Origin of the sequence: Pontibacter russatus (genome assembly GCF_009931655.1) — a bacterium.
In the GTDB taxonomy this organism is placed as follows: Bacteria; Bacteroidota; Bacteroidia; order Cytophagales; family Hymenobacteraceae; genus Pontibacter; species Pontibacter russatus.
In genome coordinates, this window is record NZ_CP047984.1 from 2002501 (window position 1) to 2117843 (window position 115343).

The following is a 115343-nucleotide window of genomic DNA, read 5'->3' on the forward strand; positions in this document are numbered from 1 at the left end:
GCCAGCAGCATATAAGCCCAGGTTGGCACGATAGCATCGGCACTGCATATAATGGCTACATTCTTGCCGTCATATACCGACCAGTCGTTTTCCTTCACAAAAGCCCGGAAATTTTTCTCCTTCAGAATCAGGCCGTGGAAGAGGTTGTCTTTTATGTCATATACCACGCGCTCGCCCGGATGCAGCAGCAGTTCCAGGTTCAGGGTCACGAGCGCGCTTTGCGCTACTTTATTGATTAGCTCCGCCATAGTTTTATATTATTTTATGCCTTTACCGGCACCTGTTATATAAACATCCTTAAGGTAGAAGGGTTCATAGTAGGCCACATCTTCGAAGGCTTTCCGCGCATACTTCGCCAGGGCAAGCTGCCCGATTGTTTTTGCGGAGGGCAGCACATCATCCACAAACAAGGCGTGCTCTTTCTCCTTTACCAACTCTTTGAACTTCTGCGCTCCGCTCCCAAAGAATATAACCGGCTGTGCGGCTAACTTGTTTCCGAAGGTGCGCTCCTCCAGCACAACAGGCTCAATGGGGCTCACCTCCTGCAACTGGCTGTCGAGAAGGCAGGCATATACCTCCATGCGGCGGGCATCCAGCATGGGGCAAAACAGGTAACGCTCCGGCTGCGGGGTGGCCTGTATCACCTGGGCAGCCAACCCATATAGCGTAGACACCTCCAGCAGCGGGATATCGAGCGAGTAGCACAGGCCTTTTGCCGTGGATGTGCCGATGCGGAGCCCGGTATAGGAGCCCGGCCCGCCTGATATGGCCACGGCATCCAAATCCTGCAGCGTGGCACCGCAATTCTCTACCAACTGCGATATCATCACGGTGATATGGGAGGAGTGCGATTTCTCTATCTGCAGCTCAGACGCGCCCAGCAGTTGCTCATCCCTGAACAAAGCAATGGAGCAAACTGTGGTGGAAGTTTCGAGAGCGAGAAGCTTTGGCATGGGGTATATATAGATACACAGCAAAATTAACTGAATGCGGCAAGGAAGCAAAATGCACACTATACCTGTATATAAAACAGAAGAGGGTGGCGCACCGGTGCGCCACCCTCTTCTCTCCTGTCGTTCAGCTCAGTTCCCTTTTAAGTAGGCGTTGTATTTCTGCTCATCGCTGAGTACCTGCATCGCCGCCAGAATGTTCGGGTCGTCGTCGAACGTGGCCTCTATGTAGCCTTCCTGCAGGTAGTAGCGCGACGCAATTTCGGCTTCCAGCACTTCGCGTATCTCCGGCTTAAAGCGCGTCAGGTCGTTTGCCTTGTTGTGCGACACCTTTTTCCGGATGACGTCCAGCTCTGCTTTGATGTCGTCGTAGTGCTTGCCTTCCTTCGCCTGCTCCGCCACGTCTTCCAGTTCGCTTTCGACGCCCGTATTGTAAGACACGTCCTTATCGCTCAGAAAGGCGACAAACTTCTGGTACTCCTCATCACTCAGCTCAAATTTGGTGGCGTCCGGAATAGAGGGGTGCTCGGCCTTGTACTTGTTGGCATACTCGAAGAAATGGCCCTTCGAGGCGATGGCCTTCGTGATATCGGCATACTCCGCTTGCTCTACTTCCACATCGGGGCTGATGCCGCCGCCGTCATATACCACGCGCCCGTTGGCGGTCTTGAAAGCCACGCGCAGCGAATCCGGAATTTTGCCCACGCTGCCGTCTTCGTTGCGGTGCGTGTAGTCGATAGCCTGAATGCAGCGGCCGCTCGGTATATAATATTTGGCGGTGGTTACTTTCAGCTGTGAGTTGTAGGAAAGCGGGCGCGTGGCCTGCACCAGCCCTTTGCCGAAGGTGCGCTCCCCTATCAGCACGGCGCGGTCGTAGTCCTGCATTACGCCGGCCACAATCTCGGAGGCCGAGGCGCTGCGCGAGCTGGTCAGGATAACCAGCGGCATGTCCACGTCCAGGGGCTCGTCCAGCGACTTATAGGTTTTGTTCCACTCCGTCACCTTGCCTTTGGTGCTTACAATGTCTTTGCCTTTGTCCACAAACACGTTCGAGATGTTCACCGCCTCGTGCAGCAGCCCGCCGGGGTTGTCGCGCAGGTCGAAGATAATTTTCTCGGCGCCCATCTCCTTCAGCTTCTGCACCGCCATCCGCACTTCTTTCGAGGCGTCGACCGTGAAACCGGACAACTGGAAGTAGCCGATTTTATCGTTCATCATGCCATAATACGGCACGTTTTCCACCATGATGTTGGAGCGGGAGAGCTGCACGGTTCTGGGTTTAGACTGCCCATAGCTGCGGATCTCCAGTTTGATAGGGGTGTTGGCCTGCCCCTTCAGCAGCTTGCTTACATCAGCCGTCGACTTGCCGGTTACATTTACGCCGTCCACTTTCAGAATCTCGTCGCCAATCACCAGTCCTGCCTTTTGGGCGGGCGAGTCTTCGTAGGGCATCTGCACCACCACCTTGCCGTCGCGGCTGCTGATAACGGCACCAATGCCACCGTACTGCCCCGTGGTCATGGTGCGGAAGTCTTCGATATCGTCCTCGGGTATATAGTTGGTGTACGGATCCAGGGACTTGAGCATGGCGTCGATGCCGGTGCGCATCATTTGCGCCGGGGGCACGTCGTCCACGTAATAGGTGTTTACCTCTTTGAAAAGCGTCGCGAAAACATCAAGGTTTTTGGCAATCTGGAAGTAGCGCTCGGACTCAGACCTGAAGGAGAACAGCCCCAAGGCCAAGGTGCCGAACAGGAGACCGGCTATAGACTTCTTGTACATAATTTCAGGATTAGGTGGGACGCAGCAAGACTACTTACTCAGACAACGCTCCAAACCTGAAATTAGTTTTTTCTGGATAGTATCAAAGGATTTTTTTTCTTTACCGATATAGAGGATGCCCAGCAGCCGCGGCGACTGCCCTGGGTTTTGGTAAAGTGCCTGCTTGTTGAGGCGGTAGGCTTCCCGTAGCTGCCGCTTCAGGCGGTTGCGGTCGGAGGCGCGCTTAAAGTAGCGCTTGGATACGGATATAAGCACCTGGGGCGGGCCAGGCGGCATATCCGGCGGCGTGTGGTAAACAAACCGCAGGGGGTACACATTAAAAGAAGAACCCTTACTAAACAGCAGCGCGATGAGGCGCTTACTGCACAAGCGTTCTTCTTTCGAAAATGTATGAGAAAACGGCTGCTCTTCCTGGTGTCCGTCAGCTGGCGTCAGCATCAGCGGCAACGAAGGGGCGGAGCTGCTATCCCTGATCAGGGATTAAGCCGCCTTGTGTCTTTTTTCGTCAGAAACGGTCAGTTTCTTTCTGCCCTTGGCTCTTCTGCTGGCCAATACTCTTCTGCCGTTCGCGGTTTCCATTCTGGATCTGAAACCGTGCTTGTTTCTTCTTTTTCTCTGAGAAGGCTGGAATGTTCTTTTCATCGTCTGCCAATGCTTTTATTATGGCCTGCAAAATTAGGGAACCTTTTGTAGATTCGCAATGCCTGCCCCGGATTTTTTATAGCACGGGGCCGAGACGGCTTCTGTTCAGTTCACCAACAGGGGGTTTGATGGTTAAATGGCTGGTTGCTGATTGTTGGATATTGATTGTTGTATTGTTAGTGCAGCATGGCTAACCCGTCTACGCTCATCTTTTTGTATGCTTATCCCATATAGTTAATTCTTATATTTTCAAACCTTCCCACCAACACATCTTCAAATCTTCAAATTGACAGACCACTACCTTTCTATATGATCCGTTACCACCTCTCATACCAGAACCCGCTCACGCACTTTGTCGACATCACGCTGACTATATCCCAGAACCAGCAGCGGGACCTATACCTGCAACTGCCCGCCTGGCGCCCCGGCCGCTACGAACTGCAGCACTTCGCCCAGAAGCTGCGCGGCATCACCGCCCAGGCCAATGGCCAGTCCATTCCCATCAGCAAGATGACAAAAGACCGATGGCTGGTGGAAGCGGGCGAAGCAGACACTTTATATATAAGCTACAGCTTCTTTGCCCGCCAGATGGATGCCGGCGGCTCGTGGCTGGACGAGGAGCAGCTGTATCTCAACCCCATCAACTGCCTGATGGCGGTAGAAGGCCGCGAGCAGGAGCCGAGCCAACTGCAGCTATATATACCTGCGCACTGGGAGATTGCCTGCGGACTGCCGGAGAAAGAAAAGCATGTGCTGGAAGCCCCAAACTTCGACGCGCTGGTCGACAGCCCGTTCATTGCCAGCGGCAGCCTGAAAAAGGAAGTATACGAGGTGAACGGCAACCGCTTTTATATATGGCTGCAGGGCGATTGCCAGCCAGACTGGGAAAAGATAAAGTGTGATTTTGCCGCCTTCACCAGGGAGCAACTGGAGGTGTTCGGAGATTTCCCGGTGCCGGCATACCATTACCTGAACCAGATTTTGCCTTACCGTTTCTACCACGGCGTGGAGCACAGCCACTCCACCGTTATCACGCTCGGTCCGGGTGAGTTGCTGATGCAGCCGAGTTTATATAAGGAGTTGCTTGGGGTGAGTTCGCATGAGCTGTTCCACACCTGGAACATCAAAAAAATACGCCCCGAGGAGATGCTGCCCTACAACTTTGCGCAGGAGAACTACTTCCGGACAGGCTACGTGGCGGAAGGCATCACCACCTACTACGGCGACTATATGCTGGCGCGGGCAGGCGTGTTCACGGCAACGCAGTATTTCGAGGAACTGAACACGACGCTGCAGCGCTACTTCGCCGACGACGGCCACCACCACCTCTCCCTCGCCGACTCCTCTTTCGATTTGTGGCTGGACGGCTACAAGCCCGGCATTCCTGACCGCAAGGTGTCCATCTATATAAAAGGCTCCCTCACCGCCCTGCTGCTGGACCTGCAACTGCGACAGGCAACGAACAATGCAGCCTCACTCGACACAGTGATGCGCAAAATGTGGGAAAACTTTGGGAAGAAGGATATAGGGTATACGGAACAGGATTACGCCGCATTGGTTGATGAAGTGGCGGGCCAATCGTTCTGCGATTACTTCGACAATTTTATATATGGCACCACGCCGCTGGAGCCTGCTTTAGACGAAGCCTTGCAGTTTGTCGGCTGCACCCTGAAAGCGCAGGAAAACCCGCTGCTGCACGAGGGAATTTATGGCTTCAAAACCACATCAGATCAAATGGTGAAAGTAACAGCCGTCGCCCCAAACTCCCCCGCCAGCAAGGTACTGAGCATAGACGATGAACTGGTGGCGCTGAACGGTCGCAAACTCGAAAACAACCTGCAGCAACTGCTCGCGCTGCAGCCGCGTGCGGTGGAACTGATCCTGTTCCGGGAGAAAAAACTGCGGACGGTCACTTTGCGGACAGACGGCAAAAACTACTACAGCAAATTCACTATAGAAAAATGCGCCGACGCCACCGAAGCGCAGAAGCAGAACTTTAAGCTATGGCTGAAGCAGGAGTTTTGAATAGAGACGCAGGACGTTAGACTTAAGACACAAGACATATCTATGAGAAACATCACTTCATCTTTTGGAGAGCACCATGATGTAGATATATACTTAGCAGGTATATTACTTTAATCCAGCGTAGGGATAAGAGAAAAGTTTTGCTTCTTATGTCTAACGCCCTGTGTCCTGTTTCAATTAAACAGCAGCTTCAGGTAAAAAGAGGGCTGCTTGAGGCGCTGGCGCAGGTCGAGGTCGTTGAACATGCAGGAGATGGTTTCGGCGAGGGCCTTGTTTCTGGAGGCTTTGGCCGCCACCTGGTTGAAGAGCCACGGGTAATCCAGCAACTGCTGCATCCTGCGGCTCAGTTTCAGCTCTTTCCAGAGGCGGTTGTAGACAGCGGCATCATATGCCTTCATAAAATCCGCGGAGAAGTTCTGCTCTTGTAAACATTTCTCTGCCTGCTCTGCGGCCCAGCGCCCGCTAATCATGGCGTTGCTGATGCCCTCGCCGGTGAATGGGTCAATCAGCGCCCCGGCATCGCCCACCAGCATATAGTTTGCGCCGGAGATGCTTCTTTTTTTGGAGCCCAGCGGCAGACCATAGCCTTTGATATCGCCGATAAGTTGGGCATTGGCGAAGCGCTTCTGCAGTTCCGGGTGCTCCTGTATCATCCGAAGCATCTCTTTTTTCAGGTTCACTTTCTTTTTGCTCACCACGCTGCTCAGCATCCCCACGCCCACGTTGGCGTGGCCGTTCGGCAGCGGGAATATCCAGAAGTAACCCGGCAGAAAGTCTTTGAAGAAATGCAGCTCGATGAAGTTATCCTGGTCCAGCGCCGCCACGTTCTGGTAATACGCGCGCAGGCCCGCACAGTAGTGTTCCGGCTCCTGCTGCAGGTTGGCCACGTGCCGCGCAAACCCCGACTGCGCCCCATTGGCCACTATCAACAATTTTGCCTGCACCAGCGGCTCTCCGCTTTTATCCGACAAGATAAAGCTGCCGTCGGGTTGCCGCTCATACTGAGTCAGTTCCACACCTTCGCACAGTTGCACCTCCGGGCGCTGCCGCACCTGCTCTATCAAGAAGTTATCGAAATGAAGGCGTTTGGCTATATAGCCTGCCGGGGAATCCTGGCTTTTGTTGTAGTTGTATTTAAAAGGCACGCTGAGCTGGTGCCCTCCGGGAGATATGAAATGAATGCCCCACGAAGGCAGCGCCTCCTGCTGCTGGCTGAACAGGCCGGGCAACTCGGGCGAGATGCGCCGCAGCTCATTCACCACTTTGCCGCTCAGGGCGTCGCCGCAGACTTTATCGCGCGGGAAGTTGGCCTTATCGACCAGGAGCGACGGGATGCCTTTGTTGGCCAGGTGCAGGGCCGCCGTTGCGCCGCCCGGCCCGGCTCCCAGTATACAGATTTCGGTTTGGTACATGCCCTAACATATGAACAAGACGAAAGATAAGAATTTACCCCTACAGCCACACTGCCCCGCGCACAAAAAAAGGAGGACAACCTGAACGGCCATCCTCCCTTATATTTTCATAGTTTTAATTTTGCTCGTGGTATTGCTACTTCTTGTCGTACGGCGTGTTATTGCCACCCTTCGCCAGGTTACGGTTTGGGTTCTGTACTTTGGTAGCGTCTTTGTTTAGCGCGTTGCGGTTTGGGTTGTCGTCGATGTTGCCCATCAACTTATTCGTGTCTTCGCCGCTTGGGTTATTTTTCTTCAGCTCGTTTATATCCTTACTGTCTTTATTCTTGGTGCTCATAATCCAATCTCCTCATTAGCCTATAGATTGTTTTACCCCGTTCGCCTTTATTTTGTTACAAATCATTACTATTCATTTTCAGACAGGCCATACATATATAATACCTGATTTTATATATACTGCTGAGTTTTAAGGCTGAGCTTGGACTTATATATAGCCTCCAAGCCTACAGCACCACCGCCTGTTCAGAAACAAAAAAGGAGAGCTTGGCTCTCCTTTCTGTACATCTACTATAAAAGCCTGCGCTACTGCAGCACCGTATCGAAAGCCACCAGGCGAACGAAACGCTGCACCCGGTCCTCGATTTCATGCTGCGAGAGGTTTTTCAGGCGCTCTGTCCCGAACTTCTCCACGCAGAACGAGGCCATGGCCGAGCCATATATCACAGCGCGTTTCATGTTTTCAAAGCTGGTGTCGCCGGTGCTGGCGATGTATCCGATGAAGCCGCCCGCAAACGTGTCGCCGGCGCCGGTCGGGTCAAACACTTCCTCCAGCGGCAGGGCCGGCGCAAAGAAGACCTTCTCCTCGTTGAACAACAGGGCACCGTGCTCGCCTTTCTTGATGATGAGGAACCTCGGCCCCATCGCCATAATCACTTTCGCGGCTTTCGCTAACGAGTATTCCCCGCTTAGTTGGCGCGCCTCCTCGTCGTTGATGGACAGCACGTCTACCAGCGCGATGGTCTCCTTCAGAGCATCCAGGGCAATGTCCATCCAGAAGTTCATGGTGTCCATCACCACCAGTTTCGGGCGCTCGTGCAGGCGCTCCATCACTGTGCGCTGCACCTGCGGGGCCAGGTTGCCCAGCATCAGGAACTCGCAGCCCTGGTAGCTGTCCGGAATGACCGGGTCAAAGTCGCCGAGCACGTTCAGCTCCGTCACCAGCGTTTCGCGGCTGTTCATGTCATTAAAGTAGCGGCCCGACCAGAAGAAAGACTTCTCATCTTCCTTTACCTGCACGCCCTCGGTGCTGATGTGGCGCTGGTGCATCAGCTGTATATGGCCCTGTTCGAAGTCGCCTCCCACCACAGAAACCACGTTCACGGGCTTCACGAAATAAGAGGCCGCCAGCGATATATAAGTGGCCGCACCGCCTACGATTTTGTCTGTTTTCCCGAAGGGCGTCTCCAGCGCGTCAAACGCCATCGACCCTACTACTGTTAAGCTCATATCTTTTTATTGTTGATTGTTAGTTGTTGATTGTTGAATGGCTTTATGGTTAAATGGCTGGTCTGCATTCAAATTTTAGCCGCCAACCGAAACAAAAAAGCCCTTGAAGTTGGCTTCAAGGGCTTGGGGTGGAAGATGGGGCTCGAACCCACGACCCCCAGAATCACAATCTGGTGCTCTAACCGACTGAGCTACAACCACCGTGTCTCGTTTGAGTGTGCAAATATACGGAGGAAATGACACAATGCAATATCCTGCCGCATTTTTCGCGCAAAATTTTACCTGTCGAACAACAGCCGCTCCCCTCTCCTGCTCTCATCAAACGCGCCGTTTATATAGGCCAGGTGCCCGGAGACAAACGTGTGGGTGATGGTGCTGCCGAAGGTGTGGCCCTCGAACGGCGACCAGCCGCACTGGTAATTGGTGTTATCCTTGCTGACGGTGTACGGCTTGTTCAAATCCACCAGCACCAAATCGGCCCAGTAGCCCTCGCGAATATAGCCGCGCTCGCGCACGTTGAACAGGATGGCAGGCGCATGGCACATTTTCTCCACCACCTTCTCCAGCGTCAGTTTGCCCTCCCGCACAAACGCCAGCATCATCTGCAGCGAGTGCTGCACCAGCGGCACCCCGGAAGGCGCTTTTTTATACTTTTGCTGCTTCTCGTCCCAGGTATGCGGCGCGTGGTCGGTGGCTATCACGTCCAGTTTGTCTTCCAGCAGCCCCTGTAGCAGCGCTTTCTTGTGGCGCGCCTCTTTGATGGCCGGGTTGCACTTTATCTGCGTGCCCAGCGTGTCGTAGTCTTCCTTGTCGAACCAGAGGTGATGCACGCAGACCTCGGCCGTGATGCGCTTCTGCTCCAGCGGGATATCATTCCGGAAAAGTTTGAGTTCTTCTTCGGTGGAGATGTGCAGGATGTGCAGGCGCGTGTTGTGCTTCTCGGCCAGTTTCACGGCCATAAACGACGATTTAAAGCAGGCTACCTCGCTTCGGATTTCCGGGTGGCACTTTACCGGAATGTCCTCGCCGTACTTCTCCTCATATATGGCCATGTTGTCGCGGATGGTCTGCTCGTCCTCGCAGTGTACGGCAATGGGCAGCTTGGCTTTGGAAAAAATCTGCTCCAGCGTCTCGGCATTGTCCACCAGCATGTTGCCCGTAGAGGAGCCCATGAAAATCTTGATGCCGCACACCGTGTTGGGGTTGGTGAGCAGCACCTCGGTCAGGTTGTCGTTGGTGGCGCCCATATAGAAGGAGTAGTTGGCCAGCGATGTCTCGGCGGCGATATTGTACTTGTCCTGCAGCAGTTCCTGGGTCACGGCATTCGGCACGGTATTCGGCATCTCCATATAGGAAGTCACGCCGCCGGCCACGGCTGCCCGCGCCTCCGAGCCAATCGTGGCCTTGTGCGTGAGGCCCGGCTCCCGGAAGTGTACCTGGTCGTCAATCACGCCGGGCAGCAGGTGCAGGCCGGTCGCATCGATGGTTTCGTCGGCTTCGGCGGTCAGGTTTTGCCCCACCTGCGCAATGCGCCCGTCTTTTATCAGCACATCGGCCGTGGCGGTTTTTCCTTCGTTTACAAGCTGTGCGTTCTGTATGAGGATTGATTTCATGTTGCTAAGATACGGGAAGAGCGGCTGAAACAGTAGAAAAATTGTGCAATTTCGCTATTTAGCACCAGCCGGCACATACAGCAGAAGCGCCTCCTCCTGCGCGTGCCGCAACTGATGGGCCAGCGCTACAGTACACATTAGCACACTCTACCTCAGAAACCATATATGGGGCACCACTTTTCCCTCCGGCGATTTAACCAAATTCTCCTGGCGCTTCTGCTATTTTTCGGTATCCTCTACTTAGGCCAGTCGTTTATTGTGCCGATAGCCATCGGCGGCCTGTTTGCGATGCTGCTGGTGCCCGTTTGCCGGAAACTCGAGAAATGGAGAGTGCCGCGCACAGGTGCCGCCGTCCTTTGCGTGCTCACGGTGGTCGTCGTGCTTGCCCTGGTGATTGTGGTGCTGGTCGACCAAATCACGGCGCTGGCTAACGACCTCCCCCGCCTCGACCTCAGGCTGGCCGCTCTGCTCGACGATATCCGCCATTTCATAAATGACACGTTCGAGGTTTCGCGGGAGGAGCAGAACGCGTACCTGCAGCGCAGCATTAGGAGTTCCCTGCAGTTAGTTGGCATATACCTCCGAAGCCTGTTCTTTTTCGCGGGCTCCATACTCGTCAGTTTCATCATCGTGATGAGTTACACGCTGCTGTTCCTGCTTTACAGGCGCAGGCTGAAAAACTTCATCATGCGGGTCACCGCCAACTACGACGCCAACGCCCATGCCATTGTAGGCAAAATCACGGACGTAGCCAGTTCCTATATAGCGGGCGTTTTCCTGGTCGTCCTTATCCTGTCCATCATCAATACGGCCGGGCTGGCCATCATCGGCATCGAGCACGCCCTGCTGTTTGGGCTGATGGCCGGCATCCTCAACATCATCCCCTATATAGGCTCCCTTACCGGCAGCCTGATACCTGTTCTGTTTGCCCTGCTCACCAAAGACTCGCTCTGGACACCGCTCGTGGTGGCCATTTTCTTTCTGGTGGTGCAGCAAATCGAGAGCTATATCCTCACCCCCAACATAACGGGCGGCAAAATAAAACTCAACCCGATGGCGACGCTGATGGTGCTGCTGCTCGGAAGCGCCATATGGGGCATTGCGGGCATGATTGTGTTTGTGCCGTATCTGGGCATCGCCAAAGTGGTGTTCGACAACATCAACCGGCTGAAACCGCTGGGGTACGTGCTCGGAAAAGACGGAGACGGGGAAGGCTAACAGCCGAATCCGGGCTGGCGTTGTCTCGCTCCCGCAAAATTACCGTACTTTTGCAGGTATACTAAAGTAAAGGGAGCACCGCCATGGCAGCAGAAGAAGAAAAAACAAGCACCTCGTTCGAAGACTTTAAGCTGAACAAGCAGCTGCTGAGCGCCATTGCCGAAGCCGGATATGAAAAGCCGACCCCCATCCAGCAGCAGGCCATACCGCTTGTGCTGGCGGGCCAGGATATATTGGGCATCGCGCAGACGGGCACCGGCAAGACTGCCGCCTACCTCCTGCCCCTGCTGATGAAGGTGAAATACGCCCAGGGCATGCACCCGCGCGCCCTGATTATCGCGCCCACCCGCGAGCTGGCGATGCAGATAGAGGAGCAAATCGGGCTGCTGGCCAAATACACCGACCTGCGCCACACGGCCATATACGGCGGCCTCGGCCCCAAAACGCAGATTGAGACTATCGCCAAAGGCATCGATATACTGGTGGCCACCCCGAAACGCCTGATGGAGCTTTACCTGAAAGGCGACCTGGTGCTGAAGGAACTGAAAACGCTGGTGCTGGACGAGGCCGACAAGATGATGGACATGGGCTTTATGCCGCAGATCCGCCAGATACTGGAGGTGATTCCGCGCAAGCGCCAGAACCTGCTGTTCTCCGCCACCATGCCGGATAAAGTGACGACCCTTTCGGAGGAGTTTCTGGAGTTCCCGACACGGGTGGAGGTGACGCCGCAGGCCACGCCCGTGGAAACCGTGAGCCAGGTGCTGTACCAGGTGCCGAACCTGCGCACCAAGATAGCGCTGCTCGAGCACCTGATTCAGGACGAGGAAAGCCTGAACCGCGTGATCATCTTTACGAGGAGCAAGAAAAATGCGGAGAGCGTTTCCAGATTCATCGAGCACCGGAACTATGGGGAGGTGCGGGCCATCCACGGCAACAAGGGGCAGAACACCCGCATCAACTCGATGGAGGCATTTAAGGCGGGCGAGGTGCGCTTTCTGGTGGCAACCGATGTGGCGGCCCGCGGCATCGATGTCAGCATGGTGAGCCACGTCATCAATTTTGACGTGCCGTTTGTGTATGAGGACTACGTACACCGCATCGGCCGCACCGGCCGGGCCGAGAACGCTGGCGCCGCCGTTACCTTCGCCAACGAAGCCGAGATGTATCACATCCATAAAATCGAAAAGGTGATCCGGATGCAGATTCCGCAACTGCCGTTGCCAGCCGCTGTGGAAGTGTTTGAGACGCCGTTTGAGGAGCAGCAGGAAATCGCCAGGGAAATCGACCACCTGAAGCGCAGCGAAAACCCTGATTTCAAAGGTGCCTTCCACGAGAAAAAAGGCATTCCGAAGGGCAAACCGAAGAAAAGCAAAGGTGACCCGAAAGCCTCTTTCTGGAAAAAAACGAAAAAGAAAGGAAGCAGGAAGAAGTAAGGGCGGGTTTATATATGTTGCCTTTATATTAGCCGCTATACGAACTAAAGCTGTTCCGGATTTCTTAATCCGGAACTTACCTGGAGCGGATTTCCTAATCCGCATGAACCCTTAGATGGGGATCAGGAAATCCCCGATAGCTATCTTTCAGATTAAAAAAATCCGAAAGAGCTTTTCCTGAAGTGGACCATAAGGAGGGGCGGGGGTGGCTGGATAAATGAGCTTCCAATACAGCAAAAAAGGAAGCCCGTTAGCTTCCCTCCTCACCAGATTTATATATAAATCGCCTAAAAAAACTTGGAGGCCAGGTCTCCGAACTCAAACACCATAAAGGTGAGCGTGAGGCTCCAGAAAAAAGAACTCCAGAGCATGTGCATGTAGATGTGCCTGCGGGGCGCTCCTAGAAGCGCGGCCACCATCGTCCCGAAAATGGGCGTGAACAGGATAGGCGTCAGGAAAGCCACCCCCGACACGCCGAAGCGTTTCCATATATGGACGATGCGGCGGTTTTTTTTGCAGAACACCGGCTTCTGCCGCGCCCGGCGGCGGCGGGAAAGCCACTTAGACACGGCCTTACCGACCACTGAAAAAATCAGCACACTCGTCATCATGCCCGCCACCGTCAGCAGCATCGTCTCCAGGTAAGACAGACCAAGCGAAACGCCCGTAACCGGTCCGCCGAAGAACTTCACCATGCTCACCAGGTACACCGACAGATATTTTACTACTTCCACAAACATGTGCTAAAATTGTATTCCAAGGTAAACAACAATACCCAGCTTTGTATATACGCAGCCACAATATATATGCTCTATGAATATTCCAACAATCTGATATGATAATTTATTAAGAGACAGGGGTTTAGGAAACGGCGTTTACAGAGGTTGCTATGTAACAGGCTGCCAGTGGCAATGGTTCAGTTATATCTTCGGTCCGAATGCCAGATCGCCCGCGTCGCCGAGGCCCGGCACGATGTAGGATCGCTCGTTCAGGTGGTCGTCCAGGGCGCCGAGCCAGAGCGTCGCCTCCGGCATTTCCTGCTGCACATGCGCCACGCCTTCCGGCGCGGCAATGGCGGCGGCCACATGCACCTGCTTCGGCATGCCGTGGCGCAGCATCCCCTTGTAGGATTTCACCAGCGAGCGGCCCGTCGCCAACATGGGGTCCGCCAGTATCAGGATCTTGTCGTGCAGGTTAGTCGATGCCAGGTACTCCATGTTTATCTGCAGCTCCGTGTTTTCCTCCTCCACCCGGTACGCGCCCACAAAGGTGCTGTAAGCCCTGTCGAAGTAGTGGATCATGCCGTTGTATAACGGCAAACCCGCCCTCAAAATTGTGGCGAGCACCGGCTGCTCGGCCAGCAGCATCGTCTGCGTCTCGGCCAGCGGCGTGGTGAGGGTGGCCGGGGCATAGGGCAGCGTTTTCGATATCTCGTAAGCCAGCAACTCTCCCAGCCGCTCCAGGTTGCGCCGGAAGCGCATGCTGTCGCCGTGTATTTTCACATCGCGCAGCTCGGCTATAAAATGGTTTGCCAGGGAAGGCGTGTCGGTGAGGATGTGGAGCTTGCTGTTTGCCATGGTGAGGTGTCCGGGGGTGTTGTCGCGCTAAAGATACGCAGGGCACACTGGTTCCACCAAAGGGGGCATAAAATTTTGCGCGGTGGGCGGCATGCCCTCCCGAAAAAATGGCCTGAGGCCATATATGCCGCGTTTTTGGCAGGGGCTGAGGCATGGCTATCGCGGCGGGCGTTCCTGCCGAAGTGTAAAAATAGCGCGGCTTACCAGAACCTTAAAGCGGCAAAACAGTACATTCGCACGTTCATCGCTTTACTTTCTTAAACTGCTTATGCCCATGAGACGCGTACTTTGTGCTCTGAGCCTGCTGCTTGCCACTGGTTTAACGGCGCAGGCGCAGGATGTATATGTGCCCTACAACCCCGAGGTGTACCACTTGATAGACCGCTACCAGATTAAGTATGGCGACAGGGTGCCGCAACTACAGACTGCCGTAAGGCCCTACGGGCGCGCGGATGTGGCGGACTTGGCCGAGGTCAGTGTGCGCAACGCCCGCTCCAGGGTCGACCAGTTCAACGCGCAGTACCTGCTCAACGACAACTGGAACTACACCAACGAGGAGAACAACGACAGCCAGCCCATCCTGCGGTACTTCTACCGGAACAAGACGGATTTATATCACTTCGAGAGCGAGAACTTTACCCTGCGCGTGAATCCGGTGCTGCACCTGGAGGTGGGGCTCGACAACCAGACCGACGGCATCCGCTACACAAACACGCGCGGCGTGCAGCTTGAGGGCTCTATTGACGAGCGCTTTGGCTACTACGCCTTCGTCGGCGAGAACCAGGCGCGGTTTCCGGGCTATGTGAACGACCGCATCCTGCGCGACAACGTGGTGCCGCACGAGGTGTTCTGGAAAGACTTTAAAAAAGACGGCTACGACTTCATCACGGCGCGCGGCTACCTGAACTATGCCCTGAGCGAGCATGTGGAGATACAACTGGGCCACGACCGCCACGTGATCGGCGACGGCTACCGCTCCCTCATCTACTCCGACTACGCACCGCCGGCTTTTTTCCTGAAACTGAACACACGCGTCTGGAAGCTGCACTACATGAACCTGTTCCAGGAGCTGATCTCGGAGTACCGCCGCGACGCCCGCGACGGACTGCTCCCTAAAAAGTATATGGCCCTGCACCGCCTGGGCGTCAACGTGACAGACAATCTGAACATCGGGGTTTTTGAGCAGGTGATTTTTGCCCGCGGCGAAGGCAAGTTCGAGCTGCAGTACCTCAACCCGATTATCTTTTACAGAAGCATTGAGCAGGCCCTGGGCAGCGAGGACAACGCCATGCTGGGCGCAGATTTTAAGTGGAACATCGCGAACCGCGTGCAGCTATATGGGCAGTTGATGCTGGATGAGTTTCTGCTGAAGGAGGTGAAGGCGGGCAACGGCTGGTGGGCCAACAAGCAGGCGGGCCAGCTTGGCGCGAAATACATAGACGCCTTCGGGCTGGGCAACTTCGACCTGCAGGGCGAGGTGAACATCATCCGCCCCTACACCTACCAGCACAAGGACCAGTTCACCAACTACCAGCACTACAACCAGCCACTGGCGCACCCGATGGGGGCCAACCTGTACGAGCTGATCGGGATTGTGCGCTACCAGCCCATCCCGCGCCTGCACCTGACGGCCAAAGCCATTGCCACCCGCTACGGCCAGGACACCGACAGCCTGAACTATGGCGGCAACGTGCTGCTCCCCTATACCAGCCGCGTGTCTGGCTACGGCAACGAAATCGGGCAGGGCGTTACCACCAACCAGCTGTTTTTAGACCTGACAGCCTCTTTCCAGTTGCGGCACAACATGTTCCTGGATTTGAAGCAAGTGGTGCGCCGCGCCGACGCGGAGCTCAACACGTTTGACAACAACACCTATTTCACCTCCTTCGCCTTCCGCTGGAACATTCCGCAACGGCTCCACGAGTTTTAATCCAAGGCATATACTAGCATATTTGAAAAGAGAAGAGGTAGGGAGGAAATTCCACCTCTTCTCTTTTCTTCTTATTAATAAGTATCTTTGCGCCAGCCGGGCCAACAGCACCAAATGCCCTGGCACCATATATACTTTAAGCGGCAGCGCCCACGGTGCTGCCATACAGCGGTTGCTGACCATCCAGCCTATATATAATGGCAGGCTTGGCGGCGACATTTTATACCAGCATGAAGACGTACTTTCGCATCCTGCAGTTTGCCAAGCCCTACAGCCGGTTTGTGCCGCTGTACGCTTTATATACCATTTTAGGCATCATCTTCGGACTATTCAACTTCACGCTCATCATCCCGTTGCTGAATGTGCTGTTTGGGGAGGTGAGCCCCGAAGAAGCAGCCGCCATGACGGCTACCCGCCCGGAGTTCAGCCTGAACATCGAGTTTCTGAAAGATTTCTTCAACTACTATTTCGGGCAGATTATTCTGCAGGAGGGGCGTGAGGGGGCGCTGCTGTTTGTGTGCCTGCTGGTGATCGTGTCGGTGTTTCTGGCCAACCTTTTCCGATACCTCGCCTTCCGGATTGTGGGGGCGCTGCGGGCGCATGTGGTGCGAAATATGCGCCAGGCCATATATAAACGCGTCACGGAGCTGCACCTGGGTTATTTCTCGAACGAGCGCAAAGGCGACCTGATGACGCGCCTGACCGTGGACATACAGGAGGTGGAGAGCTCGGTGGTGAGCACGCTGACCACGGTGATACGGGAGCCGATTACCATCATCGCCTTCTTCATTATTCTGTTCACCATGTCGGTGGAGTTGACGCTGTTTACGCTGCTGCTGCTGCCGATTTCGGGAGGCATCATCGCGGGCATCTCCAAGCGGCTGAAGCGCCGGGCCAGGCAGGGCCAGGACTCGCTCAGCTTCATCCTCACCATCATTGACGAAACATTGAGCGGCATGCGCGTGATCAAGGCTTTTAATGCGGAGCCGTTTATACTGGACAAATTCCACCAGCAGAACAACCGCTACGCCCACATCCAGCGCTCCATCGCCAACAAGCGCGACCTGGCCTCGCCGCTGTCGGAGTTCCTGGGTGTGGCCGTGGTGGCAGGGCTCCTATATTACGGGGGCAACATGGTGCTGAACCGGCAATCGGAGCTGACGCCAGCAGAGTTTATCACTTATATCATCCTGTTCTCGCAGGTGCTGGTGCCAGCCAAGGCGATGTCGGCCTCGTTCAGCAACATCCAGCGGGGGCTGGTATCCGGCGACAGGGTGCTGCAGGTAATCGACACGAAGCCGCAGATCGTGAACAAACCGAACGCAAAAGCGCTGCCAGTGTTTGCGGAGCAGATCGAGTTCAGGGATGTGGGCTTCGGCTACGGCGGCAAGCCGGTGCTGCAGGACATCAACTTCACGATTGAGAAAGGCAAAACGGTGGCGCTCGTGGGCCCGTCGGGTGGCGGCAAGTCCACGCTGGCCGACCTGCTGCCGCGCTTCTACGACCCCACGGCGGGCGCCATCTATATAGACGGCCACGACATCCGGGACTATACCATGGAGTCGGTGCGCGATAAGATTGGCGTGGTGACGCAGGAGTCTATCCTCTTCAACGACACGATTTTCAACAATATCGCCTTTAACAAAACCGATGCGACAGAGGAGGAAGTGATCGCCGCCGCGAAAATTGCCAACGCCCATGAGTTCATCATCCACACCGAGAACGGCTACCAGACGATGATCGGCGACCGGGGCGGCAAGCTATCAGGGGGGCAGCGGCAGCGCCTGAGCATCGCGCGCGCCATTCTCAAAAACCCGCCCATCCTTATCTTGGACGAAGCCACCTCGGCCCTCGACACCGAATCGGAGAAACTGGTGCAGGAGGCGCTGACAAACCTGATGAAGCACAGAACCTCCATCATGATTGCGCACCGCCTGAGCACCATACAGCATGCCGATGAGATACTCGTGCTGCAGCAGGGCCGCATCGTGGAGCGCGGCACACACGAAGAATTGCAGCAGCAGAGCGGCGGTTTATATGCCCGCCTCACGCAGATGCAGCTCACGGCATAAGGCTGGCAGAGGGTGGAAGCTATATGTATAAAAGGATACAAGACTTTTTGTGTTGCATCTAAAAAATCACCACTTGCTTTACATATATAAGGCTCTAATAGAGAGTGCAGGCAAATCTTATCCGGGAGCTTGCATATAGCACCTCCCCCCGAACAAACCCTTTGTGTATAACCATATATAAATTACCTCAGCAGAAAAAGCGGCTGAACCGCCAACCACCATATATATGACATCAACCTCCACCATACTGGCAGAACTGACCCAGGCACAGGAAGTGCTGAAGGCTTTTCTAAGTGATGAAAAGAATATTACCGCCATCGGGCAGGCGGCTGACACGATGGCCGACAGCATCCGGAGCGGCGGCAAGATTCTGAGCTGCGGCAACGGCGGCTCGATGTGCGACGCCATGCACTTTGCCGAAGAACTCACCGGCCGCTACCGCAACGACCGCCGCGCCCTGCCCGCCATCGCCATCTCAGACCAGAGCCATATGAGCTGTGTCGGCAACGACTATGGCTACGAGGCCGTGTTCTCGCGCTACCTGGAGGCGCTGGGCAATGCGGGCGACGTACTGCTGGCCATCAGCACCAGCGGCAACTCAGGTAATGTGCTGAAGGCGGCGGAAACAGCCAAGGCCAGAGGCATGAAAGTAGTGGGCCTGACGGGCAAAGACGGCGGCAAACTGGCCCCGCTCTGCGACGTGGAGGTGCGCGTGCCGCACACCGGCTATGCCGACCGGGTACAGGAAATCCATATCAAGGTCATTCATATCCTGATCCTGTTGCTGGAACAAAAACTAACCTAGCACGGAAGACCTCGCGGTGTGCGGAGCTCCCGCGAGTGTCTGAGGCAAAGGCAGTGGCGCTTCTGTAGAGACGGAATTTGATGGAGGCGCAAAATATTGCACCTCTGCATTATCGTTTGAATAGCGATGCGTATATGGTGAAACAGGTTTTCTAAAGCCCCTCACTTGTCATGAAGCATCTGCTATATATAGCGCTCCTCCTCGGTCTGTTCTCCTGCCAGTCCCGTGACAGCAGCAACCAGAAAGAGAAGATCAATCCAGCCAATCCCGTGGCGGACACCACTGCGGCCGCACCAGCATTGCCCGCCCCGCCCGACTCCGCCTACCTGATTGTGCCCGGCGGAAGCATTGGCCATATATACCTGGAAATGCCCGCCACCAAACTGCAAGGCATCATGGGCCAAGCCGACAGCGGCGATGCCGCCATGGGCAAATCGCTGCAGTTCTGGCTCAGCAAAGACACGCTCCGGCCCCGGAAATATGTGGCGGTATATACCGTGAATGACTTCGACGGCAGCGGCAGCCCGCCGGAAGTGCGGCAGGTGCAGGTCACCTCGCCGGAATTCAGGACGGAAGGCGGCCTCGGCCCCGGCAGTTCGCTCGCTGCGATACGGGAGCAGTTTGGGCAGTTGCAGCCGCTGGCTTACTATACAAACGAAGCGGGCCGGCAGGTATATATCTACGATGCGCAGGCGCAGGGTATTGCCTTCGAGGTGACCGTGCCCGACAGCATCAGCACCGCCGTCACCATTCATGCCAAAGGCGCGGACGTGACAGACACGTACCTGCCCATACATCCCGACATGACCCGGCTGCGGCGCCCCTGAGCTGGCGATCTTCTAAAGTAAAGCTATTTTGATTTTTGGAACAGGAATATGAATCAATTGCATTTATCCATTGTTTCAGCACAGAATCTCCACTAATACTTTCTAAGGACGAAGTATGCTCATCAAAACTTTCGGAAGCGCCGTGCAGGGCGTGAACGCCTACACCATCACCATTGAAGTCAGCGTCAGCGCCGGCACCAAGTATTTTCTCGTCGGCCTACCCGACAACGCCGTGAAGGAAGGCGAGCAGCGGATTGAGTCTGCGCTGAAGCAGTACGGCTACAAAATCCCCCGCCAGAAAATCGTCATCAACATGGCGCCGGCCGATATCCGGAAAGAAGGCTCTGCTTATGATCTGACAATAGCGATGGGCATACTGGCGGCCTCGGGGCAGATGGCTGCCGACAGGGTTGCGGACTATATGATTATGGGTGAGCTGTCGCTGGACGGTTCGCTGCGCCCGGTAAAGGGGGTGCTGCCCATTGCCATACAGGCCCGCAAAGAGGGCTTCAAAGGCATTATACTGCCCGCCCAGAATGCCACTGAGGCTGCCATCGTGAATAACCTCGATGTGATAGGCGTCAACACCATCCTGGAGGCGATTGAGTTCCTCGACGGGCACCGCGAGATCCCGCCGGTGGTCATCAACACGCGGGAGCTGTTTCAGGGGGCAGTGGATATCTATGCCGCCGACTTTGCCGATGTGCAGGGGCAGGAGAACATCAAGAGAGCGCTGGAGATCGCTGCCGCCGGAGGCCACAACGTGATTATGATCGGTCCGCCGGGGGCGGGCAAAACCATGCTGGCCAAGCGCCTGCCCTCTATCCTGCCGCCGCTCTCGATGCAGGAGGCGCTGGAGACGACTAAGATACACTCCGTTGCAGGCAAGTTGGGTGAGGGGGCTTCGCTGCTCACCACGCGCCCCTACCGCTCACCGCACCATACCATATCCGACGTGGCACTGGTGGGCGGCGGCGGCAACCCGCAACCCGGCGAGATATCGCTGGCGCACAACGGCGTGCTTTTTCTGGACGAGCTGCCTGAGTTTAAGCGCACCGTGCTGGAGGTAATGCGCCAGCCGCTCGAAGAGCGCCGCGTCACCATCTCCCGCGCCAAGATGTCGCTCGACTTCCCCGCTAACTTTATGCTGGTGGCCAGCATGAATCCCTGCCCCTGCGGCTATTACAACGACCCGAACAAGGAATGCGTGTGCGGGCCGGGCGTGGTGCAGCGTTACCTGAACAAGGTGAGCGGCCCTTTGCTGGACCGCATTGATTTGCATGTGGAGGTAACGCCCGTCACGTTCGACCAGATAACCGCCACCCGCAAGGCCGAGGGCAGTGCCGCCGTGCGGGAGCGCGTGGAAGTGGCGCGCCGGATGCAGACAGAGCGCTTCCGGGATATGCCCCAGGTACACTCCAACGCCATGATGCCCTCGCAGATGGTGAAGGAAGTCTGCCAGATAAACGAGGCCGGGCGCACCCTGCTCAAGACAGCCATGGAGCGGCTCGGCCTCTCGGCCCGCGCCTACGACCGCATCCTGAAAGTGAGCCGCACCATCGCCGACCTGGCCGACAGCGGGGATATTAAAATTGAACATTTGGCAGAGGCTATTCAGTACCGTAGCCTCGACCGCGAGGGCTGGGCGGGCTGACGGCAAGGGTATATATAAGCTTTTGCCTAACAACAGTTTAACAGGAGCGGCAGCCATATATGGCTGCCGCTCCTGTTGCTCAGGAAACGGCCATTCCGCCCTTCCCGCTTGCACTGGTTTATTGCAAAAAGAGGGCCGCAGCCTATACTTTTCTAAAGCCCTTGCGTAATAGCCTTACATCGGGCAGCAAATCTTTAATCCAATAACCCCGTTAACAGTGTTTTCCACGAACATTTAATGCTATGAAAAAGACCCTTTTATTTCTTGCCTTTATTTTGACGACTGCGGTGGCCACGCAGGCGCAGGCACCACGTTTTGGTGTGCGGGTGGGAGCCAACTACTCCGGCTTCTCCGGCGACGATGCCGAAAACCTCGACAGAATGTTCGGCTTCCATGCCGGTATCACCTCACAGTTCTCCCTGACTTCCGATGATTTCTTTGCCATCCAGCCCGAAATCCTTTTCTCCAAGAAAGGCGCCGAATCAGAGGACGATAACTATAAAGCAAAATTAAGTTACATCGATGTTCCGGTGCTGGCCAAGGTAAACGCCGGTCCGCTGTACTTCGAAGCCGGACCGCAGGTGTCGTTCCGCATTGGCGGCGACATAGAAGTTGGCGGAAACAATGTGATAGATGATTTGGATGCTTTCAAACGGACAAGCCTCGGCTACGCGGCAGGTGTGGGCTTAGCCTCCACGCCACTCGGCCTGAGCGTTGGCGTGCGCTACAACGGCGACATCTCTAAACTATATGATGCAGACGATGTGTCTGACATACGCAACAACTTGTTTATGCTGACGGTGGGCTATATGTTCCCGAGCAGGTAAGACACGGATTACCTAGTACAACCTAAAACTATGAGAAAGCAGCCCGGCCATGGCCGGGCTCTCTTTTTGCCCCGTGTTATACTCCATTTGCCTGTGTTTATATATAGCCTGCGTTTATTTCCGGTTCCTATATAGCCTACATATATGTTCTGGCCTGTTTGTTGCAATACCCCCGCTGCATGCATGCACAAACAAAGCAAAGTGCTGGAACCACTGTTAAACCAAGGAAGGCGTGGCCCGGCAGAAGATCGGTCAAAAATATTAACCCCTATTTATCCTTTAACCTGTATACTGCCCGTTCAGGCATATACAACAACCTGTTTGAATTATGAAAAAGCTATTATTCTCCTTTGTATTCGTGCTGGGCTCCTTCGCCGTGGCACAGGCACAGTCTGGCATCGGTGTCAGGGCAGGCGCCAACTTCTCGAACCTGGAAGGCGACCTGAAAAACGAATCCAGGTACCAGAACAAAGTGGGCTTCCATGGCGGCCTTACCTTCGGCATCCCCGTTATCGAGAACTTCTTCTTTATCCAGCCGGAGGTCCTGTACTCCACCAAAGGCTTTAAGTATGAGGACACCGAAATTGACGTACCGGCCGTGGGGCTGGTGGAGCGCGACGGGAAAATGGACTACAGCTACATTGATGTGCCCGTGCTTGCGAAGATAAAGGCCGGTCCGATTTACTTCGAGGCGGGGCCGCAGGCCTCCTATCTGCTCAACGTGAACAATAACATCAAAGAGTCGCTGAACGGCGAGGCCTATTCCTCCACCACCACCAAGCGTGAGCTGGATGGGCTACAGCGGTTTGAGATCGGATACGCGGCCGGTGTGGGTTTTGCGACCAGCAGCGGCATCAGCCTGGGGGTGCGCTACAACGGCAGCCTGACTGATTTTGTGGACGAGAACCCTGAAGATTACTTCGAGGGCGACCTGACCAACGCCCGCCACTCCACGATTATGGCAACTATCGGCTTCACCTTTGGCCGATAAGCAAAATTTCTATTACTAAACTCCAGGCTCGCCCTGCCCCCTGGGCAGGGCGAACTTTTTATATATAGCCACACAGCGCCTCCAACCATTTGACGCCTGCCGTAGTAAACAAGGCTATATATACCCGGACCTCATCCCCCTACTCCTATGAAAAAAGCTTTACTGTTTCTCACGCTTCTGCTCGCCCCGCTGCTGATGGCCCAGGCGCAGTATGTCCGCCTGGGTGCGAAAGGCGGCGGCGGTTTCGCCCGCCTCCACGGCGATGATGGCTCCTCAGACTATACGAACACCCTTGGGGTGTACCATATAGGCGGCGTGGTGAGCTATGAGTTCGTGTCGCGGATAGCGGTGCAGGCAGAGGTGCTGTATGCGCAGAAGGGATTCACGTACGAGGATTTCAGGCATAACCAGACCGACGACCTCAGCGGCGACCTGCGGCTGCACTATATAGAACTGCCCCTGTTGTTTAAGCTGCAAAAAGGCGGGCTGTTTGCGGAGGCTGGTCCCTATATAGGCTACCTGCTGGATGCCAGCGACGATTTCCAGTTGGATTCTGCGGGCACCAATCCGCCGCCCTTCTATGCTTCCGACCGTCTCAACCGCTTCGACTACGGTTACACAGTCGGTATCGGCATCATGCTGGACAGCGGTTTCTTCATGAGTTTCAGGCACGAGGGCGGCTTCCGCTCCATCACCACAGCCCTGGATCAGAAAAACCTCGGATTCAGGGTAAGTGTCGGCTATCTCATCCCGGCGCCATCCCCTGCTGAGGTGATGCAGCCCTAGCGCAAAAGGCCAGTCGATATATAGCCTAGCCTTCTGCGTTATTGGTATATATAAAGCTACTGCTGCATCTCGGCAAAAAACCTGTAGAACAGCGGGATGGTTTCGATGCCTTTCATATAGTTGAAAATTCCGAAGTGCTCGTTTGGTGAGTGGATGGCGTCCGAGTCCAGCCCGAAGCCCATCAGCACCGAATCCAGGCCCAACTCTGACTTGAACATCGCCACTATCGGGATAGAACCGCCGCTGCGCACCGGTATCGGCTTCACGCCAAAGGTCTCCTCATATGCCCTGGCAGCGGCCTGGTACGCAATAGAGTCCGTCGGCGTTACCACGGGCTCTCCACCGTGGTGCGGTTTCACCACCACCTTCACGCTTTTGGGGGCAATGCTTTCGAAGTGTTTTTTAAATTTTTCCGTAATTTCTTCCGAAGTCTGGTTCGGCACGAGGCGCATCGAAATCTTCGCATGAGCCTTGGAAGGAATCACTGTTTTGGCGCCCTCTCCGGTATAGCCGCCCCAGATGCCGTTCACGTCCAGCGTCGGGCGGATGGAATTGCGCTCCATGGTCACGTAACCGGCCTCCCCGTGTACGTCTCCCAGGTCCAGCGCCTTCTTGTACTTCTCCAGGCTGAACGGGGCCCGCGCCATTTCCGCGCGCTCCTCCTGGCTCAGTTCCTGCACGTTGTCATAAAAGCCGGGGATGGTGATATGATAATTCTCGTCGTGCAGTGAGGCAATTATCTGGCACAGGATGTTGATGGGGTTGGCTACAGCCCCGCCATACAGGCCAGAGTGCAGGTCGCGGTTGGGGCCGGTTACCTCCACCTCCACGTAACTCAGCCCGCGCAGGCCGGTGGTGATGGAGGGCGCATCGTTGCCCAGCATGCCGGTATCGGAGATCAGAATCACATCCGCGCTCAGTTTATCCTTGTTTTCCTTCACAAACGCGGCCAGGTTGGCAGAGCCCACTTCCTCCTCGCCCTCAATCATAAACTTAACGTTGCAGGTCAGGTTGCCCGTCTGCACCATCGTCTCAAAGGCTTTCACGTGCATGTACATCTGCCCCTTGTCGTCGCAGGCGCCGCGGGCATATATGTTGCCGTCTTTTACCACAGGCTCAAACGGCGGGGAGGTCCAGAGTTCGTAGGGGTCGGCGGGCTGCACATCGTAGTGGCCGTACACCAGCACGGTGGGCAGGCCTGGGTCCACTATCTTCTCGCCATATACAATGGGGTATCCGCCTGTTTCGCAGAGTTCCACCTGGTCGGCGCCAGCCTCCGCCAGCCGCTGCTTCACAAACTCCGCCGTGCGCAGCACATCGGCCTTGAACTTCGGGTCGGCGCTCACCGAGGGGATGCGCAGCATGTCCAGCAATTCGTTCACAAAGCGGTCTTTGTTCTGGTTTATATAGTTGTTCATGGTTTTGGGCTTGATGATGCTATAAATTTAAGTTAAAAAGCCATCGTGCGGGGCAGGATGGCTTTTTGATTCTGTTTCTACTGAGGCATATATACCTTACCGCTTGCGGCCCAGGCTGATGTTGGCCTTGCTCTCCTCGCCCGAAAGCAGGCGGTTGATGTTCTTGCGGTGCGTCAGCGCCACCACGGCAAACAGCACGAAGCCGAAGATGATCAGGATCGGGTTCTCGGGGTGGAACTTTGGCAGCAGCAGCAGCAACGGGAAAGCCAGCGCGGCAATCATCGAGCCCAGCGACACATACTTGGAGGTAAAGAGCACAATCACAAAGATGGCGATGCACATCAGGGCCACCACCGGCTCGATGGCCAGCATCATGCCCAGCAGCGTGGCAACGCCCTTGCCGCCCACAAAGCGCTCATATATGGGGAAGATATGCCCCACCACACTCAGGGCACCGAAAATGAGCTGGTATATCACCAGGTTGTCCGGCTCGATGACGTTGAAGATGACCAGGAATCCCGCCAGTGAGGTGGCCGTCCACCCTTTGAAAATATCAATCAGCATCACGGCCGCGCCCGGCTTCTTTCCCAGCACCCGGAAGGTGTTGGTAGCGCCGGAGTTGCCGCTGCCGTGCTGCCGTATGTCGATGCCGTAATAGGCCTTCCCGATCCAGACGGCCGTGCAGATAGAGCCAATCAGATAGGCCGCTATGCCCAGTACCGCGATGAGTATTATGTCCATGTAGTGTCTTTTAAATCCAGGGTTTGCGCCGGCAGCGGCTGTGTCAGCGAAACGCAAATCTGCGGGGCGCAAAAAAGAGTCCCAATATAGCCAAATCTTAATTCCCGGTCCAGCCTTTCGGCCCTTCGTGTCACTTTATACGCGAAGTGAAGGGCTCCCGGTTATTTTACTCTGTCCCGTCCTCCCCCTCAGCAACCTCTTCCTCATTGCGCTTTCTGCGCTTCTTCTTTTCCTTCTTCGGCTCCTCCTCCAGGTAGTCGAAGTTGCCCGTTGACTCCGGCACTATCTGCTCCGACGCCACCTTAAAGCCGTTTTTGCCATCCAGATAGGCCGTGCGGAAATGCTCCAGGAACTGGTTCTTCTCAATCGCCTCGCCGGCATATATGCCGTAGTCGCCCGACACCCCGCGGCTGCCCTTCGACTTGGAGGCCACCGCTTTGTTGAACTTGTCGTCGGAGGAGGCCATGGTCATGCCGTTCTCGAAGAAACTGAAGTAGTACCAGGTATAGGGGTCGGCCTGCAGGTAAAGGTTCACGGCTGGCAGCCCGTTCATATCCTGCCGCATCTCCAGATATCCGTCCATGACGGCGCTGATGTCTTCTTTCAGGATGTTGGACAGGCCGATGGTGCCCACGTTGTACCAGGCTTTCTGCTCGTTGTCCCACTGCAGTTTCACATCGCTCAGCACCAGGCTGCGCACCAGTTTCTTCGACAGTTTGGGCAGCGGCACATACTCGGTGGCCGACTGCTGCACGTAACGGCGCACCTCCTTGTCGCCCACAAACTCACCCAGTTTATACAGCATCGCGTCGCTGGGGGCTGCCGCAGCGATGCCTCCCACCGCATCGCCGCCCAGGGTGGCCGCCATGGCAGCAAGCGCCTGGCCCGGCACCGCCATATCGAAAACCAGGAAGGCATCCAGGTCATATTGGCTGCTGTCGGCCTGGGCGCTGCCGCTGCCGGAGGCCTCCACCGTAAAGTTCTTCACCGGTTTCAGCAGGTTCAGTTTCCCCTCGAAGTGTACTGTTCTGGAAGAATCGTTGTAGTGCAGCACGTTGCCCTCGTAGGCGTCGCCGTACGCCCTGGCTTCCTGGCCTAGCTTAAACTCTTTTCGTTCCTTGTTGTAAGAGAGCAGCCCGTCTACTGTAAACAAATCGAGGTCTTCCTCTGCCTGCTTTTTAGACACAAAGGTGCTGTAGAATGCGCCCGTGCCTGCGGCCATGTGGATGCCGGTGTGCAGCGGTGTGCCGTCGGCTGCCTTCGGGTTGATGATGGGGATGCGGACGTTGGCGGGGTTCAGGGTGTCCTTTTTGTAAGGGAACCAGTCGGAGTCGTCGGGGTTGCCGGTAAAGTTCAGCTTCAGCTCCCCATCGAAATCCAGGTACTGCCTTGGGGCCCGCATCGTCACGCTGCCTCTGTATAAAATGCGCGGGAAGATATAGAAGGGCGTGGTCTCGTCCATATTGGCCGTGGCCGTGGTGTAGGCTGTTTTCTTCTTGCCTCCCTCGGGGCTGCCATATATAAAGTCGGCGAACTGCAGTTGGAAAGAATCGGCAGCGGCGTTCTGGTAATCCAGCACGGCATTGCCTTTCAGCGCCATCCGCGACAGCACATCGATATTGCCCTTATATAGCCTGTGGAACTGCTGTGTGGAGTCGGCGAGCACGCGCGCGTTGCGAAGCGTCTGGATGGTGGCGTCGGCCGCCACGGCCACGCGGCCGCTATCCGGCACCACGTGCATGTCGGCCACGGCGATATAGGGCACGCCACCGGCCAGCAGGTTGTTGCTTTTCAGGTCGTACTCGCCGCTGCCGGCCATAAAGCGCAGCCCCTCCTGGGCGGGGTGCAGCGAGTAGAACCAGTTTTTGCCGCCGCCTTCATCCGCCTGCAGGCTCACCTTCTGCTGGTTCATATCCCAGCGGGCGCTGCTCATGGAGGTCTTGTACTGCGCCTTCGGGAACTCGATGCTCGTCATGCCTTTCTGCTCGCTCTCGAAATCCACGAGTCCTTTGGTCATGTCGTAGGCAATGGACCCGTCCTGCGCCTTCACCGCCGGCCTTCCCTCCACATCCGACTTCACCACCATCTGGGCATGGTTTCCGGTGAAGGTGCGCTGCTTAAAGAGCAGTTCTTTGGAGGTGACATTCGCCACCGGGTTGTCCAGCACCCCTGCGGCGTAAAGGCCTCCCGGCGAGAGTTTGGCAACGCCTTTAAATGCGAATTCCTCTTGATACAGCTTCATGGGCTCGGCCACCGTCTGCAGGTACATGGTGTCGGCCTGCGGCTGCCAGTTCATATCGTAATTGGTAAGTGTGGCCACCGGAAACTCGGCTCCGCTGTGCTGCCCCCCGGCAAGCTGGAAAGAGGTGCCGCCCTTTGCCGTCACGCCGTTTTTATAATAGGTATAGGCGGGAGCCTCCAGCGTGGCGCCCATATACTGCAGGGTGCCTTTGCTCTGGATGCCGGCGGAACTCAGCATGATGGTATCGAACACCATGCCCTTGCCGCCATAGGCGGGCAGCCCTTCCGCCCCCGGCTGGTAATAAAAGCCAAGGGTCTCGTCGGGCATCATCACCATCTTTGCTTTGATGGGCGGGAAAATGCCGCCGGAGTTGAACGTGCCGTCAAAGCCGAAGGAGTTGCTGCCGGAGCTCAGGCTGTCGAGTTTGAAGGGCGGCATCTCGAAGTACACGGTGCTGTCGTAAGCGCCGCCGGCCACGTCGGGGCGGGCAAAAGCCACCCGCGCGCCCGTCACGCCGTCGAATCTGGGGTATTCGGCATAAAACTCCTCCCCTGACTTGTTGTCGGGCTTGTTTATATATAAGATCCCGGACATGCCTCCGGAATTACCGGTCAGCACCTGGTCGCTCACCTCTCCGTTGCGCCCCCGGCGCTTGCCCGTCACCAGGGCCACGGTGTCTATCTTGGTGAGAGCGATGGAAAAATCGTTGTAGTTGAACCTGAAGTCGGTGCCTTTGATGGCAAGCCGGCTGGCATATACCTCCCCGTTAAACTCTATATCGCGGTTTTTGAGGATATGGACTTCCTGGCCGCGCGGCAATATATACACGCTGGCCGTGTCGTTGTTAAACACGATCCGATCCACGCCCCGCACCGTCAGTTTGTTGCTTTCCAGGTCGAGGGTGGCATTGCGGCCGGAAGGCACCACTGACTTGATGATGAGGTGGTCATAATCCTTCACATCGCGGGAGGCATTCACGTAATGCAGCGCCTTTGGCTTCAGCTCGATATAGCCGGAGGCCGGGTCGTAGTTTATATATCCCTGGTACGACATGGCCAAGGCCGCCTCTTTGATGGCGTTCTCACTTATCTTCGTTGCTTTGGCTACGTCTGCGGTGTAGAAGTCGGTTCTCTTCGCTTTGGAGGCGTAGCCCGCCAGCAGTTGCAGCGGGTGGAACGGCGCCACACCCACCAGGCGCTGGTAGCGGCTGTTAGAGAAATACTCCGTGGACTCTACCTGCAGCGGAATAAGCGTTTTGGTATTCAGGACGGAAAACTCGATTTTAGGCACCCCCAGCTTCCACTGCAGGCGCTCGGCCGTCAGTTCTATCTGGTGGAAATTGTCGTAGAAGGGCATATCCGCGTAAACCCCTTTGTCTTTTGTCAGCGTCAGTTCCTGCGCAGGCCTGGAGAAGCGCAGTTGCACGGCCGGATGCGTCAGCGAGTCGCCCTGCTGGTAAATGGCCACGCTGGCGCGGTTTGCCAGCAGCAGCGAGTCTTCGAAGGTATAGCTCTGGGCCAGGGAGCGGAATTTGCGCTGCCCGCCATGCGACACCACAATCTCGGAGAGGCTTCCATCCAGCGGCTTGCTGCCTATCATACCACCCACCAGCGAGAAGCCTCCCTTATAGGCAATGTTGCCGCCCAGGTTCTTCACCTGCGCGTCGTTGGTGAACGAGGTGAACTTCGGGTAAGGGTAATTGCCGCTTTTACGCTTGCTGCTTATCCACTCCAGGGCGCCGTCCACGGGCGCGGCCAGCACCGCCGGAAAGGTAACCGCGACATCAGGAGCCTTGAAACCCGCGAAAGAGGTGTTGAAGTTATATTGGCCAAGTTCGGCGGAGGCGTGCTCACCTTTCACCTGCCAGTCGAATTTTCCGCCCTCCCCCACAAACAGATTGGTAGCCAGCATCAGCTGCCCGGCCGTGTTATATATGGCTGTGGAGTCCCAGGGCGTGACGAAGAGCAGGTTTGTTTTCTCCAGTTTCAGCACCGGCCCGCTCACTTTTGGCTGCTCGGGCACGAAGAGGCGCTTCTGGTTTTCCTTGCGGGCCTGGGCCGCTTTCTGCTTGTCTTCTTTCTTCGGAACCGTGATGACGGTGCCCCAGCCATCATCTTCCGTTACTTCTTCCCCGGTGCTCGCTTCATCATCCCAGGAGGTATCGTCCCAGCCGCTGCCAGATGCTGCGTCGTCTGCCTTGCTGGCGCCCTCGTAAACAAAGCTGAATTCGCCCCCGGTGGTCCGCAGGCTGTAGTAGGAATTCTGGTAGAGTTGGTTGCTGGTGAGGTAGAGGGCGGCGGTGGTGAGAAACTGGTCGAGTTGCTTGGGCTCCTCCTGCTGCACAGCCTTTTCGGTCACTTCCAGCATCTTGTCGAGCTGGTCGGGGCGTATGTGCTGATTGTTGATGCCAGCCGTCACCATGGTGTAGAACTGGCCGAAGCGCGAGGCGGGGAGGCGCTTGCGGTACATGCGCTGGCTGATGTCCATCACCTGCTGCTGCTGCTTTGCCGTGAGTTTGCCGTTGTTCCAGATTTCTGCCAGGTCTGTGCTAAGCTTTTCTGCGTCCGGCACTTTCCCGGCCAGCAGCATCGCCTGCACATCCCCGACAAACGCCTCAGGCTTATCAGAGAGTTTCGACTGCGCCTGCGCCGCCAGGGTGACAAAGAAAAAAAGAAAGGGTAAAAGTTGTTTCATAAGGGTAAGCGTCAGGTATTAGCGTGCTCTGAACAGGGCGGACACCCAGTTATTCTTCACCCGGTGCGATTGGTATAGCAGCCTCAGCGCCTCGGCTTTCTGCTGGAGTATCGGCAGGTCTTCGGTGTAAAAGCCGCTCAGCAGCAGCCAGCCTCCCGGCTTCAGTACCGCTTTGTAAGCAGGCATGTCCTCCAGCAACACGTTGCGGTTAATGTTTGCCAGGATGATGTCAAAGGGTCTCTCGCCTGCAATGGTTTCGGCGCCGCCCAGGCGCACGTCTATCTGGCTGTAGCCGTTCAGCTCGGCGTTCTCGCGGGCGTTCTCCACCGTCCAGTCCTCTATCTCCACGGCTACAATCTCTGCGGCGCCCAGTTCTCCGGCCATGATGGCCAGGATGCCGGTGCCGCAGCCCATATCCAGCACGCGCCTGCCCTGGTGGGCCAGCGTCAGCTGGTTTTCAATCATCAGCGTGGTGGTTTCGTGGTGGCCCGTGCCAAACGACATTTTTGGGTTGATGACGATGTCGTACTTCGCCTGTTCCGGCCGCGGGTGGAAAGAGGCGCGCACCGACACCTGCCCGCCGATGAAAAGCGGCTCGAAGTTTTTTTCCCACTCCTCGTTCCAGTTCTGGCGCTCGATTTTCTGTACGCCATATGTTACCTGCACCAGTCCGGCGTAGCGCTGCAGCGTTTCCTGCAGGGCCATCTCGCTGTACTGGTCTTCTGTTATATAGGCGCTGAAACCGTCTTCTGTTTCCACAAAAGCGTCGAAGCCGAGCTCTCCGAGTTCGGCTGTCAGGATGTCCGCAAAGTCTGCGTTTACTTTTAAGGTTACTTCTATAAAATCCATGCTAGTACTTAATCGCGGCATATGGCCGATGAGCGCACGTCTGTGTAAAATACCGTGAAGTCGGCCAGGTTGCGCTGGTCCGTCACGTAAAGGATATGGTTGGCAAAGGCCTTGTGCGGTGTGATATACCAGATGGCCGGAGCGTCGGCGAACAGCTTGTTGTTCTCGCGATATACCACCATGTTGGCAAAAGCCTCCTCCTCGTTCAGGAAAACAATGGCCGAGGCCGTGTTTTTGTACCGTGGGTCACGCTCCAGGTACACGGCCCCGTACACATGGCAGTAATCTTTGGCTGCACTGAATGTGCTGGCGGGGGCAGGCGCTGTCGCGGGTGTTCTGAAAACGGGGAACAGCGCCAGCCAGCTTGTAAACAATAGATACATCATATATAGGATACTAAATCCAAAGGTAAATATAAGTTACACAAAAAAGGGTGCCAATCTTTGTGTTTGGCACCCTTTTTCACAATTTATTTTTATACTTTAAAAAGACCGGATGATATCCGTGAAGTCCCTGGACTTCAGCGAGGCGCCGCCAATCAGGCCGCCGTCTATATCTTCCTGCGCAAACAACTCCCGGGCGTTGCCAGGGTTGCAGCTTCCGCCATATAAAATTGTACAATTATAAGCCGCCTCCGCATCGAACATGCGCGACAACTGCTCCCGGATATAGGCGTGCATTTCCTGCGCCTGCTCCGAGCTGGCCGTTTTACCGGTGCCAATCGCCCAGATGGGCTCGTAGGCGATCACGATCTGATCAAACTCCTCGTTGCTGAGGAAAGAGACACTGTCTTTCAGCTGCTGACCCACGTAGTCGAAGTGGTTTTCGGCTTCGCGCTCCTCCAGCGGCTCTCCGCAGCAGAAGATCGGCTTCAGGCCTTGGGCAATGGCCAGCTTCATTTTCTTGTAGAGCGTCTGGGCGTTTTCGTGGTGATATAAACGACGCTCGCTGTGGCCGATGATCACGTACTCCACGCCCACCGACTTGAGCATGGCAGCCGACACCTCGCCGGTATAGGCGCCGCTCTCATGTTCGCTCACGTTCTGGGCGGCCAGGTGCATTTTACTGTTGCCCTGCACCAGTTTACCCACGGGCTGCAGGTACGGGAATGGCGGCGTCACGATCACGGTCACATCACCGCTCACTTCGTCCTTCACCATGTTATCGATCTCCGATGTCAGCGAAAGCGCCTCCTCGTAAGTTTTATTCATTTTCCAGTTGCCTGCAACAATCTTCTTTCTCATGTTCTATATGTTTGTTTATAATGATCTTATATATGCTACGCTTTGGAATTTAAGCTACTGAAGTGGCAATTTAATAATTTCTACGGAGTGGCTTTAGAATTGCGTGTAGTTCTGCTTTCGTTTTTGCTATATAAGCTTGGATGATTGCGCTGTAAGTGCTGCCTATATATCCAACCACCCCTGCCCCTCCTTGTCTAAGGAGGGGAGTCTGCTTTTGCTTCAGAAGAGGGATATGTTCTATAGCTACTGCTTCCTGTTGTATACAGGGAGTATATATGGAATTTTTAATTTAATGCTTTTTATGCATATTAACTCTATATCCATATATAATTGCTACAGCTACTGGCTTTTGGTTGGAGTTAGCTGAAAAACTCCTCTCCTTAGACAAGGAGGGGCAGGGGTGGTTGGACCCGGTCCCGTAAAAGCAAACATGAGTCATCCCGGAGTTTGCAGGGATAGATAGAGTAGATTCCAGAGGTTGGCCAGTGCCAGCCGGATACGGTAAAGCGGTGTAGGAGTTTTCCTGCACCGCTTTCCTGTTCTATGGCAGCCCTGCCTAAGGAGATGGGAGACCGCCTCCCGCAGCTCTTTATCCAGCAGCGAGAGCAGAAAAGCATACACCAGGGTGACCACCTGCAAGAGCTTCATGCGGCTCGACCAGAACCAAAGCCGGCACGACTCCATGCCCATTTCTGATTTGTTGAAGCGGAAGGCCTGCTCCACCTGCCACCTTCTGGCGTAAGCAAAGACCAGGCGCCAGGCCTGGCGATCACTCCTGACTTCTTCACTGGTGAGCAAATACCAGGGTTGGCGGCCTTTCTTACCTGGCCGGCAGATCAGGAGCGTGAGCGGCTGGTCATAGTCCGGGTGCAGGCAGGGCTGCCACAAGAGGCTGCGCCGGTAAGTGATCTTTCGGACCATGTCCCTTACTACTCTTGAGGAGGTGGCTTTGCGGCCGACCGAAAAGCGGTAGGCATTCTTTAGAAGCCCACGCCCATCCACGAGCTTATACCTGGAGGGCCAGCGCAAGAGGAAGCGGTCGTGGCGGCCTAAAAGCAGCCCCAGCCACTTAGAGGAGGCATAGCCGCGGTCAAAGACGTGCAGCACGGCCTGGCCGAAGGTCTGGCGGGCCCACAAGAGCAGCGTGAGCTTCACCTGCTCCAGGGAGGTGGCCTCTTTGCCCCGGCTACTCCACCAGGCAAAGCGGGCGATGCGTGGAGCCTGCCACAGGCCGCAGCACAAGAGGCCCACCCACCGAAAGCCTGGCACGTGCACCGGCTCCCGGGTGGGGGGATCATAATAGCCCTTCTTGATTCTGAGTTGCCGTTTAGCTTTGACGCTGCGCACGGCGCATAAGCCCTCGCTTTGGAGGCTTTCGCACTTTTCCTGCACGCTCTCGTCCCACAAAAGCAGGGGCAGCTCACGTTCCGCTTCCAGCAGCTGCTCTACGTATGTTTGGGCCTCTTGACTCAGGTAGTCGGTGATGAGTTGGGCAGACCACTTCTTACTGCGCAGCAGGTTAGACAGGCGCTTGGTGCCCGCCGGGGCTTTGTCGGGCGAGAGCACAACCCCACCCAGCTCGCTTAGAAGCAGACCGGTGGAGCGGCTGCGGTGGCGCACCAGCGCCCGGCATAGGTTCTGGAAAGTGTAGACCAGGCGGCGGTCCAGCAGCTCATCGAGCCTGGCAAGGAAAGGAGAAAGAAATCCTTCGAGGCGGTAGGAGAAAAACAGAGCCTGGGAGAGAACCTCGGCTTGGCGTGCTGCGTTTTTGAAAGTAGTAAACATAAGAACCTCCCGTCTTTGGTGATACATAGACTGTACCACTAAAACAGGAGGTTCTCCTTTTTTATCCCAGTCCTAAACTCCGGGATGACTCATGTTTATATATAAATCAACCCCCTCCTACACCTTCCCCCTCAAAAAGCGGGCGGTGTCGTTGTTCTCCAGTTTCACCATCTCTTCCGGGGTGCCCTCGAACAGCAGGTGGCCGCCGTTGGTGCCGCCTTCGGGGCCGAGGTCGATGATCCAGTCGGCGGATTTGATGATGTCCATGTTGTGCTCGATGATGACGACGGTGTTGCCGTTCTCGATGAGCGCGTTCATGGAGGTAAGCAGCTTGCTGATGTCGTGGAAGTGCAGGCCGGTGCTGGGCTCGTCGAAGATGAAGAGGATGTTCTCGTGGTGCGAGGTCGCGCCTTTCGTGAGGAAGGAGGCCAGCTTCACGCGCTGCGCCTCACCACCCGACAAGGTGTTGCTCGACTGCCCCAAGCGTATATAGCCCAAGCCCACATCATCCAATGGCTTCAGGCGCTCGGCAATCTTCGGTTGGTCTGAGAAGAAATCAATGCTGTCGGCGATGGTCATATCCAGCACCTCCGATATATTCTTCTCTTTATAATGTATGTCGAGCACGTCCTGTTTGAAGCGTTGTCCGTGGCAGCTCTCGCACGTCAGGTAAATGTCGGCCATAAACTGCATCTCGATTTTCACCTGCCCCTCGCCCTGGCACACCTCACAACGGCCACCCTCGATGTTGAACGAGAAGTGCGACGGCTTAAACCCACGTGCCTTCGCCAGCGGCTGATCGGCATACAAGGTCCGGATAGCATCATAGGCCTTTACATAGGTAACCGGGTTGGAGCGCGACGACTTCCCGATCGGGTTTTGGTCGACAAACTCCACATGGTCTATTTTGCCGTAGTCGCCAGCCAGCTTGTCAAACTTACCGGTTGCCTCCGAGGAGCTGCCGTGCAGTTTCTGCATAGCCGGGGCCAGTATTTTTTTGACCAGCGTTGATTTGCCGGAGCCGCTCACGCCCGTCACCACCGTCATCACACTCAGCGGAAACTTCACGCTCAGGTTTTTCAGGTTGTTCTCGCGGGCGCCGATCACCTCGATGGCATTGCGCCACTTGCGGCGCTGCGGCGGCACCGGCACTTCCATCCGGCCACTCAGGTATTTGGCGGTGTACGTATCCACGCCCGTGGTTATTTCCTCAAAAGTGCCCTGGAACATCAGGTTGCCGCCACCGGAGCCCGCCTCCGGTCCGATGTCGATGAGTTGGTCTGCCGCTTTCATCATCTCCTCCTCGTGCTCCACCACAATCACGGTGTTGCCCAGTTGCTGCAGTGTGCGCAGCACGCCAATCAACTGCTCAGAGTCTTTCGGGTGCAGGCCGATGCTCGGCTCATCAAGGATATACATCGACCCCACCAGGGCGCTGCCCAGCGAGGTGGCCAGGTTGATGCGCTGGCTCTCGCCCCCGGACAAGGTGTTGGAAAGGCGGTTGAGGGTAAGATAGCCAAGCCCCACCCGCTCGAGGTAGCTCAGGCGGTTGGCGACCTCCGTCACCAGCCTGTCGGCCACATTCCGCTCGTGCTGCGTCAGGTCCAGGTTCCGGAAAAACGGCAGCACCTGTGTGATCGGCATTAGCACCAGATCGGTGATGCTCTTGCCGTTTACTTTCACGTAGCTGGCGTCTTTGCGCAGGCGCGAGCCGCGGCACTCGGGGCAGGTGGTGCGGCCACGGTAGCGCGACAGCATCACGCGGTACTGTATCTTGTGCGTCTGCCCCTGTATATGCCTGAAAAAGTCGTGGAGGCCTTCGAAGTATTTGTTGCCTTTCCAGAGCAGTTCCTGCTCCGCCTCCGTCAGCTCGTTGTAAGGGCGGTGGATCGGGAAGTCGAAGCGGATGCCGTTCTTTACCAGCGGCTGCAGCCACTCGTTCATTTTGTCGGAGCGCCAGGGCGCAATGGCCCCTTCATATATGGTGAGGCTCTTGTCCGGAATCACCAGGTCGGGGTCGATGCCGAGCACGCTGCCGAAGCCTTCGCAGGTCTGGCACGCGCCGTAGGGGTTGTTGAAGCTGAAGAAGTTCACCGACGGCTCCTCGAACACCATCCCGTCCAGCTCGAACCTGTCGGAGAACACGCGCTCCCCGCCGCCATATATAACCCGGCACTCGCCCTGGCCCTCAAAGAAAGCCGTCTGCACCGAGTCAGCGATGCGGAAAGCGAGATCCTCGTCGGATTTATATATCACGGCGCGGTCCACGAGTATATAGATGTGCTTGCCCAGCTTCGGCTTTTTCTGCTCCAGCAGTTCCTCTATAAAATACACCTCGCCGTTGGCGTAGATGCGGGAATAGCCTTTCTGCAGCAGCAGGTCCAGTTCTTTGGCCAGGGTGCGGTCTTTGTGCTGGTGCAGCGGCGCCAGGACCATCACGCGCGCCTCATCCTCCAGCGAGAAAATAAAATCCACCACATCGGCCACCGAGTCCTTCTGCACCACCTCCCCGGAAACAGGCGAGTAGGTTTTGCCAATGCGGGCGTACAGCAGCTTCAGGTAATCATATATCTCGGTGCTGGTGCCCACCGTGGAGCGGTTGTTTTTGATGCTCACCTTCTGCTCGATGGCAATGGCCGGGCTGATGCCTTTGATATAGTCCACGTCGGGCTTGTCCATGCGGCCCAGGAACTGGCGGGCGTAGGAGCTGAGGCTCTCCACGTACATGCGCTGCCCTTCGGCATACAACGTATCGAAAGCGAGGGATGACTTGCCGGAGCCGGAAAGCCCCGTAATGACGATGAACTTGTTGCGCGGCAGCGCGACGCTCAGGTCTTTGAGGTTGTGCACCCTCGCCCCTTTGATGATGATGTGCTGGCGGGCGTCGAGCTCGTCGAGGTTATAATCGGGAATGTATGCCATATAGAAAGCGGCTCTCCGGAGGCTGGCTTTCGCAGCAGCCAAAGGCCATTTTTGCTTCTGAAGTTAATTTGTAAAGATACGAATAGATAACCTCAAATTGAAGGCCTTTGTTGCAGTTGCTGCGGCAGCCGGGCACGGACTATATAACACCGGCTGCGCCGGAAAAGCCAACAGGTTGCCGCCATATTTCAGCGCCGGCACCAGCCAAAACAATTTACCCGCCACTGTTTCTAAGCATCGTCCTATATAAAACAGCAAAGTCGATATATCAATAGCCTGTCTGCTACGTACAATCAGTAACACAGGAAGGCACCCATGACCCGCCTTCCGCACCACAGGCATCGCCTGCCTGCAGGAACTGCTCCCCTTACGGTTCCTTCCTATACATCGCTCCCTGCTGCCCAGCCTGTACCCGTTACAGGCCTTTACTGCCTGCCGTCGCTCACCCTTCTTCCGGCAGCACCTGTGCCACTATGTATATGAATTTAACACTAACCCTATTTCCCCTATTCTATGAAAAACTCTACTCTCCTCAGATCACTGATCTGTATTTTCATACTTTCGTTCTTTTCGGCGCCCGATGCAAAGGCGCAGCTTGTTGAGCCGGCTGAGTGTAGCTATGATGATCCACAAGGCTGCTTTCTTGTAGCTTATGAATCTGTACAGGAAGAAAGCCCTACATCTACCAATTTAGTTGTAGTATTAAGTGCTTCACTCAATGAAGGCGGCACTTGTGATGACATAGATGGCCTGGCTTTCGTTCCTGCTGGAAGCGTAGATTTTGAATACCGATCAAGGGCAGAGTTAGCTGCCGATCCATTTGTAGAACTTACCGTGAACAGGGCTATCTTCACAACTGCACCCGATGTCGTTGTATATACCTATGAGAACACTACAATTGAGATTTTAGGGTTTGAATTCACCGTTCGAATCCCAACTGAAGTCGTGGACCTGCAGGCCCGACTTGATTCTGACGAACCGTGTCTTGAAATCACTCCGCTGCCGGTGGAGCTGATCACTTTCGATGCTGCAGCGACGGACAAGGGCATAGAGCTGAGTTGGAGCACCGCCAGCGAGCAGAACAACAGCCACTTTTTGGTGGAGCGCAGCGCCGACGGCATGGCCTTCGAGCAGGTGGGCAAAGTGGATGGCCACGGCAACTCCTCCGCAAAAATCAGCTACAGCTACACTGATTTCAGTCCGCTGCCCGGCCAGGCCTACTACCGGCTGAAGCAGGTGGACTTTGACGGCCAGTACGAGTACTCGAAAATAATCGCTGTTGCGGCTGCAGCCAGCGGCACTGAAGCGCTGCAGGTGATGCTGGCCCCGAACCCCTGCCCGAACGGCAATTGCCAAATCAGCATCCGCAATGCCAACGGGGCACAGGAAACGCGCCTGGAACTCTCCGACTTGTCGGGGCGGGTAATCTACACCACCACCGTGCAACACGCCAACAACGCAAACATCACGCTGCCCCTACAGGAGCTGCAGGCTTACAAGGGTTTATATATGCTTTCTGCCATATCAGGAAACAACGTGGTGCGCCAGCGGGTGGTGCTGGAGTAAAACCGCCGCCCCTGGAATTAAGCTGAACCTGCCCGGGCGATGTATCCGTATGGGGTAGTAGCAACATGTATGTTTTAACAAATCTATTTTATGGGAAAAGGAGATATAAAATCAAGAAGAGGAAAGATTGCAAAGGGCACGTATGGCAACAGACGCCCGCGCGTGGCCAACAAGAAAACGACAGAGGCTGCTGCTGCCCCCAAAAAAGCGGAGGCCAGTAAATAAAAAGCTTCTAAAGCAGAACGTGCGGTGCCCCGCCCTGTTCAAGGACAGGGCGGGGCACCGTGTGTTTTCTCAGATTACATTCGTTCAGGCTTCTATATGTTAAGTTCGGCGTGCCTGCTCCTGCCAGACGCAAGGTATTGCCACCAGCCGTACACGACTCCACTTTCCAACCTGCTGAACCGACCCATCCTTGTAGATGTTCCAACACAGCCCCCCTGCCCTCTACGCTCCCCCACAACAACCTTTCCCGGAAAAAAAAACGATACAGAGCGGGTCTTTGCAACCACATGGACGCAACAGAAGTATAAACATTTGTTGTTAAATTTTACCTTAGGCAAGTTTGCCGTCAGAGCCAAGAGAAGTGAGCAGATGATTGGAGTGTAGCCCAAATGCCAACCAAAGTTTGTAAAACAGGCATCTCTGTTAACGTTCTGTAAACTATCCTTTCAGGCGCAAACGCATCTGCTGCGGATGCGTAGCTTTACACCCGAAAGCAGCATGAAACTAATTTACAACCCTTAATTATCCACCTATGGAAGTACTTGACATCCGAAGCTTGCTGGAGAACATCGAACGGAAGGTGTGCCAGCAGGAGATTACCACCGACGAGGCCGTAACGAAGCTGATAAACAAGGAGATTGCAAAAGCCATCAACCTGAAGTACAGGAAAGAGCATGACGTGCAGGAAGACGCGCTGCAGAACATCTCGTGTACCACTGTTGAATGCTACCTCAAACACCTGAAAAATGTGGAGGAGAAACTGAAAACGCCTATGCATATATCGGCACAGTGCTCGCTTGTGGAAGAGCGTGAGATTAACCGCCGCCTGCTGCTCATCCTGAACCGCCTGAAAGGCTACAGCAGAAAGTAGAGCGCCCGCGGCAATTACTTGGTTACAACCTATCCTTCGGCAAGATCCCCATCTCTTTCGAAGGATTTTTTATGTCCGCACGCTTAAATAGACAGTAGACGCAAGACGACATCTCTATATAGCTTCTACCATCGACAGCCGGCATCCGAGCGCCACACGCAGATGCTCCTGTTGCACCAACCCCAGCTATTATATATAGATAGCCCGCCCCGGCTGAATAATAAACCTCTGCTCCCCTGCCCGAATCGTATTCGCCTCAAGGTGATTCAGGTCATTTTTTAACAGCACCCATGTACCGTACCTTGCAGGCCACTGGCTATATATAAACTGCCGCCTCAGTAATAGGCTGACGCAGCGGGCATATACAACTGCCTGAAAAACAAATAATGCCAACGGGGCACGCCGGCAATGCGCCGGATGAAACGAGGCTTTTAAAGATTGACCATACAAGAAGGGGAACAGAGATGAAAAAAGACATAGAAACCGAGGCAGACGTGAAACTGCTGGTAGACACATTTTACGACCGCGTGAACCAGGACGAGCTGCTGTCGCCGGTCTTCAACGACTTTGCCCGGGTAGACTGGCAGCACCACTTGCCCATCATGTACAGGTTCTGGAGCACCGTGCTCTTCGGAAGCATGGCCTACAAGGGGCAGCCTTTCCCGAAGCACCTGCCCCTGCCCGTAGACAGGCAGCACTTCAGCCGCTGGATAGAACTTTTCACGCAAACCCTGGCCGACCTGTTCGAAGGGGCCAGGGCCACCGATGCAAAACAGAAAGCCGCCGGCATTGCGCATATTTTCCAGATGCGGCTGGGGCTGATCGGGCAACCCTAAACAGGCTATTTTGCGTAGATACCGGCACGCTTGGGAAATCGTTTTCCGTCCTGGCTTTCATGGCACGGCACTTGTCAGAGAAATACAGCAAATACTTTGCAAAATCCGGCCCAGCGACAGGTGCCGGAGTGGCTATATAGCAGTAAAATATTTTTTAAGTGATACCAGAACCAGCACTTGCACAATAAAAATGCATTTGATATATTTGATTTGCACTTCATAAAAAAGACTGTTCCAACAAGTAAACGCTACAATATGATATAAAGCTCTACGTTACACTAATGTAGCTTTAACATGAATACATCCACCCTTATAAGCGACTCTGCTTTAGTTTCGCTTTATATCGCAGGCAAAGAGAGTGCGTTCGAACAACTGGTAAACAGGCACAAAAACAAAGTCTACACCACGATCTATTTAATAGTTAAAGATTCTTATACAGCCGAAGATCTGTTGCAGGATACGTTTATCAAAGCGATCCACACCATGAAAGGCGGCCGGTATAACGAGGAAGGCAAGTTCTCTTCGTGGATATGCCGCATTGCCCACAACCTGGCGATCGACCATTTCCGGAAGGAGAAGCGCAGCCCGATGATCATGCTGGAGGACGGCAGCAACGTGTTCAACAATATGTCTTTTTCGGAGGACTCGGCAGAGTCTATCCAGATAAAGGAGGACACGCACGCCCGCCTGCGCGAGCTTATCCAGACGCTGCCCCAGACGCAGCGGGAAGTGCTCATGATGCGGCATTACGCCGAGATGAGCTTTCAGGAGATAGCGGACGCTACTGGTGTGAGCATCAACACTGCCCTGGGTCGTATGCGCTACGCGCTCATCAACCTGCGGAAGAAGATGCAAAACAACAACATAGCATATGATAAAAACCTCTACTCAGAATGAGCTTATCCAGTATGTATACAACGAACTGGCCGATGAGGCCTTCGAGCAGCTGGAACTGGCTTTGGCGCAGGACATGGAGCTGGCAGACAGCTGCTCTGAGCTGCTCCTGATACAACAGCTGCTGGACGATGCCGTGAAAGCGCCCCGCCGGCAGGCCATCGACAACATTTTAAATTACTCAAAAAGCTTAAGTTTGCAGTCTAACTGACTGCACCCGCTCTCGCACACAATATATTGAGCGAGAAACAAAAAGCGCCGCCCTATATATGGCGGCGCTTTTTGTTTACTATGTTTCTTCTTACCTGCCTGCTACTCCTTACCTGCCTGCTACTCCGATTCTATACGGAATGCTTCCAACAGTGGCTGGTTCTCACACCACAAGATAGCTGAGAATTGCTTGCACAATACCTTCTCTGCACTTTTCCATATCCGGTGCCGCCTCAATCGCTACGGCATCCAAAAAGAGAAGCCTGCTCAAATGGCAGGCTTCTTTATAAGATCTCGTGTTGCTGACAAACCTATAGCCTCTATTGTCGTAAAAGAATATGACTAAATATTTTTTTTACTATTTAAAGACTACAAATATGTCACCGTACGAGATTTTTTTAATTCTCATTGCGGTCGCCTTCCTGTTTAGGAAGAACGATGATCGCTAACTAAAACTATGTTCAACTCAGTGCCGCTCCTTATAGGGGCGGCCTTTTTTATCTACGTGTGTTACTTTATAACAATATACGACCTTGTCTAAGAGTTTGTTTTATTATATTCAAATATAATATAAAACCCTATCCACTCTATAGTTTCTGCATAGTACCCTTGCACCGTTATTGAGCTAATTAACAGCTTCCCACTTTCTCTTACATATAAGCCCACTTAATTATAGTTGAATACTACTCAAGGTATAAGTTTATGTACTACTTCCTAACCCAGAGAACAGAAGTAGTTTTGATGCGCAAGGGTAATTACCTAATCAATACTGTCCCCAATGCTGTTGCCAAGCCTATTGATTGGAAACAAAGGTTTTAAAATGTTATTTGCAGTCTAACTGACTGCAAACTTTTTTTATGCAAAAGAAGGAACGCTACAGGCTCCTGATCGAGTACTTTACCCAGCACTTCCCGGAGCCGGAAACGGAACTGGCGTACCAAAACCCCTACGAGTTGATTCTGGCCGTGGTGCTGAGCGCGCAGTGCACCGACAAGCGCGTGAACATGGTGACGCCCGCCCTGTTTGAGGCGTACCCCACGGCGGAGCACCTGGCCACGGCCACGCCCGAGGAAATCTTCCCTTACATCAAGAGCATCTCGTACCCCAACAACAAAGCCAAGCACCTGGCCGGGCTCGGGAAGATGCTGGTAGAGAAGTTTAACGCCGAGGTGCCGGGCACCGTGGAGGACCTGGTGAAGCTGCCCGGCGTGGGCCGCAAAACGGCCAACGTCATCGTGTCCGTTATCTGGAACCAGCCTGCCATGGCCGTAGACACGCATGTGTTCCGGGTAAGCAAGCGCCTCGGCCTGGTAACCAAAAACTCGAAAACACCGGTAGAGGTAGAGCGGCAACTCGTGGCCAACCTGCCCACGGAGCTGGTATCGAAGGCGCACCACTGGCTCATTCTGCACGGCCGCTACATCTGCCTGGCCCGCCGCCCCAAATGCGAGACATGCCCCCTCTCCCACTTCTGCGCCTTTTTCCAGAAAAACTTCCCTAACATTCCGGACGACCCGGAGAATAAGCTGGGCGGATAGGCGGCTCCTTCTCCGCTAAATCTGTTTATTTGTATATAAGAAAGGCGTATTATATTAGAATATGTTTATATTTAGCTTTCATCAATTTGACGGCCAAGCTGAATAAATAAACATACTCTTACTATGCACCCTGTACTGAACAGAAACTTATTCTTTGTAAAGGAACATGCCGGCATCTTCAAGGCGGCCAACAATTTCGACATATATGACCCGGAAAACCAGCAGCAGCTGATGACGTGCCGGGAGGAGAAACTGGGCTTCTTTACCCGCATCCTCCGCTTCACCGACTACAAGCGGATGACACCCTTCAACATTGTGGTAAGCAGCACCAGCGGCGAGAAAGTGCTGACGGTGAGGCGGGGCGTGTCTTTGCTGCGCTCGAAAGTGGAGGTGCTGGATGAGCACGACAACGTGGTGGGCAAGCTGAAGCAGCAGCTTCTCTCGCTTGGCGGCAAGTTCAGCGTGTTAGACGCCGACGAGAATTTCCTGTTCTCCCTCAAAGGCAAGTGGACCAGCTGGGACTTCAAGTTCGTGAAGGACGATATGGAGTTTGCGCGCGTCACCAAGAAGTGGGCCGGCATCGGGAAAGAGTTCTTCACCTCCGCAGACAATTACATCCTGAAGGTAGAGGACCAGGTGCCGCAGGACAATAACATCCGGGTGCTGCTGCTGGGCGCCGTGCTGTGCATCGACATGGTTTTGAAAGAGTAGTTTATATATAAGCAAAAGGACACAGACAGCAGGCATCAGGACACAGGACTTTTTTATCGCATCATATATGCTAACCACCAACTGTTTAGCATATATGATGCTTTGCCAGGGCACTTAGGCTTTTGTCTTAACACAGGTTCATATATAAGTAGCAAGCACAGCCTGTTGTGAAAGAAATGCCACGGCAGGCTGTGCTTGTTTTGGTGGCCCCCTCGTTTACGTGCAAGGTCCCTCGATTTCTATGATTGGAGAAATGCGCTGAAGAAGCTTGCAGCGCAGGACACGGCATTCGCGCGAAATTCTGCTTAACTTGAGGCACGATAAACAGCTCAACCCATTTCTCATGAAGAAAACCATCAACACAGGCCTGCTTGGCTTTGGCATGTCCGGCAGCGTGTTCCATGCGCCGTTCATCACCAACGTACCGGGGCTGCACCTCTCCAAGATCAGGGAAACGCGCCCCGAAAACATAGCCCTCGCCAACGCCCGCTACCCGCAGGCGGAGATAGTGCAGGATGCCAGGGCAATTTTTGAGGATGCTTCCATTGACCTCGTGGTGCTGGCTACGCCCAACGTCTCGCACCTGCCACTGGCAAAAGAAGCCCTGCAGGCTGGCAAGCACGTGGTAGTGGAGAAGCCTTTCACCGTCACCTCGGCAGAGGCCGACGAACTGATTGCGCTGGCCAAAAGCAAAGACAGGCTGCTGACCGTGTTCCACAACCGCCGCTGGGACAGCGACTTCAAAACAATCACGAAAATAGTGGCGGGCAACCTGCTGGGTAACGTGGTGGAGTATGAGGCGCACTTCGACAGGTTCCGTGATTTTCTGAAGCCAGACTCCTGGAAGGAGGAAAACGCCCCCGGCTCGGGCATTCTCTATGACCTCGGCTCACACCTGATAGACCAGGCGCTTTGCCTGTTCGGTCTGCCGTCGGAGATTTCTGCCGACCTGCGCACGCAGCGCCGGGACAGCCGGATAACAGACAACTTCCACCTGATGCTGCACTACCCTACCCTGCGGGTTATTCTAAGAGCCGGGATGCTGGTGAGCGAGCCGGGGCCGCGCTACAAACTTTATGGCGACAAAGGCTCTTTCCTGAAATATGGGATGGATGTGCAGGAAGCGGCGCTAAAAGAAGGAAAGGCCCCCAAAGGAGCAGCTGACTGGGGCATTGAGCCGGAGGATATATGGGGCAGGCTGAACACCCAGATAAACGACCAGCACATCACAGGCAGGATAGAGAGCGAGACAGGCGACTACACGGCTTTCTATCAAAATGTATATGCCGCCCTGACAGGCAGCGGGGAACTGGAGGTAAAGCCGGAGCAGGCGCGTAACGTAATCAGGGTGATAGAGTTAGCCATGCAGAGCCACGCAGAAAAAAGGACGCTAAAGTATATATAGATGATGTATACTTTCTTACATTTAGCTTTTTGATGCGCTACTTTACTTCCTCTATAAAACTATGTTCATCGGCCATTTTGCTGCTGGCTTTGCAGGCAAAGCCGTAGCGCCCAAAGCCTCGCTGGGCACCATGTTTCTGGCTGCCCAGTTCCTGGACCTGCTCTGGCCCACCCTGCTCCTCCTGAACCTGGAGCACGCCACCGTTGCCCCTGCACCGGGCAAGTTCACCCCGCTCGACTTTACCCACTATCCCATTTCGCACAGTCTGCTGCTTGTTTTGGGCTGGGGGCTGCTGTTCGGGCTGGTGTACTGGCTGCTCCGGAAAGACACAAGAACGGCGCTGGTGCTGGGCCTGCTGGTAGTCAGCCACTGGTTCCTCGACTTAGTGGTGCACGTGCCGGATTTGCCGCTGTGGCCGGGCAACTCACCCATGGTAGGCCTGGGACTTTGGAACTCGATGCCTGGTACGCTGCTGGTGGAGGGGCTGCTGTTTGCAGGAGGACTGTGGCTGTATCTTCGAGCTAAAGCGGCGGCCAAAACAACCACATACGCGTTGTGGGCGCTTGTTGCTTTTCTGGTGCTGGTATACATAGCCAACGTGTTCGGGCCTCCTCCCACCGATATCACGGCTGTTGCCTGGGCTGGGCAGTTGCAGTGGATTCTGGTGCTCTGGGCCTACTGGGCAGACCGCAAACTGGCAAACACGGCTTTAACGCCAGGAACCATATAAAGCTCGTTTCAAGAAATTAGCATTCATACAGACAGCACAAAGGAAAAAGCGCCGGCAAACCATATATGGTTTGCCGGCGCTCCTGCTTTCTGATAGATTAAGTATCCGGACAAAACTAACTTGCACACATCAAGCTCCTGTTTGTCAATTGTATAAAGCATAAGAAGTCTTATGTCTTGATACTTGTGTCCTTTTACTTATATATGGCTCAGCTTCGCTCGTGTCGGTGGTGCGCCCGGTTCTTCATGCCGTCGCGGCCTCTTCTTTCCTTATGCTGGGCCCGCATCTGCTCGCGTTGCGCCTGGTACTGGGCATATTGCTTCTTGGTGAGGATGTCTTTCAGCTCAGCATCCCATTGTGCGCGGGCGGCCTCCATCTCCTGGAGCTGGCCTCTGTCGTGCATGTTTCCGTCTTTATGCCTTTCCCGCATCGCTTCCCGCTGCTCCATCTGCTTCAGGTTCAGCGCCTGCAGCTTCCTGGTCTGAGACTTGTTTAAGCCCAGTTCCTTGCTCATCTTCTCGGTGCGGCGGGAGGCCCGCTCCTCCGGCGTCCGGTCGCCTTTCCTGTCTTTTCCACCGCGTTGTTCGGTGCGGTGCTTTCTTTCTTTTTGCGGTGCCTGCTGCGCCATAGTGCTGCCGGCCACCAACAAGGTTAATGCGAGTACCATGAATGTCTTCTTCATCTTCTTTGCTTTAATTTAAGGGTGATGTAGTATTTGGTGCAAAGGACCGTATCCGGAGATTTGCCTACCTACAAAATCACATCACCAAAGCCTGTGCCAGAGTTTATATATAGCAAGAAGCTGGAGAATGAAAGTATTGGAAAGAACAGGGAGTGAGCGTAATAAGTGCTGATTAGCAGACTCAAAGCATATATAACTTCGCCAGTTGAACCAACTACCGCGCCGCCCGAGCCAGTACCTCCTCTACCTGCAGCACCAGTTGCCGCCGGTCAAAAACTTTCCGGGCGATGGCCTCGCCGCGCGCACCAGCCTGCAGCAGTGCCTCGGGCTGCGCCAGCAACTTTTCTATAACCTGCGCCATCGCATCCGGCTGCTCAGCAGGCGTATACCAGCCACAGCCATGCTCTTCCACGAAAGCCTTTGTCCAGCCGGGGTTAGTCACCAGCACAGGCGTGCCGCAGGCCAGGCTGTCATATAGCTTGGCGGGGGAGTTGGCTGCCAGCACGGGCAGGTTGTTGAACGAAACAACCGACAATGCCGCCAGTTTGAACAGCAGGAACACTTCGGTGCGGGGCTGCGGGGGCAGCAGCAGCAGGTTGGGCATCCGTTGTGCCAGTTGCCGCAGTTGCGGCTCGTAATACCCGCTGCCCGTAAAAACAAAGTGTATATGCGGATTTCCGGATAGAATTTCCACCACCTGCAGCAGCGTCGGGATGTCGTTGGCGCGGCCGTAGGTGCCGGCGTACAGCACCACCTGCTTCCCCTGCAACCCGTGCTTCAGGCACAGGGCCTCTACCTCCTGCGGCAGTGCGGCGTCCACCAGCGGCAAATCAGTGCCGTTGTAATTGGTGGTGATCTTTTCCCGGCTGACGCCCAGGCTGGCTACATACTCGGTCATATCCGGGGAGAGCGTGATGATGTGGCTGGCGCTCTGGTAAAGGCTTTTCTCCATCTTGTAGAGTCGCTGCTTTACCCACCTGCCCTTTACGGCACCCATCGCAATCGGGAAACTGGGCCACAGGTCCTGCACCTCAAACACCCAAGGCACCCCGCGCAGCCGGGCCACCCGCGCGGCTACCCACGGTGTGGTGAGCGGGGTGGACACGGCCCATATCACATCCGGCTTCGGCAACTGCATGGCCCGCTTAAAGGCGCTCCCGGCAAAGCCCGCAAAAGATTTCAGCCGCTGCGCAATGCCCATTTTGTTTGCGTAAGCCACCTTGCACTCGTGCAGTTCCACCCCCTCCGGCACCCACGGATAGTTGTCAGTGATGCGCGCGCGCCGCCACCCGTCGCTGGCTACCAGGCTCAGCCGGTGGCGCTTCGCCAGCTCCGCCATAAAAGAGTAGTGGCGGCAGGTGGCGGGGCAATCCGGGTTCTGGTGGTGCTGGTTTAAGACGGCAATGTGCATGTGTTGTTTGCTGGGTGTTGGTTGATGGTTGGTTGCTGACTGGCTTATTGCTGATTGATAGCTGGATGGTTGAAATTGCTGTATTGTTAAAGGGTTGAATGGCTGGGGCGATTTACAAATAGTCAGGGAGCAGAAACACCAGCGTTATATATAACCGGCAAAAGAAGCCTTTGAAGTTTCAGGTATGATATGAATCCATTTATCTTCCATGCCGTCCCTTTCCTTTTCCCTGAAAAGCAGAAGTTATATATATTCTATATGCGTTTCGCCAATGGTTCATGGTGTATGATATATCCGAACAACAATTTAACCATATAGCAATTTTGCCATTCAACAAATAACAATCAGCAACCAAATCCTACCGGCGCCGCTCCGGCTTGTATCTCGACTCGTTGAAGATTTTGCCGTAGTCGGTCTCTGCCATCAGTCCGGGGAGGGTTACCTCGGGGTTGCGGGCCATATATTCCCGCACAATCTGCCAACCCACCCAGGCACCGATGCGGCCGGGGGCGGAGGCGTCAATCTCGGGGGTGTTGGGGCGCTCGCCTATATACTTGTTCACCACAAAGGGGCTTTTCTCATATAGCAGGCCCTCCTCAATGAAATGTGCCCATATACGGCCCTCGTTATGCGTGACGTCCGCAATCTGCTGCGCCGAGTAACTAATGATGGCAGAGTCGGGGGTGCAGGGTAATGCCGACTGCACAAAATAGTAAGCCTTGCCGATGTTCAGCATCTCGGCCAGCAGGGTTCTGTCGGCGGGGTTGGTTTTGTTGAAGCGGTCGGAGAGCAGGAGCATGGCGGCCGGCACCATTTTCTCGCGCTCGTAGCGGTTCTGGATATACTCGTACACCTGCGGGCGGTAGCTGGCGCCCGCCCCGATAAAATAATCAATCCCGAACACCAGCAGGCTGTCGGATATATAAATGTCGTTGCCCAGGCTCCCCAGCCCGGTCACAAAGGTCTTCACCTCCGGCACCCGGAACTGCGGGTAGTGGAATTTCACCACTTTAAAGGCCGTCTCCAATTGCTGCTGCTCCTCTTCCATATCCCCGAAGCGCTTTTGGGCCTGCTGTGCCAGTGTGTCCAGCGAGGGGTTTGAGGACAGCTCGTAGAGGGAGGAGATAAGCTGCGCATCCGAAGAGTCGTTCCGCAGTTGCAGGTAGCTGGTGGCGAAGAGCGGGTGCTCTTTCAGGAAAAGGGCGATGTCCTGCTCAGAGTCGGCCTCGAAAAAAGGTTCCTCCAGCCGCTCAATGGTAACATCCACGGGCACTTCGGCTATTTCATCGGGTATCTCGCAGCCTTCGTCTTTGCAGCCAAACGAGAGCAGAAGTATTGTCAGGAATAGATATCTGTAATACATTGTTCTGTATCTTTGTACAAAAATAGAGTGTTCCGCCGTATTAGGGTAACACAACGCACAATTAAACTACACTTATGAAGAAACTTACACTCCTGATGCTGTTTCTGGTCGCCGGGTTTTCGGCGATGGCGCAGGTCGAGATCGGGCTGATGGTATCGCCCACCATTACAGGCAACCGTTTTATAGCCGAGGACAGGTACAATTTCGAGAAGGAAAACAGCTCGCTGCGGCTTGGCGTAGGGGTGGTGGCAGACTACTTCTTCGCACAGAACTACGCCTTCAGCACCGGCCTCGTGTACCGCAGCAAGGGCAGCGAGATTTCGTACAACTACACGCGCGAAGACGCTGGCGGCGCAACGGTAACGACCAGGGGCAAGGACGATATTTCGCTGCAGTACATCGAGCTCCCGGTTACGCTCAAGTTATTTACGAACGAAGTGGCGCCCGGCACTATTGCCTACTTCCAGGTGGGCGGCTCCCTGAACACCAAGGTGGCGGCGCAGGTAAACAACAAGAAAGTGATAGACGGCGATAAAGTAGGGAAGCGCTTCAACATCTTCGAAGCGGATGCGCTTCTGGGCGGTGGCGTGGAGTTCCAGATGGGCCAGAGCACCAAGCTATTCGGCGGCATTACTTACCACCGTGGCCTCACCGACATCGACGATTATTATGAAAAGCAGCTCGGCGACAAGAACATCGCGCTGAAGAACAACGGCGTTTCCGTGGACGTCGGCGTGAAGTTCTGATTTCCGCCTGCGCTGATGCAGTTATATATAAAAAGCCGCCCCGAGTATATCAGGGCGGCTTTTTATATATAAAATTTACTCTTCTTCCGGCGCTACGACACTCACATCCGAGAGGGCGGCGCGCAGCTCAATTTCCTCCCCTCTGTCGTCCATCACTTTAAAGTCCATGATGCCGAGCGAGGTGTCCTTCACCAGGTTTATCCACTTAAAGTACTTGAAAAACCACTTCATCTGCCTCGAGGCGATCCCTTTCGTGTAGTAGGTATACAGGAACGGGTGCAGGTAAAGCGTCAGGCTCTTGTGGTTGTGGCTGGTCAGCAGGTCGTCTACCGCTGCGTCAATTTCGTCTGTCACCAGTATGCTGGCCGTAATCTTGCCGGTGCCGTTGCAGGTAGGGCATACCTCCCCGGTGATGATGTTTTGCTCCGGCCGCACGCGCTGGCGCGTCACCTGCAGCAGGCCGAACTTGGAGATGGGGAGAATGGTGGACCTGGATCGGTCGCGCTTCATTTCCTCCTTCACCACCTCATATACCCGCTGGCGGTTTTCCGGCGACTTCATGTCGATGAAGTCCACTACAATGATACCACCTATATCCCGGAGGCGCAGCTGGCGGGCCACTTCTTTGGCTGCCATCATGTTCACGTTCAGCGCGGTGGCCTCCTGATCGGTTTCGGTATTGGATTTGTTCCCACTGTTCACATCAATCACATGCAGGGCCTCGGTGTGCTCAATCACCAGGTAGCCACCGCCTGGTATGGTCACTGTCTTGCCGAAAGCAGCCTTCAGCTGTTTCTCGATGTTAAAGTGTTCGAAGGTTTTGGTTTTACCAGTATAATGCTTCAGAATGTTCAGTCTGTCCGGAGCAATACTACTGAGGTATGCCTTGATGTCGTCATAGAGGGTCGTATCGTCCACTACTATGCTGTCAAAGCTCTCGTTTAATAAATCCCTCAAGATGGAGGAAGAACGGTTCAGCTCGCCAATGATTTTATCATTGGGCTTTGCCACCCGGAGGGTTTTGAAGCCCTCCTCCCAGTTCGCAATCATGTTGCGCATGTCCCTGTCGAGCTCCGCCACGTCGCGGCCCTCTGCCACTGTCCTGATGATGACGCCAAAGTTCTCTGGCTTGATGGAACTGATCAGGCGCTTGAGGCGCGTGCGCTCTTCTTTGCTGACGATTTTCTTGGACACGCTTACCGTGTTTGAAAACGGCACGAGCACCAGGTACCGGCCAGCAAGCGATATTTCGCAGGAAAGGCGCGGGCCTTTGGTAGATATGGGCTCTTTTACGATTTGCACCAACAGCTGCTGCCCTTTCTTGAGGACGTCAGCCATTTTGCCGAGCTTATCTATTTCAGGCTCAAATTTGAACTGGTTTAGCTTTGGTGAAGCGTTCTTCTGTGTCTGCGCTGCCTTAACGTATTTGTTAAGTGTTTTTACATTCGCTCCCAGGTCGTGGTAATGCAGAAAAGCATCCTTGTGGTAGCCAATGTCAATAAAAGCAGCGTTTAGGCCAGGCATCACTTTCTTGACAGTGCCCAGGAAGATATCACCAACTATATAGTCCGTGTCTTTCGACTCGAAGTGATACTCCACCAGGCGCTTGTCCTGCAAGAGCGCAATGCGTTCCCCATCCTGAGTAGAATTGATAATCAGTTCGTTGCTCAATTTCTCTCAAATGGTTATTAGGATGTATAAGACCAAAGCCCACATTTGCATAGCAAAGTGGGCCCTACTAAACGCGGAAGAAATTACTTCTTCTTGTGTCTGTTTTTTCTCAAACGCTTCTTTCTCTTGTGCGTGGCAATTTTATGTCTTTTTCTTTTTTTTCCGCAAGGCATAGTCTTGTGTTTTTGTTTTTATAAATTGATTTCTTTGATTTCTGTTAGTTCAGCTTCGCCAGTTCCTCATCCACCGATGCCGCCAGGGCCGGGTCGTCGCTCATGCTTTTCACCTTGTTAAACAAGGCCTTAGCCTCTTCGCCCTGCCCCGTATTTGCCAACGACAGCGCTAAATAGAAGGTTCCTTCCACGTGCTGCGGGTTTACCTCCACCAGCTTCCGGAAGCGCTCGGCGGCCTTGTCGTACTGCCCGGACTGGATAGACAGGATGCCCATGTTGAAGAGCGCCTTCTCGTGGTTTGGGTTAGAGGCGAGTACCTCACGCAGCAGCGTAATGCCCTGCATCGGGCTGTTGCTGGCAATGTAGGTCATGGCCACGTTCGTCTTGGCGTCAAGCTCCGAAGGGTTGTTCTTCAGCACCTGCTCGTACATTGCCCGTGCCTTGGCTCCGAGTTCACCGGCGCTTTCCTGCGTGGTGGCGAAGGTAAAGGCCTCGTAATAGGCATCACCCGCTTTTTTATATGCTTTTTCGCCCCCCCGCGCTTCCGCTGCCTGCTCATAGTAATAGCCGGCACTGTCGTACTGGCTGGCGGTGGCGTAGGCGTCTGCCAGTTCCGTTGCCAGCAGCATGCGGGCCTGTGTGTCGGTGGCCTTGTTGTACTTGGCGCGGGCTGTCGACAGCTCCATCAGTTGCTCCGGCGTGGCGGTGGCGTGTGCCGCTGCCGCAGCCCCTTCTGCTCCGTGGTCGTGCCCGTCATCCGGGGAATGGCCCTCGGCAGAGGCGCCTGCCGCAGCCTCGGTGCTGGCGAGACCGGCTTTATCCTCTTCGTTTACAACCACTTTAGGCAAAAAGAACATGACAGCCACCAACGCGATGGCTGCAACAACTATCAATATTTGTGACCGTGACATTCTTTTTACCTAAGGGCTGCTTTCTAAATAATTGCTTTTAGATCAGCAAAGATACGAAAAATTAGGAATGGGTGAGTTCTTGTATCTTCTTGCTGTTTTTGATCTTCTGGATAAAGGTTTTCGAGGGCTTGAAGCTCGGAATAAAGTGCTCGTCGATGATGATAGACGTGTTCTTTGAAATGTTGCGGGCTACTTTTTTAGCGCGCTTCTTGTTCACAAAGCTACCAAAACCTCTCACGTAGATGTTGTTACCGTCGGCCATAGAATCCTTCACTACTTTGAAGAAGGCCTCTACTGTCGCCTGCACATCCGCCTTGTCGATCCCTGTTTTATCAGCAACTTCTGATATTACTTCTGCTTTAGTCACTTTCTTAGTTTTTATAAAATTAATAATAAGTTAACGCTCAATGCTTTACTATCAGCAAAGTTGCTCATTTACTGATTTTCGGGCCACAAAGGTAATTTTACTTTTCGATAAGTAAAAGCATTCCCCACAAATTATTAGCGCCTCATATGCACGGCTTTAGCCCCGGAATTGCCCGGAATATGGCTTCTCCGGCCCCAGTCCCTGTCTCTGAACGGCAGGCGGTTATTTATATTTCAGCGGCAGGCAGCAGCCCCGGCCCGGCTATATCTGTGTTGCACCACCGTTAAACATTCCCTTTCTTTGGCTTGTTCCACTTCCAACAAACTGCCCCATATATAACTTTACCATGGCCACTCCTGAACAGGCACACTTTGCCGACACCCTCATCCGCTGGTACGGGCGGCACAAACGCGCCCTGCCGTGGCGCGACACCACCAACCCCTACCATATATGGCTGTCGGAGGTGATACTGCAGCAGACGCGCGTGGCGCAGGGCCTGCCCTACTACCTGAAGTTTGTGGAGGCATACCCCACGGTGCAGCAATTGGCCGCCGCCCCCGAAGACGAGGTGCTGCGCCTGTGGCAGGGGCTGGGCTACTACTCCAGGGCCCGCAACATGCACCACACCGCCAAAATGGTGGCAGCGGAATTCAATGGCCGGTTTCCGGACACTTACGCGGAGTTGCTCAAACTGAAGGGGGTGGGCAGTTACACGGCTGCCGCCATCGCGTCCTTCGCTTTCGGGGAGCCCGTGGCGGTGCTCGACGGCAATGTGTTTCGGGTGCTGGCGCGCGTGTTTGGGATTTCGGATGACATTGCAGCGCCCGCCTCGCGTAAAGTCTTCAAGAAACTGGCGGATGAGCTGGTGCCTACCGATGCGCCTGACATATATAACCAGGCCATTATGGAGTTCGGCGCCATCCAGTGTACGCCCGTCATGCCCGATTGTATGTTCTGCCCGTTGCAGCAAAACTGCTTCGCCTTTAACCACGGCATGGTGCAGGAACTGCCCGTAAAGGCAAAGGCGAAGGCGGCGCGCCCGCGTTATTTCCATTACATCGTGCTGGAGCACGCCGGGCGTTTTTACCTGCGCAAGCGGCTGGAGGGGGATATATGGCAGGGGCTGTATGACTTCTACCTATATGAGAGCCCCGACAAGAACCTGCCACCGGAGGCACTGCTGCCGGAACTGCAGCAGGCAGGCCTGGAAGTGGATATGGCGCACCTGGAACTTCCCCGGAAGGATTACAAACACATCCTGAGCCACCAGAAAATAACGGCCCGCTTTTACCGCGTCAGGCTCAAAAACCGTTTAAGGGAAGAAGTGCTGCAGGAGGCAAGGTTGGCGCTTTTTACGGTGAACGAGGTGGAGGAACTGCCCAAGCCCATACTCATAAATAGTTATTTGCAAGATGCTAAAATTTTAGTATATTTATAGACTGAAACTATTTAGGCAGCCAAAAGCATTATCTGTTTCAGTAAGCCATATTGCCTCCGGCTTGGTTGCCGGAGTAGCCCGTTTCAACTTAATATTATCGTAAAAACCATGGCAAGTGTAAACAAAGTAATCCTGATCGGAAACCTGGGCAAAGACCCGGAAGTACGCCACCTCGAAGGCGGCATAGCCGTAGCGCGTTTCCCGATCGCCACTTCTGAGACGTTTAAAGACAAAAGCGGCCAGAAGCAGGAAAGAACCGAATGGCACAACATTGTAGTCTGGAGAGGCCTCGCTGAGGTGGCGGAAAAGTACCTCAGGAAAGGCAATTCCGTCTATATAGAAGGCAAGCTCCGGACAAACAACTACCAGGACAAGGAGGGCATCCAGCGCTACAGCACCGAGATTGTGGCGGACAACATGACCATGCTGGGCGGCCGCAATGACGCAGGCAGCGGCGGCGAAGGCCATTACCAGGCGTCCTCCTCCCCGGCCTCCTCCTCGGGCGGCAACGCGGGCAATACCGGCAACGCATCCGCCTTCCAGAACGACGAGCCGGACGACCTGCCGTTCTAACCCATGTTTCACTAAATAACCCGATTTTGGAAAGTTTAGATTCCGGAGACCCCCTGAGTTACGGTTTACTCCAGATACTACAAAGCTCACTCGCGCAACTCAGGTTTGAATACATTGCCGCCATCCTGGCGGGTTTTATATTACTGCTGCTCTCTGCCCTCATCTCGGGGGCGGAGGCAGCTTTCTTCTCTCTCTCGGAGCGGGAACTGGAGCACTGCAAGAACAGCCGCCTGCCATCTGAGCAGCGCGTGTCCCAACTCCTGCAAGAACCGCGCAAACTGCTCACCACCCTCCTCATTCTCAACAACGGCATCAACGTCAGCATCATCACGCTTTTTGCCTACGTGGCCTGGCAGGTGTTCGGCACGATGGCCTTGCCTGCCGGCATCATGGCGGCCTGTATGCTGTTCGCCACCTTCTTTATCGTGTTCTGCGGGGAGGTGCTGCCGAAAGTATATGTGCAGAAAAGGCGGCTTGCTATCACAAGCCGGGCTGCCGCTGTGCTGGACCGCCTCGAAAAGCCGCTCAGCCCCCTCGCGCGGCTGCTGATGGCGATCAGCACTTATATAGAAGAGCGCTATATGCTCAAGTCCTACAACCACACCATCGAGGACCTGCACCACAGCCTGGACATGGCCCTGACAAATGAGGAGACTTCCCCGGAGGAGCGCCGCATCCTGCGCGGCGTGGTCAACTTCGGCTCTATCACCGTGAAGCAGATCATGCGCCCGCACATCGACATTGTGGCGTTCAGCACCAAAATGACCTTCCCGGAACTGCTGCCCCTCATCGTGCAGTGGGGCTACTCGCGCGTGCCGGTATATACCGAGAGCAACGATAAAATTGAGGGCATCCTGTACGTAAAAGACCTGCTCCCTCACCTTGACAAAGGGGTAGAGTTTAACTGGCAGCAGTTGGTGCGCCCGCCTTTCTTTGTGCAGGAGACCAGGCGCATCTCAGACTTGTTTCAGGATTTCAAGGAAAAGCACGTGCATATGGCCATTGTGGTGAACGAGTACGGCACCACCTGCGGCCTGCTGACCCTGGAGGATATTGTGGAGGAAATTGTCGGCGAGATTAATGATGAGTACGATGATGACGAAATCATTTATACCCAGCTCGACGAAAATACCTATATATTTGACGGCAAGACATCGCTGCACGACTTTTGCAAGATAGCAGAAGTGCCCTTCGACGCCTTTAACGAAGTGAAGGGCGGAAACGAAACGGTGGCCGGGCTGCTGCTGGCGCTGTTCTCCCGCATTCCGCGCGTAGGCGAGGATGTTTCCTACGGCCGCTTCCATTTTACCGTAGAGTCGGCGGACTTTAAGCGCGTGAAAAGAGTGAAGATAAATGTCGCAAGCAAAAAAGAACACTACCAGAAGGTCAGCTAAGGGGCAGGTATTTATAGGTATATGCCTGGCAACCTCCCTGGTGGCCTGCGAAGCAGAATACACCCCCAAACCAAAAGGCTACAACCGTATTGACCTGCCGACCGCTGCCTACCAGCCGCTGCAGGACGAGCACCCCTACATGTTCGAATTCTCGCAGCACGCCAAGGTGCGGCCTGATTCGTCGGGCATTGCACAGCCGCACTGGATCAACATCATATACCCCGCCCTCGGGGCCAACGTGCAGCTCACCTACAAGGACCTCGAAAGCGAGCAGATGCTGAACGACCTGATAGAGGACGCGCGCAAACTCACGGCCAAGCACCAGATAAAAGCCTATGCCATTGAGGAATCGGAGATAAGGACGCCCGCCGGCGATGTGGCCTCAGTATTTGAGTTGGAAGGCGAAGTGCCCAGCCAGTTCCAGTTTTACGTGACCGACTCTACCGAGCATTTCCTGCGCGGTGCTCTCTATTTTCAGACAGCCACACAGAACGATTCCCTGGCGCCTGTCATCGAGTATGTGAAAAAGGACATCGTGCACCTGCTCAATACGCTGGAGTGGAAGGAGCAGCAGCGATAGACCTCGCGGTGTCCGAAGGTACCGTGAGCGTCTGTACCAAAGGCAGCAACTATATATAAGCAGCTATATATAAACAGACACTCGCAGGAGCTGCGCACGCTGTGAGGTCTTCTGATTCATATATAAAAAAGCATAAAGCCCCGGCAGCCTTACACCTGTCGGGGCTTTTGCTTATTTTTGTAATCTGATCTTGCCATACCCAACACTGAAAGCAAGCCAAAGGCATTGAACAACTTCTTCCATACCAAGATAGAGTTCCTGAAGGGCGTGGGGCCGATGCGGGCGGAGCTGCTGCAGAAAGAGCTGCAGATTTTCACCTACGGCGACCTCATCCAGCACTACCCCTTCCGCTACCTCGACCGCACGCAGTTCTACAAAATCGCGGAGCTGGACGAGAGCATGCCCTACGTGCAGGTGCGCGGGCGCATCCGGGGCAAGGAGGTTTTAGGCGAAGGGCGGAAGCAGCGCCTGGCGGCCACACTGGTGGACGAGAATAATGACCAGATGGAACTGGTGTGGTTTAAGGGGGTGAAGTGGATGGAGAAAACGCTGAAAAACCACACCGACTATATTGTGTTTGGGAAGCCAACCGAATTCAATGGCAGGTTCAGCATGGCGCACCCGGAGCTGGAGGAACTGGCCGAGGAAAAGCAGACAACCTCTTTTCTGCAACCCGTTTACCACTCCACCGAAAAGCTGAAAGCCCACCGCATCGACAGCAAAGTCATCAGCAAGATGATGGAGCACCTGCTGAAGCTGGCTGCGCCCAATATACAGGAAACGCTGTCGGAGGAGCTGATTGACCATTACCGGTTGATGGACAAGCGAAGCGCGCTGCTCAACATCCACTTCCCGGAGTCGGCGGAGAAATACAAGGCGGCTACTTTCCGGCTCAAGTTTGAGGAGCTGTTTTATATACAGCTGCGCCTGTTCCGGCAGAAGCTCGTGCGCAAAGCCGACCTGCAGGGCCAGGTGTTCAGCCAGGTGCCCACGCTCAACGAGTTCTACAAAAATCACCTCACCTTTGACCTCACCAATGCCCAGAAACGGGTGGTGAAAGAGATATACAAGGACCTGACTGCTGGCAAACAAATGAACCGCCTGCTACAGGGCGATGTGGGCTCCGGCAAAACCATCGTGGCCTTCATCACCATGCTGATTGCGGCCGACAACGGCGCGCAGTCGGTGCTGATGGCGCCTACCGAGATTCTGGCTGACCAGCACTATATAGGCCTGAAGAAATTCGCCGACAGCCTGGGGATGAACCTGGGCAAACTCACGGGCTCTTCCAAAGCCAGCGAGCGCAAAGTATTGCACGAGCAGCTCCGCTCCGGGGACATGAAAATGATTGTAGGCACACACGCGCTGCTGGAGGACGTGGTGCAGTTCCACAACCTGGGCCTGTGCATCGTGGATGAGCAGCACCGCTTCGGTGTGGAGCAGCGGTCGAAGCTGTGGCGCAAGAACCCGCGCATCATCCCGCACGTGCTCGTGATGACGGCAACGCCTATCCCCCGCACCCTGGCTATGACGCTATATGGCGACCTGGACGTGTCGGTGATTGACGAGATGCCCGCCGGCAGAAAAGACATCATCACCGTACACCGCTTCGATTCGCACCGGCTGCGCGTGTTCCAGTTCATCCGCGACCAGATTAAGCTTGGCAGGCAGGTATATATAGTCTATCCGCTCATCGAGGAGTCGGAGCAGATGGAGAATTACAAGGACCTGATGGACGGCTATGAGAGCGTGAAGCGGGCGTTCCCGGAGTTTAAGGTGAGCATGGTACACGGCAAAATGAAGTCGCAGGACAAGGACTACGAGATGCAGCGCTTCGTGAAGCACGAGACTCATATCATGGTGGCGACCACCGTGATCGAAGTGGGCGTGAATGTGCCGAACGCCTCGGTGATGGTGATTGAGAGCGCCGAGCGCTTCGGGCTGTCGCAGTTGCACCAGCTGCGCGGCCGCGTGGGCCGTGGAGCAGAGCAGAGCTACTGTATCCTGATGACGGGATATAAACTGAGCAAAGACAGCAAAACCCGGCTGGAGACAATGGTACGCACCAACAACGGCTTCGAGATTGCCGACATCGACCTGAAGCTGCGCGGCCCCGGCGACCTGATGGGCACGCAGCAAAGCGGCGTGCTGGACCTGCTGATTTCTGATTTAGCCAAGGATGCCCCCATTCTGCAGGAAGCGCGGGCGGCGGCGCAGCGCGTGCTGGAGGCAGACCCGGTGCTGGACCAAGCCCGGAACCAGGCCATCCGGCGACATATCCAGTCGCTGAGCGCTAATACGGTCAACTGGAGCCGCATCAGCTGAAGCTGCCTCAACTGCACCGTGCGCTATTTCATTTATATACGGCCTGCAATTGCTGGTGCTCAGCCTTCTCCAGCAAATTACCCTGCTGGTTATAGTTTGTCAATGTAGTAGAATCAAGTTTTCTTTCATCAGTTGCGGAAGCCACATCTTCGGTTTCCCTGGTGAGCTTGCTGATGAGGATCAGTGCCAGGAAAGCCGTTATCTTGAGATAAAACTTCATAATGCGGGGGCGTATAACAAACTATACCTGCCTAATAATAAACAAGTTACGACGCTTCTCCATATTTGAGCGAATAAGCAGAATAAGCTTTTGTTTCCATGAAATTTCTCCGCCAACGAACTTACCCGTTCCACATATCTTTGTAACTTAAGGTCTTGTTATGCTGATACACAAAAGACCGCTGCCCAGCCCCGCAAGAAACAACAGCTATATATGATTTACTGTCGCAGCGCCCATATCGTATAGTCCCAAAAATACCAGCTTATGCCCGTGATAAGACTTTTTCTCCTCCCGGCTTTGCTCCTGTGCCTGTGGCAGCCAGCCACGGTGCTTGCCCAATCCAGGACAAAGGCGTCCATCGCATTTGATTATATGCCGGACCAGAGCAAGCAGCGCTATACCCAGCGGGTGCCCCACAAAACGATACCTGTGGGGAATGATGCGTTCATCCTGCTGAGCCGAAGCGCGGCAGACGCCTACACGGTTGCGAAACACAACTCAGAGCTGAAAAAACAGTGGTCGGCGGAAGTGAGGCTGAACAATACCGAAACCGTTGAGGCCTTTTTCACCAGCCCCGAAGCGGCCGTTGTGGTAACGCACCGTGCCGACAACGGTGCAGGTATGCAGCAGCTGTATGGCCACCGGATCAACCTGAACACCGGCAAAAAGGAAGAGGGCGCGCTGCTGCTGGAGGCACCCGCCAAAGACCGCAGAGTGGCAGTAGCCGCCTCTGCCGACGGTAGCAGGCTGCTTGCCTACCGCTACCACACCAATGCCAACCACCAGATCAAAGACATCAGCGGCACGCTCTATGACGCCAGCCTCCGGAAACTGCAGGACACACAGTACAACCTGCAGGATGTGCCTGCCATCCTTTCGGCGGATGTGCAGGTGGGCAACGACGGTAAACAGTACATCAGCCTGCTATCAGACAACATGAGGCGCCTGACCACGCGGCAGTACGGCCCCGGCAGCAATGAAGCCAGCGTGATGTCGGTGCTGGTGGGTGGCACGTTCGATGGCCAGAAGGTCTATATCATCGACTCTAAATTTGAGCTGATGCCCAATGGCACGCTTTACGGCGCCGTGCTGACGGCGGATGAGGCGTCGGGCAAGTACTACAGCCTGAAGGCAGTGAAGTTTGACTTTGAAGCAGAGGATATGGTGTTTGCCGAGGAGTTCGGGTTCACGCCTGAGTACCTGGCAAAAGTGAACGCCCTGGACAGGAGCAGCGGCAGCAAACCATCGCGGCTGGAAGATATATACCTGACGGATCTGGTGCTGACGCCCGAGCAGAAACTGGTGGTGATAGCGGAGAAGAAGTATACCGCAGGAGGCAAGGATGCGCCCTATTTTGCGAACGAACTGCACCTGTTCACCTACGACGAGTACATGGACGCCGCCTGGAACTCCGTGCTGATGAAGCACCAGCAGGCCCCCGCCAACGAGGCATTCTCCAGTATCTCCTTTAGCGCCCACCTCAGCGGCAACACCCTTCACCTGCTGACACTGGAAGAACTCGACGGGAAGCACGACCTGTACCTGCGCCAGATCAACACCAAAACAGGGGAGGCAACCGCCCCAAAGGCCGTGCGCCTGAAAATGGCGGATGGCGAGGACCTTGCCTATGTAAAAGACTTTACGGCCTGGCTCTCTGAAAAGGATTTGGTGGCGGTGGTGCGGCCCAGCCGGAAAGCTGACAGCCTGCGGCTGAGCCACATCCAGCTAAAGTAGGGACATATCCTCCAGCATTTCCTTGCGGTACGCCATATGCTCTGGGGTGGTGCTGGGCTGCTTGTGCTTGAGCCTTTTGGTGAACGATGCGAGTTGGAGCATCATATGGGAGAAGCCGACAAACGAAACAATTTCAACGTACATTCTGAATTCCCTTTTGGAGCCGTCCAAGACGCCCAGCTTATCCACTTTGTAGGTGTTCATGGCAGACCAGGGCATCCAGCGCACCACCTTTTTGTGGCGCAGCATATAGCGGTTAATCCCCACCTCTAACTGGTATCGCTTTACCCGCTGTTTCATCACCTGCTCTAAGTCAGATTTCCGGATAAGCCGCTCCCCGGACAGCAGGATATCGCTGCGGTACCAGCGCACAAACCAGGGTGAGTTGATGCGCCGCAGAATGATCATGTCTATTGCCGGTTGTGCGGCAAAGGCCTCTATGGCAGCCCCAATCTCGTCTTTACGGAGTCCCTGCAGGTCGGCGTCCATCATCAGGATCACCTCGTTTTTTACATATGGCAACGCATGGGCTATCGCCGCTGTCTTGCCCTGGTTATACGGTAGTTGCACCACCTGCACCCGTGGCCAGTTCTTTTTTATATAGGCTGCGGTGCCGTCTGTAGAACCGTCGTCCACGCAAAGCACCTGCCTGATGTTTTTAATTTTGGTGATGACATGCAGCACAGGCGCAATGCGCTCCCTTTCGTTGTAAAAAGGAATCAAACATGTTACATTCATAGCTTTATATAGTGGCTTCGGGTGCTTACCCCCCTTTACGAGAACTGCACCTGCGTATCTTAAATAATGGTAAAAATAATTTGCCGGATGCGCTGCTCATGATCTATATATAAGACGAAGAAAGGCCGCTACAGATAGTAGCAGCCCCTCTTCGCAACATCACAGCGATTATGAATTAATAGGCGTATGCGTTTGCCTCTATGAGCCGGGCGGCAATGCGGCGGCGGGCTTCTTTTGTATTAAACAGACCTTTTTTGGTGAAGCGTTTCAGGCCCATGAACAGCAGGCGCTGCTCATCGCCCTCCGCCATGGAGGCAATGGCCTCTTTGCCGGATATATAAGCGGTGTCTACGGCATCGTTTACCGCTACGCGTGCAATGTCTATCTCGTTGGCTACGGCCTCCTCTCCCCTCATACCTACCAACTTTTCCACGCGCAGCAGCGTCGATTCTGCCATGTAAGTTTTGATGGCCATGTCGGCAATGTTCATCAGAACCTCCTGCTCTTTGGCCAGTGAGTTCATATATTTCTGCACCGCCGTGCCCGCTACCAGCAGAATGGCCTTTTTCAGGTTTCGGATGGTTTTATTTTCTACGGCAAACAGCCCCTCTTCCTCCTCACCGAAATCCGGAATCGCCATCAGTTCCTGCTGCACCGCCTGGGCCGGCCCCATCAACTCCAACTCACCGCTCATGCCTTTTTTCAGCACCATTTCCACAATCAGCATGCGGTTGATTTCGTTGGTGCCCTCAAAGATGCGGTTGATGCGGGAGTCGCGGTAGGCGCGGTCCATCGGGTAATCGGCAGAGAAGCCGTAACCGCCATATATCTGCACACCTTCGTCTACCACGTAATCCAGCGCTTCAGAGCCTTCTACTTTCAGGATGGCGCACTCTACGGCAAACTCACGGGCAGCGCCCAGCAGCGCCTCGGTCTCTCCTTTACCGGCGGCCAGCAAGGCTTTCTCCATGCGGTTTATATCCATTCCGGCACGGTACAGCGCCGACTCAACCCCGTAAATGCGGATGGCCTGCTCGGCCAGTTTGTGCCGGATAGCCCCAAACTTGGAGATGGGCAGCTTGAACTGGACACGCTCATTGGCATATTTTACTGACAGGTCGGCCACATGCTTGGCAGCGCCCAGCGTGGCGGCCCCCAGTTTGATGCGCCCGATGTTCAGGATGTTGAAAGCGATTAAATGGCCCTTGCCGATTTCCCCCAGCACGTTTTCCTTCGGCACCTGGCAGTCGGAGAAGAAAACCTGCCGGGTAGACGAGCCCTTGATGCCCATTTTATGCTCTTCGTTGCCGAGGCTCAGGCCCGCGTAGCCTTTCTCCACGATAAAGCCTGTGAACTTGTCGCCATCCACCTGTGCAAACACGATGAACACATCGGCAAAGCCTGCGTTCGTGATCCACATCTTCTGGCCGTTCAGGATATAATGCGTTCCCGCCTCGTTCAGCACCGCCTTGGTTTTCGCCGCCAGCGCATCCGAGCCGGAGCCCGGCTCGGTGAGGCAGTAAGACGAAATCCACTCGCCGCTCACTAGGTTGGGGAGGTATTTCTGCTTCTGGGCCTCGTTGCCGAAGTATAAGATGGGCAAAATGCCGATACCCGTGTGCGCCGCGAAAGCCACCGGAAACGAATGCCCCCCGCCCACCGACTCTGTGACCAACAGGGAGGTATTGAAATCCATGTTCAGGCCACCGTACTCTTCTGGTATCGACACGGCAAAAAGGCCCAGGCCGCCCGCTTTCTTCATCAGGTTTTCCATCAGGCCCTCTTCGTGGTTGTCGAGGCGGTCGAGCAGGGGCATCACCTCGTCCTGCACAAAAGCCTGGCAGGTCTGGGCCATCATCTGCTGCTCCTCGTTAAATTCGGCAGGTATAAATATGTCCTGCGGGTTGGTCTCCCTTATCAGGAACTCGCCGCCTTTGATGGCAGCTGTTTTAGTAGCGTTTTCCATGGGTAAACTTGATTTTGTGATGAAGGACAAAGGACAAAAGACTCTATATCTTCGTACCATCCGTTGCCCACTGTTATGATTCCCTTAGCCTATTCTGCAGGTTGCTAATCTTCTTTTCTATGCTCGTCAATTTCTCTACTAAAAATCCAAGGTTTGCTTCTGATATATAACCAAATTCTTTAGCTAAAACAAGTTGGGTTTCAAGTTCATAAGCGGAACCTAAAGCAATACTCAAGAAATTACTAAAGTCTTTGTTTGTGCCTCTTCCAGAGCCCTCTGCTATGTTAGAAGGAATAGAGACAGCAGCGCGATTAACTTGTGAAATGAGTCCAAATTTTTCAGAAACTGGAAAATGAGCAGAAACGAGATATACCTCTTTAGCGAGAGCTATTGCTTCCTGCCATACTTTCAACTCTCTGAAATTATGCTTCATCTATTCTGTCCATTGTCTTTTGTCCTTCTTCCTTTGTCAAGAACTCACTTCAACAATTCATATACCCCTGCCACACCCTGCCCGCCGCCAACGCAGGCGGTTACCAGGCCATACCTGCCACCGGTGCGGCGCAGGTCGTGGAACTGCTGGATGCTAAGCTTGGCGCCCGAGCAGCCCAGCGGATGGCCGAGCGCAATGGCCCCGCCGCTGATGTTGAGTTTGTCCGGGTCAAAATCGAGGTGGCGCATCACGGCGATGGACTGGGCGGCAAAAGCCTCGTTCATCTCAATCAGGTCGATGTCGTTCAATGTCAGGCCAGCCATCTTCAGTGCTTTCGGCACAGCGGCAATGGGCCCCATGCCCATAATGCGCGGGTCCACGCCACCGGTTCCGTAGCTGACCAGGCGCGCAATCGGCTCCAGGTTCAGTTCCTTTACCAGGCGCTCACTCATCACCAGCACAAAAGCGGCACCGTCTGAGGTCTGGGAGGAGTTGCCGGCCGTGACCGTTCCGCCTGCCGCGAAAACCGGCTTCAGCCTGGCCAGCGCCTCCATTGACGTATCGGCACGCGGGCCTTCATCGGTGTCTACTTTATAGGTTCTGGTTTTCCTTTTACCGTTCTCATCCAGGTAGGTTTCCTCCACCGTGATCGGCACAATCTGCTCTTTGAAGTACCCGTTCCGGATGGCATTGATGGCTTTTTGATGCGAGTTGAAAGCAAACGCATCCTGGTCTTCACGTGAAACATTATAATCTGCGGCCACCGCCTCGGCCGTCAGCCCCATGCTCAGGTACCAGTCCGGGTTGTTTTTGGCGATGGTATAGTTTGGCACTGTTTTCCAGCCGGCCGTCGGCACCAGCGACATCGACTCGGTGCCTCCCGCCACGATGCAGTCGGCCATACCGGCCGAGATGCGGTTGGCGGCGATGGCGATTGTCTCGAGGCCGGAGCCGCAGTAGCGGTTCACGGTCATGCCGCTCACCGACATCGGCAGCGCGAGCAAGGAAATCATGCGGCCAATCTGCAGACCCTGCTCCGCCTCAGGCACCGCATTCCCGACAATCAGGTCGTCGATGCGCTCCGGGTCCAGGGCGGGCACGGCTGCCACCAGGTGCTTGATAACATCCGCAGCCAGGTCATCCGGCCGGGTAAACCGGAACCCGCCACGGCCTGCCTTGCCCACCGCGCTACGAAATCCGGCAACGATATATGTATTGTTCATATCTCTTGATTGCTAAATTGTTACATGGCTGAATGTTGATGCGAATCGCTCTATTCCACCTGCTGTTCCGGATTTGCAATCCGAAACCTACAGAATAGCGGATTTTTAATCTGCCTGCTAATAGCTACTGCGCCTATGCAATTGCGGATTGCAAAGCCGCGGCTACTATACTTTCGGATTACAAATCCGTGAGAGCGTGCGGTACGATCTGCAAGCTCGCACCCGCACAAAAGCCCTTTTAATTCCGAAGCGGCTTGCCAGTAGTCAGGATGCTTTGGATGCGCTCCAGCGTCTTGCGCTCGCCTGTCAGCGACAGAAACGCTTCCCGCTCCAGGTCCAGCAAATACTGCTCGCTTACTTCGGCAGGTGACGATAAATCACCGCCGCACATGACCCAGGCCAGCTTGTGCGAAATTTTTTTGTCGTGCTCCGATATATAGCGGCCCGTGTACATGGCGTTGGCGCCTGTCAGGAACATGCCCAGCGCGCCTCTTCCCTGCACTTTGATGTTGGTCTTCGGCACCGGCTTAGTATAGCCTTCTTCTGCCAGCAGGATGGCCTGCGCCTTGGCATCAGCAAGCAGGCGGTTGCTGTTGATGGTGATGCCGTCGCTTTTGCGAAGGTAGCCCAGGTCCCGTGCTTCTTTGGCCGAGGTGGACACTTTGGCCATCCCGATGTTGAGGTACACATTTTTAAGCGTGTTGTACTCAATGTCTCCCTCCTCGTAGCTTTCGGAGGCACGGAGCGTCATCTCTTTAGTGCCTCCGCCAGCCGGAATCAGGCCCACGCCGAACTCCACCAAACCCATATAGGTCTCAGCCGCAGCCTGCACATGGTCGCAATGCAGGTTTATTTCACAGCCGCCACCCAGCGCCAGGCCATGCGGCGCACCCACGACCGGAATAGCGGAGTAGTGCATGCGCATCATTGTGTCCTGGAACTGCTTAATCATGAAGTTTATCTCGTCATACTCCTGCTCCAGCGCATACATATACACCAGCGCCAGGTTGGCCCCCGCCGAGAAGTTTGCGGCATCGTTGCCTATCACCACGCCCCTAAAATCTTTCTCTGCCAGTTCAATCCCTTTGTTCAGGCCAACAGCCACGTCGCCGCCCATCGTGTTCATCTTGGTATGAAACTCAATGTTCAGGATGCCGTCGCCCAGGTCAACCAAACTCACGCCGCTGTTTTTCCACACCGTTTTGCTGCTGCGCAGGTTATCGAGTAAAATGAAGTTTTCTGCACCCGGTATGGCTTTGTACTCTTTAGTCTGGATGTCGTAATACCGGCGGCTGCCATTCTCCACTATATAAAAGGCCTCTTTGCCGCTGTTGAGCATCTCCTCTACCCAGGCTGCTGGTTTGTACCCGTTTTCCAGCATGCGCTGCACGCCTTCGCGGGCGCCGATGGCGTCCCAATATTCAAACGGCCCCAGTTCCCAGCCGAAACCGGCGCGCAGGGCATCGTCTATCCTATATAGCTCGTCGGAGATTTCGGGGATGCGGTTGCTCACGTACTGGAACAGGCCAAACAGCGTCTCATTGAAGAATTGGGCGGCTTTATCGGTTTGCTGCGAGAACGCCTTGATGCGCTTCCGCAGGTCGTCGATGGGTTTCAGCGCTTCCAGGCTCTGGAACTTCACTTTCTGCTTCGGCCCGTACTGCATCGTGTTCAGGTCGAGCGTCAGGATGTCGGTTTTGCCTTTGTCGTCTTTGGTTTTCTTGTAGAAGCCCTGGCCGGTCTTGTCGCCCAGCCACTTGTTCTCCACCATCTTCTGCACATATCCGGGAATTTTATACATATCCCGCGACTCGTCCTGCCCGCCTGCCTGGTACAGCCCGTTGGCCACGTTCACGGTGGTGTCCAGCCCCACCACATCCAGCGTGCGGAACGTGGCGGACTTGGGGCGGCCCACCATCGGGCCTGTAATACGGTCAACCTCATCTATCGTCAGGCCGGTTTTATCCATGGCGGCCAGCGTCTGCATGATGCCATATATACCCACGCGGTTGGCGATAAAAGCCGGGGTGTCTTTGGCCAGCACGGTGGTTTTGCCCAGGTACAAATCGCCGTAATGCAACAGGAAATCCACTACTTCCGGGTCCGTTTCGGGTGTCGGAATAATTTCCAGTAGTTTCAGGTAGCGCGGCGGGTTGAAGAAGTGCGTGCCGCAGAAGTGCTTTTTAAAGTCGTCGGAGCGGCCATCCAGCATCAGGTGAATCGGGATGCCGGAGGTGTTGGAAGATATGAGCGTGCCCGGCCTGCGGAACTGCTCCACCTGGTCGTACACCAGCTTCTTTATCTTCAAGTTCTCCACCACCACTTCTATCGTCCAGTCGGCGGTGGCGATATCCTTCATGTTATCGTCGAAGTTGCCCGTCTGGATGAGGCGCGCGTCGGACTTGCGGTAGAGCGGCGAAGGGTTGGCGGCAATAGCGGCCTGCAGGTGCCCGTTCACGAGGCGGTTGCGCACGGCTTTGTTTTCCAGCGTCAGGCCTTTTTTCTCTTCCTCGGGCGTCAGTTCTTTCGGCACGATGTCGAGCAGCAGCACCTGCACGCCGATGTTGGCGAAGTGGCAGGCAATCCGGGAGCCCATCACGCCGGAGCCCAGCACCGCTACCTTTTTTATGATTCTTTTCATAGATTCGCTCTGGTTGTCACTGGGTTAAAAGATTTCCTTGTTTTCAATCATGCCCATGATGCGGCCGCACACCCTGAAAAACACATCCAACTCTTTCTGCGGTATCTCATCGCGCACCCTGTAATTAAAGCGTTTCACCGTTTGCCGCGCTATCTCCTTTTTCTCCAGGCCCTTCTCTGTCAGGAAAATGCGCACGAGGCGCTTGTCGCTCATATCCGACACTTTATATATAAGCTCCTGCTCTTCCATGCTTTTGAGGATGCGGGTGAGGCTGCGGGCCTCCAGGCCGAGCAGCGGCGCAATCTTGGTGGCGGGGGTGCCTGTTTCCTGGTTGATGTTCAGCAAAACGAACCCGATGGAGGTAGTGATACCGGCCTTGGCGGCCTCTGTGTTGTACATGCGCGAGATGGCATGCCAACACACCTTAAAGTTGTAATCGACTGTTTCTTCCGGCTTCATGTAGTGTCTGGGGTGTATACCAAATATACAAAATAATGTTATGCTTGCATACTACTTCTGAGAAAAAATCAGATGTCTGCTTAAAATTTTGTACGTTGGTTTTAGGAAAGGATATAGCGGAAAAGAATATAAGAGAGCCGCTGGAGGCAAACTGCTCCTGCTCATTTCAAAGCCGTACCATATATGCCGTTATATAGCAGACAACCGCAAGAGCTCTCGAAACGCTTCTCACGCTGCGAGGTCTTCCCGGCGGCCTCGCCACAGTGGTTTATATATCAGAACATACTTTCAATCAGCGCCCTGTGGTTCTCCATGATCACCTTGCGCTTCACCTTCAGGGTTGGGGTGAGTTCACCGCTTTCGACGGTCCACATGTTGGGCACCAGCCTGAACTTCTTGATGCTCTCGTACTGCGCCAGCCCCTCGTTGGTTTTCTCCACCTCCCGCTTGTACTTGTCCAGCACTTCCGGGTGGGCGAGCATTTCCTCGTTGGTGGTATAGGGGATGCCTTTGTGCTGGCACCAGTCCTGCAGGCCCAGGAAGGCTGGCACAATGAGCGCCGCGGCGTATTTCTGCCCCGAACCCACCACCATGGCCTGCTCTATCACCACCGATTCCTTCAGCTTGTTCTCGATGCGCTGCGGGGCGACGTACTTGCCGCCCGAGGTCTTGAACATCTCCTTTTTGCGGTCGGTGATTTTAAGGTACCTGCCCTGCACCATCTCCCCGATGTCGCCGGTGTGGAACCAGCCATCCTTGTCGATCACCTCCTCGGTCAGTTCCGGTTTTTTGTAGTAGCCCTTCATGATGTGCGGCCCGCGGGTCAGTATCTCGCTATCCTCTTCGGCTATCCTCACCTCTACGCCCTCGATGGGCAAGCCCACCGTTCCAATCATGTTGTTCTCCGGCTCAAAGCGGTTCACGGCAATCACCGGGGAGGTCTCCGTCAGGCCGTAGCCCTCCATCACGCGTATGTTGGCAGACCAGAACACCCGCGCCAGGCGCGGCTGCAGGGCGGCCCCGCCCGAGACAATCACTTTGATGTTGCCTCCCAGCGCCTCGCGCCACTTGCTGAAGATGAGCTTGTTGGCCAGCGCCAGTTGCTGGTTATACCACCAGCCCTGGTCTTTCTGCGTGTCGTATTTCAATCCAAGTTCCAGCGCCCAGAAGAACAGCTTGCGCTTCACGCCTGTCAGTTCCATGCCCTTGGCCACAATCTTGTCATAAACCTTCTCGAGCAGGCGCGGCACCGTGGTGAATATATGGGGCTGCACCTCCTTCAGGTTGTCGGCCACTTTCTCGATGCTCTCGGCATAGTAAATAGAGACGCCGATCCTGAAGTACATATACAGCAGCATGCGCTCGAACACGTGGCAGAGCGGCAAAAAGCTCAGCGCCCGGTGCGTGTGGTCTACCGGCACGATGGGCAGCACGCCCTGCACGTTGCTCACCAGGTTGTGGTGCGTCAGCATAACACCCTTGGGGTGGCCGGTGGTGCCGGAGGTATATATAATCGTCAGCACGTCCTCTGGCTCCACGGCTGCCTTCAGCGGCTCCAGTTGCTGCACATTCCCGCCCTGGCCCAGTTCCAGCACTTCTTTCCAGTTGCGAGCGCCCTTCACCTCATCAAAGGTATATATATCCTGCAGGCCAGCCATTCCGATTGTGGCCGCTGTCACTCTGTTGTAGAGCGGGGCGTCCGCCACGAAGATCACCTTTACCTCCGCGTCGTTCAGGATGTAGCGGTAATCCTCCTCCGTGATGGTAGGGTACAGCGGCACGCTGATAGCGCCAATCTGCTGTATACCAAAGTCGACGAACACCCACTCCGGGCGGTTAAAGGAGACGATGGCCACTTTGTCGCCTTTCCCTATCCCCAGTTTCAACAAGCCGAGGCTCACCTGGTTGGCACAGTCCTGCACTTGCTGGGTGCTGTATTTTTGCCAGGTGCCGTCTATTTTACCAGCCAGGCAGTCGGGTTTCGGAAAGTGCTGCTGCTGGAAGGGCAGCAGATCGAAGGTTCGGCTAATGTTCATGTCGCGGAGCTTAGGAGAATCACTGAAATATACCAGGTGCCGGTAAAGGGCTGCAAGCCGAGCCACCAGGCTGGTGCGTGTTCTATATGCATTTTAACCAATTTTTCTATATCCGCCACGTTTCCCGGCACAAATATTTACCGCAGCTTATATGTTATGGCCCATGATTTATTTTGCCGATGTGGGTGCCGCTGCTCTGCGTAAAACCAAAATTTAAGTATTTTTGACTTTTCCGGATACCCCTATGAACCTGTCCATCTTTTTTGAGCCGCTGAACGAAGACGTTTTCGCCCCCCTGAACAAGCCGCGCACGCTGGGCTTTTACACCAGCCGCTTTGTGAGCAAGTTCCCGGACTGGCGCAGCGCCGATATCGCGATCCTTGGGGTGGACGAGGCCAGGGGCTGCCAGGAAGACGCCCCCGCACCCAGTGCCGCCACCTCGGCGGCGCGCGCCGTGCGCCAGCGCCTCTACGGCCTGACCAAGGGAACCGGCCGCTGCCGTCTGGTCGACCTGGGCAACCTGCGCCCCGGCATTACGCTGGAAGACACGTACCTGCGCCTGAAGGAGATTGTGGAGGTGCTGCTCTCGCACAACACCATCCCGGTCATCATCGGCGGCTCGCAGGACCTGGAGTATGGCCAGTACCTGGGTTACGAGCACCTGGAGCGCGCCGTGAACATGGTGACCATCGACAGCAGCGTGGACATGACGGAGGAGGCCGAGGCCATGCCGAACAGGAAGCAGCTGCGCCGGATTCTGATGCACGAGCCCAATTACCTGTTCAGCCTGGGGCAGATCGGTTACCAGTCGTACCTGGTGGAGCCGGAGGTGCTGGCGACACTGGAGAAGCTGCACTTCGAGGCTCACCGCGTGGGCGAGGTGCACCAGAAAGTGCAGGAGATGGAGCCGGTGGTGCGCATCGCCGACCTGCTCACGTTCGATATATCCGCCATCCGCCACCAGGACGCGCCCGGCTACCAGCCCGCCAACCCGTTCGGGCTGACGGGCGAGGAAGCCTGCCAGCTCTGCTGGTACGCCGGCCTCAACGATAACCTGACCTCCCTGGGTATATATGAGTATGACCCCAGCCTCGACAACCGCGACCTCACGGCCATGACCGTCGCCACCATGATCTGGTATTTTGTGGAGGGCTTCTACCACCGGAAAAATGAGCGGGACTTCAGCAGCAAACAGTTTACCAAATACGCCGTGGCCTTTAACAGCGACCCCGGACGGATGGTGTTTTACAAGAGCCGGAACGGCGAGAAGTGGTGGCTGGAGGTAGAGCCGCTCAGCAGCGACAAGGCCAGCCGCATCGTGCCCTGCAGCTACGAAGACTACCTGCAAGCCATCGAGGGCGAGGTGCCCAACCGCTGGATCATGACGCAGGCCAGGATTGGATGATCTGGAAACTTGGAGATGAGGAGATGTGAAAATTTGGAGATGTGGAATTATAGAAATTCAGAGATGGGGAATTAGTAAATGTAAGGATATATAAACAGTCGATTTGGTTAAAAAGTGAGTAAATATTCCAATCTCCACATCTTCAAATTTACAAACCTCCAAATTCCCAAATCTATATATGGCCTTACCCGAGTACACCCTACAGCAGCTGGCTTCGCGCAACGGGCAGGACCGCGACGAGATATGGGTGGCATACAAAGGCGTGATATATGACGTCCGGAAGTCGAGGCTGTGGCGCAACGGCAGGCACTACGAGCACTGGGCCGGGCAGGACCTGACGGAGGAACTAAGCGACGCCCCGCACACCGATCACGTCTTCGACAAGTTTGAGGCCGTCGGCATTGTGAAAAATTCCGTTTACAGGATGGAGGGGCCCTAGACAAAGCCACTCCGTAAAAATTATTATCTTGGCAGATGAATTAAATTCAATAAACCATATACGAGTATGATATTAATAGCTGACAGCGGCTCAACTAAAACTGACTGGCGCATGATGGACGCCTCAGGCGTTCATGAACAGGTATATACCGCAGGCATCAACCCGCAGTATATAGACGCCGTTCAGATATACAGCATCTTTGAGGCAGAGCTGCTCCCCAACCTGCAGGAGAAAAACCCAACCATAATCTATTACTACGGCGCCGGCTGCAGCTCCCCGGACCGAAACCTGCGCGTGGAGCAGGCCCTGCGAAAGGCGTTCCCGAACAGCGAGGTACACGTGGACCACGACCTGCTGGCGGCGGCGCGCGCGCTGTGCGGCCACAAGCCGGGAGTGGCCTGCATTCTGGGGACCGGTTCCAACTCGTGCCTCTACGACGGCAAGAACATTGTGGATAACGTGCCCTCGCTGGGCTTCCTGATGGGAGACGAAGGCAGCGGCGCTTACCTGGGCAAAATGCTGATCAGGGCGTACCTGTACCGCGAGCTGCCCGAGGAGTTGGCCACCTCGCTCAAGAATCGCTACAACCTCACCAAAGACGGCATCCTGGACGCGGTGTACTACTCCGACATGCCGAGCACCTACCTGGCCACTTTCGCCAAGTTCATGAGCGACAAGCGCAAAGATCCGGTCATACATGCCATGATCTACCAGAACTTCGATGAGTTTTTCGAGCGCCAGGTGTGCAAGTACAAGGGCTACACCGAAGTGCCCGTCAACTTTGTGGGGTCTATCGCTTACCACTTCTCCGACACACTGCACCAGGTGGCCAAGAAATACGGCGCACATATCGGCACCATCATCACCAGCCCGAGCGAAGGCCTGATCGCCTACCACCTGGAGCTCATGGCAAAGAACCAGAACCAGTAAGCGCGGCAGGCTGAGAAAAAGGCAAGGGGATTGCGAATATACATTCCCGTATCCTTTGTCCCTCCTCCCATTCGTAATTCATCATTCTTAATTCGTCATCAACTTGTCTACCACCGAATCAGCATCGAACTATAACAGCCTGGAGCAGATGAGTGTGCGCGAGCTGTTGCAGAACATCAACCGCGAAGACCAGACCGTGCCGCAGGCAGTGGCCAAAGCCATTCCGCAGTTGGAGGCGTTGGTGGAAGCCACCGTGAAAAAACTGGCGAACGGCGGCAGGCTGTTCTATATAGGCGCCGGCACCAGTGGCCGCCTGGGTGTGGTGGACGCCTCGGAGTGCCCCCCCACTTATGGCGTGCCGCACGGCATGGTGGTGGGCCTGATTGCGGGCGGCGACGGCGCCATCCGCAAGGCCGTGGAGTTCGCGGAGGACGACCCGGACCAAGCGTGGAAGGACCTGCAGGCGCACAACATCTCAGACAAAGACATTGTGGTGGGCATTGCCGCCTCGGGCCGTACGCCCTATGTCATCGGGGGGCTGCAGGCCTGCCGGCGGCACGGCATCGCCACCGGGTGCATTGTTTGCAACGCAGGAAGCGCCGTGGCCGCCGAAGCCGACTACCCTGTAGAGGTGCTGACCGGGCCGGAGTTTGTGACGGGCAGCACCCGCATGAAGGCAGGCACGGGCCAAAAGCTGGCGCTTAACATGCTCACAACGGCCACTATGGTGCGGCTTGGCCACGTGAAAGGCAACAAGATGGTGGATATGCAGCTCTCGAACCACAAACTCGTGGACAGGGGCATCCGCATGGTGATGGAGGAGCTCAACCTGCCCTACAACGAGGCGGGCGCTCTGCTCAAAAAATTCGACAGCGTGCGTGCCGCCACGGAAGCCTTCAGACACAAGAAGGCATAGACAGCACACAGGGCTATATATGAGACGGGCCGCCGGGGCAATTGCCCCGGCGGCCCGTCTCATATATAGCCCTCTCCAGCCAGGGCGGCTTACTCCGGGTCTGCGGCAGTCAGGTTCTCGAGCAGCACCGAGGCGGCCTCCTTGCTCGGCACCTTGTACTCGACCACGGACCAGTCGTAGTTCAGCCTGAACGCCGGATTCCGGAGGCCGAACAGCACTTTCGTCCTGTAATCCTCCAGTGGTTCCAGGCCCAGCGGGGTCCGTCTTTTATCAATACCTGCCTGTTTGGCCTCACTCATTTCCTTCACCAGGTAGCGCCGGGGCTTCTCGTCTTCTTCTTTGCAACTGGTGCATTTTACCGTCACAAAGGCTCTGGAGCCATACAGGTTATCACCGGCCTGCTGGTCGAGGAGGTAGGCAACAGGCTGCGGAGCCATGCGCCCTTCCTGCACCGCTTTCGTGAGGATGTCTTTGAAATCATATCCCTTGCGGGCCTTGGTCTGCCGCTGAATCACGATGCTGAAGCGGGGTAGTTGCTCCAGGGTGTCGGCCACGCCAATCAGGTTCTCGCCGGGGTAGCCGTACTCCTCAATCCAGGCCAGCAGGTTTTCAACATTGGCGTTCTCTATTTCCCGGATGGTGTCGCCGTGCGCGCGCAGGCCGCCTTCCGACATCCGGAAGTAGGCATCGCGGGCATATAGCTCGTCGAGGTCGGCGCGCAGCTCTTTGTTCAGCGTTTCCTCAAACTTGCTGCGGAGTTTCGGGTACCGGCGCTCCAGTTTCCTCCATTCCTTGGTCATGCGCAGCGAGTCGAACACCTGCTGCCGCTCCAGATACTCCAGGCTCACGCCCTTCAGCACCAGTTGTTCCAGGTAGCCGACGGCCTGCTCTTCGTCCTGCAGTTGCACCGCGCTGACGGCGGCGTTGTAGTAATCGCGGGCAAAGGCGGAAGGCACCGAGACAAAAGCCTGTTCGTAGGCCGTGAGCGCTTCGTCGTACTCCCCGCGCACGATGTTCAGCTCCGCCACGTTGATGATGGGGTGGTACACTTCGGTATAATCCGGCGTGCCCTCGAATTCTGGCATATCGGTGCTGGCACAGGCACCAAGGCCGAGGACCAGCAACACGTAAAGCAGGGTGTAGAAGGCTGAGGCGGGAGTAGCAAGGATTTTGCCGTTGGCTGGGTTTGGAAGCATAGCAAATAAAGATGTAACGAAACTACAAGTATAACATTATACTTTCTAAATAGCACTCTGCCCAAAACAGTTCCGGCCCCGGCTGGCGCTATGCCCCTTAGGTAAATTTGAGACGCTGCCGACTGCTGTTTCAAGGACGAAATGTGGCCCGGTGGCTGCAAAAGAGCCGCTAAAGGCTCAACTTTGCGGCTGCCTTTGCAGTACATGGAGCAAGGGCACCCGCGCACCGGCTTTACCTTTTATTTTTATGCACACCATCGAACCGTTCTACAACTGGCTGGACCAGTATACTGCAGCCGACGACCCGCGCTCGCCGCTGTACGGCGCCGAGAACAACCTCCTGCAGTACACCAACACCATTTACGGGTACTACATCCACCCGCAGTGGGACGACATGGAGTCAGAGACGCTCTTTCTAAAGATATTGTATGCTGATTATGACCTGAGCTTCGCCATCATCGAGTTTATCGGGGAGTGGAACGACACGCTCCACAACGACATCATGCACCTGAAGCGCAACATCATCGACCCGCTGGTACACGAGGGCATCCACCGGTTCATCATCATCGGCGAGAATGTGTTCAATTTCCACGGCTCCGACGACGCTTATTACGAGGAGTGGTTCGAGGATATAGAGGACGGCTGGATTGCCGCCCTGGGCTTTCAGGACTTTGTGATGAGCGAGATGAAGAACTTTAACCTGGATTACTACATCAACTACGGCGGCCCGCTGGACGACATCCCGTGGCGCACCTTCACGCCCAAGCGCCTGTTTGCCCTTGTGAACGGCATGATACAGAAGCGGCTGGGGCCCTAAGCCATATATAAGCCAGAGTTTTACATATAAAAGCAGAGGCCTGTATATAAAAAGGGGAGCCGGATGACGGCTCCCCTTTTTATATACAACAAATGTGTTCTACCGGTTAACGGTCAACTGCGTCCTCTACTTCGTCTGCAGCCTCCTCAGCTGCATCCTCGACTTCTTCTGCGCCCTCTTCCACCGTATTCTCAGTAGAAGCGCATGACGCAAACGTTAACAGCCCTGTGGCCATCAGCATATACATTGCCTTTCTCATAGTCTCTTTGTTTATGTGTTCAGATAATTAAACCGGCTGCACCTTTGCCCAGCCCTGTCTCTGAGGCTTATACGGACGTTTTAAGTATTAAGTCGTAGCCAGCTTCAATTATATGGGATAAATCTTTAAACCAGAAGCGGCTGCCTGAGGGCAGCCGCTTCTGGTTTAAAGTGGAGTTGGGTCCTAATTCTCGACCGCGTCTTCTACCCCATCGGCGCCTTCCTCTACTCCGTCTCCCACTTCCTCGGCACCTTCCTCCAGGTTATCACCTGCCTCTTCGGCGCTTTCTTCCATAGTGTCACCTACTTCTTCTGCGTTATTCTCTGTGGCAGAATCGCAGGAGGCGAAGGTGAACAGACCTGCCGCCAGCAGCATATATAATGGCTTTCTCATATCCTGATAATTGTTTCTGATGTATTGTTTGAGTTATAGACGATGCGCAACACGCACTACCGCTTATTCAATTACGGCAGTTGTATCCATATCCTCCTGCATGTCTTCCATCTCGTCGGCAGTGTCTTCTGCCTGGTCTTCCAATTCATCTGCTCTTTCTTCTGCAGGAGAGTCGCAGGAGGCGAAGGCAAACAGGCTGCCCAGCGCAAATACATAGAGTACTTTTTTCATGGTTTTATCAGTTTAGTGGTTGGTTTATATATCGCGCCGCCCGTAGCTGCTCAACGCGGCTCCGCGTTTGTGACGCGTATTGTCAAATCGGATACGATAATCCCTGAATATAGTTTACAAATAATATAAAAACAGAAAGGCACCCTTTGGAGGCGCCTTTCTGTTTTCCCGGCTTGCGCCGGTTGGTTTCCGCTGCTGATTAAAGCGTAGAAGCTGAATCAACTGGCGTGGCGGCAGAATCAACCGGTGCCACCTCAGTGTCAATCACTTCCTCCTCTACCGGAGCTTCCTCTACCACAGTTTCTTCCACTGTTTCTACTTCAGAGGCAGTTTCGGTTGCATTGCTGCAAGACGCGAAAGTGAACAGACCGGCAACGAAAAGTAATCCAAATACTTTTTTCATGTTATTTTCCTTGTTTAGAATGGAGGCGCAAATATACGGCTATATCTCAATCTCCAATCTTTCCGGGATTTATTTTTTCCGGAACACCAGGTTTATCGGAACGCCCTCAAAACCGAAGTGGTCGCGCAGCCTGTTCTCGAGGTAGCGCGTGTACGACTCTTTGATGTACTGCGGTAGGTTGCAGAAAAAGGCGAAGGTCGGGTTGTGCGTCGGCAGCTGCGTGATATACTTGATTTTCACCAGTTTTCCTTTGATGGCCGGTGGCGGGTAACGCTCGATGTCCGGCAGCAGCAGGTCGTTGAGCTTGGACGTGGAAATCTTCCGTGTCTTGTTCTCATATACCTCCATGGCCTTTTCCACCGCCTTCAGAATCCGTTGCTTTGTCGTCACTGACGTGAAGATGATGGGCACGTACTTGATTGGCGCGATGCGGTCCAGTATCTCCTCCTCAAATTTTTTGGTGGAGTGCGTGTCTTTCTCAATCAGGTCCCACTTGTTCACCAGTATCACGATGCCCTTGCGGTTCTTCTCGGCTAGCGCAATGATGTTCACGTCCTGCGACTCGATGCCGCGCGTGGCGTCCAGCATCACGATGCACACATCGGCATCCTCCAGGGCCCGCACCGAGCGCATCACCGAGTAAAACTCAATGTCCTCGCTCACCTTGCTCTTGCGGCGCAGCCCGGCGGTGTCCACGATGATGAATTCCTTTCCGAACGCGTTGTAGCGCGAGTGGATGGCGTCGCGGGTGGTGCCCGCCTGGTCGGTCACAATGTTGCGCTCCTCGCCCAGCAGCAGGTTCACAAACGAAGACTTGCCCACGTTCGGGCGGCCCAATACGGCCAGCTTCGGAATACCCGCGTCCGGGTCTTCCACGCCCTCGTCCTCAAAGTGCTTCACCACTTCGTCCAGCAGCTCGCCGGTGCCGGAGCCGTTCTGCGACGAAACAGGAAAAATCTCCTCGCCAATGCCCAACGCATAAAACTCCCCCATCTGGTTGGCGCGGGCCGTGGTGTCGGCTTTGTTGGCGACTATATAAATCGGTTTGTCGGTGCGCCGCAGCACGTTGGCGAACTCCTCGTCCAGGCTGGTGAGGCCTGCGTCCACATCCACCATAAACAAGATAACGGTGGCCTCCCTGATGGCAATCTCAACCTGCTTGTTTATCTCTTCCTCAAAAATATCCTCGGAGCCATGCACATAGCCCCCGGTGTCGATGACGGTGAAGTACTTGCCTACCCATTGGCCGTGGCCGTAGCTTCTGTCGCGGGTTACGCCGCTCTCGTTGTCCATAATGGCCTTGCGGTGGCCAATCAGGCGGTTAAAAAGGGTGGACTTGCCCACGTTGGGGCGGCCCACAATCGCAATGATGTTTGCTGACATCGTAATATAAATAAAAAATTAAAGTGCCCCCGGGGCACCTTGCCCCGAAGCTTTAATACATGCGCCTACTTACTCGCTGTAGCCGAAGCGCCGGAGCAGCTTCTGGTCCGTCCGCCAGTTTTCGTTCACGCGCACATATAAATCAAGAAAAATCTTTTTCTGGAAAAACGCCTCCATGTCGATGCGGGCCTGTGTGCCCACTCTTTTCAGCGCCTCGCCTTTGTTGCCGATCACAATGCCTTTCTGGCTTTTGCGCTCCACGCTAATCTCGGCCCGGATGCGGATGATGTCCTCCTCCTCTTTAAACTCCTCCACCACCACCTCGCAGCTGTAGGGAATTTCTTTTTTGTAGTTGAGGAAAATTTTTTCCCGGATCATCTCCGACACAAAGAACCGCTCCGGCTTGTCCGTCAGTTCGTCTTTCGGGAAGTAGGGCGGGTGCTCGGGCAGGTAATGCAGCAGCCGCGCGAACAAATGCTCCAGCCCAAAGCCGTGCAGCGCCGAAATCGGCAGTATCTCCGTTGGCTGCATTTTCTCCTCCCAATAGGCCACCTTCTCATGCAACTCCGCCTCCGTTGTCTGGTCAATTTTGTTGACAAGCAGCAGGATGGGCACCTCCGCGTGCTGCAGGCGCTTGACCACATCGTCCTCGTCGTGCTTCTCATATATGTCCGTCACGAACAGGATCACGTCGGCATCCTCCAGCGAGGTGCGCACAAAGCTCATCATCGACTCGTGCAGGGCATACTGCGGCTTGATGATCCCCGGCGTGTCGGAGTATACCACCTGAAAGTCGTCCCCGTTCAGGATGCCCATGATGCGGTGGCGCGTGGTCTGTGCCTTGGAGGTGATGATGGAGAGTTTCTCGCCCACCAGCGCGTTCATCAGCGTAGACTTGCCCACGTTCGGTTTGCCCACGATACTTACAAATCCGGCTTTATGCGGTGTCTCGGCCATACATTGAAATTTGAGGTTGCAAAATTACTTCTTTTTTACGAGACGGTGGCGTAATGTGTAAATTATTGTGAATGAGGCGCTGAGATAGACCTCGCGGCGTTTGAAGGTCTTAGTTACTTTGAAACAAATTGCCATACTTATCGCTTAACACACCGTTTACCCTCTATAACCAATCGATTCTTCGAATCAGAAAGAACAGATTATACTTTGTATCTTTGCACTGTAAAAGCCCTGTAGTTTAAATGAGTAAGAAAGCAACTGGTAAAATTGGCGTGCTGCTGGTTAACTTAGGCACCCCGGACACGCCGAACACGCCTGACGTCAGAAAGTACCTGCGCGAGTTCCTGCTGGACCCGCGCGTAATAGATATCCCCACCATTCCACGCTACGCCCTGATCAATGGCGTGATCGCCCCGTTCAGGGCACCGAAGTCTGCCAAAGTGTACAAGCAACTCTGGACCGAGCGCGGTTCCCCGCTGCTGTACCACGGCCTGGACCTGCAGAAGAAGCTGCAGGTGGCCCTCGGCGACCGCTATTACGTGGCTTTCGGCATGCGTTACCAAAGCCCGAGCATCAAGCGTGCGCTGGAGGAGTTGCGCGAGCAAAGCGTGGACCGCATCATTGTGCTGCCGCTCTTCCCGCAGTACGCCTCCGCCTCCACGGGCTCGGTGCAGGACAAAGTGATGGAGATTGTGAAGGACTGGTGGGTGATCCCGAGCATCAACTTCATCTCCAGTTTCTGCGACGACCCGGGCTTTATCAAATCGTTTGCCGAGTTGGGCAAACAGCACATGGCCCAGGACAACTACGACCATGTCGTGTTCAGTTACCACGGCTTACCGGAGCGACAGGTACTCAAGGGCAGCGACAAGGGCTACTGCCAGTTAGGGGCCTGCTGCAACACGTACAACAAACGCAACAAATACTGCTACCGCGCCGCCTGTTTTGCCACCTCCAGGCTGCTGGCCGCGGAGTTAGGCCTCAGTGAGGATCAGTACACGGTGGCGTTCCAGTCGCGGCTGCTGAAAGACCCGTGGCTGCGGCCCTACACCGATGAGGTACTGAAAACACTTCCCGCCAAAGGCATCAAAAAGGTGCTGGCCTACAGCCCTGCCTTCGTAGCCGACTGCCTGGAGACAACCATCGAGGTGGGCGACGAGTTCAGGCACATGTTCCTGGAGGCCGGTGGCGAAAAGTGGCAACTGGTCGAAAGCCTGAACTCCGAGCCGATGTGGGTGGATGCCGTGAAAGAGATGGTGCTGCAGAGCTAATCACCCCATATATAAGCTATATATAAGCCAGCAGGATGCTTATATAGCAAAGTGATTCATGGCTTCCTGAACGTAGCGGGCACTAGAGGGAATTGACCTAAAGGGAATCAATATCCTTGTAGTACCCGCTCCTCTTTTCCCTTTGACTTGTTATGCGAAGAGCGCAGTAAACATGAGTCATCCCGGAGTTTAGGACTGGGATAAAAAAGGAGAACCTCCTGTTTTAGTGGTACAGTCTATGTATCACCAAAGACGGGAGGTTCTTATGTTTACTACTTTCAAAAACGCAGCACGCCAAGCCGAGGTTCTCTCCCAGGCTCTGTTTTTCTCCTACCGCCTCGAAGGATTTCTTTCTCCTTTCCTTGCCAGGCTCGATGAGCTGCTGGACCGCCGCCTGGTCTACACTTTCCAGAACCTATGCCGGGCGCTGGTGCGCCACCGCAGCCGCTCCACCGGTCTGCTTCTAAGCGAGCTGGGTGGGGTTGTGCTCTCGCCCGACAAAGCCCCGGCGGGCACCAAGCGCCTGTCTAACCTGCTGCGCAGTAAGAAGTGGTCTGCCCAACTCATCACCGACTACCTGAGTCAAGAGGCCCAAACATACGTAGAGCAGCTGCTGGAAGCGGAACGTGAGCTGCCCCTGCTTTTGTGGGACGAGAGCGTGCAGGAAAAGTGCGAAAGCCTCCAAAGCGAGGGCTTATGCGCCGTGCGCAGCGTCAAAGCTAAACGGCAACTCAGAATCAAGAAGGGCTATTATGATCCCCCCACCCGGGAGCCGGTGCACGTGCCAGGCTTTCGGTGGGTGGGCCTCTTGTGCTGCGGCCTGTGGCAGGCTCCACGCATCGCCCGCTTTGCCTGGTGGAGTAGCCGGGGCAAAGAGGCCACCTCCCTGGAGCAGGTGAAGCTCACGCTGCTCTTGTGGGCCCGCCAGACCTTCGGCCAGGCCGTGCTGCACGTCTTTGACCGCGGCTATGCCTCCTCTAAGTGGCTGGGGCTGCTTTTAGGCCGCCACGACCGCTTCCTCTTGCGCTGGCCCTCCAGGTATAAGCTCGTGGATGGGCGTGGGCTTCTAAAGAATGCCTACCGCTTTTCGGTCGGCCGCAAAGCCACCTCCTCAAGAGTAGTAAGGGACATGGTCCGAAAGATCACTTACCGGCGCAGCCTCTTGTGGCAGCCCTGCCTGCACCCGGACTATGACCAGCCGCTCACGCTCCTGATCTGCCGGCCAGGTAAGAAAGGCCGCCAACCCTGGTATTTGCTCACCAGTGAAGAAGTCAGGAGTGATCGCCAGGCCTGGCGCCTGGTCTTTGCTTACGCCAGAAGGTGGCAGGTGGAGCAGGCCTTCCGCTTCAACAAATCAGAAATGGGCATGGAGTCGTGCCGGCTTTGGTTCTGGTCGAGCCGCATGAAGCTCTTGCAGGTGGTCACCCTGGTGTATGCTTTTCTGCTCTCGCTGCTGGATAAAGAGCTGCGGGAGGCGGTCTCCCATCTCCTTAGGCAGGGCTGCCATAGAACAGGAAAGCGGTGCAGGAAAACTCCTACACCGCTTTACCGTATCCGGCTGGCACTGGCCAACCTCTGGAATCTACTCTATCTATCCCTGCAAACTCCGGGATGACTCATGCTTGTTACCTCACCTTCGGGTAGAAGAAGCTTTTGGGATCAACCGTGATTCTGTCCTCGCCTCCATTGGGGTTTTTGAAGAATCTGGCGTTCACAAGGGCTGTTTTCCGGGGCCCGACTGTCGTGTCTGACTGATGCGTGTGAAATACATAAATTAAATTTCCTCTTTTATCCTTCACGAAGTCGCCGTGCCCGGTGCCGTTTACGCCTATATTCTTTGTGCTGATGATGGGGCTATCCTTTTGTTTTACCCACGGCCCCAGCGGGCTTCGGCCAATGGCGTATCCTACGGCATAGTCGGGGTTGCGGAAGTCATTCGCGGAGTAGGTCATGTAGTACAGGCCGTTGTGTTTGAGCACCGTGGGGCCTTCCGCCACCGGCCAACTTGCCTTGGCCGTATTCTCCCAGGGTTCCTGGGCAGCGATAACTTCCCGCAGGGTCTCTTCTTTTATCCCGGAGAAGTTGTCCTTCATCTCCGCCACATAAATCCTGTTCCCGTCCTGCAGGCGCACATGATATAAGTACTTCTTCCCGTCGTCATCCACGAAAACAAAGGGGTCGATTTGCTTGACAGGGGCAGCCAAAGGCTCTTTCACCTGCTGTGCAAACGGCCCGAGCGGGCTGTTGCTTTCTGCTATCGCAATGTTTTCGTTGGCTGTATAGGCCATATAGAACTTCCCCTGGTGATAAAATACCTGAGGCGCCCAAAAGCCTTTTGTCCCGTAGGCATCCTGCCTGTGCAGGGCGAAGCCATCCCTTGCGCCCTTTGGCCCCTCCCATGATTTCAGGTCTTTTGAGGTATATGCCTCAAACCCCTGATTGGCATTGCCTTCCACGGTACCATACAGGTAGTAAGTGCCCTCATGGTAAAACACAGTCGGGTCGGCCAGGTTGATAATCCCCTCCTGCCCCGAATCCTGCGCCTGCAATGTTGAGGTGCAGCAGCATAAGGCCAAGAGAAAAGCGTAAATTCTTATTGCGCTAAACTTCAAGTTGTGTTTTTCTGATGTCATGGTATTTTCAGGATCGGGAGCTGGCCTTGCTACAGGCAAACCGAAGCCAAACCGCAAGTCTACAACTGCTCATTTTTGGATTGCAAAGCCTCGGTTACGTGCTCATATATACATGGCAGAAGAAACGGGCACAGGCATATATAGGACTTAGTTCTGGCTGCCGGTCAGGTCTTTTATCAGGTCTACTTCCTCCTGGCTGTAAGGTGTTCCGTCTGCCCTGAAGATATCGTGGAACCATACCTCCGGCGCTTCCGTGTAGTCCTTCACCCAGGTGTCCCAGGCATATTTGGTCTGCGTTTTGCCGTCTACCAGACCCCAGTTGTACATGGCCACGTTGTGTTCTTTGGCAATCGGCAGGAAGCCCTGGAAAGTGCTGCCGTTGGGGCGGGCCATATACTCGGTGCAGAGGATGGGCCGGTCGTAGCGCTGCAGCCACCCGATTCGTTTCTCAAACTCCTGCGGTGTGTCGTAATTGTGGAACGAGATGACATCCGACTGCTCTATCTGCACTTTCTGGATGGGCGACAAGGCGGCATGCGAAGACCAGTCGCCGAGCCAGACGCCGGAGGTGAGCGGCTGCGACGGATTTACGGACCTTGCCCACACAAAAGCCTTCTCCAATAGAGGCAGCACCAGTTCCACCTTGTTCGGAAGCTCTACGGCTTCATAGGAAGGTCCCGTGCCATTGTCCGGCTCGTTCCATATATCCCATGCCAGCACCCGCTCGTCATCGGCGAACCGCAACACCACCCCTTTCACATAGCGCTCCAGTCGGGGATACTGCGTGGAATCCTTCAGGGCATTGGCGCCGGGGCTCTGCACCCAGCCTGAGTTATGGACGTGTGGCTCCGGCGCCCGCTGCGGACCTAGCTTCGGAAAGGGGTCCCAGCAGGAGTCGAAGATCACCAGCATGGGCTTGATGCCGTGGCGCTGCGCGATGCTCAGAAAGGTGTCTATCCTGTCCAGGAAGCCTGCAGAGTCCTGTTCGTAGGGAAGGTCGTGGAGGTAGACGCGGGCCGAGTTCATGCCGATGGAGGCAGCCAGGCCTAACTCATGGCTGATCGTCGCGGTGTCGAACGTTTCTTCCTGCCACATCTCCAACTGGTTGATGGCCGTGCTGGGTATGAAATTGCTCCCGACCAGCCAGCCTTGCCGGGCATACCATTCGTTGGCTTCGTCTTCCGTCCATCTATCCCGTGCGGCTGCTTCCTCAACGAGGACTGCGGTTTCTGCCTCCTGCTGGGGAGAGGCGCAGTACTGAAAAAGCGGCAGCAAACAAACACAGAGGAACAGAAGTGGTTTAGGGTATTTCATCGTCTTTACAAAAGGTTGCTTATTGGATTCTATAATCGGGTTATGGACAGCTATTGTCAGGGCAAACGCCCCTAATCCTATTTATTTCAGGCCGGAGCCATATACCAGTGATCGCACTACCAGATGGGTGGCAAATCAACTGCTATATAAACTAACGCAATCCCGTTTTCTCACTGTCTTTGCCTCACTTTTTGTTCGTGGCGGCTATCCTGTGCACGAGAGGAAGCTCTATATCGCGCCGGCCGGAGGCCCCGGTATAGGGCAGGCACGAGGCAAGCCCCGCGCGCCATGGGGAGTTTATATATACCGCAGAGACTTCTTACTCTACTGTCACGCCTCGCTTGTTTCCCTTGAAATCAGTGATAACAACTTTCACGGCATCTTTTTCCAGGGCCAGTTGCCGCGATGACTGTGACAGGTAGGTGTCGCCGTAATAGAACTCAACCCGCCGCTTTTTCTTGTTTCTGTATTCGATGTCGGCGCTGAAATCCGCTGGTTCCAACTTTATCCATCGCTGTTTGCTGGCGTCATTTTTACGGTAAACCAGCAGGCTGTCCTGGTTTTGCGTGGCTACCCATATATCCTCCCCTTTGGCCGTGTGTACCCGGGCGAGCCCTTTGGCGTCTCCCTTCACGAAAAAGCCACTCTTGGCCAGCGGCACACTGCTGAAGTTTCCTTTCCCATCGCCTTTCAAATACAGGCCGTTCAGGGCATCGTGCCTGCCTGCGAAGGGCTGCATGCCGTAATCGTTCCCCACCAGCAGCAAATCAAGGTTTCCGTCCTGATCCATGTCTTCGCTCGCCATGCCATATATGGGGGCCACCTGTGCCGCTGCCGGCAACGGGGAAAGAGCAAACTGGCCGTTCCCTTTATTCTCGATATAGCTGGAGGTAAGCGTATTTGCCTGTAGCATGGCCGCCCCTTCCCGGTCCTGCTCCCCCACAGATCCGCCATAGAAGCCCGCCCGAAAGATTCGTGGGTAGGATAGGTTTTCCTTACAGAGACCATCTGGGTAATCATTTCCTCCCGGGTGTGCATCGGGAAAGGCTTCCGGGTGCCATCCTCGGCCTTCAGGTAGCAGAACAGCATCGCATCCAGTTTGCTGTCATCGTTCAGGTCTTTGGCCAGGATGGTCATGGGCTCCTGTTCAGAGGCTTTGTAGTTGGAGTTCAGCCCCAGGTTCCCGGCCACATAGTCTGTGTCTCCGTCGTTGTCGAAATCGCCCGAGGCCAGGCTGTTCCACCAGCCGCTGTGCTGGCCTATGCCGGACGCTTCATTTACAGATATGAACTTACCGCCTTCATTTTTCAGGAAAGTGACCGGCATCCACTCGCCCGCCAGCACCAGATCCACGCTGCCATCCTGGTTAAAATCGGACCACAGGGCATCTGTCACCATGCCGATGCGCTGCAGCCCGGGGCTGTATTGCGCTGTGACGTCCACAAACTTGCCGCCATCGTTCTGGAGTATATAACTCTGCGGCGCTGATGGGTAAGCGCCCGACACCACGCGCCCGCCCACAAAAAGGTCCAGGTCCCCGTCAGCGTCGAAATCGGCGGCCCGGACGCAGGAGCTGTTGGAGAGCATTTCGGGAAGCGCCCCGTAATCCTGCTGAAAAAAGCCTTCCCCGTTGTTGAGGTACAAGCGGTCCTGTGCTGCCTGGTGGTTCGGCTGAAACTCATAGCTCCCGCTCGCCGCATACAAGTCCAGGTCTCCGTCCGTGTCCGCATCAAAAAACAGCACGCCCATATCCTCTGCGCCCCAGCCCTCCAGCGTACGGTGCGTCTCCAGCGAAAACCTGCCGTTCTGGTCCTGCATGAAGAATGCCCCCGGGAAAGTGGCCGCTCCGCCGACATAAAAATCCTCGAAACCGTTGTTGTCTATATCCCCGACGGCTATGCCGGGGCCATACTGGCTGAGCTTGTGCGGCAGCGTCGACTGGATATTGTAGTCTATCGCATCCCGCTCTTCGTGCCTGTATTTGATGCCGTACTGCTCAGCTGCTGAAACAAAAAGCTGGGACGCGACAGGCTGCGCAAGGGCCGGCACATTCCCTGACGCATCCTTGTAGGCTATTTTTAGCACCTGGTCTACCCCAGCATTTGTCAGCAGCTGGGTTTTGCCATCCGGCCAGCGCACCCGCAGGGAATCAATTTTTGTGGCGGCCCCGAGTCCGAAGTGCGCTTTGGCGTCTACGGTAGACATGTAGCCGCGGGATGGCTGGTGCTCATATAGCTGCTGCTTGCCGCCTCCGTAATACAGCCGCAGGGTTGCGCCGATGCCTCTTGTGTTGGGCTGCTCCCCCTCCAACTCCACCGCCAGGTAATGCCCGTTTTTCCGTTGTCCGGCATTGTTCAGGGTGTTCTCATATATAAAAGCGGCCTCGTTGATGTTGTTCACGACAAAGTCCAGGTCTCCGTCGTTGTCCAGATCCGCATAGGCTCCGCCGTTCGAGAAAGAGGGAAGGTTCAGGCCCCAGGCGCTGGTGCTGTTCTCAAACTGTATCCCACCGGTGTTTCTGAAGGCGTAATTCGGAAGCTTCACGATGGGAAGGGAGTCTACCATGGCCAGCGACGTGTTGACGGTGCTCCCGCTGGCCCCGCCCTGCCCGTTGTCGTACACGATGTAGTCGAGGTCGGTGACGTCGCGGGGCAAGCCGTTGGTGATGATGACATCCCGGAAACCGTCGTTGTCGAAATCCGCCACCAGCGGGGTCCAGCTCCAGTCCGTTTCGTGGATGCATGCCATCTGGGCCACTTCGCTGAAAATGGGGCGGCCCTCCGGCGTCATTCCGGCATTCAGTTGCAGCACGTTGCGGACGTACTGGTGCTCGTAGCCAAACCTGCGGTTGTTGAAGTAATTGAAATAGTCGTTCCCGCTCAGCATGGTCTTCTACCGCATGTTGTCTTCCGGGAGCATTTCCAGGGAAATCAAATCTACCAGCCCGTCGTTGTTGAGGTCGGCTGCGTCGGTGCCCATCGCGTTCCAGCCCGAGTGCTTCATATAGGCGGCAAGCTGGTTGGTGAAGCTCCCGTCCTGGTTGTTTATATATAGAAGGTCGTTTGAGATAAAATCGTTGCTCACGTAAATGTCAGGCCAGCCGTCCAGGTTAAAATCCGAGATGGCCGCCGCATGGCCCCAGCCCTCCACCAGAATCCCCGCCCCCTCCGACACGTTTGTGAATGTTCCGTTCCCGTTGTTCCTGTACAGCTTGTCGTTGTTGCGGGCAGTGCCGTCTTCTACTTTGGGCCTGTACCGGATAGGCGTTTTGGGGTCATTCAGCTCATTTACCACTAAGTACATGTCCAGGTCGCCATCCAGGTCATAATCAAAGAAGGTGCCCTGCGTGCTGAAGCTGGTGTCCGCCAATCCGTAGCTATCCGCCATTTCTTTGAACACCGGCACCCCGTCCTTGCCCGGCCCCTGGCTAATATATAACAGGTTCTTCCGGCCTGCCGCATCTGTGCGGAAAGAGGCGGCTATATATAAATCGAGCCAGCCGTCTGCGTTGATGTCGACCACCGACACCCCGGTACACCACCGTCCTTCCCCGCCCACGCCTGCCGCCTCGGTTATATCCTTGAACGCCAAAGCGCCTTTGTTGAGGTAAAGCTTACTGGAAACCATATTGCCGGAGAGGTACACGTCTGCCAGTCCGTCGTTGTTGAAATCCCCGATGCCCACACCTCCCCCGTTGTAGATGTTGGCCTGCGTCAGAATATTCAGCGTGTCGCTCTCGAAAATGGTGTTGCTGAAATCGACGCCTGTCTGTGCGGGGGGCAGCAAACGGAAAAGGGTATCGCTTTCAGGGGATGCACTTTTAGAAACCGAAGTATCCTGCTTGGTGCAGCTCAGGAGGCCCGCCGTTGCAAACAGAATCAGAAAAGAAAGGCGCTGGATTGAATTAGATGGCTTCATGTAGAAAACTATTGCGTTTGTGCTAGGCAGCATCGTGCCGGGCCCAACTTATATATAAAGTTAATTACCGCCACTGATGCATGCCCTCCCTGCTGTTTCGCTTATTTACAACACAGGATATATAAGCTGTTGTAAAATCAGCATGGCCTATATTATAAAACGATAACTTTAAGCACTTTACATCAGGATGCCGCGTGTGTCTACGGCATGATGCTCCTGAATGCCAGAGTACGGGCGGCCCATATTGCAGCAGGTTGATTTCAGTATTATTGTAGCTAATTTAATATTTTATTATATTCGATATGGGAGACGGGGAATTTTTATTCCTTCTAATTCCCAATCAGTTGAACAGGGCTTTACTCTGCGATTTTGTACTTCGCGCAGGCAAACCAACCTATCGCATTTACACCATGAGGCATCGCTACACCATCCTTTTCGTGCTCTTGTTTTTTGGCGCTCATTTCTCCTATGGAGCTGAGAATTGGCGACTTGCCTCAGAAAAGCCCGAGTACCTGCACCGCTCCATGAAGCAGGTAACGGATGTGATTATCGAAGACATTTTCTCGCCGCCTGTGGCAAGCCGGATATATGCCTATGTCAGCATTGCAGGATATGAAGCCTCACGCCCCGCCAATACAGCTTACCGTACCCTCGCCGGACAAATACATCACCTGAAGCCCTTACCTAAGCCTGATGCAGGCAAGACATACAGCTATTCCCTGGCTGCGGCGCATGCCGTTCTTGCCGTGGGGAAGCGCCTCGTATTTTCGGAGGAGAAACTGGAGGCATTTCACAAACAGCTGTTGCAGGAATTTAAACAGACCGGCATGCCGGAAGAGGTGTTCCAGAACTCTGTTGCCTTCGGGCAGCAGGTAGCGGACCATGTGCTGCTGTGGTCGTCGGGAGACAACTACAAGCAGACGCGCGCCCTGGAGAGGCATTCTTTTTATGATGATGTGGCCTCCTGGAAACCTACCCCACCCAGCTATATGAAAGCGGTGGAACCGCACTGGAGCAAAATCAGGCCTTTCCTCATCGATTCTGCCCAGCAGTTCAGGCCTTCGCCCCCCACGCCCTTTTCATTGGATAAAGAAAGCCAGTTTTACAAGGAGGCGGCAGAAGTATATACCATCGGTAAAAACCTCTCAGCCGAGCAAAAGGACATTGCCAATTTCTGGGACTGCAACCCTTTCAAGATGAATATAAACGGCCACCTGATGTTTGCCACCAAGAAAATATCGCCCGGCGGCCATTGGATCAACATCGCGCAGCTGGCCTGCAAAAAAGCAGATGCGGACTTGGTGCGGTCTGCGGAGGCCTACGCCTGCCTGTCTATGACGCTGGCCGATGCCTTTATCAGTTGCTGGGACGAGAAGTACAGGAGCAATGTGATACGGCCTGAGACCTATATAAACCAGCACATCGACGAAAGCTGGATGCCCTTGCTGCAGACGCCGCCTTTCCCGGAATACACCAGCGGCCACAGTGTTGTTTCAGCGGCGGCAGCGCAGGTACTGACCAACCTCTTCGGAGACAACTTCGCCTACGCCGACTCAACTGAGGTGGAGTTCGGGTTGCCTGTCCGTGAGTTCAAGTCCTTTAAACACGCTGCGGAAGAAGCCGCCATCAGCCGGCTTTACGGGGGCATCCATTACATGCCCGCTGTTACGAATGGCTTTCAGGGAGGGGATGCACTGGGGCAGTTTGTCGTCCGGAAATTGAAGATGCGGGAGGAGCAGGAGCTCAATTAGTTGTGTTATATGCTGAGTATTACAATTAACTTCAGTGACGCACGGTATATATAAAACCAGCATCAGGTGGGATCTGCCTATATGTCCAACCACCCCTTCCCCTCCTTGGATAAGGAGGGGAAGGGGTGGTTGGACTACATTTCCACAACGGATATGCGCAACGCCTGATTGATACTTCTATAAATTGCTGTTAGGGTTATCCCTACCAACTACTCAATCCATACAAACTGCGTGAATGCCCCATTCGCTGCCACATCCCACACTTCGACCCTCACCCATTTCCTGCCTTTCAGATTTGTGGCGAAGCTAAACTTCTGCTTCCCGAAGGCCTCCGTCTTATCCAGGCTGATTCTTTCACGGTATACTTTCGTGCCGTCGCCTGAAACGACCTCCGCAAAATTCAGGGGGAAAGTCCAGTCTACATTCAGCGCAATTTCTGCTTTCCCCCTGCTGTTCAGCCTTATCGTTTCACCGGAGCTTTTCCCATTGACGGTGAAGGTCGGGAGCAGCACTTCTCCTGTGGTAACAAAAAACTTCCCGTTCTCCATGGCGTCCAGTATGGGTTGCCACCCTTCCTCAAATGATGGGAGCTTGTCAAGCTGTAAATAATTGATATTCATATGCCCGTATATCTCATACTCAGGCTCAAGTTTGAACAGGTCCGCCTCCCCGATTGCATATTTTTTGTGTCCCCAGTTCGCCATGTCATCCATCAGGTCCAGCACCCGTTTGCCCAGCCGCGGTTGCGACAGGTCGGCGGGAATCGCTTTCCAGGCGGCGCCTAAAAAGCGGTCTGATGCAAAGAAGTCCTCGTCTTTATACTTGTCGGGATAACCGGTAGAGCCCTTGGTACGGGCATGCGCCGTCCAGGCCAGCCCATTCTCCAGTTCCAGCAGCTTTACCATTTCCTCTTTGTTTCCCACGCGGTATACCTTCCCATAGATGGGATCATCCTGGACGAAAGGCTGCCCTTCCTCCCTGGACATGATCCAGTATACCGGTTTGGGAAACAGGTTCATCCAATGCCCGCCGAAGTGGCTGTTGGGTTCCTCGCCAGGCAGCATCAGGAAATCCCCGCCCGAGAGCCGCGCGCACTCCTCGAACATCAACTGGAACTCCGGCAGTCTGCGCGGCCCTGTATCGTGTGGGTTCCCGGCCAAATGAAACTCCCCGAGGTGCATGATGTTGACGCCCAGGTTCCGCAAGGCTTTTACGTGCCCCGGAATGTCGGGCAAAGGCTTATGCGTCAGCACATCATCTATATGCTCCGTATGGAAGTGGCTCGCCATGGTGTTGTAGCCTGCGAGCGGTTTGTAAGAATCAGCGTGGGTGTATTGCTTTACCTCTTCCAGCACTTTGCCGTCTTTCTGGGTGCTCAGCAGGCAGAAGAAGTTCAGGCGTTGCTGTGTGCCGGGCGGGGCATTAAACCAGGGCACATGGCGCCGGTCGCCCATTAAATCATGCCTGATCCCGATACCGTACCCGGGCATCATGTCCCGGTAATCGGTGCCGTGCCAGACGTATTTCAGATTATAAGCGTTGTCGAGCGGATAGAAGTACTGGTGGGGAGGCGGAAACACGGCAATGCTTCCTTCTTTGCTTTCCCCGATAATGGTGCGGTATTTTACTGCCAGGTTCTGGCTGGCTGCCTCGGCTTCTACGTCCGCTGACTGTAAATAATCGTCGGTGTCCGACCAGAAAACTTCCTGCCAGGCAGGTTCTTTGCTTACCAGCCCTGCATCATATATAATGGCGACAGAGTCCTTGTTTGTGGTAACTACGGCCGCTATGTTCATTAACGGGCTGCCGTTGTAAAACGTAATCTCCAGTGTTCCGGAAAACTCGCCTGCCTCTACTTCTGAAACCGTTACGCGCGTTCTCGCTCCTGCGCTCTCCACTTTCGCGCTTCTTTTGGAGGTGTTGACGTTATAAGCTTTATAGGGCAGATAGGCCGTTCTGTCGAAGAAGATGTTCCAGCCACTCTCTTTGGTAAGGTCTCTTTTGCCTACCGTCAGTATAAAGGCGGGGTCGAGGTTTGTCGCGACGTCTTTGAAGGTGCCGCCCTCATTTAGCTGGATGCGTTGGAAAAGCGGCTTGTCCTTCTCCAGGTCAAAAGTAACCCGCCCCGTTTCCTCCTCACCGGTGGGCCAGGCAACGCTTAAAAGATTATCCTTTACCGTTGCTGTCACACCGCTTTTCTTATCAAAGCTTTTGAGGTCAACAGGCACCTGCGCCAGAGCAAGTGTGGTCACAAATAAAAAGATAACAGTCGCTAACCACTTGCTTATATATCTGCTCATTTGTTGATTTTAAAAGTAAGATTGATGTGGACGTTGGATTTATTCTGCCCATGCTGAGAGTTGCTGTACATTCCACTGGACCCAATCCCTTCAAGTTGTATAGCTGGCAGTGGTGCTCTCAGGCCGAGCGGCCTCGTTTTCCCTCTCGGCGCGGCTTTCGTTTCCTGCCTTACGGCTGCCGCTCCCGCGGCACCGGAAACTCTCGAGGCGCCTCAAGGCAAAACTGGAAACAGTTTTATTTTGAACTGGCTGTAAGATGTTTATATATGGAGGCTATTATCCGATTTGAAAAGATTGAATATAAAAATATATGACCCGGCAGGTTTTTGCAGCAAGCGCTTTAATATAGGTTATGTTGCAGGAATCAAAAGCGCCTGCTGCGCTACTTGGCGGCTGTTTGAGAAGAACCGGAAAACTGTTGTTTGTAGAACTTCAGTCCTTCGCTTGCCAGTTCGTCGGCACTGTTCGCCAGTGGCCGCCAGATACAGGCTGCCCTGGCGAGTTCTTTAGACGGTGCGCCAAAAGTTTCCAGCACAATGGCGCCGTCATAGCCTATTTCCACCAGCGCGTCGTTGATGCCTGCCCAGTCCAGGTGGCCGGTGCCGGGTGTTCCCCGATCGCTCTCGTTGCCTTGTATATGGCAGAGCAAATCTTTGCCTACTTTCCGGATGGTGTCGGGTATGTTTTTCTCCTCGATGTTGCAGTGGAACGTATCCAGCAGGATTTTCACGTTGGGGTCACCTACTTCCTTCACAAGCGAAATCGCCTGATCCGCGGTATTGATCATATCGGTTTCGAACCTGTTGAGTGGCTCCACGCCAATCGTCACGCCACATTCCCTTGCGATTTTTCCGGCCTTCACCAGGTTTTCGAGGCACCACTCCCTTTCCTGCTGCTTCTGCTCCGCCGACACAATCCTGGTTTTGCCGACGGCTGAATAAACAGGCCCGCCAAACACAGGGCTGCCCATGTCCGCGGCAATCCGCACACAGTCGGTTATATACTGCAGGCCCTGCTCCCGATTCCGGGGATCGTCGCTGGAAATATCCCGTTCGGCCCCAAAGGCCCCGCTTATGGTTACTTTTATTCCCGCGTCCCGCACCACCTGCTTCAGCTTCGCCCAGTCTATCAGGTCTTTGTCTTCCACGGCTACCTCCAGGATGTCGTAGCCCATGTCTTTTACTTTGTAAACAAGATCTAATGCTTTTGTGTCGAATGGCGAAAACCACACGAACGTACTTACACCGAATTGCATAGGATGAGGTTAAGAATCGAACATAAAAAAGAGGATAGGCTCAAAAAGCCTACCCTCTCCACCGTATGAATTAAGATACTACTTTTTCAGAAGAAGCATTCTCCAGCTCAAAGTCCGGGATCATGATTCTCTTCCCGTTGTTCATGGCCGACTCGTGGGCGCATATACCGGCACAGGTATAATTTGCGGCCACATCGGCATCCACGGCCGAGTTGCGGCCCTCCACAATGGCGGCGACAAACTCCTGCACCAGGTGAGGGTGCGAGCCTCCGTGGCCAGCGCCCTGCAGGAACGAAACGTGGTTCGGGTCGTCTATTTTCTCCCGCTTCGTGAAGTGGGCGATCTTCTCAATCAGCAGCTCGTCTGTGTCCGGCACGTCGATGCGCCGGGCGCTTTCGCCGCCCTCAAAAATGGCGTGGTGCTCGTCCTGCAGCTGCTCCCACTCAAACGACATTTTATCGCCATATACATCATAGCTTTCCCGATACTGGCGCACCACATCGAACAGGGACCGGGTAGCCTCCGCCACCACATCAGAGTTCTTGAGTGTGAAGGTGGCTGTCTCGACGGCGAACGGAGAGCCGTACCGCTTCGCCAGGTCTTCGCTCACCCTGCCTGAGCCGTGGCACACCACCGACTCTGCCTTCGTGTTGTTGATTCTCAGAAGCGGGGAAATAGCGTGCGTGCCGTTCAGCATCGGCGGGAAGCCTTTCCAGTATTCGGCCCATCCTTCCATGCTCATATCCTGTATATGCGAGCCGCGCACGAACTGGATGCGGCCCAACTGGCCAGTCTCGGCGAGCTTCAGGCCATACAGAAACTCCCTTGTGTACAGGGCGGTTTCCATCATCATATATACTTTGTTGGCTTTTCTCTTTGCCTCCACAATGGCCTTGCAGTCTTCCACCGTCATGGCCATGGGGATGGTGCAGGCGGTGTGCTTGTTGGCGTTCAGCGAGGCAAGCGTCATGCGGGCGTGCTCCGGCACGGGCGTTACGATGTGGATCGCGTCCACATCCTCGCGCTTCGGCACGTCTTCGAAATTCGTGAAGCACAGGTTCTCGTCCAGGTTGAATTTGGCCTTCAGCTCAGCTATTGTTTTCTCGTTGCGCGTGCATATACCCACAGCCTTGATGTTGGGATGGCTTTGGTATATCGGAATAAACTCCTTCCCGAATCCCATACCGACAATAACCACTGTGATTTGTTTCTGGCTCATACTGTTTCCTTCTTTATGATTGATAAATACTACTTCAGGTGTAAGCTATATATGGCTTGGCCTCCAGCTTCTCATCAGGAGAGCCATACCAACACTTATATATGATTTATATATGATTTATTTCCGGGCGGCCCATTTCACGGCATTCCGCAGCAGGGTCTGGTAAGCGGGCAAGTCATGCGACTCCGCATCGTGCCCCAGCGCCAGGCCCACGATTCTGCCCTTGTCGCTGTTTATCGTGAATACGGAAGGGAACGACTCGTCGGATCCGGCAGCGCTTGCCGTTGCCAGCACGTTGATGCCGGGGCCAGCCGGGTCAACCTTGTAATAATAGAGCTCGTCTTTCAGGTTGAAGCGCTGATCCACGTTCTCCGTTACCGGGTGGTTGGAATTGGTAATAGTCACGTCAAAGCTTCCGTAGGGGTCGTGCCCTCTGGAGCCGCCGCTCACCAGGTTTAGGTTGTATTCCGGCCAGTCGCTCCAGTTATACCACAAGGCGGCATGCCCCAGCACCAGCCCCTTGCCAGCCTCCACAAAATCCATGATGGCCTGGCGTACCTGCGGATCTGCTATCGGCTGGTTGTTCGTTAAGTAGAGCACGTCTGTCTGCGGCAGGTAATAGGCAATGGAGTCGGTGTTATCGGTATACCGCACCGTTGCCAGCCCATCCCGCTCGAGCGTTGCGGCATCCGCCTGCTTGTACCAGCGGTCAAAATCATGGGAGGAGCCCCCGCCCACAATCAAGGTTCTGATGCCTTCGGCACTGCCGTTGGCGCCGCTTGAACTTGTGGTACACTGGGACAGCAGAAACCCGCAAAACAGGAACAGCATCGCCGGGAGGCTGGCTTTTCTTTTAGATGAATGGTACGCTTTTGTTATAATGTTCATATATGAATCAGATAGTGACAAGGTCCTTAAATGTGACAGGTAAAAATGATGCTGTTTACTGGTAAACCGGCCTTCCCCGTAGCGCTGGCTGCTGAGAGTAACAAACCAGCACCGGTTATATATCCTGCGCTAGTTTAAAAGTAGGACTACTTTGTTACTTTCATGATGCCGTTCATCATCCGCCAGTGCCCCGGGAAAGTACACACAAACGTGTAGTCGCCTGGCTCAGAGGGGGCTGTAAAAGTCAGCGTAACGACTTCCTCGGGGTTCAAAAGTTTGGTGGCAAACAGCACGGCCGGTATTTGTGGCACGTAATTCAGCTGCGCCCCTTTGGGGTCACGGGCCAGGGCGTCGGCGGCGGCGCCCACTTCTTTCAGAGTGCCTGGCTTGCTGATGACCATGTTATGCTGCATGCCGTCCGGGTTTTCCAGTTCGATGATAACCTTCTGCCCGGCGATTACCGTGAACACTTCCTTGTCGAACTTCATCATATCCGGCACGATGCTCATGATGACGGTATTGGCCTGCACCGGCGCCGGTTTCGTCTGCACCGGCTCAGCTGGCTTGGCTGCGGCTTTTGGCGTAGTCGATGCTTTTGGCTGAGCGGGTTTAGCTTCGGTAGTAGTGGCCACCGATTTAGCTTCTGCCGGTGTTGCCACTGCATCTGGCTGGCTGGCTGGTTCCTCCTCCGTCTCAGTCAGGGTGCCAGACCCCTCATAGGTTTCTTCTACAACCACACCTGTGTCAGTATCGGGCTGTACAGGTGCCTCCTGATTGTCAAGCGTAATCGCCTCTGTCACTTCTCCTTCGCTTTGCGTCTTCGTTTCGCTGGCACAGGCTATAAACGTGCCCAGGCAGAGGTATAAAAACAGGTTATTCTTCATTATGTAAGTTAAGTTAAGCTGTATTGGTAAAGTAAATTCTTTTGGTGAGTCCCGTCCGTCGTCTCCGGTTTATATAGGACTTTCCTATTTCTATGATTTTTTCTTCTGGTCTGCCTTTATCAATTCTAGCGAGATATTCTGCAGGTTCCCCTCAAACTGGAACTCCCCTTCGTAGTTGCCAATCTTGTTTTCGTTATCGTAATCCTGGCCCGAGCGGACGTTAACCCCCAGTGGCTCTTTGAAGACAGAAGGAGCTTTGGCTGTCGCAAACGTCTTGCCGTCTACATTCACCGTCATCTGGCCGTTTTTCTCGAGAAGCGCCGTCACATCAAATTTTTCCGGCAGCGGCTTTTTTGATACAGCTTTGTAGGTCTTTCCGTTCTGGTTCACCACCATATGGATTTTCCCGTCCTGGATAAAGAGGGCATAGCCGTTCTCTTTTCCGCCGTGCGCCATAATCACACCCTCCAAATCCCTGGAGGCGCGCTTGGCCACCGCTGCCCGCATCACGATTTCTTTTCCGGCAACATCCGTCGGGAACTGCAGGCTGCCGCGCCTCGCAAGGGCATACGTCTCGTTGCGCACGGCTTCGAACATGCGCTGGCTCAGGCTCTGCTCTTGTGATGACTCTGTGGCAGCCGGGCCTGCTGACGCCGCAGCCAGGAAACCTTTCTCATGGGCGATAGCCGCCGCGAGCAGCGCCTTCGTAATCCAGTCGTCCGCTGCATTCTCAGGCACAAGGCTCGCCTCATATACCAGCTTGCCCAGCACATCAGACGCAGGGAAGGTCGTGATAGCCAGCAGGGCGGATTTGCGCGTGTTCAGGTTCGGGTCGTTCAGGATGCCGCTCTGCTGTATGGCCTGCACGCTTTGCTCTGTCTTCGGCAAAACTTCTACGGCTGCTTTTCTGACACCGGCCGCCGGGTGCTTCAGGGCACGCACCGCCACCTGCGTGGCTTCTGCATTGTTGCCGTCCAGGGCGCCGAGGCCGTGCAGGGTCCAGAGGGCATGCACCGCCGGGCTGTTCAGCCCTATTTCATCCACCTCCTGGTTGTTTATGATGTCATACAGGCCCGGTATAGCCGCCTTGTTCTGTGACTCCACCAGCAGGCGCTGGGCGGTCATCCGCCAGAACATGTTGTCGTTCTTGAGGGCAACCAGCAAGCCGGGCACATCATCCTTCGACAGTTGTATAGGCTCGTAAGGCTTGGCGTCTTTGTAAACCACCCTATATATCCTGCCGTGGTTCGTATCGCGCAGCGGCGTGACCATGGCATTCCCCTGCCCTCTTTCCTGTGGCTGCTCCGTGTCTGGCAGTATATACTTTACAGGCGACTGACGCTCCACGAAGTCGTTGTGCTGGATGATGAAGTTGTACCAGTCGGCCACCCACACGGCCCCGTCCGGCCCCACCTGGGCATGCACGGGCCCAAACCACTCGTCTGAGCTGGCCATCAGGTTCCAGCCGTCCTTCTCAGTGAAGCCTGCGCCATCCGGCTCAATGATGGCATTGTGCGTCAGCCTCACGGTAGGCTCTGAGACAAAGGCAATGCGGTTCCAGTACTCTTTCGGGAAGTTCCTGGCGGTATATAAATGGTGCCCTGCGGCAGCCGTGAACCCGCCAATCACGTCTACCTGCCGCAGGTTCGGGGTCATGGCATGCACCTCGTAATGCCCGTCTATCTTCTGAACCGGCTCTACCGATATCTGCTGAGCGGGCTGCCCCTCTGTTGTTGCCTGGGCAGTCAAAGCGGGCAGCTTCCGTTGCGTGTATTTCGCCGGGATGGAGTAGTAGGCACTGTGCGTGTTGTTGGCTGTGGAGATAAACACATTGTTGTCTTCAGAGAAGCCCAGCCCCCAGGTGTTGTTGCTGGTGTTGGCCAGGAACTCAAAGTCAGACCCGTCGGGGTTAAAGTGGTAAACGCCCTGTCCGAACCGTCTGGGTTGGCCGTTGATGGTGCCGTTGAAACCGGAGTACCCCGTAACGCCCCATATCTTGTTGTCGAAGCCGTACTGCAGGTTGGAGGGGCCCGCATGCGTATCGTTCTTGCCCCAGCCCGTCATGATCACCTCCCGCACGTCGGCCCTGTCGTCGCCGTCGGTGTCTTTCATAAAGACAAAGTCCGGGGCCATCGACACGATGACGCCGCCGTTGGCGAACACCATGCTGGTCGGGATGTTCAGGCTGTCTGCGAAAACCGTGAATTTGTCTGCCTTGCCGTCCCCGTCTGTGTCTTCCGCAATCTTGATTCTGTCGTTTGCCTCGCCGTCTGTTTCCTTGAAAGTATTGGGATAATCGACAGACTCCACCACCCAGAGGCGGCCTCTTTCGTCCCAGGCAATGGCTATCGGGTTCACAATATCAGGCTCCGCCGCGAAAAGCTCAAGCTCGAAACCTGCCGGCACCTGTATCAGTTTCTGCGACTCGGCTGGCGTCAGGGCCTTCTGCATTTCAGACACGACATAGCGTTTGGTGAAATCAGCTAAGTAAGCCGAGTCATATATGCTGACATCCGGAATACCCAGGCTGGCAACCTGTTGCATCACGTCGTCGCCGATGGCCCACATGATGCCGTTCTCCAGAAGCTTCAGGAAGCCGGCGTTGGTCCAGGTGCTGTCGTTGTGGCCGTAGGCGGTGTAAAAGACCCTGCCCTTGCCCTGCTCGCGCACCCAGGTATAGGGTTCGCGGGTATCTCCTTCCACCCGCTCCATCAGCACTGTCATGTCCGGGTTCAGCCGTTGGTGTACGTACGTTTCGTCCCAGGTTTCAAACTCTGTCAGCCCCTGCATGACAGGGTGGTTGGGATTGGTGATTTTAGCGGCGAAGGTGCCCTCGCCGTGCGACTTGAACTGCCCGCCGGCCGCGTTTATATACCAGTCGGAGTTTTTGAAGGAGCCGGTCGCTGAATGAACCGGGATGAGGCCATTTCCACTTTCCACAAATTTTTTCAGGGCCTGCTCCTGTGCGGCAGGCAGCGTGTCGTGGTTTGCGTAAATTATCAGACCATCGTATCTGCCCAGGTTCTCCTCGGTTAAGTCTTTGACATCTTCGGTGTAAGTAAGGTTGATGCCATTGTCGAAAAGTGCCGTAGCAAGCCAGGGGGCGTATTTGCCGGAGTCGTGGTGCTCGCTGTCATGCCCCAGAAACAATACTTCCGCCCTTCTCGGGCTCTGTTTAGCTGCGCTGTCTTCTGCAGAGCCACTACCAGCCATCTGCGCTTTGTCGGCACAGCCATGGAGCAAAAGTCCAATAAAAAGCAGCCATAAAGATGTCTTCTTCATCACGAATTCAGTTGATAATAAAATAAAAAATCAGCAAAGCAGCCCGCCAGGCCCTTGCTCTGTTTGCGAAAACCCGCCGGGGAGAGCTGCCGAAATGGTAGCCCTCCCCAAGCCGGTTCCTTTACAACACCACTAAAAGTTAAAAATTCTAGAGCGCAAGCTGTTGTACCGGAGAATACAGCATGTCCTCCACCCCTTCTATCTTGACACCGATACGGGCGTATATATAGCTTTGGGATCTGACCAGGTCCGGCACGTTTGTACTCAGGCTTATACTCCCCATATCCGCTATGTCCGCGCCTGCAATGTCCGTTCTTGCCAGGTTATAATCGCCGCGCTGGTCCACAAACTGCGTTTTGTTGAGGAAAAGCGAAACCTGCTCTACATTTTTGGCATCCTCCCCGGTAATAATCTGCTCCAGGCCCGCCGTGGCAGTCACGACATTGCCGTTTAGCGAAAACTGCGGGTTCCGGATCATATAGTAGGGCTCCACCTCGATATCAAGCACCGTGTTGCCGCTAACATCCACCAGGATGGTGTCCGAGTCGGTAGCGGAGTTATGCACCATTCTAAAAGGCCCCTGGTTCGGGCGGAACGTCAGCTTGTAGGTTGCATTGAAGAGCGAGGCAGAATAGGAACCATCCTGGGCCACGGTCACATTGATAGGGGTTTTCAACTGCCACCCTGGCTCCCACAGTTCAAAGTTAACCTCGTTGACCGCCACGCCTATCGGCTCGCCGTTGTACACAATGTTACCCTGTAGCTTGGCGCTTGGCGCATCATAGTTATCATACTCGCAGGAAGCCAGCCCAATAGAAAGTATAAACAATATCAAAAAGTTATATCCTATTTTCATGATGTTATTCTTTTAGTGAATTGCTTATTGATTTGGGTTCCTGACGATCAGCGGGTTTTTGTTCCTGATATCCTCGTCGATTTCGGAATAGTAGTTCCCCAGGCGGAACCGGTCCGCGCCTGTCACGGCACTCGGCTTCACGATATCATATATCCACTTGTTATGGTTGGCGGCCCCAGGGCTGTATATTTTATATGGCCACAGCCCGAAAACCTGCGTCCGGATCTTCTCGGCGTCACCTATGTTCTGCGTGAGCATCTGCTCATCCATGTTCTGCCCGTTGAGTTTGACATGCGCCAGCCTCCAGCGCTTCAGGTCCCAGAGTTGGTGCCCCTCGAAAGCCAGTTCCACCCTTCTCTCATGCACAATTCTGTCGAAGGTGATCTCGGCCGGTGTCAGGTCAGTCGTGAAACCTGCCCTCCGGCGCACCTGGTTCATATACTCTGCCGCCAGTTCCGGTTGCCCGAGCTCAAAAGCCGCCTCGGCGGCGTTCAGCAATACTTCGCCGTAACGGTAGCGGATATACCACACATCGCTCTGGGTTCCGATCTGGCCAGCTCCCGGAGTCGGGTCCATGTACTTGCGCACATAGAAGCCCGTTTGCGCGGTGCCGCCAAACCTGTTGATGGGGCCATCAAAACCCACTGCCTGCACACCCAAGGTATTGTCGATCTGCCCCCGCTCTGGCGCGGAAACAAAGGCATTCGTGGCAGGGAGGTAAAGCCCAGCCCATATATCCACCTTTTCACCGCCTGGCCGGTATGTGGAGCCCGGGAGTATGATAGTGGCATAGAGCCTGGCATCTCTTCCGGCAAATATGTCAAGCTGGTCTTCATACACGATAAAGTTGCCGCCCGCACCCTCTGTCTTGAAAGGGGCATAGGTGTTGCCTTCGATCAACTCAAAAGACTGCACCAGGTTCAGGGAGGGGTTTACTCTTCCGCCCGTTGTTCCTTCCTCTGACTGGGACAATGGCTGATTCTCCAGGGTCCAGTTGTTCACTTTCCCGCTCTTGAGCTTGAAGTCATTCACGAAAATCGCCTCCGGGTTGCCGTTCTCATCCCTGAAAAGATTCCCGAAGTTTGCCGACAGGTCGTTCGGGTTCTTCATGTACAAAGCGTAAGCCCCGGCATTGCCCGCTATAATTTCCTGTGCGGCCTCCAGCGCCGTGGTGTAGTAGCCGTTTGCCATTTCTGCGGGAATACCCACTTCGCCGCCGGGCAATGAAACCTCCGGCGTTCGGATGGCGCCATACTTTGCGATAGAACCGGCATAAAGGGCCGCCCTGGATTTGAGCGCCTGCGCCAGCCCCTGGGTTGCGCGGTCTTTGATACTGGCATCAGCCGGAAGGCTGGGCAGTACCTCATTCATCTCCTGGATTATAAAATCATAAACCTCATGCTCCTTTGCCCTGGGCGTTTGCAGGTAGGCAGGGTCTCCGCTGAAATCATATTCCATTGTTTGCAATATAAGCGGAACACCCCCGACTCTTTTAACTGCTTCAAAGTAAACCGCCGCACGCAGCCACCGCACCTCGGCCTTAAATCTTTCCCTGGCTTCCGGATCAATCTGCTCGGCCGTTTCTATTTTCTCCAGGAAGATGTTCAGTTCCCGGATATAGGCATAATCCCACCAACCCCAGTTGCCGTAGCCATATTCAGAATTCTGGTGCCGCCCCTCGTCTCTGGACGCAAAGGCCTCGTTAAAGTCTGCCTGCTCATTCTGTTGGTTCAGGGCCTGGTATTCGGGGTAGCGGGCATATAAATCAGCCACGACAGCCAGCACCAGATCCTCGTTGTTGAATATCTGCTCTTCAGACAGGATGTTCTTGGGTTCTCTGTCCAGGAATTCTTCGTCGTCGCACCCCACCAGACAGGTGGCAAGCAAGGTCGCTGCTATATAGAAGTATCTTTTCATATGTTCAGTCTCTTTAGCTTTTTAGAAAGAAAGGTTGGTACCGACGTTAATAATCCTGTGCTGCGGATATTGCAGGCCATTCTCATCCCTGATTTCCGGATCCAGGCCAACAGTGCGCAGCGGATCTATCGAGAACAGGTTGTAGCTGTTCACAAAGAGTCTTGCTTTCTGCACTTTTACTTTGCTGAGGAGCGATACAGGCAGGCTGTACCCTACTTCCAGGGTTCTCAGGCGCAGGTACGTCATGTTCTGTAGCCAGAAGGAGGAGGTTTTATTATAATTGCTGTGCCCGCCTTCGTTCCACCTCAGGGCAGGGTACTTCCCTGGTATCCACGGGCTGTCCAGGTTAAACGGATCTTCGCGATGCCATCTGTCGTCGTACATGTCCTGCAACAGGTTGCCAGTGTTCTGGTACGGGTTCCGCATTTCCCAGGCTCTGTTGTAGGCATACATCGAGCCCCCTGAGAAATCAGCCGTCAAGTCAAAGCCTTTCCAGGCGGCAGACAGGTTGAGTCCGTAGTTCACAATTGGAGTTCCTCCAAGCTTATAGCCAATCGGTCTTTCATCCATACCATTGATTACCCCATCCCCATTCACATCTTCGTAGATCAAATCTCCTGGCAGAAGCGTTCTGTTGCCCTGGCCATCTATATTAACCGGGTATTCACTTATCTCATCCTGAGACTTGAACTGCCCGATCACTTCATATCCCCACGTAATATCCTGCCATCTATCATCATACTTTTCATTTTGTCCAGCAGTGCGGTAGTGGTCCCATGAGTTCCCCCATCGTGGCTTGTATGATTCCAGTCTCTTCTGCCGGGCATAAGAAAGGTTTGCTCCTACACTAAAAGTTAGCTCCCCAATCTGATGATTATAAGCCACTGATCCTTCGCCTCCTATTACGGCATCAGATTGTGTATTTTCACTAGGCAAGTCATACCCAATCTCAACAGGCGTCAGGATATCCCATCGGCGGCCCAAAAGACCCTCGCGTTCTCTTCTAAAGTAATCTAAAGCCCCGCTAAACTTGCCGTTCAGGAAGCTGTAGTCCAGGCCTATATCCAGAATGGTGCTTGTAAACCAGGAAATGTTCGTGATGGGCACGCCGTTTCGCTGAATTCTTGCCCCTCTGAGCAGGTTGCCGCCGATAATCATGTTCGACGACCCGTAGTTGTACCCTGTCAGATAATCGAACGGCCCGATGCCAACATCGTCATCTCCCAGTTTACCATAAGAGGCCCGCAGTTTCAGGTCGCTCAGGAAGTTACCGCCCACCAGTGACCGGAAGAACTCTTCGTTGGTGATCCTCCATCCGATGGATGCTGACGGGAAGAAGCCCCATCTGTCGTCCGGAGAGAACTTCCAGGAGGCATCGTAGCGGGCGGACATGTCAACGTAGTACTTATCGGCGAAGCTGTAGTTAAACTGCCCCACGTAGCCGATCCGCGCCTGCTCATCGTCCCAGTCGTTATAGGTGTCCATGTCCGCGAACTGAATCAGGGGAAGCTCGTTGTTTGTCGGCACCGAGTGCAGCCAGGCTCCCACATTTCTGTTCTGGATTCGCTCATATACAAGCGTTGCTCCTACGGTGTGCTTGTCCGAAAACGTGTTGTTATAGCTTATCTGCCCCTGCAGTACGTTGTTGAAAATCTTGCGCGTTTCCCTTTCGCGCCAGGGGTTATCCGCACCGCCCGTTCGCCTGTATTCTTCGGGCGCGTCTTCCGTGGCCGGGAAATAGGTATATACATCGTAGGTGTATTCGTGCCCGTTCATCAGGCGGTCGGCCATATAGTAGGAGTACATCCCCCTTACTTTCAGGCCTTCTATCGGCAGTTCATAATCGAGGCTGAAGTTGGATTGGAGCACGCGCCAGTCCTCTGTCCAGTAGCCGGCTGTTTTTTTGTTTGCGTAAGCCCAGTTGGCGTCTACCTGGCTGATGTGCGCTATATAGTCGGGGTTGTCGTTGGCGTAGGGGCGCTCGTAAGGCCTGTTGCGGAAGAGCGCGAAGCGCGGCAGCCAGTAGTCGTCCACGCCGGGTATGCCCGGCTGGTCCCTGCTTTCAATGCGCCCGTTAATCTGCACCCCCACTTTCAGGCGGTCCGTGATGTTGGCGTCCAGGTTCGACTGGATGTTGGTTCGTTCAAAAATGAACTCGCGCCCCAGCACTGAGCTCTGGTCCAGCCGGGTGAGGGATATATAGTAGTTGATTCTTTCGGACCCGCCCTGTGTGTTCACGCTGATCTGGCTCTGCGGGGCATTTTCCTGTATAATGAAGTCATACCAGTCGAAGTTCTGGTAGCCGCGCTCTGTTCCCTGTCTCCACTTTTCCAGTTCCTCCGGAGTAATCTGCGTCCCAGGGTTCAAGGCGTTCATCTCTGCCTCTGCCCGCCCGCGCATCCACTCGTACGCGTTCACCGTTTCGGGGAACCTGGTCCAGCTTTGGCCGCCATAATAGGCGTTTAGATTGATGGTGGGCTTCTCTCCCCTTTTTCCTCTTTTCGTGGTCACAATCACCACCCCGTTCGCCGCTCTGGAGCCATATACGGAGGCAGCCGCATCCTTCAGCACGGTGATGCTGGCGATATCCTGGGGAGACAGGTTGTTGAACTGGCCCTGGTCCTGCTGAATGCCGTCGATTACGAACAAGGGGTTGCCGCCCATGTTCCGGATCTGGATTTCGGCCCCGGAGCCAGGCCGACCCTCCGCCATGCGGAAAGCCACGCCCGGCAGCTTGCCAGCCAGCGTGGCGCTGACGGTGGCGGCGGCCACTTTCTCTATGTCTTCGGAGCTTACTGTGGAGACGGCGCTTGTGATCGACTCTTTTGTCTGGGTGCTGTAACCTACCACCACCACTTCCTGCAGGGCTTCGGTGTCTTCCGCCATGCTCACATCAACGACAGCGCGCCCGTTCAGCGCTATTTCCTGTGTCTCAAAACCAAGGAAGGAAACCACCAGGGTGCTGTTTCCGTCAGGCACGCTCAGGGAGTAGGTGCCATCGGCGTTGGTGATGGTGCCTCTGGAGGTCCCTTTCACGGCGATGCTCACACCCGGCAGCCCCACACCTGCCGCATCTGTAATTTTGCCGGATACCTGCTGCTCTTGCTGCGTGCCGGTTGCAGATGTGCTTTTGTTTGAGACGGGCGTTTCGGAACGCTTTTTATCTGAGTAAATCAGGTAGATATCCTCTCTGGACCTTTCGTATTTAAGGCCTTCCGGATGCAGCACCACTTCCAAGTTGGCCTCAAGTTCTTTTACTTCTTTTGTTTTAAGGGTTATCGCATCTTCATTTGCCACCAGCCCTTCCAGAATGTCGCTGTCGTAATTGAACGTGACCTGGTAGAAGGACTGTAGCTGAGCCAATAGATTGACCAACGACACAGAGGCAGTTGCGCGTTCGTTCATCTCTGTCCGGGTGGTTTTGCTGGCGAAGCGGCTGTCAGCAAAACCAGTCGGATAAGACAATGCGCCATAGCTATGCACTACCACTAACGTGAGCGACAGAAGCGATAGCCTACTAATTTTTCCTGTAAAATTACGCATGCATCTATATAATTTAAGTTAAACTTATATTCGCTATACCAGAGTCGCCCTGCCTTCGCTAAGGCTTTGCGGGCCCAGACCGTGACAGCATGACCTGCCCGTTTTCCCTTTCCATCTCCAGGTCGTAGAGCTTTGTCAGGGTCTCTAACAGCAGTTCCACATCGTCGGCGGGCACCATGCCCGTAAATCTCTTGTCTTTAAGCCCTTCGTCCTGAAACATCAGCTGCATCCCGTAGTTGTCTTTCACCAGAACCGCTATATCCTTCAGGCTGGTCTTGTCGAACAGGAGCTTGTTATCAACCCACGAAGTATAGAGGGCCGTGTCTACCCTCTTTTTCCTGACGCTGGCTTTCTCTTCTGCGTATTCCACATAGTCACCGGGTTGCATCAGCACGCTTTGCCCCTCTAAATGCTTATGGAGCTGCAGCCTCACTTTACCGGAGCTGAGAACCACCTTGGTGTTCCTCCTCCTGTTGTTGACGTTAAACTGCGTGCCGAGCACCTCCACAGTAAGCCCTCCGGTATGCACGCTGAACTTCGCGTCTCCTCCGCCTCCTTTCTTCAGCACCTTAAAAAAAGCCTCTCCCTCCAGCCATACCTCCCGCGGCTTGTCTTCGTCCCAGCCGGCAGCATACGAAACAGAGGAATTGGCATTCAGCGTGACGACGGAGCTGTCGGGCAGAACCAGTGTGCGCGTTTCCCCATAGTTTGTCGCGTGGCTGGCCATGGGCACCTGTTGCGTCCTGAGCAGGAAAAAGAGGCTGCTACAAAGGATTGCCAGGCCGATGAACACGGCGGCCATCTGCTGGTGCTGCCTTATCCACAGCGATATGCCTGGCGCATCGGATCTCTTTCCCTCAGACTCCTTCTCTTTATCCTTTGCGGCATTGATGCTGTCCCATATGTCTATAAATGCTTGGTTAGACTCTAAATCAGCCTGGAACTCCAGTGCTTCTATGATTTCTTTGGCTTCCGCTATCGTTGCTCCTTTACCTGGGTGCTCATCCAGCCAGGCTTGCCAGAAGGCGGTTGTTTCGCCATCAGGGTCCAGCACCCACTTCTGAAAGAATGTATCTTTGGCAAAATCCTTCGCGGTATAAGCGGTATAATTCATTTAGGTGAGCGTGTTTTATACTAAACTGAGGAACATATATAATCTCATCGGCAAACCCATAATATTTGTAAGCACTTACTCATGTCGCCTTAAACCCAATATCAGCTGGTGCTGCGTTCCGTAAAAACTATATGGCAGCGGCCGCCATATATAAGCCAGCTCGCTTCTGTACTTGTTAGCTTTTTCCGCGGCCAGCTACCGGCCATAAAGGATTAGGTTAGAATGGCGGCTACAAGGTGCATGCGCCATGGCGCTGCAGGATAAAGGATGGGCACCAGGTATATGGCTTTGCTTGGGACGCGTTGCGCTAGCAGCTGTTTCTGCACTGTCCTATATGGCAGTGCGTGGGCCTTCGGGCAGCCTAAAGGACCTTTGGCAAGCCCGGGGCCATGCACAGCCGCAGGAAAGGGGCGGCCTGCCGGCTCACACCTTGCTCAGGTTCTTACCAAAGTTTGAGAGCGCCTTGGACACCAGGTTATATACGCCCTCCACAGATATGGACATCCGCTTGCCTATCTCTTCGCTGGACAGCTCCTCATAGAACTTCAGCTTCAGCGATTCCTTCTGGCGCTCCGTGAGCTTCTCCAGGGCAAGCAGCACGCGCTTCTGCTGCGCTTCCGAGGTCTGGGCGACGATGATGTTTATTTCTTCTGAGCAGACAGACTCCAGTTCCAGATCATAATCTGTGAGTTGAAAGTGCTTCTGCTGAAACTTGAAGCTGTCAATCAGCCTGGTCTTCAGGGACCGGTAGAGGTAAAATTTGATGGAGGTGGTGGAGGAAAGCTTTTCCCTGTTTTTCCAGATGTAGATGAACAAATCCTGAATGCAGTCTCTCACGATCTCCCGTTCGCTGCACACCTTCAGGCCGTAGCTGTACAGGGTGTGGAAGTACTGCTGGTATATAAGCGCATACGAATCTTCACAACCGTTCCGGAAGCTGTCCCACAGTTGCTGCTCGCTTGGTGGATGGGGCTTCTGTAAGGCAGCAGTCTCACAATCGGAATACACTGTTGTCAGATCCTTCATATTAAAACTCCCCCAAAATTTAAAATGAAGCACAGGTGCGTCTGCACAAAATTCACGAAATCAACATTGGTGTCATTATAATTTGCTAAAACCTTTTAGCAAATCGAATGGATTGCTACTTTTGCATTTCATATTCTATAACCCCAAACACTCCTAGCGGGCATAAGGCGCCGCCACCTTCTGTTGTGTGCCCTGAAGTTATGTAGTTGATAAATCTAATAAAATTAATTAAATTAAAATAAGCAATTAATCACTTATTTTAATTTTAACGGCCGGAAAGGGCATTCAATCAATTCAGGAAGATTTTACAAGAGGCTTTGGCTTTGGCTTCTGCCGATACAGCATCGCCTCTCAGGTCGCAATCCCTTGCCAGGTAAATTAAACTCTGTTCGAACCTATTTAGAGTTTTCAAAAAATCGATGCATGAAGCCCTTGCTGCCTGTTATCACCAGCAAGAACTTGTTAGTGAAAGTATAGTTGTCGGTGAAAACACCAACAACGGCAGGTTTTGACACTAAAATAGGAAACGCTAAACAGCTTCTTATATAGATTTGGCGAGGCTATCGTTTATCTGGCGCTTGCTTTTTCCTTCTCGTTCAGCTTGTATTCCAGCAACTTGATAAAATAGCCGCCGACGACCGAGCGGGCCCTGAAGTTCATCACTTTGGCGTTAGTGGTTTCGTGCCAGTCGCTGATAGGCATCCTGTCGGGGGTTTCATCGGCGTACTTCCACATGGGCTGCACCAGCGCTTTGAAATCAGCTTCGTTGTCGGCCAGCGTCGCCGTCCAGAGCACCCAGTCTGATTTGGTATATGTCTTCCTGCTGTCCAGAGGCAGGCCGTATTTCTCCTGCCTGGTCAGGTAAAACTTGATTTCCTTTTCCCGGACGGACTCCGGAAAGATGTTATATCCCAATATCTTATCCCAGACCAGGTTATACTTCTGGCTCCAGGTGCCTTCACTCTCAAAGGCCAGGGTATAGTGGTCGCCGTCGTCTGCCAGTTTCATCCACTTCCGGGCCATATCTTTTGCCAGCGCTGTATACTCCCTTTCCACATCCTGCTTACCCAGCATGCCCGCCAGCTTGCCATAGGAGGCGAGGCCGAGTATGGCCTTCACAGAGAGATTCGCGTTCCGGGCCAGGTGGCCCGCAAAGTCGTCGGTAGACAGCTGGTTGGCCGGGTCAAAGCCACTCTCCCGCAGATACTCGGCCCAGGTAGTGAGCGTTTGCCAGTGCTTCTTAGCATAATTGGCGTTTCCTTCCACTTTCGCAATAGCCCCGGTCAGTATCAGCATGTTGCCCGACTCCTCTACCGGCATGTCCTCGCCATATGTCTGCCCGTTGGCGATGGGGTACGTACCGAGGTCATGCGCGGCAAACGATTTCTTCCACATGCCGCTCTCGCTGTAATAGAAAATCCCGTTCATCATCCCTTTCACCAAATCAGGGTTATATATCAGAAATAAGGGTGCCGAGGGATACGTAATATCCACAGTGTTGATGGAGCCGTTGCTGAAGTTCTCCTTTGAGAGAAACAGCATCTCTCCTTCCGGGCTTTTCACTAAGGTATGCGCGGCTATTGCCTGGCGATAGGCCAGCTCGCACAAATCTGCATAGGCCTTACCGCCGGCGGCCAGGGCATCCTGGTAAAGTTGCTTGTCGAACGCCTGGCATTGCGCTATCACTTTCGCATAGTTTGCAGCCGCCGCTGCCAGTTCTTTCTCCATGGTATGGCCAGCTTTTTGTTTCCACCAAGGCTTCAGGTTCTGGTTGAAATACTGCACCGCGTTCAGCTCGTCGTAGCCCAGCATCACAAACTGCTCTTTTGCCTTGCTGCCCACTTTGCCAAACGGCACGATGGTGTTCAGCACCAGGCTGTTTCCCTGCATTTCCTCCTGTGTGGGCGGGCTAGCGTTTGTTGCGAAGGGCACCAGGGCATTGGCAGTGGTGGATATATACTGGATTGGCCTGGCCGACTGTGGGACGGCCACATATAGATAGCCCCAGTCGATGCGCACGTTGTCGCCTTTCTTCTGCAGCACGGGCTGCTCCTGGGTGCCCGCTTTCAGGACAGACAGCTTGCCGGACATGTATTCCTGGGCAACGACCGGCTGTTCCGAGGAATTAACGGCGATATCGGTGGAAGTGCCGAGGTAAAACTGCACCTCATGCGTGGCCTTGTCGTTTGCTTCTGCCTTCACCGCTATATAGGAAACCGGCCTTGCCAGCAGGTCCAGCTCCTGCATCAGCAGCGGGGAGGTGAACGTGGCGGTGACATTAACCGGGCCGCATTTAAGTTTATATATGGTTTGGGTGGCATTCAGTTCTACGCTTACCTGCTCGGCCGGAAGGATGGCTACTTTCGCCGCAGGCGCCTCCTCCGTTACCAGTCCGGCATCCAGCCACGAGCCGCCAGCCGTGTTCGTCACATGAAACGCCAGCACATTCTGTCCTTTTTTCAACTTCTGCCTCGCAGCCTCCTGCAGTGGAATGTACTGGAACTTATCTATCCAGCCTTTGTGCCGGTAAATCTCCTCTCCGTTCAGGTAGACCTCCACATTGTCGTCGTGGTTGAGCTTCAGGTAAAGCTTGTCGAAATTCACCTCGCCTAACGCAAACGTTCTCCTGGCCCATATATCCTCACTGCGCCACGCTGTCCTGACAGGGCCCTTGTCGTGCCCGAAGGGCGCAACACCGGATTTCCAGCTGCTGTCGTCAAACTTCGGGTTCATCCAGCCGGCCGCGGGTGCGGCTTCTGTATAGCTGAATTTGTACGCCTCTTCATCTGAAGCAGCCACAACGGTTTTATAGGATTTGGTTTCCTCGCCCAGGATGCGGTACACGTTGCCGTCCACCTTCACCATGCCGATCAGCGAGTGGTCGGTGCCGGTCCAGTGTTTGGTGTTGGAGGCGCTCAAAGTATCGCCGAACGACCAGATGCTCAGGTAAGGGGTATGGGTGATAAGCGGGTAAGCGGGAGCCCTCAGGTCCTGGGCTACAAGAACAAAAAACTGTAGGATACAGGCTAAGAGCAGGATAAACTTCTTTTTCATGCAATGTTAAATCAAACTATATATCGGGTACTTTGTGCGATGTCAGTACACAACTGCAGTCTGCTTCCGGCAGGCTGGCACTGCACCATCTTTAAAAACAGCGTTTAAACAGAAACCTCATCTATTCCTGTAAATTTTTGCCTGTGGATGAAAGGGAGAAGGGTTTGTCCTCTTCTCTCGTGCCTCTGTCCGTGGCAGGCTTGCTGCCCATCTCAAAACGCAGCACACCCCCGTTTGCGATGTCCTGGTGGCGGATATAGTTATGGGAATAGGGTTTTCCGTTTAGCGTGGCCGACTGTATATATACATTCTCCTTGCTGTTGTTAAGCGCCTCCACCGTAAACTGTTTGCCATTTTCCAAAGAGATGGTCGCTTTCTCAAACACCGGGCTACCAAAGACATACTGATCCACTCCAGGCGTTACGCTATACAGGCCCAGGGCGCTGAGCACATACCACGAAGAGGTCTGCCCCTGATCCTCGTCCCCGGGATAACCGTTCTCTGTGGCGTTGTAGAGCTTGTCCATAATGGTGCGGGTCAGTTTCTGCGTTTTCCAGGGCTCGCCCGCGTAGTTGTACAGGTACGGCATGTGCTGAATAGGCTGGTTGCCGTGCGCGTACTGTCCCATATCTGCCATCACCATCTCCGTCATTTCATGAATCATGCGCCCGTAGGTACCCACCTCCACCTCATTGGGCACTGAGAAAACAGAATCAAGCTTGGCCGTAAAGTTCTTCTCGCCGCCCATCAAATTCACCAGCCCCTGCACATCATGAAACACCGACCAGTGGTAGTGCCAGGCGTTGCCCTCGGTGTAGGGCCCGCCCCACTCAATCGGGCTGAAGTCGGATACCCATTCGCCGTTCTTCTTCCTGCCCCGCATAAACTGAGTAGATGGATCATATACATTTCGGTAGTTATACATCTGCCTGCTGAAAACATCCCCATAAAACGCATTGCCCGTCATTTTTGCCAGCTGGTAGCCGCAAAAGTCATCATAGGCATATTCCAGGGTTTTGGCAGTGGCCTCTCTTACCTCGGGATAAGGCACATAACCCAGCGTAAAGTACTCCTTCCAGCCGTCGCGTCCGTTGGCCGGACCCCAGGGGCCTTTGTTGGTGGCCTCGTGGAAGTAAGCATCCAGTGCCTCTTTCGGATCAAACGTCCGGATACCTTTTGCCCAGGCATCCGCGAACAGCGAGATCGCGTGGTTGCCAATCATACTCCCCGCCTCACCGGGGAAAGACCAAGACGGAAGCCATCCGCATTGCTCCTTTGCATCGAGCATGGCATTGACGTACCGGCCGTGCATGGTCGGATGCAGGATGGTGTTCAGGGGAAACTGTGCCCGAAAGGTGTCCCAGAAGCCGGTGTCGGTGTACATATAGCCGTTATATATCCTGCCGTCGTAGGGGCTGAAATAGTAGGGTTCTCCATTCGCTTTGTACTCGAAAAACTTGCGGGAGAACAGGCTGGCCCTGAAGAAGCAGGAGTAAAAAGTGGCTTTTTCGGCTTCTGTGCCTCCCTCTACTAATACTCTGCTCAGGTGCTTGTTCCATATAGCAGCGGCGGCCGCTTTGGTGTGCTCCAGTTTTCTGTGCTTTCCCAGTTCCCGGTCCAGGTTCAGTTCCGCCTGCTCCGGGCTTATATAGGACGAGGCAATCCGTGCCTGCACCGTCTCCCCTTCCCTGAACTGTATATAGGCGCCTACGCCTTTTCCTTCATCTGTCTGATTTCCGGCAGTTATAATATTGTTCCTGTTGTTCCAGGT

94 protein-coding genes and 1 tRNA gene (2 of these 95 only partly in view) are annotated in these 115343 nt (G+C 54.6%); 36 read left to right on the top strand and 59 right to left on the bottom strand.

Features of this window, described 5'->3' with window-relative positions; translation table 11 throughout:
* The 5 genes from GSQ62_RS07980 to rpmH form a co-directional block, all read right to left on the bottom strand.
* Window positions 1-248: the start of a DUF2480 family protein gene (locus GSQ62_RS07980; protein WP_161889018.1), read on the bottom strand. It extends 271 nt beyond the left edge of the window; 248 of the gene's 519 nt are visible here — the first part of the coding sequence; the start codon lies at window positions 246-248; the stop codon falls past the left edge of the window.
* A 9-nt stretch (window positions 249-257) separates the two neighbouring features.
* Window positions 258-953 (bottom strand): tRNA (adenosine(37)-N6)-threonylcarbamoyltransferase complex dimerization subunit type 1 TsaB, encoded by a 696-nt coding sequence (gene tsaB, locus GSQ62_RS07985; protein WP_161889019.1) that lies wholly within the window; start codon window positions 951-953, stop codon window positions 258-260.
* A 129-nt stretch (window positions 954-1082) separates the two neighbouring features.
* A complete protein-coding gene (locus tag GSQ62_RS07990; protein WP_161889020.1) occupies window positions 1083-2732 on the bottom strand; it encodes a S41 family peptidase in 1650 nt (549 codons plus the stop codon).
* Window positions 2733-2762: 30 nt separating this feature from the next.
* Window positions 2763-3170: a ribonuclease P protein component gene (locus GSQ62_RS07995; protein ID WP_161891363.1), complete on the bottom strand. Its 408-nt coding sequence runs from the start codon at window positions 3168-3170 to the stop codon at window positions 2763-2765.
* Window positions 3171-3212: 42 nt separating this feature from the next.
* The gene (gene rpmH / locus GSQ62_RS08000; protein WP_161889021.1) at window positions 3213-3374 is read right to left on the bottom strand and encodes a 50S ribosomal protein L34; all 162 of its coding nucleotides are present in this window, start codon (window positions 3372-3374) and stop codon (window positions 3213-3215) included.
* Between the two features lie 309 nt (window positions 3375-3683).
* Here rpmH and GSQ62_RS08005 point away from each other — a divergent pair, with 309 nt between their 5' ends.
* The gene (locus GSQ62_RS08005; RefSeq protein ID WP_161889022.1) at window positions 3684-5399 is read left to right on the top strand and encodes a M61 family metallopeptidase; all 1716 of its coding nucleotides are present in this window, start codon (window positions 3684-3686) and stop codon (window positions 5397-5399) included.
* Between the two features lie 173 nt (window positions 5400-5572).
* Here the strand turns inward: GSQ62_RS08005 and GSQ62_RS08010 are convergent, their stop codons facing one another.
* The 5 genes from GSQ62_RS08010 to GSQ62_RS08030 form a co-directional block, all read right to left on the bottom strand.
* Window positions 5573-6811 (bottom strand): NAD(P)/FAD-dependent oxidoreductase, encoded by a 1239-nt coding sequence (locus GSQ62_RS08010; protein ID WP_161889023.1) that lies wholly within the window; start codon window positions 6809-6811, stop codon window positions 5573-5575.
* Window positions 6812-6947: 136 nt separating this feature from the next.
* Entirely contained in the window at window positions 6948-7148 is a 201-nt protein-coding gene (locus GSQ62_RS08015) for a hypothetical protein (protein ID WP_161889024.1), read from the bottom strand.
* Between the two features lie 245 nt (window positions 7149-7393).
* Entirely contained in the window at window positions 7394-8317 is a 924-nt protein-coding gene (locus tag GSQ62_RS08020) for a PfkB family carbohydrate kinase (RefSeq protein ID WP_161889025.1), read from the bottom strand.
* Window positions 8318-8441: 124 nt separating this feature from the next.
* A tRNA-His gene (locus GSQ62_RS08025) sits at window positions 8442-8518 on the bottom strand.
* Between the two features lie 77 nt (window positions 8519-8595).
* Complete coding sequence (locus GSQ62_RS08030) at window positions 8596-9930, bottom strand: dihydroorotase (protein ID WP_161889026.1); 1335 nt, start codon at window positions 9928-9930, stop codon at window positions 8596-8598.
* Between the two features lie 165 nt (window positions 9931-10095).
* On the opposite strand from GSQ62_RS08030, the gene GSQ62_RS08035 reads away from it, so the two are divergent.
* Together GSQ62_RS08035 and GSQ62_RS08040 are read left to right on the top strand one after the other, a co-directional pair.
* A complete protein-coding gene (locus GSQ62_RS08035; RefSeq protein ID WP_161889027.1) occupies window positions 10096-11148 on the top strand; it encodes an AI-2E family transporter in 1053 nt (350 codons plus the stop codon).
* An 83-nt stretch (window positions 11149-11231) separates the two neighbouring features.
* Entirely contained in the window at window positions 11232-12584 is a 1353-nt protein-coding gene (locus GSQ62_RS08040; RefSeq protein ID WP_161889028.1) for a DEAD/DEAH box helicase, read from the top strand.
* Between the two features lie 287 nt (window positions 12585-12871).
* Here GSQ62_RS08040 and GSQ62_RS08045 read toward each other — a convergent pair whose 3' ends face one another.
* Window positions 12872-13318, bottom strand: a complete 447-nt coding sequence (locus GSQ62_RS08045; protein ID WP_237587073.1) for a hypothetical protein — start codon at window positions 13316-13318, stop codon at window positions 12872-12874.
* A 186-nt stretch (window positions 13319-13504) separates the two neighbouring features.
* Window positions 13505-14161, bottom strand: coding sequence for a uracil phosphoribosyltransferase (gene upp / locus GSQ62_RS08050; protein WP_161889029.1), 657 nt, complete (start codon window positions 14159-14161; stop codon window positions 13505-13507).
* A 274-nt stretch (window positions 14162-14435) separates the two neighbouring features.
* Here upp and GSQ62_RS08055 point away from each other — a divergent pair, with 274 nt between their 5' ends.
* From GSQ62_RS08055 to GSQ62_RS08090, 8 genes are all read left to right on the top strand, one after another.
* Entirely contained in the window at window positions 14436-16091 is a 1656-nt protein-coding gene (locus GSQ62_RS08055) for a hypothetical protein (RefSeq protein WP_161889030.1), read from the top strand.
* Between the two features lie 230 nt (window positions 16092-16321).
* On the top strand, window positions 16322-18163 hold the full coding sequence (locus GSQ62_RS08060) for an ABC transporter ATP-binding protein (protein ID WP_161889031.1): 1842 nt from the start codon (window positions 16322-16324) through the stop codon (window positions 18161-18163).
* A 226-nt stretch (window positions 18164-18389) separates the two neighbouring features.
* Entirely contained in the window at window positions 18390-18968 is a 579-nt protein-coding gene (lpcA, locus tag GSQ62_RS08065) for a D-sedoheptulose 7-phosphate isomerase (protein ID WP_161889032.1), read from the top strand.
* Window positions 18969-19138: 170 nt separating this feature from the next.
* Window positions 19139-19795: a hypothetical protein gene (locus tag GSQ62_RS08070; protein ID WP_161889033.1), complete on the top strand. Its 657-nt coding sequence runs from the start codon at window positions 19139-19141 to the stop codon at window positions 19793-19795.
* A gap of 115 nt (window positions 19796-19910) precedes the next feature.
* The gene (locus tag GSQ62_RS08075) at window positions 19911-21449 is read left to right on the top strand and encodes a YifB family Mg chelatase-like AAA ATPase (RefSeq protein ID WP_161889034.1); all 1539 of its coding nucleotides are present in this window, start codon (window positions 19911-19913) and stop codon (window positions 21447-21449) included.
* A 242-nt stretch (window positions 21450-21691) separates the two neighbouring features.
* A complete protein-coding gene (locus GSQ62_RS08080) occupies window positions 21692-22276 on the top strand; it encodes a porin family protein (protein WP_161889035.1) in 585 nt (194 codons plus the stop codon).
* A gap of 328 nt (window positions 22277-22604) precedes the next feature.
* A complete protein-coding gene (locus tag GSQ62_RS08085) occupies window positions 22605-23267 on the top strand; it encodes a porin family protein (RefSeq protein ID WP_161889036.1) in 663 nt (220 codons plus the stop codon).
* A 147-nt stretch (window positions 23268-23414) separates the two neighbouring features.
* Window positions 23415-24053 (top strand): porin family protein, encoded by a 639-nt coding sequence (locus GSQ62_RS08090; RefSeq protein WP_161889037.1) that lies wholly within the window; start codon window positions 23415-23417, stop codon window positions 24051-24053.
* A gap of 56 nt (window positions 24054-24109) precedes the next feature.
* Here the strand turns inward: GSQ62_RS08090 and GSQ62_RS08095 are convergent, their stop codons facing one another.
* From GSQ62_RS08095 to uvrA, 8 genes are all read right to left on the bottom strand, one after another.
* Window positions 24110-25471, bottom strand: a complete 1362-nt coding sequence (locus tag GSQ62_RS08095) for a dipeptidase (protein WP_161889038.1) — start codon at window positions 25469-25471, stop codon at window positions 24110-24112.
* 96 nt (window positions 25472-25567) lie between these two features.
* Complete coding sequence (plsY, locus tag GSQ62_RS08100) at window positions 25568-26212, bottom strand: glycerol-3-phosphate 1-O-acyltransferase PlsY (protein WP_161889039.1); 645 nt, start codon at window positions 26210-26212, stop codon at window positions 25568-25570.
* A 166-nt stretch (window positions 26213-26378) separates the two neighbouring features.
* Complete coding sequence (locus GSQ62_RS08105; protein ID WP_161889040.1) at window positions 26379-31148, bottom strand: hypothetical protein; 4770 nt, start codon at window positions 31146-31148, stop codon at window positions 26379-26381.
* 18 nt (window positions 31149-31166) lie between these two features.
* The gene (gene prmA / locus GSQ62_RS08110) at window positions 31167-31997 is read right to left on the bottom strand and encodes a 50S ribosomal protein L11 methyltransferase (protein ID WP_161889041.1); all 831 of its coding nucleotides are present in this window, start codon (window positions 31995-31997) and stop codon (window positions 31167-31169) included.
* Between the two features lie 8 nt (window positions 31998-32005).
* Window positions 32006-32383, bottom strand: a complete 378-nt coding sequence (locus GSQ62_RS08115) for a hypothetical protein (protein ID WP_237587075.1) — start codon at window positions 32381-32383, stop codon at window positions 32006-32008.
* 96 nt (window positions 32384-32479) lie between these two features.
* Complete coding sequence (tpiA, locus tag GSQ62_RS08120; RefSeq protein WP_161889042.1) at window positions 32480-33241, bottom strand: triose-phosphate isomerase; 762 nt, start codon at window positions 33239-33241, stop codon at window positions 32480-32482.
* A gap of 435 nt (window positions 33242-33676) precedes the next feature.
* Window positions 33677-35026, bottom strand: a complete 1350-nt coding sequence (locus GSQ62_RS08125) for a transposase (RefSeq protein ID WP_161888298.1) — start codon at window positions 35024-35026, stop codon at window positions 33677-33679.
* 117 nt (window positions 35027-35143) lie between these two features.
* Complete coding sequence (gene uvrA, locus GSQ62_RS08130; RefSeq protein WP_161889043.1) at window positions 35144-37948, bottom strand: excinuclease ABC subunit UvrA; 2805 nt, start codon at window positions 37946-37948, stop codon at window positions 35144-35146.
* 834 nt (window positions 37949-38782) lie between these two features.
* Between uvrA and GSQ62_RS08135 the strand changes: the two genes are divergently transcribed.
* The 10 genes from GSQ62_RS08135 (at window position 38783) to GSQ62_RS08180 (ending at window position 46934) form a co-directional block, all read left to right on the top strand.
* Complete coding sequence (locus tag GSQ62_RS08135; protein WP_161889044.1) at window positions 38783-39514, top strand: T9SS type A sorting domain-containing protein; 732 nt, start codon at window positions 38783-38785, stop codon at window positions 39512-39514.
* 90 nt (window positions 39515-39604) lie between these two features.
* The gene (locus GSQ62_RS08140) at window positions 39605-39739 is read left to right on the top strand and encodes a 30S ribosomal protein THX (protein ID WP_161889045.1); all 135 of its coding nucleotides are present in this window, start codon (window positions 39605-39607) and stop codon (window positions 39737-39739) included.
* 532 nt (window positions 39740-40271) lie between these two features.
* Window positions 40272-40610: a hypothetical protein gene (locus GSQ62_RS08145; protein ID WP_161889046.1), complete on the top strand. Its 339-nt coding sequence runs from the start codon at window positions 40272-40274 to the stop codon at window positions 40608-40610.
* Between the two features lie 464 nt (window positions 40611-41074).
* Window positions 41075-41446 (top strand): group III truncated hemoglobin, encoded by a 372-nt coding sequence (locus GSQ62_RS08150; RefSeq protein WP_161889047.1) that lies wholly within the window; start codon window positions 41075-41077, stop codon window positions 41444-41446.
* 294 nt (window positions 41447-41740) lie between these two features.
* Window positions 41741-42343 (top strand): RNA polymerase sigma factor, encoded by a 603-nt coding sequence (locus GSQ62_RS08155; RefSeq protein ID WP_161889048.1) that lies wholly within the window; start codon window positions 41741-41743, stop codon window positions 42341-42343.
* Window positions 42318-42551 carry a hypothetical protein gene (locus tag GSQ62_RS08160; protein WP_161889049.1) on the top strand — a complete coding sequence of 78 codons (234 nt, stop codon included), beginning with the start codon at window positions 42318-42320 and terminating at the stop codon, window positions 42549-42551. Before GSQ62_RS08155 ends, GSQ62_RS08160 begins: the two co-directional genes overlap by 26 nt.
* A gap of 856 nt (window positions 42552-43407) precedes the next feature.
* A complete protein-coding gene (nth, locus tag GSQ62_RS08165; protein ID WP_161889050.1) occupies window positions 43408-44088 on the top strand; it encodes an endonuclease III in 681 nt (226 codons plus the stop codon).
* A gap of 123 nt (window positions 44089-44211) precedes the next feature.
* A complete protein-coding gene (locus GSQ62_RS08170) occupies window positions 44212-44799 on the top strand; it encodes a phospholipid scramblase-related protein (protein ID WP_161889051.1) in 588 nt (195 codons plus the stop codon).
* A 343-nt stretch (window positions 44800-45142) separates the two neighbouring features.
* A complete protein-coding gene (locus tag GSQ62_RS08175) occupies window positions 45143-46204 on the top strand; it encodes an oxidoreductase (RefSeq protein ID WP_161889052.1) in 1062 nt (353 codons plus the stop codon).
* A 61-nt stretch (window positions 46205-46265) separates the two neighbouring features.
* Entirely contained in the window at window positions 46266-46934 is a 669-nt protein-coding gene (locus GSQ62_RS08180; protein ID WP_161889053.1) for a metal-dependent hydrolase, read from the top strand.
* 208 nt (window positions 46935-47142) lie between these two features.
* Here GSQ62_RS08180 and GSQ62_RS08185 read toward each other — a convergent pair whose 3' ends face one another.
* The 3 genes from GSQ62_RS08185 to gldB form a co-directional block, all read right to left on the bottom strand.
* Entirely contained in the window at window positions 47143-47616 is a 474-nt protein-coding gene (locus GSQ62_RS08185; protein WP_161889054.1) for a DUF4890 domain-containing protein, read from the bottom strand.
* 214 nt (window positions 47617-47830) lie between these two features.
* Window positions 47831-49027, bottom strand: coding sequence for a glycosyltransferase family 4 protein (locus tag GSQ62_RS08190; RefSeq protein WP_161889055.1), 1197 nt, complete (start codon window positions 49025-49027; stop codon window positions 47831-47833).
* A gap of 358 nt (window positions 49028-49385) precedes the next feature.
* Window positions 49386-50390 (bottom strand): gliding motility lipoprotein GldB, encoded by a 1005-nt coding sequence (gene gldB / locus GSQ62_RS08195; RefSeq protein WP_161889056.1) that lies wholly within the window; start codon window positions 50388-50390, stop codon window positions 49386-49388.
* Between the two features lie 74 nt (window positions 50391-50464).
* Here gldB and GSQ62_RS08200 point away from each other — a divergent pair, with 74 nt between their 5' ends.
* Complete coding sequence (locus GSQ62_RS08200; protein WP_161889057.1) at window positions 50465-51136, top strand: porin family protein; 672 nt, start codon at window positions 50465-50467, stop codon at window positions 51134-51136.
* Between the two features lie 75 nt (window positions 51137-51211).
* Here the strand turns inward: GSQ62_RS08200 and GSQ62_RS08205 are convergent, their stop codons facing one another.
* From GSQ62_RS08205 to GSQ62_RS08215, 3 genes are all read right to left on the bottom strand, one after another.
* Complete coding sequence (locus tag GSQ62_RS08205; protein ID WP_161889058.1) at window positions 51212-52807, bottom strand: Rne/Rng family ribonuclease; 1596 nt, start codon at window positions 52805-52807, stop codon at window positions 51212-51214.
* Window positions 52808-53024: 217 nt separating this feature from the next.
* Window positions 53025-53873: a tetratricopeptide repeat protein gene (locus GSQ62_RS08210; protein ID WP_237587077.1), complete on the bottom strand. Its 849-nt coding sequence runs from the start codon at window positions 53871-53873 to the stop codon at window positions 53025-53027.
* Between the two features lie 79 nt (window positions 53874-53952).
* Window positions 53953-54273 (bottom strand): HU family DNA-binding protein, encoded by a 321-nt coding sequence (locus GSQ62_RS08215; protein ID WP_262886655.1) that lies wholly within the window; start codon window positions 54271-54273, stop codon window positions 53953-53955.
* A gap of 331 nt (window positions 54274-54604) precedes the next feature.
* Here GSQ62_RS08215 and mutY point away from each other — a divergent pair, with 331 nt between their 5' ends.
* The 5 genes from mutY to recG all read left to right on the top strand — a co-directional run bounded on the left by mutY (window position 54605) and on the right by recG (window position 60568).
* Window positions 54605-55696, top strand: coding sequence for an A/G-specific adenine glycosylase (mutY, locus tag GSQ62_RS08220; protein WP_161889060.1), 1092 nt, complete (start codon window positions 54605-54607; stop codon window positions 55694-55696).
* A 108-nt stretch (window positions 55697-55804) separates the two neighbouring features.
* Window positions 55805-56269 (top strand): single-stranded DNA-binding protein, encoded by a 465-nt coding sequence (locus tag GSQ62_RS08225; protein ID WP_161889061.1) that lies wholly within the window; start codon window positions 55805-55807, stop codon window positions 56267-56269.
* 26 nt (window positions 56270-56295) lie between these two features.
* Complete coding sequence (gldE, locus tag GSQ62_RS08230; RefSeq protein WP_237587079.1) at window positions 56296-57663, top strand: gliding motility-associated protein GldE; 1368 nt, start codon at window positions 56296-56298, stop codon at window positions 57661-57663.
* Entirely contained in the window at window positions 57623-58243 is a 621-nt protein-coding gene (gene gldD / locus GSQ62_RS08235; RefSeq protein WP_161889062.1) for a gliding motility lipoprotein GldD, read from the top strand. The genes gldE and gldD overlap by 41 nt, the downstream gene beginning before the upstream one ends.
* Window positions 58244-58468: 225 nt before the next feature.
* Window positions 58469-60568: an ATP-dependent DNA helicase RecG gene (gene recG, locus GSQ62_RS08240; protein ID WP_161889063.1), complete on the top strand. Its 2100-nt coding sequence runs from the start codon at window positions 58469-58471 to the stop codon at window positions 60566-60568.
* A 28-nt stretch (window positions 60569-60596) separates the two neighbouring features.
* Here recG and GSQ62_RS08245 read toward each other — a convergent pair whose 3' ends face one another.
* Entirely contained in the window at window positions 60597-60788 is a 192-nt protein-coding gene (locus tag GSQ62_RS08245; protein ID WP_161889064.1) for a hypothetical protein, read from the bottom strand.
* A 270-nt stretch (window positions 60789-61058) separates the two neighbouring features.
* On the opposite strand from GSQ62_RS08245, the gene GSQ62_RS08250 reads away from it, so the two are divergent.
* Window positions 61059-62522, top strand: coding sequence for a hypothetical protein (locus tag GSQ62_RS08250; RefSeq protein ID WP_161889065.1), 1464 nt, complete (start codon window positions 61059-61061; stop codon window positions 62520-62522).
* Here the strand turns inward: GSQ62_RS08250 and GSQ62_RS08255 are convergent.
* The 7 genes from GSQ62_RS08255 to GSQ62_RS08285 form a co-directional block, all read right to left on the bottom strand.
* A complete protein-coding gene (locus GSQ62_RS08255) occupies window positions 62514-63260 on the bottom strand; it encodes a glycosyltransferase family 2 protein (RefSeq protein WP_161889066.1) in 747 nt (248 codons plus the stop codon). The genes GSQ62_RS08250 and GSQ62_RS08255 overlap by 9 nt on opposite strands.
* A gap of 175 nt (window positions 63261-63435) precedes the next feature.
* Window positions 63436-65226, bottom strand: a complete 1791-nt coding sequence (locus tag GSQ62_RS08260; protein ID WP_161889067.1) for an acyl-CoA dehydrogenase family protein — start codon at window positions 65224-65226, stop codon at window positions 63436-63438.
* Between the two features lie 73 nt (window positions 65227-65299).
* Complete coding sequence (locus GSQ62_RS08265; RefSeq protein ID WP_161889068.1) at window positions 65300-65659, bottom strand: four helix bundle protein; 360 nt, start codon at window positions 65657-65659, stop codon at window positions 65300-65302.
* Window positions 65660-65703: 44 nt separating this feature from the next.
* Window positions 65704-66882: an acetyl-CoA C-acyltransferase gene (locus GSQ62_RS08270; protein ID WP_161889069.1), complete on the bottom strand. Its 1179-nt coding sequence runs from the start codon at window positions 66880-66882 to the stop codon at window positions 65704-65706.
* A 238-nt stretch (window positions 66883-67120) separates the two neighbouring features.
* Window positions 67121-69523 (bottom strand): 3-hydroxyacyl-CoA dehydrogenase/enoyl-CoA hydratase family protein, encoded by a 2403-nt coding sequence (locus GSQ62_RS08275; protein ID WP_161889070.1) that lies wholly within the window; start codon window positions 69521-69523, stop codon window positions 67121-67123.
* A 24-nt stretch (window positions 69524-69547) separates the two neighbouring features.
* On the bottom strand, window positions 69548-69982 hold the full coding sequence (locus GSQ62_RS08280; protein ID WP_161889071.1) for a MarR family winged helix-turn-helix transcriptional regulator: 435 nt from the start codon (window positions 69980-69982) through the stop codon (window positions 69548-69550).
* Window positions 69983-70257: 275 nt separating this feature from the next.
* On the bottom strand, window positions 70258-72018 hold the full coding sequence (locus tag GSQ62_RS08285) for an AMP-dependent synthetase/ligase (protein WP_161889072.1): 1761 nt from the start codon (window positions 72016-72018) through the stop codon (window positions 70258-70260).
* Window positions 72019-72262: 244 nt separating this feature from the next.
* Between GSQ62_RS08285 and GSQ62_RS08290 the strand changes: the two genes are divergently transcribed.
* The 4 genes from GSQ62_RS08290 (at window position 72263) to murQ (ending at window position 75708) form a co-directional block, all read left to right on the top strand.
* Window positions 72263-73423 (top strand): formimidoylglutamase, encoded by a 1161-nt coding sequence (locus GSQ62_RS08290; RefSeq protein WP_161889073.1) that lies wholly within the window; start codon window positions 72263-72265, stop codon window positions 73421-73423.
* Between the two features lie 178 nt (window positions 73424-73601).
* Window positions 73602-73862, top strand: a complete 261-nt coding sequence (locus GSQ62_RS08295) for a cytochrome b5 domain-containing protein (protein WP_161889074.1) — start codon at window positions 73602-73604, stop codon at window positions 73860-73862.
* A 66-nt stretch (window positions 73863-73928) separates the two neighbouring features.
* Window positions 73929-74792 carry a hypothetical protein gene (locus GSQ62_RS08300; protein ID WP_161889075.1) on the top strand — a complete coding sequence of 288 codons (864 nt, stop codon included), beginning with the start codon at window positions 73929-73931 and terminating at the stop codon, window positions 74790-74792.
* Window positions 74793-74895: 103 nt separating this feature from the next.
* On the top strand, window positions 74896-75708 hold the full coding sequence (murQ, locus tag GSQ62_RS08305; protein WP_202621860.1) for an N-acetylmuramic acid 6-phosphate etherase: 813 nt from the start codon (window positions 74896-74898) through the stop codon (window positions 75706-75708).
* Between the two features lie 89 nt (window positions 75709-75797).
* Here murQ and GSQ62_RS08310 read toward each other — a convergent pair whose 3' ends face one another.
* Entirely contained in the window at window positions 75798-76904 is a 1107-nt protein-coding gene (locus GSQ62_RS08310) for a hypothetical protein (protein WP_161889076.1), read from the bottom strand.
* Between the two features lie 247 nt (window positions 76905-77151).
* Here GSQ62_RS08310 and GSQ62_RS08315 point away from each other — a divergent pair, with 247 nt between their 5' ends.
* Complete coding sequence (locus GSQ62_RS08315) at window positions 77152-77721, top strand: hypothetical protein (protein ID WP_161889077.1); 570 nt, start codon at window positions 77152-77154, stop codon at window positions 77719-77721.
* 106 nt (window positions 77722-77827) lie between these two features.
* Here GSQ62_RS08315 and GSQ62_RS20650 read toward each other — a convergent pair whose 3' ends face one another.
* The 6 genes from GSQ62_RS20650 to era all read right to left on the bottom strand — a co-directional run bounded on the left by GSQ62_RS20650 (window position 77828) and on the right by era (window position 81347).
* Window positions 77828-77980, bottom strand: coding sequence for a hypothetical protein (locus GSQ62_RS20650; protein ID WP_202621861.1), 153 nt, complete (start codon window positions 77978-77980; stop codon window positions 77828-77830).
* A gap of 183 nt (window positions 77981-78163) precedes the next feature.
* Window positions 78164-78373, bottom strand: coding sequence for a hypothetical protein (locus GSQ62_RS08320; RefSeq protein ID WP_161889078.1), 210 nt, complete (start codon window positions 78371-78373; stop codon window positions 78164-78166).
* A gap of 63 nt (window positions 78374-78436) precedes the next feature.
* Window positions 78437-78604, bottom strand: a complete 168-nt coding sequence (locus GSQ62_RS08325) for a hypothetical protein (protein WP_161889079.1) — start codon at window positions 78602-78604, stop codon at window positions 78437-78439.
* 199 nt (window positions 78605-78803) lie between these two features.
* Entirely contained in the window at window positions 78804-79007 is a 204-nt protein-coding gene (locus GSQ62_RS08330; protein WP_161889080.1) for a hypothetical protein, read from the bottom strand.
* Window positions 79008-79076: 69 nt separating this feature from the next.
* On the bottom strand, window positions 79077-80390 hold the full coding sequence (gene der / locus GSQ62_RS08335; RefSeq protein ID WP_161889081.1) for a ribosome biogenesis GTPase Der: 1314 nt from the start codon (window positions 80388-80390) through the stop codon (window positions 79077-79079).
* Between the two features lie 69 nt (window positions 80391-80459).
* On the bottom strand, window positions 80460-81347 hold the full coding sequence (gene era, locus GSQ62_RS08340; RefSeq protein WP_161889082.1) for a GTPase Era: 888 nt from the start codon (window positions 81345-81347) through the stop codon (window positions 80460-80462).
* A gap of 242 nt (window positions 81348-81589) precedes the next feature.
* On the opposite strand from era, the gene hemH reads away from it, so the two are divergent.
* Together hemH and GSQ62_RS08350 are read left to right on the top strand one after the other, a co-directional pair.
* The gene (gene hemH, locus GSQ62_RS08345) at window positions 81590-82618 is read left to right on the top strand and encodes a ferrochelatase (RefSeq protein ID WP_161889083.1); all 1029 of its coding nucleotides are present in this window, start codon (window positions 81590-81592) and stop codon (window positions 82616-82618) included.
* Between the two features lie 265 nt (window positions 82619-82883).
* Window positions 82884-84233, top strand: a complete 1350-nt coding sequence (locus tag GSQ62_RS08350; protein WP_161888298.1) for a transposase — start codon at window positions 82884-82886, stop codon at window positions 84231-84233.
* A 10-nt stretch (window positions 84234-84243) separates the two neighbouring features.
* Here GSQ62_RS08350 and GSQ62_RS08355 read toward each other — a convergent pair whose 3' ends face one another.
* From GSQ62_RS08355 to GSQ62_RS08375, 5 genes are all read right to left on the bottom strand, one after another.
* Window positions 84244-85230 carry a glycoside hydrolase family 43 protein gene (locus tag GSQ62_RS08355; protein ID WP_237587081.1) on the bottom strand — a complete coding sequence of 329 codons (987 nt, stop codon included), beginning with the start codon at window positions 85228-85230 and terminating at the stop codon, window positions 84244-84246.
* Between the two features lie 168 nt (window positions 85231-85398).
* The gene (locus GSQ62_RS08360) at window positions 85399-86565 is read right to left on the bottom strand and encodes a cellulase family glycosylhydrolase (RefSeq protein WP_161889085.1); all 1167 of its coding nucleotides are present in this window, start codon (window positions 86563-86565) and stop codon (window positions 85399-85401) included.
* Window positions 86566-86884: 319 nt separating this feature from the next.
* A complete protein-coding gene (locus GSQ62_RS08365; RefSeq protein ID WP_161889086.1) occupies window positions 86885-87355 on the bottom strand; it encodes a hypothetical protein in 471 nt (156 codons plus the stop codon).
* A complete protein-coding gene (locus GSQ62_RS08370) occupies window positions 87271-89451 on the bottom strand; it encodes a VCBS repeat-containing protein (protein WP_161889087.1) in 2181 nt (726 codons plus the stop codon). Before GSQ62_RS08370 ends, GSQ62_RS08365 begins: the two co-directional genes overlap by 85 nt.
* Window positions 89452-89457: 6 nt before the next feature.
* Entirely contained in the window at window positions 89458-90483 is a 1026-nt protein-coding gene (locus GSQ62_RS08375; protein WP_161889088.1) for an FG-GAP repeat domain-containing protein, read from the bottom strand.
* A 410-nt stretch (window positions 90484-90893) separates the two neighbouring features.
* Between GSQ62_RS08375 and GSQ62_RS08380 the strand changes: the two genes are divergently transcribed.
* Window positions 90894-92234 carry a vanadium-dependent haloperoxidase gene (locus GSQ62_RS08380; RefSeq protein WP_161889089.1) on the top strand — a complete coding sequence of 447 codons (1341 nt, stop codon included), beginning with the start codon at window positions 90894-90896 and terminating at the stop codon, window positions 92232-92234.
* A 209-nt stretch (window positions 92235-92443) separates the two neighbouring features.
* Here the strand turns inward: GSQ62_RS08380 and GSQ62_RS08385 are convergent, their stop codons facing one another.
* From GSQ62_RS08385 to GSQ62_RS08445, 13 genes are all read right to left on the bottom strand, one after another.
* A complete protein-coding gene (locus GSQ62_RS08385; RefSeq protein ID WP_237587083.1) occupies window positions 92444-94486 on the bottom strand; it encodes a CehA/McbA family metallohydrolase domain-containing protein in 2043 nt (680 codons plus the stop codon).
* 430 nt (window positions 94487-94916) lie between these two features.
* Window positions 94917-95789, bottom strand: coding sequence for a sugar phosphate isomerase/epimerase family protein (locus GSQ62_RS08390; protein ID WP_161889091.1), 873 nt, complete (start codon window positions 95787-95789; stop codon window positions 94917-94919).
* A gap of 70 nt (window positions 95790-95859) precedes the next feature.
* Window positions 95860-97008, bottom strand: coding sequence for a Gfo/Idh/MocA family protein (locus GSQ62_RS08395; protein ID WP_161889092.1), 1149 nt, complete (start codon window positions 97006-97008; stop codon window positions 95860-95862).
* A 117-nt stretch (window positions 97009-97125) separates the two neighbouring features.
* Entirely contained in the window at window positions 97126-97896 is a 771-nt protein-coding gene (locus GSQ62_RS08400) for a ThuA domain-containing protein (RefSeq protein ID WP_237587084.1), read from the bottom strand.
* Between the two features lie 146 nt (window positions 97897-98042).
* Complete coding sequence (locus GSQ62_RS08405) at window positions 98043-98780, bottom strand: plastocyanin/azurin family copper-binding protein (protein ID WP_161889093.1); 738 nt, start codon at window positions 98778-98780, stop codon at window positions 98043-98045.
* A gap of 90 nt (window positions 98781-98870) precedes the next feature.
* The gene (locus GSQ62_RS08410; RefSeq protein ID WP_237587085.1) at window positions 98871-102062 is read right to left on the bottom strand and encodes a PVC-type heme-binding CxxCH protein; all 3192 of its coding nucleotides are present in this window, start codon (window positions 102060-102062) and stop codon (window positions 98871-98873) included.
* A 148-nt stretch (window positions 102063-102210) separates the two neighbouring features.
* The gene (locus GSQ62_RS08415) at window positions 102211-102918 is read right to left on the bottom strand and encodes a DUF3823 domain-containing protein (protein ID WP_161889094.1); all 708 of its coding nucleotides are present in this window, start codon (window positions 102916-102918) and stop codon (window positions 102211-102213) included.
* Between the two features lie 24 nt (window positions 102919-102942).
* On the bottom strand, window positions 102943-104835 hold the full coding sequence (locus tag GSQ62_RS08420) for a RagB/SusD family nutrient uptake outer membrane protein (protein ID WP_161889095.1): 1893 nt from the start codon (window positions 104833-104835) through the stop codon (window positions 102943-102945).
* 21 nt (window positions 104836-104856) lie between these two features.
* Window positions 104857-108240, bottom strand: coding sequence for a SusC/RagA family TonB-linked outer membrane protein (locus GSQ62_RS08425; RefSeq protein WP_237587087.1), 3384 nt, complete (start codon window positions 108238-108240; stop codon window positions 104857-104859).
* Window positions 108241-108436: 196 nt separating this feature from the next.
* Window positions 108437-109492 carry a FecR family protein gene (locus GSQ62_RS08430; protein ID WP_161889097.1) on the bottom strand — a complete coding sequence of 352 codons (1056 nt, stop codon included), beginning with the start codon at window positions 109490-109492 and terminating at the stop codon, window positions 108437-108439.
* A gap of 423 nt (window positions 109493-109915) precedes the next feature.
* Window positions 109916-110518 (bottom strand): RNA polymerase sigma factor, encoded by a 603-nt coding sequence (locus GSQ62_RS08435; protein ID WP_161889098.1) that lies wholly within the window; start codon window positions 110516-110518, stop codon window positions 109916-109918.
* Window positions 110519-111085: 567 nt separating this feature from the next.
* Window positions 111086-113572, bottom strand: coding sequence for a glutaminase family protein (locus GSQ62_RS08440; RefSeq protein WP_161889099.1), 2487 nt, complete (start codon window positions 113570-113572; stop codon window positions 111086-111088).
* A 121-nt stretch (window positions 113573-113693) separates the two neighbouring features.
* A protein-coding gene (locus GSQ62_RS08445) for a GH92 family glycosyl hydrolase (RefSeq protein WP_161889100.1) crosses the window boundary here: on the bottom strand, window positions 113694-115343 show its 3' portion. Its footprint extends 639 nt past the window's final position; 1650 of the gene's 2289 nt are visible here — the last part of the coding sequence; its start codon lies beyond the right edge, outside the window; the stop codon is at window positions 113694-113696.

Bases quoted from the DNA above. Each gene is read 5' to 3' on its own strand.
- tsaB (WP_161889019.1), bottom strand. From the start codon at position 953: ATGCCAAAGCTTCTCGCTCTCGAAACTTCCACCACAGTTTGCTCCATT.
- GSQ62_RS07990 (WP_161889020.1), bottom strand. From the start codon at position 2,732: ATGTACAAGAAGTCTATAGCCGGTCTCCTGTTCGGCACCTTGGCCTTG.
- GSQ62_RS07995 (WP_161891363.1), bottom strand. From the start codon at position 3,170: ATGCTGACGCCAGCTGACGGACACCAGGAAGAGCAGCCGTTTTCTCAT.
- rpmH (WP_161889021.1), bottom strand. From the start codon at position 3,374: ATGAAAAGAACATTCCAGCCTTCTCAGAGAAAAAGAAGAAACAAGCAC.
- GSQ62_RS08005 (WP_161889022.1), top strand. From the start codon at position 3,684: ATGATCCGTTACCACCTCTCATACCAGAACCCGCTCACGCACTTTGTC.
- GSQ62_RS08010 (WP_161889023.1), bottom strand. From the start codon at position 6,811: ATGTACCAAACCGAAATCTGTATACTGGGAGCCGGGCCGGGCGGCGCA.
- GSQ62_RS08015 (WP_161889024.1), bottom strand. From the start codon at position 7,148: ATGAGCACCAAGAATAAAGACAGTAAGGATATAAACGAGCTGAAGAAA.
- GSQ62_RS08020 (WP_161889025.1), bottom strand. From the start codon at position 8,317: ATGAGCTTAACAGTAGTAGGGTCGATGGCGTTTGACGCGCTGGAGACG.
- GSQ62_RS08030 (WP_161889026.1), bottom strand. From the start codon at position 9,930: ATGAAATCAATCCTCATACAGAACGCACAGCTTGTAAACGAAGGAAAA.
- GSQ62_RS08035 (WP_161889027.1), top strand. From the start codon at position 10,096: ATGGGGCACCACTTTTCCCTCCGGCGATTTAACCAAATTCTCCTGGCG.
- GSQ62_RS08040 (WP_161889028.1), top strand. From the start codon at position 11,232: ATGGCAGCAGAAGAAGAAAAAACAAGCACCTCGTTCGAAGACTTTAAG.
- upp (WP_161889029.1), bottom strand. From the start codon at position 14,161: ATGGCAAACAGCAAGCTCCACATCCTCACCGACACGCCTTCCCTGGCA.
- GSQ62_RS08055 (WP_161889030.1), top strand. From the start codon at position 14,436: ATGAGACGCGTACTTTGTGCTCTGAGCCTGCTGCTTGCCACTGGTTTA.
- GSQ62_RS08060 (WP_161889031.1), top strand. From the start codon at position 16,322: ATGAAGACGTACTTTCGCATCCTGCAGTTTGCCAAGCCCTACAGCCGG.
- lpcA (WP_161889032.1), top strand. From the start codon at position 18,390: ATGACATCAACCTCCACCATACTGGCAGAACTGACCCAGGCACAGGAA.
- GSQ62_RS08070 (WP_161889033.1), top strand. From the start codon at position 19,139: ATGAAGCATCTGCTATATATAGCGCTCCTCCTCGGTCTGTTCTCCTGC.
- GSQ62_RS08075 (WP_161889034.1), top strand. From the start codon at position 19,911: ATGCTCATCAAAACTTTCGGAAGCGCCGTGCAGGGCGTGAACGCCTAC.
- GSQ62_RS08080 (WP_161889035.1), top strand. From the start codon at position 21,692: ATGAAAAAGACCCTTTTATTTCTTGCCTTTATTTTGACGACTGCGGTG.
- GSQ62_RS08085 (WP_161889036.1), top strand. From the start codon at position 22,605: ATGAAAAAGCTATTATTCTCCTTTGTATTCGTGCTGGGCTCCTTCGCC.
- GSQ62_RS08090 (WP_161889037.1), top strand. From the start codon at position 23,415: ATGAAAAAAGCTTTACTGTTTCTCACGCTTCTGCTCGCCCCGCTGCTG.
- GSQ62_RS08095 (WP_161889038.1), bottom strand. From the start codon at position 25,471: ATGAACAACTATATAAACCAGAACAAAGACCGCTTTGTGAACGAATTG.
- plsY (WP_161889039.1), bottom strand. From the start codon at position 26,212: ATGGACATAATACTCATCGCGGTACTGGGCATAGCGGCCTATCTGATT.
- GSQ62_RS08105 (WP_161889040.1), bottom strand. From the start codon at position 31,148: ATGAAACAACTTTTACCCTTTCTTTTTTTCTTTGTCACCCTGGCGGCG.
- prmA (WP_161889041.1), bottom strand. From the start codon at position 31,997: ATGGATTTTATAGAAGTAACCTTAAAAGTAAACGCAGACTTTGCGGAC.
- GSQ62_RS08115 (WP_237587075.1), bottom strand. From the start codon at position 32,383: ATGATGTATCTATTGTTTACAAGCTGGCTGGCGCTGTTCCCCGTTTTC.
- tpiA (WP_161889042.1), bottom strand. From the start codon at position 33,241: ATGAGAAAGAAGATTGTTGCAGGCAACTGGAAAATGAATAAAACTTAC.
- GSQ62_RS08125 (WP_161888298.1), bottom strand. From the start codon at position 35,026: ATGTTTACTACTTTCAAAAACGCAGCACGCCAAGCCGAGGTTCTCTCC.
- uvrA (WP_161889043.1), bottom strand. From the start codon at position 37,948: ATGGCATACATTCCCGATTATAACCTCGACGAGCTCGACGCCCGCCAG.
- GSQ62_RS08140 (WP_161889045.1), top strand. From the start codon at position 39,605: ATGGGAAAAGGAGATATAAAATCAAGAAGAGGAAAGATTGCAAAGGGC.
- GSQ62_RS08145 (WP_161889046.1), top strand. From the start codon at position 40,272: ATGGAAGTACTTGACATCCGAAGCTTGCTGGAGAACATCGAACGGAAG.
- GSQ62_RS08150 (WP_161889047.1), top strand. From the start codon at position 41,075: ATGAAAAAAGACATAGAAACCGAGGCAGACGTGAAACTGCTGGTAGAC.
- GSQ62_RS08155 (WP_161889048.1), top strand. From the start codon at position 41,741: ATGAATACATCCACCCTTATAAGCGACTCTGCTTTAGTTTCGCTTTAT.
- GSQ62_RS08160 (WP_161889049.1), top strand. From the start codon at position 42,318: ATGATAAAAACCTCTACTCAGAATGAGCTTATCCAGTATGTATACAAC.
- nth (WP_161889050.1), top strand. From the start codon at position 43,408: ATGCAAAAGAAGGAACGCTACAGGCTCCTGATCGAGTACTTTACCCAG.
- GSQ62_RS08170 (WP_161889051.1), top strand. From the start codon at position 44,212: ATGCACCCTGTACTGAACAGAAACTTATTCTTTGTAAAGGAACATGCC.
- GSQ62_RS08175 (WP_161889052.1), top strand. From the start codon at position 45,143: ATGAAGAAAACCATCAACACAGGCCTGCTTGGCTTTGGCATGTCCGGC.
- GSQ62_RS08180 (WP_161889053.1), top strand. From the start codon at position 46,266: ATGTTCATCGGCCATTTTGCTGCTGGCTTTGCAGGCAAAGCCGTAGCG.
- GSQ62_RS08185 (WP_161889054.1), bottom strand. From the start codon at position 47,616: ATGAAGAAGACATTCATGGTACTCGCATTAACCTTGTTGGTGGCCGGC.
- GSQ62_RS08190 (WP_161889055.1), bottom strand. From the start codon at position 49,027: ATGCACATTGCCGTCTTAAACCAGCACCACCAGAACCCGGATTGCCCC.
- gldB (WP_161889056.1), bottom strand. From the start codon at position 50,390: ATGTATTACAGATATCTATTCCTGACAATACTTCTGCTCTCGTTTGGC.
- GSQ62_RS08200 (WP_161889057.1), top strand. From the start codon at position 50,465: ATGAAGAAACTTACACTCCTGATGCTGTTTCTGGTCGCCGGGTTTTCG.
- mutY (WP_161889060.1), top strand. From the start codon at position 54,605: ATGGCCACTCCTGAACAGGCACACTTTGCCGACACCCTCATCCGCTGG.
- GSQ62_RS08225 (WP_161889061.1), top strand. From the start codon at position 55,805: ATGGCAAGTGTAAACAAAGTAATCCTGATCGGAAACCTGGGCAAAGAC.
- gldD (WP_161889062.1), top strand. From the start codon at position 57,623: ATGTCGCAAGCAAAAAAGAACACTACCAGAAGGTCAGCTAAGGGGCAG.
- GSQ62_RS08245 (WP_161889064.1), bottom strand. From the start codon at position 60,788: ATGAAGTTTTATCTCAAGATAACGGCTTTCCTGGCACTGATCCTCATC.
- GSQ62_RS08255 (WP_161889066.1), bottom strand. From the start codon at position 63,260: ATGAATGTAACATGTTTGATTCCTTTTTACAACGAAAGGGAGCGCATT.
- GSQ62_RS08260 (WP_161889067.1), bottom strand. From the start codon at position 65,226: ATGGAAAACGCTACTAAAACAGCTGCCATCAAAGGCGGCGAGTTCCTG.
- GSQ62_RS08265 (WP_161889068.1), bottom strand. From the start codon at position 65,659: ATGAAGCATAATTTCAGAGAGTTGAAAGTATGGCAGGAAGCAATAGCT.
- GSQ62_RS08270 (WP_161889069.1), bottom strand. From the start codon at position 66,882: ATGAACAATACATATATCGTTGCCGGATTTCGTAGCGCGGTGGGCAAG.
- GSQ62_RS08275 (WP_161889070.1), bottom strand. From the start codon at position 69,523: ATGAAAAGAATCATAAAAAAGGTAGCGGTGCTGGGCTCCGGCGTGATG.
- GSQ62_RS08280 (WP_161889071.1), bottom strand. From the start codon at position 69,982: ATGAAGCCGGAAGAAACAGTCGATTACAACTTTAAGGTGTGTTGGCAT.
- GSQ62_RS08285 (WP_161889072.1), bottom strand. From the start codon at position 72,018: ATGAACATTAGCCGAACCTTCGATCTGCTGCCCTTCCAGCAGCAGCAC.
- GSQ62_RS08290 (WP_161889073.1), top strand. From the start codon at position 72,263: ATGAACCTGTCCATCTTTTTTGAGCCGCTGAACGAAGACGTTTTCGCC.
- GSQ62_RS08295 (WP_161889074.1), top strand. From the start codon at position 73,602: ATGGCCTTACCCGAGTACACCCTACAGCAGCTGGCTTCGCGCAACGGG.
- GSQ62_RS08300 (WP_161889075.1), top strand. From the start codon at position 73,929: ATGATATTAATAGCTGACAGCGGCTCAACTAAAACTGACTGGCGCATG.
- GSQ62_RS08310 (WP_161889076.1), bottom strand. From the start codon at position 76,904: ATGCTTCCAAACCCAGCCAACGGCAAAATCCTTGCTACTCCCGCCTCA.
- GSQ62_RS08315 (WP_161889077.1), top strand. From the start codon at position 77,152: ATGCACACCATCGAACCGTTCTACAACTGGCTGGACCAGTATACTGCA.
- GSQ62_RS20650 (WP_202621861.1), bottom strand. From the start codon at position 77,980: ATGAGAAAGGCAATGTATATGCTGATGGCCACAGGGCTGTTAACGTTT.
- GSQ62_RS08320 (WP_161889078.1), bottom strand. From the start codon at position 78,373: ATGAGAAAGCCATTATATATGCTGCTGGCGGCAGGTCTGTTCACCTTC.
- GSQ62_RS08325 (WP_161889079.1), bottom strand. From the start codon at position 78,604: ATGAAAAAAGTACTCTATGTATTTGCGCTGGGCAGCCTGTTTGCCTTC.
- GSQ62_RS08330 (WP_161889080.1), bottom strand. From the start codon at position 79,007: ATGAAAAAAGTATTTGGATTACTTTTCGTTGCCGGTCTGTTCACTTTC.
- der (WP_161889081.1), bottom strand. From the start codon at position 80,390: ATGTCAGCAAACATCATTGCGATTGTGGGCCGCCCCAACGTGGGCAAG.
- era (WP_161889082.1), bottom strand. From the start codon at position 81,347: ATGGCCGAGACACCGCATAAAGCCGGATTTGTAAGTATCGTGGGCAAA.
- hemH (WP_161889083.1), top strand. From the start codon at position 81,590: ATGAGTAAGAAAGCAACTGGTAAAATTGGCGTGCTGCTGGTTAACTTA.
- GSQ62_RS08350 (WP_161888298.1), top strand. From the start codon at position 82,884: ATGTTTACTACTTTCAAAAACGCAGCACGCCAAGCCGAGGTTCTCTCC.
- GSQ62_RS08360 (WP_161889085.1), bottom strand. From the start codon at position 86,565: ATGAAATACCCTAAACCACTTCTGTTCCTCTGTGTTTGTTTGCTGCCG.
- GSQ62_RS08365 (WP_161889086.1), bottom strand. From the start codon at position 87,355: ATGGATCAGGACGGAAACCTTGATTTGCTGCTGGTGGGGAACGATTAC.
- GSQ62_RS08370 (WP_161889087.1), bottom strand. From the start codon at position 89,451: ATGCTGAGCGGGAACGACTATTTCAATTACTTCAACAACCGCAGGTTT.
- GSQ62_RS08375 (WP_161889088.1), bottom strand. From the start codon at position 90,483: ATGAAGCCATCTAATTCAATCCAGCGCCTTTCTTTTCTGATTCTGTTT.
- GSQ62_RS08380 (WP_161889089.1), top strand. From the start codon at position 90,894: ATGAGGCATCGCTACACCATCCTTTTCGTGCTCTTGTTTTTTGGCGCT.
- GSQ62_RS08390 (WP_161889091.1), bottom strand. From the start codon at position 95,789: ATGCAATTCGGTGTAAGTACGTTCGTGTGGTTTTCGCCATTCGACACA.
- GSQ62_RS08395 (WP_161889092.1), bottom strand. From the start codon at position 97,008: ATGAGCCAGAAACAAATCACAGTGGTTATTGTCGGTATGGGATTCGGG.
- GSQ62_RS08400 (WP_237587084.1), bottom strand. From the start codon at position 97,896: ATGAACATTATAACAAAAGCGTACCATTCATCTAAAAGAAAAGCCAGC.
- GSQ62_RS08405 (WP_161889093.1), bottom strand. From the start codon at position 98,780: ATGAAGAATAACCTGTTTTTATACCTCTGCCTGGGCACGTTTATAGCC.
- GSQ62_RS08410 (WP_237587085.1), bottom strand. From the start codon at position 102,062: ATGAAGAAGACATCTTTATGGCTGCTTTTTATTGGACTTTTGCTCCAT.
- GSQ62_RS08415 (WP_161889094.1), bottom strand. From the start codon at position 102,918: ATGAAAATAGGATATAACTTTTTGATATTGTTTATACTTTCTATTGGG.
- GSQ62_RS08420 (WP_161889095.1), bottom strand. From the start codon at position 104,835: ATGAAAAGATACTTCTATATAGCAGCGACCTTGCTTGCCACCTGTCTG.
- GSQ62_RS08425 (WP_237587087.1), bottom strand. From the start codon at position 108,240: ATGAACGAACGCGCAACTGCCTCTGTGTCGTTGGTCAATCTATTGGCT.
- GSQ62_RS08430 (WP_161889097.1), bottom strand. From the start codon at position 109,492: ATGAATTATACCGCTTATACCGCGAAGGATTTTGCCAAAGATACATTC.
- GSQ62_RS08435 (WP_161889098.1), bottom strand. From the start codon at position 110,518: ATGAAGGATCTGACAACAGTGTATTCCGATTGTGAGACTGCTGCCTTA.
- GSQ62_RS08440 (WP_161889099.1), bottom strand. From the start codon at position 113,572: ATGAAAAAGAAGTTTATCCTGCTCTTAGCCTGTATCCTACAGTTTTTT.